We start from the raw sequence: 96,174 nt of genomic DNA, 5'->3' as shown, positions 1-96,174 counted from the left end.
CAGCGGCGCACCCGTATTTGAAGCAACGGGCTATGATAATACAAGTAAGGTATTTAACGGGCGATCAAATAAAACGGGCGCTATGCAGCATGCGGGTACTTATTATTACTTGCTGGAATACCGCAATAAAGGCCAGTTGAAACGTAAAACCGGCTATTTAATCATTAAATATTAATATGAGGATAACCGGCTTTTTAAGCATTGCATTTTTTTTGATAGGATTTAGTTTACAGCTCAAAGCCCAAAACGGCCAGTTTAGTTATACTCAATATGCCGAAAACCTGACGCCGCTTAATCCGGCCTACTCGTTGCTTGATAAGGCGGGCTCGGTAACGTTGCTGGCACGCAAGCAATGGGTAGGCATAAACGGCGCGCCATCAACCTTAATTTTTAACGGCAATTTGCCCATAGAAAGCGTAAACGGAGCAGCCGGCCTTAATGTAATGAACGACAATTTTGCTGTAGAGCATCAGTTTGAAATTAATGCCTATTTTGCCAAAGCCATTCAACTGGAAACAAACAGTTATTTGGGTGTATCGTTAAATGCCGGCCTGCGGAATTACACGGCTAATTATTCTGAACTCGACTCAGGCGATCCGTCTTTCAAGGACGATGTACGTGAAACTAAGCCTAATTTGGGTTTCGGGGTTATTTATTATACCGACTGGTATTATGTTGGATTTTCGCTTCCGGAACTTACGTTAACCAGCCTTGGTACCGCTTCCGTACAAAACATCAATAATTTCAGAAATCATTACTATTTTTCGGCGGGGTGTATAACCAACCTGTCTGATGAATTTAGCTTTAAGCCGGCTGCTTTGGTATCCTATGCAAAAGGAGTTCCGATGGTAGGCGATATATCGGGAACGTTTTATATCAAAAACCAGCTTGGTATTGGTGTAAATTATCGTACCAACAATCAGGCTGCAGGTATCCTATTGATAAACATAGAATCTGTCCGTTTAGGGTACAGTTATCAATTCGGAACATCTTCGGCAAACCTGGGTGGTTTCAACAATGCAACTCATGAAGTTTCTTTGAGTTTTCGTTTCGGCAAAGGCGCATCGGTTTCTAAACTGTTATAAAACGAGTGTTTTTTTTACATCACATCGCTCCTGTTACAGCATATTTTCGGCAAATGAATTTTTGTTGTAAAAACTCGCATTTTCTTTTAAATTTTCGGTGTATTTATTAAGCATTAGTATTACTTATTTTTATAAAATGTCACTGTTTTTAACATCATTTTGACATCCAACGGCTCCGTGTCCAGATTTTCCAATCCGAACGAATACTCTCGCAAAAGCGACCACCTTATCCCTAATATCCGCATATATAATTTTCACCCGGCCATCCTCTTCATAGAAAATTCATAACCGTTATGAATTTTTGTCCCGTTGAATTGAAAGAGGACTATGTGTAAAATAAAAACCCTGCTATTTTTATTAATTGTATTTTTTTACTGTAATACAAACCGGGCCACCGCCCAAACCGACACACTCAAAATTAACTTTCAGGATGCCGAAAAACAGTTTTTGGAGAACAACCTGGCCTTACTGGCACAGAAGTATAATATTGAGGCATCAAAAGCGCTGATACAGCAAGCCAAACTCTGGGATAACCCCGTACTAAGCACCGACCAAAACATCTGGGACGGCGGCAGCAAAAAATTCTTTTACCATGGCAATAACAGCGGCCAGGTATTTGTGCAGCTAAGCCAGGTATTTGCTACCGCCGGCAAACGCGGCAAACAGGTAAAAGTGGCCGAAGACGATGCCAAAGTTCAAGAAGCCTCCTTTGCCGACCTGATGCGCAACCTGCGCTACAACCTTCAGCTGGATTTCAGCCAGTTAGCTACGCTAAACGCCCAGGAAAAAGTTTACCAGAATGAGATCAGTTCGGCCCAGAACCTGGTTGCGGCTATCCAAAAATCATTTGATGCCGGCAATACTTCCATGAAAGATCTGATCCGCCTTAAAGCATTACTTTTTGGCCTGCAGAATGATATGGTAGAAAATCACCGCCAGGTAAATGATTTACAAACCGAACTAAAAACCTTGCTACAAACCAAGGAAACAGCTTTTGTGTACCCGGTTATAAACGACAAACCTGCTGAAACCGTAACCCTCGATATCCCAGGTTTAATTGAGCAGGCTAAAACAAACAGGCCCGATTACTTATCAAACCAATATCAGTTAAGCTCGGCCACACATAACCTGGCATACCAAAAAGCTTTGGCCGTGCCCGATGTTACCATCGGTGCCGCTTACGACCAAAACAGTAGCTATGCCCGCAATTACTATGGCTTGCAAATTGGCTTACCCCTGCCCTTTTTTAACCGCAACCAGGGCAATATTAAATCGGCGAAATACAATATTCAAAGCCAGGAAGTAACGGTGAAACAGAATGAACTTCAGCTTAAAAACGATGTGGTAGCGGCTGTAAATCAGTACAAATTAAACCAGCAACTTTTCTCGACCCAACAACTGGAGTTTAATGAGCAATACGATAAACTGTTTAACAGCATGCTCAAAAGCTTCCAGCAACGGCAAATCAGCCTGATTGAATTTGTCGATTTTTTTGATACCTATAAAGATACCAAGCTAAAAATACTGCAACAGCAATACAACCTGCAAAAGGCCATTGCCGACCTGAACTTTGCTACCGGTACTACCATAATTAAATCGTAAAACACCTTATAAAACATATATAATGATGAAAAGAGAAACGCTGTTATCCGGCATCTCCGCTTTACTATTGCTTGCCGCCTGCAAGGGCAAGCCGCAACCCGTAGCCGAAAATAAGCAGGTTTGCGTAAGCGATTCGATGGCAAAAATTATAACCATTGATACTGCTAAAACTACTGCAATAAAAAATGAACTTACCCTATCAGGCGAGGTTTCAAATGACGAAAATAACGTTGTAAAAGTTTTCCCTTTTTCAAGCGGGCAAATACTGGATGTTAAAGTTTCCCTTGGCGATAAAGTAACCAAAGGTCAAACCCTGGCTATTATGCGCAGCGCAGATGTTGCCGGTAACTATACCGACCTAACAGCCACAAAATCAGACCTGGCTATATCAAAACGCCAGTTGGAGCAGGCGGAGTACCTGTACAAAAATGGTATCTCCAGCGAGCGTGATTACACCGAAGCCAAAGAAAACTATAACAAAGCCGAAGCAGCTAACCATAAAATTCAGCAGCAAATAGCCATTAATGGTGGTGGTAATACCAACCCGGGCGGCACGCTGATTATCAGGGCACCCGAAACCGGTTATGTTGTAGAAAAAAACGTTACCACCGGCAGCTTCATCCGCCAGGATAACAATGGCAGCATGTTCACGATATCAAACATGAAAGATGTGTGGATTTGGGCTAACGTTTTTGAATCCGACATCAGTAAGGTTAAAACAGGGTATAGCGCCAAAGTAACCACCCTGGCCTATCCAGGTAAGGTTTTCGAAGGTAAAATCGATGCGGTGAGCTCGGTGCTCGACCCTGATAACAAGGTAATGAAGATAAAAGTGGTGTTACCCAATACAGATATGCTGCTGAAACCCGAAATGTTTACCAACGTAGTAATTACCAATAATGATGCGGCAACATCGGTATCAGTCCCTGCAAAAGCGGTGATTTTCGATAGCAGCAAAAATTTCGTGGTGGTTTATAACAGCAAATGCGATTTAAAAGTACGCGAGGTAAGCGTTATAAAAACCGTGGATGACATCACCTATATAGCATCGGGCCTAAACGCCGGCGACAAAGTGATCTCCAAAAACGGTCTGCTTTTATATGATGCATTAGCGGGAGATTGATTTTAAGAAGTATCAAGTAGTTAGTATCAAGTATCAAGACCGGAACCAGCCAGTTAATTGTTACCTGATACCAACCACCTGATACCACCGCAGAATCTTGCTACTTGATACTAACTACTTGATACTTTAAAGATGAATAAATTCATTAAAAATATAATTTACTTTTCACTCAGGCACCGCTATTTTGTGTTTTTTATGACACTGGTTTTGGTTGTGCTTGGTGTGTGGAGCTACCTAAATACGCCCATCGAGACGTTTCCTGATGTAACTAATACCCAAATCATTATTATTGCCCAGTGGCCGGGCCGCAGCGCCGAGGAAGTTGAAAAGATGATCACCATCCCGATGGAGACCGTTTTAAACTCGGTTCAAAAAAAGGCTAACCTGCGTACCACCTCGGCTTTCGGCTTATCGTACGTGCGCATCATTTTTGATGACGATGTGGATGACGCTTTTGCCCGCCAGCAGGTACTAAGCCGCCTGGGCAATGCCGATTTGCCCGATGGCGTAAAACCCGAGGTTGAGCCACCATACGGTCCTACCGGCGAGATTTATCGTTACACGCTTAAAAGCCGTACCAAATCAATCCACGAGCTTACCGCCATTCAGGATTGGGTGCTCGATCGTCAATTTAAATCTGTGCCCGGCGTTGCTGATGTAAACAGCTTTGGCGGCGAGGAAAAAACTTACGAAGTTTCGGTTAACCCTGCCCTATTGCAAAAGTACGGGCTTACTTCGCTGGATGTTTATACCGCCATAAACCGAAGCAACATAAATGTGGGCGGCGATGTGATTGAAAAAAACGACCAGGCCTATGTAGTGCGCGGTATCGGGGTTATCAATAATATTGACGAAATCCAGAATATCATCATCAAAAATGTAAACAACGTACCCATATTGGCAAAAGATATTGCCGATGTAAAAGAGGCCGGCCTACCCCGTTTAGGGCAGGTGAGCCGCGACAAGCAGAAAGACGTGCTTGAAGGTATCATTGTAATGCGCAAAGGCGAGAATCCGGCCGAGGTATTAAATCGTATCCGCGACAAGGTGAAAGACCTAAACGAAAACATCCTACCCAAAGATGTAAAGATTGATACATTTTACGACCGTACCAACCTGATGGATTTTTGTACCGAAACAGTTATTCATAACCTGTGCGAGGGCATTATACTGGTAACGGTCATCGTCTTCCTGTTCATGGCCGACTGGCGTACAACCCTTACCGTTGCTATTATCATCCCGCTATCCTTGCTGTTTGCCTTTGTATGTATGCGCATAAAAGGTATGAGCGCCAACCTGCTATCAATGGGTGCTGTGGATTTTGGTATTATTATAGATGGCGCAGTTGTAATGGTTGAGGGAATTTTTGTTGCCCTTGACCATAAGGCCAAAGAAGTAGGCATGCAAAAGTTTAACGGCCTTGCCAAACTGGGCTTGTTTAAAAATGTAGGTGCCGAAATGGGTAAAGCCATTTTCTTCTCCAAGCTGATTATCATCACCTGTTTAATCCCGATTTTTGCATTCCAGAAGGTTGAGGGTAAAATGTTCTCGCCTTTGGCCTATACATTGGGCTTTGCTTTACTTGGGGCATTAATATTCACGCTTACCCTGGTACCTGCCCTGTCCAGCATCCTGTTACAGAAAAACGTAAAGGAAAAACATAATCCGGTAGTTATCTTTTTCGAGAACGGCATCCGCCGGATGTTCAACTTTACCTATAAAAATCAAAAATTGAGTTTGATAGTTGCGGTTGCATTTATGGCAATTACATTCTTTTCAGCCAGGTTTTTAGGGTCAGAGTTTTTACCTGATTTAAATGAAGGCGCGCTTTGGGTGGAGGCTGAATTGCCGATGAGTGTTTCATTAAATGAGGCCGAAAGCATCAATCAAAAAATGATGCAGATATTGGACAAATTTCCCGAAGTAAAACAGACGCTTGCCCAGGTTGGCCGAACCAATGACGGTACCGACCCGAAGGGCTTTTTTGACGTACAGATCCAGGTCGATCTTAAAAAGAAGGATGAATGGCCAAGCGGCATTACCGGGGATGAACTTATTGCCGATATGGATAAGCAACTAAGCAAAATCCCGGGTGCGGTGTTCAATTATTCGCAGCCTATCCGCGATAACGTAGAGGAAGCAGTTGCAGGCGTTAACGCCGCGCTGGCTGTAAAAATATTCGGCCCCGATTTTCAAACGCTTGATAAAAAAGCCGATAGTGTACTGCGAATTTTAAAAACAGTACAGGGCGTTGAAGACCTTGGCGTGTTGCGCAATTTGGGGCAGCCCGAGTTCAGGATTGAACTTGATCAACGTAAAATGGCGCTTTATGGCGTATCTACTGCCGATGCCAACTCAGTTATTGAAATGGCTATAGGAGGTAAAGCCGCAACCGAATTATACGAGGGCGAACGCAGGTTTGATATCAGAATAAGGTATCAGCAACAATACCGCAATACCCAGGATAAAATAGAAAACCTGATGGTGCCTACCCTTAACGGTTCCAAAATTTCAATAAAAGAAATTGCCACCATCAAAACTATTACCGGGCCGGCCTTTATTTACAGGGATAATAACACCCGGTATATTGCCGTAAAATTCTCGGTACGCGGCCGCGATTTGGGCAGCACCATAGCCGAGGCACAAAGCAAAGTGCACTCGAAAGTAACGTTTGAGCATGGTTACACTGATGTTTGGGCAGGTGAGTTTGAAAACCAGATCCGTGCATCAAATACATTGGCCCACGTAGTGCCTATTTGCTTACTGGTAATATTCCTCATCTTGTTTATTACATTTGGCAATGCCAAGGATGCCACGTTGGTTATCATGAATGTACCATTCGCCTTAATCGGCGGGATACTGGCTTTGCATATAACAGGCACAAACTTTAGTATCTCTGCGGGTATAGGGTTTATCGCCTTATTTGGCGTGTGTATCCAAAACGGTGTAATCCTGGTATCTGTATTTAAAAAGAACCTGGAAGAGCATATTCCGTTGGATAAAGCAATTTTAGATGGCGTAATCAGCCGGGTAAGACCCGTAGTGATGACCGCACTGATGGCCGCCATAGGACTAATGCCTGCAGCTGTATCAACAGGTATCGGGTCCGAAACGCAGAAACCCCTGGCTATTGTAGTAATTGGAGGCCTGGTAACTTCCACTATTTTAACGTTATTGATATTACCAATCATATATGCTATCGTTCACCGGCTGGTTCACCGCCGCGAAAACCGTAAGCTTTTGAAAAAGATGGGCGTTGTACGCAACGCATAATACCCCTTGCTAAACTAAACGCCCGGCTAATAAACCGGGCGTTTTTTTGTTTCGCGCATTTTTGCCATTGCATCATGCCGGATAAATACCTATTTTCGACGAATTTTATCACAAGCCTTATTCATTTATGAAAATATTCTTTCCCCTATTGTGTATTGCTGTACTGGCAAGCTCTTGCTCCACTTATTACATGACCCCGGCCAGTTTAGCAAGCCAACTTGACAAGGTTAACCCGGAAAAGATAACCGAAGCCTATGACTTCAGGCTTGGCATTGCAGGCGTATTACTAAAAAACGGCAAAAACTTTTACAACGGAATTGATTCTATTGAAGTAACCGATAAGGATGGCAAGCCATTTAAAATGCAGGTTACAAATCATACAAGCCTCAAGCTAACAGATAATACAGGGAATTATACTACCGTATTTTTCGATTCGATGTTTAAAAAAGACAGTATGATTTTTGCGAGTAAATCCCATTTTTTTAATTTGCCTGTTCAACGCAGCATCAATAGCCTCAAAAAAATTGAGACTCAAATAAATTGATTTCTCATTGATACAAGATTTTTCGGCCTTCTGGGTAACTACATCGGCTATGTATTATATTTATTGCCATCGTACATTGTAATATTTAAGTTTTATTTTGCGTGATATAATAAAACTGTATTTAATTGTATGTTCGCTATCCGATTTATACGTCGCCGTTTATTTGTAATCATTTTATCATTAGCCTTCGTTGTACCAGCATCGGCACAAAAAAGAAAAGACAAAGATTACGCCCAATTGGTTAACCCCTTTATTGGTACCGGGGGGCATGGGCACACTTACCCCGGCGCGGTAATGCCTTTTGGCATGGTGCAACTAAGCCCTGATACACGTTTGGAAGGCTGGGACGGCTGCTCGGGCTATCATTATACCGATACAGTGGTTTATGGCTTTTCGCACACCCATTTAAGCGGCACTGGCATTCCGGATTATTGCGATGTGTTGTTTATGCCTACAACCGGCGAGCCACAGTTTAAAAACACCGAATACCGTTCTGGTTTTAAAAAGAAAAATGAGGTAGCCACCCCTGGTTATTATAAAACTTTGCTGGATAAATACAATATCGGGGTGGAATTAACGGCCACCACCCGTGTGGGCGTACATCGTTATAATTACCCTGCTGCCGAAAAAGCCAACATTATTATAGACCTGCAACACCGCGACGAGGTGTTGGATTCATGGATTGAAGTGGTAAATGACCACGAAATTCGCGGGTACCGCAAATCAAAATCCTGGGCCAATAACCAGCAGGTTTATTTTTATGCTAAATTCTCTAAACCATTTAAAACTTACGGGATAGCCAGCAACAACGAGTTACAGGAAGGAAAAAACAAAGCGCAGGGTAAGAACATTAAAATGTACCTGCAGTTTAACAATCCCGGAGAGGTGATTGCCAAAGTGGGCATTTCGGCTGTAAGCACCGAAGGTGCCTTGAAAAACCTGGGCGCAGAAGTACCCGATTTCGATTTTAAAAAGGTCCAGAAAGCAGCCAAAGCGACCTGGAATACCGAGTTGAATAAAATTCAGGTTGAAGGCGGCGGCCCATCCTCGTCGCAACAATCGGCACTTAGTGATGAAGGGACTGTTAGCAGTCCTTATGGCCCGGCCCCCGCCGGTAAAAAGGCGAAACCCATTGACTATGCCGGTATAAAACAAACCATATTTTACACGGCTTTATACCACAGCATGTTGGCACCCAACATTTATAGCGACGTTGACGGCCAATACCGGGGCATAGATCAGCAGGTACATACCGCCCAAGGCTTTAACTATTATACCGTTTTTTCGTTATGGGATACTTACCGGGCCGAAAACCCTTTGCTTACACTGATAGATAGAAAACGCACACTTGATTTCATCAAATCATTCCTGGCGATGTATGACCAGGGTGGATTACTGCCTATATGGCCACTGGCCAGTACCGAAACCTATTGCATGATAGGTAACCACTCCATCCCCGTTATCGTGGATGCTTATGCTAAAGGTATCCGGGATTTTGATGCAGCAAAAGCATTTACCGCAATGAAAGCCGCGGTGAACCGCAACCAGTTTGGACTGGATATTTACCGCAAAAACGGCGCTGTATTATCCGACCAGGAAGATGCTTCGGTATCAAAAACCCTGGAGTATGCTTATGACGACTGGTGTATAGCCCAAATGGCTAAAATGCTGAACCATGCTAACGACTACGCCGAATACATTCAGCGTGCTCAGTATTGGAAAAACGTTTACAATAACCAGAATGGTTTTATGCAGGCCCGCAGCAATGGTGGCTGGCTTACTCCCTTCGACCCTACCGAGATAAACGGTAACTACACGGAAGGCAATTCCTGGCAATACTCATTCATGGTGCCCCAGGATGTAGAAACCCTGATGGCAAAAATGGGTGGCAAAGAGGCTTTCGAAGCCAAACTGGATGAATTGTTTACTACCGAATCGAAGTTAAAGGGCAGCGATATACCGGATGTGGCCGGCCTTATCGGCCAATATGCCCACGGAAACGAGCCAAGTCATCACATGGCTTACCTGTACAACTTTACCGCATCGCCCGAGAAAACACAATTTTATATAGACAGGATTCTGCGTGAAGAGTACAGCAATAAACCCGATGGGCTTGCGGGAAATGAAGATTGCGGGCAAATGTCGGCCTGGTATGTCATGAGTTCGCTGGGTGTTTACAATATTGCTCCCGGGCAGCAGGCTTTCCAGGTTGGGGTGCCACAGTTTGATAAAACGGTTATTAATTTAGAGAACGGCAAACAATTCACTATAATAAATTCCGGGGCAAGCATAGGCAAAGGCAATATTTATTTGCAGGGCATGAGCCTGGCCAAGAAAACCTATAACAAGCTATACCTCAATTTTGACGATTTGGCCAATGGCGGCGAGTTTGAAGTATTTGCCGGCAAACTGGCCAACAAACTTTTTGTACAGGATTTGGAACGCCCAACCTCAAAAATCAACGATAGCTTGATTGTGGCTAACCCTTACATTATAGCACCCGCCAAATCATTCAAAGAACCTATCAGCATACAAATAAAAAGTGGCGACCAAGATGCGGGGATTTATTACACATTAGATGGATTAACCCCTACAGTAAACTCAACACTTTACAGCAAGCCAATTGCTATTATCGGGAATACAACCGTTAAGGCGATAGCAATTATTAAGGGTAAAAGCAGCTTTGTTGACGAGGCTAACTTTATTAAACTACGATCAGACATCAAACTAACGCTCGTCAATAAATACCTGCCTAACTATGCAGATAAAGGCGACGAATCGCTTATAAATGGCATCCGCGGCACAGCAAACTGGCATGTGGGCAACTGGCAGGGCTACCAGGGCAAAGATTTGGAAGCCATTATTGATATGGGTGCCATAAAACCTGTAAAACAAGTTAGTATTGGCACATTACAAGATAGCAATGCATGGATAGTTTTCCCTAAAAACGTTCAATATTGGGTATCTGACGATGGCAGGAATTATAAGTTGGTAGCCACGGTGAATACTAAAGTAGATATTAAAGATACGAATTCGCAAACCCAGGAATTTACTGCGCCGCTAAATTTAAACACCCGCTATATTAAAATCATAGCCAAACAATACGGCGCACTGCCCGAATGGCATGAAAGTAAGGGCAGCCAATCGTACATTTTTGCCGATGAAATAACGGTGGAATAATTTGTGATCAAACTAAACTTTTGATCACAAATATGGTTAGCTTTAATAATTAATTGGCATCTAAAATCATCTTCTTTACTATGAGCAACTATTCGTCAAGCGATGATGGCAAATTAGCCGGCATCATCAGTTATTTTACCATTATAGGGTGGCTTATTGCTTATTTTGCCCTATATCAAAAAAACAAAACCTACCAGGCAAGCTACCAAATGAGGCAAACACTGTTATTCCACATCGTGTCGATGATTGTGTCGTATGCCGCCGGTGCTATACTTTTTTCGGTAGGTTTATCATTTGGTGCGGCAATACTTTGGGTAATACGGGTTGCGCTTTTTATTATCTGGCTGATTGGCTTGCTTGGCGCGCTGCAGGGTGAAAGAAAACCAATGCCGCTAATTGGCGAACCTGCACAAAATATATTTTCGGGTATTTAACAAAATTCGATTAAGCAATTGGAGAGGATGCCTATTCCTTTTCCAATTGCTTTTTGGATTCATCCAATTTATCCTTCTCTTCTTTTTCAAGCACCGGGTATTTCAGCTTTAATCCTTTTAGGGTATCAAGAATAACAGTAGAAATGGCTATCCGTGTAAACCATTTTTTATCAGCAGGAATTACATACCAGGGGCAATCACCGGTAGCGGTTTCCTTTATTGCCTTTTCATAGGCATCCATATAGTCCCCCCATTTTTCCCGCTCTTGAATATCGGCAGCCGAAAATTTCCAGTTCTTTTTGGGGTTATCAATCCGTTTTAAAAAACGCAGCTTTTGCTCCTGCTTAGATACGTTCAGATAAAATTTTATAATAACGGTACCGTTCTCCGTAAGGTGTTTTTCAAATGCCCGGATACTTTCGTAACGTTTATCCCAAAACTTCCCATCAACATCTTTTACATCATTAATCCCCGGCAAATGTTCTTTTAGCAACAAATCTGGATGTACCTTGGTTACCAATACATTTTCATAATGCGACCTGTTGTGGATACCTATCCGCCCCCTTTCGGGTAACGACCGGTAATGCCGCCACAGAAAGTCGTGTTCATAATCTTCGGGACTGGGTTGTTTAAAACTATAAACCTGGCAGCCCTGCGGGTTTAGGCCAGATAATGTATGTTCAATAGCGCTATCTTTCCCGGCGGCATCCATCGCCTGGAAAATAATGAGCAGGGCGTATTTATTGGCTGCATAAAGTTCTGTCTGCAGGTCAAATGTTTCGCCTATCAGGTCTTTTAACGTCTTTCGGGCCTCGATTTTTTTAAATCCGTCGGAATATGCCGGATCGAAGTCCCCCAGCTTAAATCCTTTGCCATTTTCGACTTTAAACTTTTTGACGATATTACTCATGATAAAAAATTTGTTTTACACGTTGTTAACATGAAATTTAGGTATTAAAATTGCGTTGATAATAAAAGTTTATTTTAGCTAATGTACAGCGCCGCTATTCAAACCTAAATATAAGTTCCCGTTTAAGGTAACATCAAGTTATATTATGGAAATTTTAGCCTTTATTAAATAAAATGGCAGGCGGCTGTTATATATTTAGCTTTATATAAACTACACATATTAATATTTGTTTCGGGCTATGATTTAGCGCCATAATTTTACATCTTTACCCAATGTTCAGAGAAATACGAAACCGGTTTCTGCGATTCCTTGTTATCTTCATATACTTCGTTATCATCTTTTTTTGCTCTATAGAGCTCAACTTCCTTTGGCTTTTTGGTTATTCACCTGACATGCAGGATATTAAAACTCCTGTACTTTCTGTAGGGTCGGAGGTTTTTACTGCCGATGGTAAACTGATAGGCCAGTATTATAAAGAAAATCGCTCGCCTGTTGATTTAAAGCACATTTCGCCAAACCTGGTGAATGCGCTTATCTCGACCGAAGACGTGCGTTTTTACAGTCATGGTGGTGTCGATTTTTATTCGTTTTTTACCAGTATGATTTCCACGGCTAAAGGTGAGCGGCGCGGTGGCAGTACCATTACACAACAACTTGCCAAAAACCTCTTTGAAACACGTAAGCGCAAATCCCAGGGCTTTATCCGGAAAGTGCCTCTTATAAATACTGTTGTATATAAGTTTAAAGAGTGGCTTACTGCCTTTAAAATTGAACACGTATATAGCAAGCAAAAAATTCTTGAACTATATTTTAATACTGTGCCTTTTGGCAACAACACTTTTGGCATAAAAACAGCCACGTTAAAATACTTTAACAAACAACCAGACCAAGTTAGTCCCGGTGAAGCCGCTTTGCTTATAGGCATGCTGAAAGCCACATCCAGCTATAATCCTATCCGCAACCCCGAACGTGCTACGGAACGCAGAAATACGGTATTAGGTCAGATGCTAAAAAATGGCTCAATTACCAAAGAACAATATACAAGCAGTTCACAATTGCCCATAAAACTCGATTTAAGCTATGTAGAAGAGGATTCGCATGGCGACTCATACCTTCGCCGTGCGGTTGAAAAATGGCTGGATAAATGGTGTAAAGAAAATGGATATGACCTTTATGAAGATGGATTGAAGATTTACACCACCATAGATTCGCGGATGCAGCAATATGCCGAAGAAGCCGTTGCCGAAAAAATGAAAATGCTGCAAAAGCGTTTTTACAACCTATGGGGCAATAAAAACCCATGGCGCGATTCAAAAGGTGTCGAAATCAAAGATTTCATTTTAAAAAATGAGCAAAAACTGCCTATTTACAAATTGCTGGATAAAAAATTTGGAGGTGATACGGTAAAAATAAGCGAGTACTTTAAAACCAAAAAACGGATGACCGTTTTTACCTGGCACGGCGAGCAGGATACCACTTTTTCAACCATCGACTCTATTAAATATTACGCCAAGCTGTTAAATACCGGCATGATGACGCTTGAACCATCAACCGGTAAAATAAAGGTTTGGATTGGCGGTATCGACCATCGTTTTTTCAACTATGATCACGTAAATCAATCAAGAAGGCAGGCGGGATCTACCTTTAAGCCATTTGCCTATTTAACTGCGCTTGATAACGGCTATACCCCCTGCGATAAATTCACAGATCAGCCTGTAACCATAAAATATAAAGACAACGGTAAAGACGAAGTATGGCAACCCAATAATGCCGATTTTCACTTTTCGTACCAGGAAATGTCGCTAAGGTGGGCTATGGGTAAATCGGTAAATTCCATTACAGCCCAGCTTACCGAAAAAGTGGGATGGGATAAAATTGTACAGTACGCGCACAAATGTGGTATCGAAAGCCCTTTAAAATCGGTCCCCTCGGTATCATTAGGTTCCAATGATGTTTCTGTTTATGAAATGGTACGGGCTTACAGCACATTCCTGAATAAAGGCCAAAAGATAGATCCATTACTGGTAACTAAAATAACAGACCAGCAGGGTAATGTAATTGACGAATTTGAGTTGAAACAAGAAAAAGTATTGAGCGAAGAAACCGCCTGGCTGATGCTTTATATGTTCCGTGGTGGTATGGAAGAACCAGGAGGAACCTCGCAGGCCTTATGGGAATATAATGGCCTTTGGAAAAAGGACAACCAGATTGGCGGCAAAACCGGCACATCATCTGATTATGTCGACGGCTGGTACATGGGTATAACAAAAGACTTGGTTACCGGCGTATGGGTTGGTGCCGATGACAGAAGCGTACACTTTACCTCGTCAGAGACCGGTGAAGGATCGCACACTGCACTGCCCATTTTTGGCCGCTTTATGGAGAAGGTTTATGCCGATCCGAAACTGGGTTATACTTATGGGCCTTTCCCAAAACCTTGGAGCAAGATCACCAAAAACTACAATTGTCCGTCGCCGCATATTGCCGCTGATACCACAGAGGTAGATAGTACAAGCAACCCTATTGATACCACCAACGTTATACCAACACCGGCTGCCAGTACGCCGGAGAACCCCGAAACAACGCCCGCCAATCAAAAATAGGGCATTTTAAGGGGATTAAAAGTTCATATACAAGTTTCAAATATCAATCGGCAGGCCCTACAGCCTGCCGATTATTCATTAAATTAGCCGTATTCTATTTAGTTTGAATTATGAATAAAACCTACTCATTGTTAAACAACGCTAAAAAGTTCAGCTTTATATTGGTATGCCTTATCTGCTCGTTGCTCATCAGCAACAGCGCCAGGGCGCAATATTTCGGCCAAAATAAGGTACGGTACAAAAACCTCAAGTTCAAAGTTTATAAAACACCTCATTTTGAAATTTACTATTACATTAAAAACGATAGTATGATCAAACGCTTTGCCCAGGAAAGCGAATTGTGGTACACACTGCACCAACAGGTTTTTAAGGACACATTCAAAACAGCCAATCCAATTATTTTATATGCCAATCACCCCGATTTTCAACAAACCACGGCCATTGACGGCGAAATTGGTGTAGGTACCGGCGGTATTACCGAGGGTTTAAAAAACCGCGTTGTGATGCCTGTGATGGAAACAAACCAAATGACACGCCACGTAATAGGGCACGAATTGGTGCACGCTTTTCAATATCATGCGCTGTTAGGCGGCAATCAGAATGAGAATTTTGAGAACATCAATAATATCCCCTTATGGATGATAGAAGGTATGGCCGAGTATCTCTCGTTAGGTAAAAAAGATGCTTATACTGCCATGTGGATGCGCGATGCCTATTTGAACCATGATATCCCCACAGTTCGAGATCTTACAGAAAGTAACAAATATTTCCCTTACCGCTACGGAGAAGCCTTTTGGTCGTTTTTAGGGTCGACTTACGGAGATACTGTAATTGTGCCTTTCTTTAAAAACACCGCCCGCTACGGCCTTGCCTATGGCATCAGGCGCACATTTGGATATGACGATAAAACGCTATCCCGCTTGTGGAAAAACTCAATAGAAAGCACCTACAAGCCATTTTTAAAGGATACAGTACAAAAGCCTGTTGGTTTAAAACTGGTAGATAAAGACAACGGCGGCGATCTGGTGGTTGCCCCTGCGGTAAGCCCCGATGGTAAATACCTCGCATTTCTATCTGCCAAAAGTTTGTTCAGTATCGACCTTTACCTGGCCGATGCCCGAACGGGTAAAATTTTACGAAAGCTGACCAGCAAAGTATCCAACACGCATATAGATGAGTTTAACTTCATCGAATCGGCCGGCGCCTGGTCGCCGGATAGCAAGCGGTTTGCGTTCAGCGTGTTTAGCAAAGGCCGTAACCGTATGGAAGTTGTTGATATCAACAACGGGCGCATCCTTGATGATGTATCAATGGAGCAGGCAGAGCAATTTAGTAACCTCTCCTGGTCGCCCAATGGTAAGGATATTGTTTTTACCGGCCTTGTTGAAGGCCAAAGCGATTTGTACTCCTATAACTTCGATACAAAAAAGGTTACGCAGCTCACAAACGATAAGTATACCGATTACCAGCCAACCTATTCCCGAGACGGCAAAAAAGTTCTGTTTTCAAGTGATCGCTCCACTTATGACCAATCATTAGAGCAGGCCATTACCTTTAACCTTGCCGAACTTGACCTGGCAACAGGCAAAGTAACCGATATCAAAATATTTAACGGGGCCAACAATTTAAACCCGCAATACTCTGCCGATGGAACTCAGATCTACTTCCTGTCCAACCGGGATGGCTTCCGCAATATGTACCGATACACCATCAGTACAGGCCAGGTTGAACAAATGACCGACCTGTTTACCGGAATCTGCGGCATCACCGAGTTTTCTCCGGCATTAAGTGTGTCTGCTAATGATGATGTGGTTTACTCCTACTACCGGGCACAAAAATACGCCCTGTATAATGCCAAAGCATCAGCGTTTAAACCAATTACTTTACAACCCCAGGCTGTAGATTTCGGCGCGGCTATGTTGCCCCCGCCCCGTGCCGTAGGTGTTGATCTGATCAATTCAAACCTGAACAATTTCCTGGCCTACCGTAAAATACCAACCGATTCTGTTAAAGAAATCCCGTACCGCCCCAAGTTTAAGCTTGATTACCTGGCAGGCAGCGGTGTTGGCATTGGCGTAAGCAGCTTTTACGGCACCAGCCTGTCAAGCGGTATCCAGGGTGTTTTCAGCGATATACTGGGCCGGAATCAAATCTTTGCGGCCGCATCGGTAAACGGTCAGATTTATGACTCAGGCGCAGCCGTAACTTATGTAAACCAAACCGGCCGATGGAATTTGGGCACAGGAATATCGCATATCCCTTACCTGTTTGGTATACAAACCGAAACACTCCCGGTTCAAAACGTGGGCGGCAAAAACGTAAAAGTATTATCTCAAAATACAGATATCATCCGCAATTTTGAAGATGCCGCCAGGGTATTCACCTCCTACCCTATTGATAAAACAAACCGTTTTGAAGTAAGTGCAGGCGCATCCTATAACTCATACCGGGTGGATAGGTATAGCGATACCTATAAAATTGATACCGCGGTTGACGCTAATAACAAACAAACATTAACCTACACCTATCTTAATTCAGATAAGAAAAAGGTAGCCAATTCGGACGAAGCGGCCTTACTGGGTTATAATTTAAAATCATACGCGCTTTTCCAACTCTCAACCGCGCTGGTTGGTGATAACTCGTTTTTTGGAGTAACGGCTCCGCTAAACGGTTTTCGTTACCGATTAGAAGCAGGTTACAATTTTGGTACCTACAAATTCTTTTCGCCAACTATCGATCTTCGTAAATACGTACGTGTTGAGCCGGTTACCTTTGCAGCCCGCTTTTATGGCTATGGTCGCTTTGGCGATTCAAACGGCATTTACCCCCTATTTATCGGTTATCCCTTTTACATCAGGGGTTATGAAGGACAAACTTTTTACAATAACAATAGCAAGTCGTCAAACGGTTTTAATATCGACCAATTATCGGGTAGCCGGATGGCGGTATTCAATTTTGAAACACGCTTGCCCTTTACCGGGCCCGAAAAGCTGGCACAAATCAAATCTAAATTCCTGTTTACTGATCTGAACTTGTTTTTTGACGCAGGCCTGGCCTGGAATGCCGGCGAACACATTTATTTCCAGAAAAACCCTCCTGTTTTAAGCCGCACGGCTGTTGTGGATGAAAATGGTGTACCACAAGTTGACAGCAACGGAAACCCTGTATTTAATACAACTTACGGCCGTGTACCTGCTTTAAGCGCGGGCATATCGTTAAGGATAAACGTTTTTGGGGCCTTTGTACTGGAGCCTTACCTGGCTATTCCTTTTAACCGCACCGATGTTAAAAAACCTGTGTTTGGGCTGGGCTTCACACCGGGCTGGTAATACCCTTGTTAAAAATATATTTAAGCGGCCATGCGCCGCTTTTTTTATTTAAAACCTAATTTAGCAAAAACAGTTAACTGTTTGATTGTTATACCTGTAACCAACCCACTATGAAAAATTTGATATTACTTGCTGCTTTGCTTTTATTAGGTTCCACATTATTTGCACAAACAAAGGCTGTAAACCCTAAAGCAATTGGCCCGCTAAAAGTTGTTGCAGGCGATGGTATGTTACCGGCAAACGATATCGTCAAAAACCTGGCGTTATCCCAGGACTTATCTGTGTTTTATAACTTTCTTAAAACCGCCAACCTGGCGCTTACGTTTCAAAGCCGCGGTCCCATTACCATATTTGTTCCTGTTAACGGCGCTTTTCAGAATTTACCTGGCGGAAGGCTTGATTCGTTAATGAAACCATCACACTTTTGGGAACTCACCCGTATTTTGAGTTACCATGCTATACCGGGTTGGCTAAAGGCAAAGGATATTGAAAAGCAGATTAATAAAAATAAAGGTATGGCTACATTTACTACGCTTACTGGTAATAAGCTAACCGCCAAAATTGATGCCAACCGCAATATAGTATTGATTGATGAAAATGGCGGGGAAAGCATCATTAATCGTTTTGATATAGAGCAAAATAATGGCATGTTGCATGTGGTAACCAAAGTATTGCTACCTAAGGCAAAAGTTATTTAAATTGTACTATGCGATGACAAACCGCTTAAAATGCATTTGCGTATTTTAATTATAATTAGTTGTAAGGATAAATCCGCTTTTACGACTAAAGAGGTAAATCATAGTTCAAAAAACACGAAATGAATAACGTAATGAGAAAATCAATTTTTGCTATAGCTATATTAAGCATTATAACAGCTTTTGGCTGCCAGAACAGCAACGGTCAGGCAAAACACAAGCTAAGTAAACCAGCAGCGGAGTGGAAAAAAATACTTACCCCCAACCAATACTACATTATGGTTGAAAGTGGTACCGAGCCTCCCTATAAAAATGATTATTGGAATAACCACCAGAAGGGTGTTTACGTAAGCGCCGCCACGGGCGAAGTATTATTCAGCTCCGAGGACAAGTTTGATAGCGGCACAGGATGGCCAAGCTTTGTAAAAGCTGTCGACCCCAAAAAAGTTGCCATTGTTACCGACAACAGCTACGGTGTGAGCCGTGATGAGGTAATAGAAAAAAGTACCGGATTGCACCTTGGCCACGTTTTTGATGATGGCCCTGCCGATCGCGGTGGCAAAAGGTATTGCATGAATTCGGGCGCTTTAAAATTTATTAAAAAGTAATAGCGCGCCTGTTAGCGTTTACAGACGGGCGCAATTGAGGCCTTGTACGTATGCCGCTTTCATATTTTAATCCAATGGTCAGATCTACCCAATCAGGGTTAACAGGTCTGATCATTTTCTCTTTTTGAGGCCTTGTATAGGTGCTTACAGTTTTAAAACGTTCCATAGCCTGCTCTTCGGTATTAATTTCCTCAAAATACACTAAACGGTTAAGCTGCTGCGCGCTATCAAAAAACAAAGTTGGCATATCGCTGTAAAACTGCAGCGTTTTTACCAGGTCTGAGCATAAGCCTACATGAAGGTTTTTCCTGTTTCTGTCGGTGATGATATATACAAAACGTTTCATTTTTTGATAAAAAATTTGGTGAACGAATAAATATTACTAACTTTATGAGCATAAAATTACTAATAAATTTAGCAAATGCAAATTTTATGTCAATAATTTCACAAAATATTAAATTCCTTCGCAAAAAGAAGGGAATTACCCAACAGCAATTCGCTGATGAAGTAGGTATAAAACGCTCATTAGTAGGCGCTTATGAAGAAGAGCGTGCTGAGCCAAAATATGAATTACTAAAGCAATTAGCAATCTACTTTGACATTAGTATTGATGACTTTATTAATGAAACCATTAATGAAAAGTGGGCGCCAAAGCCAAAAGGTAACCCCGCAAACCTGCGCGTGCTGAGTATTTCTGTTGATAAAGAGGATAACGAAAACATTGAAATGGTGCCGCTTAAAGCCAGCGCCGGCTACTTAAATGGCTATGCCGACCCTGAATATGTAGCCAAGCTCCCTAAGTTTTACTTACCTATGTTTAAGCAGGGAACCTACCGCGCTTTTGAAATAAAAGGAGATTCGATGCTGCCGATAGTATCGGGCGATATAATTATTGCCGAGTACCTTGAAAACTGGGCAGATGTAAAACCCGGCGAAACTTACGTGGTAATATCAAAAGATGATGGGGTTGTATATAAAAGGATAGGTAACAAATTCAAAGACAATAAAAAGCTAAAGCTGATGTCTGATAACCCGGTATATGAGCCGTATGAAATAAACGGAGAAGATGTGCTGGAAATCTGGAAGGCAAAAGGCTATATATCAACACAGTTACCACAGCCAACACCCGAACCGACTATGGAAAGCCTTACCAATATGATGGCCCAGATGCAGCGTTCGATATCCAACTTACAGCAAAGCAACAATTAAGTTACATCGGTTTTCTTAAACCTTTACGTTATATCTTTATCTTAAGATTAAAACGTAAATAAATTAAAAGAGCTATGAAAAAATTTCTGTTGATGTGCTGTTTCCTGATGGGGATTGCAGCAGTAAGCCATGCACAAGGTGGAGGTATGAGGAAGAGCCCCGAAGACCGGGCTAAAGATTTACAGACACAGTTAAAATTAACTGATGATCAAACCGCTAAAGTTACAGCCATTTATAAAGAGCAGGCTGCAAAAATGGACAGCGTGAGAACTGCCGCCAATGGCGACAGGGATGCAATGCGTAGCGCCATGATGCCGATGAGAAAAGCAACTAACGATAAAGTGAAAGCTATTTTAACGCCAGATCAAGCTACTGCTTTTGACAAGGTGCAAAAGGACATGATGGATAGGATGAGACAAGGTGGCGGCGGAGGAGGCGGTTCCCAAAACTAATTCAATATAATACTACAAAAGAAGCGGCGATGAGCCGCTTTTTTTATTTTTGCATGGTAAAGCAAAAGCTCCGCATTAGATATACTTTAATAAAGCATCCCGTAAATTGACATCAGCCAGCGAATACCTGAAAAAAAAACTTGACGAGCGAAAGGAATTTGGCATACATCGCAGCCTGAAACCAGAAAACAGCCTTGTCGATTTTTGTTCAAACGATTACCTGGGTTTTGCCCGGTCGATAGTATTAAAAGAAGATGTTAAAACCGAATTGAATAGTCATCCATTGAGCCTAAACGGCTCAACCGGCTCAAGGCTGCTTTCAGGAAATTCGCAATATGCCGAGGACCTGGAACAGGAAATTGCCGCATTTCATGGATTTGAAGCAGGCTTACTATTTAATTCAGGCTACGACGCCAACCTCGGCCTGCCCTCGTCCCTTGCGCAGCGCGGCGATACCATCATTCTTGATGAATTAATACATGCCTCTGCAATCGACGGTGCAAGGCTAAGTAACGCCAACCGATATAGCTTCAAACATAACAGCATCGAAAGCCTGGAGGCCAAATTAAAGGCATCTAAAGGCAATTGTTATGTGGTTGTAGAAAGCATATACTCGATGGACGGTGATTCGGCTCCAATAAAAGATATCGCTGATATGACAGAAAAGTACGGTGCGTATTTAATTGTTGATGAAGCCCATGCATTGGGCTTGTACAAAAAAGGCTTAACAAACCAACTTGGCCTACAAAACCGCGTATTCGCTACGGTTGTCACTTTTGGTAAGGCACTTGGCAGTCACGGGGCTATTGTGCTGGGCAGCAAGGTGCTTAAAGAATACCTCGTAAACTTTGCCAGGTCATTTATTTATAGCACGGCACCCTCCTTTCATCACTTGGCTTCGATAAAAATGGCTTATCACCTTTTAAATAATGCCGAAGAGGAAATTATCAACCTAAAAAATAACATCGCATATTTTAAAAACCATATTTACTTCAATAGTGATTACCCTTTGTTGAAAAGCGATGGCCCTATACAATGTATTATTTTAAAAAACAATGATACAGCCCGCCTGATGGCAAACACCTTACAGTCAGCCGGATTAGATGTACGGCCCATTTTAAGCCCAACGGTCGCCGCCGGAACAGAACGTATAAGAATATGCCTGCATAGTTTTAATACCTTAAATGAATTAGCTTTGCTGTGTAATACAGTAAATAATTTTATTAATGCCCGCTAAACAACCCATTTTTATTACCGGCATTGGCACCGGTATTGGCAAAACTATAATATCGGCAATTGTGACCGAAAAATTAAAAGCCGATTATTGGAAACCTATCCAATCCGGCGATTTGGATAATAGTGATACCATGAAAGTACAAAGCCTGGTTTCCAATCCCGCCACAAAATTTCATCCCGAAGCGTATCGGTTAACACAGCCATTTTCTCCTCATAAATCAGCCGCAATTGATAAGATTAGTATCGACATGGAAAATATCCTGTTGCCTAAAACAGATAACCAGCTGGTGATTGAAGGCGCGGGTGGCCTGATGGTACCGTTGAATGATAATTTTTTAATGATCGACCTGATTAAACAGCTTAATCCAAAAGTGATCCTGGTATCGCAACATTACCTTGGCAGTATTAACCATACCCTGCTATCCATACACGCACTCAAAAAATACAACATAGAGGTTATGGGTATAATATTTAACGGCGCCAAGGATATATATTCCAAAAGCTATATTCTAAATTATTCCAATCTGCCGGAATTGGGCACCATACCCACTTTTGAAAACCTAACCAGGAAGGCAGTTACAGATGCCGGAGCTCTTATTAGCCTATAATAGCTTGGTGACGTTTTGCAAAACCAATAATTTGAATCAATTTAGTAATTGTATAACTGATAAATGATGAAAAACATAACCGTTATTGGATCCGGAACGATGGGTAATGGCATAGCCCACACCTTTGCGCAATATGGTTTTGAAGTATCGCTGGTTGACCTCAACGCCGATGCCCTGGCAAAAGCAGTACAAACAATTACCAATAATCTTGACAGGCAACTAAAAAAAGGCAGTATTGATGAGCAAGGTAAAACAAATACCCTAAGCCGGATCAAAACGTATACCGATTTGAAAGAAGGCGCTACATCAGCCGACCTGGTTATTGAAGCCGCTACCGAAAACCGGGAAATTAAACTCAAGTTATTTAGGCAACTAAGCGAAATTTGTTCGGACGAGGCCATTCTCGCCTCCAACACATCATCTATATCGATAACAGAAATCGCAGCTGCCACCAAAAACCCGGGCAATGTAATTGGCATGCACTTTATGAACCCGGTACCAGTAATGAAGCTGGTGGAAGTAATCAGGGGTTATTCAACATCAGATTCGGTTACACAAACCATTATGCAACTGGCCCAAACACTGGATAAAGACCCTGTTGAAGTAAACGATTACCCCGGTTTTGTTGCCAACCGCATTTTAATGCCAATGATTAACGAAGCTATTTATACGCTATACGAAGGCGTAGCCGGAGTGCAGGAAATTGATACCGTTATGAAATTGGGCATGGCCCACCCCATGGGCCCACTACAGTTGGCCGATTTTATTGGGTTGGATGTTTGCCTCGCCATTTTAAAAGTACTGTACGATGGCTTCGGCAATCAAAAATATGCACCTTGCCCCCTGCTGGTAAACATGGTTACAGCCGGCCACCGTGGCATAAAAACCGGGAGTGGATTTTATAAATATTCAGCGGGTAGTAAAGAGTTAGTGATTGCAAACAAGTTCACCAAATCCTCATTAAACCAATAATATCTGAAACTGTCAAACATCTGTAGTAACTATTAAACATTTTACAGATGAAAACAATTGCGAAAACCGGATTAGTATTAGCCTTATCAGCATCACTATTTACATCCTGCGCAGCAGATTATTATGTAGCCGAACGCCCCGCCGAACCTGTATACGTGCGGCCGGCAGCACCCTATCCGGGCGCCTATTGGGTACCTGGCGAATGGGCCTGGCGCGGCGGCAGATATGTTTATATAAACGGGTATTATGCAAGGCCGCGTGCCAATCGTGTTTATGTACAAGGCTACTGGCATCCTGTTCGCCATGGCTATGCATGGCATAGGGGTTATTGGAGGTAAGCGAAGCCCCCTACCCCCCTAAAGGGGGAACAATAGTTTTAAAAGCAAAACGCATAGTCAACCAAATGACTATGCGTTTTGCTTTTAAACTCCCTATTCAGGAGCCAGGGGCTTTACATTCTCTCTGGTACATCTATTCCTAACAAAGCCATTCCTTTGCTTATTACTTTGGCCGACGAAGCGGATAGTTCCAATCTAAATTGTTTCAGCACATCGTTTTCTGCCTGTAGTATCGATTTTTCGTGGTAAAACTTATTATATGTTTTGGCCAGTTCATATACATAATTGGCAATTATAGCAGGACTATAGCCGTTGGCTGCATCCTTGATCACCGTAGGGAACTGGGTTAATAAAACAATCAGGTCACGTTCTACCGTATCTAAGGCTGTTGTTTCAATTGTGCTGTTAACCTGGTATTCTGCGCGGCTTAATACCGACCTGATACGGGCATGTGTGTACTGAATAAAAGGCCCTGTATGGCCCTGAAAATCTACCGATTCATTCGGATCGAACAACAAACGTTTTTTAGGATCAACCTTAAGCAGGAAATATTTTAAGGCCCCCATACCTATGGTGTGATACAATTGTTGTTTGTATTCGTCGCTAAAGCTATCTACCTTGCCCATGGCATCGGTTTGTTCTTTTGCTGTAGCATCCATTTCGGCCATCAGGTCATCGGCATCAACTACCGTACCCTCGCGAGATTTCATTTTACCAGATGGTAAATCAACCATACCATACGACAGGTGGAACAGCCCATCGGCACCGGCTTTGCCTAATTTGTTCAGGATCAGGAAAAGTACTTTAAAGTGATAATCCTGTTCGTTACCTACCACATAAATGGATTTATCCATGTGGAAGTCGTTATATTTCAATTGAGCAGTACCTAGATCCTGGGTAATGTAAACCGACGTTCCGTCTCCACGTAAAACCAGTTTTTCATCCAGCCCATCGGTAGTCAGGTCTATCCAAACCGAACCATCCGGCTTTTTAAAGAAAACGCCTTTTTCCAGGCCCTCATCAATAATATCTTTACCTAACAGATAGGTGTTCGATTCGTAGTAATACTTATCAAAATCAACACCCAGTTGCTTATAAGTTTCGGCAAAGCCTGCATAAACCCAGCCATTCATGGTTTTCCAAAGGTCAAGAACTTCAGCGTCCCCGGCTTCCCATTTCTGGAGCATCTGCTGGGTTTCAACCATCAGCGAGGTAGCATTTTTTGCTATCTCTTTGATCTTGTCTTCCTCGGTGCCAATTTTATCTGTTAACTCACCAATAAGTTTGGTTTCGTCTTCGGGTGTAGCGTATTTTTTTGATTTTAGTTTATCAATACTAATCAGCAGCGCCTGTATTTTCTCTTTTTGGTTATCATTAAATAACGTCAGATCGTTTTCCTCGTAAACGCGTTCCAGGATCGGCACTAATTGTTTTCTTAGTTCCTTATCAAACAACACATAATATTTACCCACCAAATGATCGCCTTTCAGGCCGGACGACTCAGGTGTTTCGCCATTGCCAAACATTTGCCACGCCAGCATAGATTTACAAATGTGGATACCACGATCGTTCACCAGGTTTGCCTTCACAACATCGTAGCCTGCAGCTGCCAGAATTTGTGCCACCGAAAAGCCTAAAAGGTTATTACGGATATGCCCCAGGTGCAACGGCTTATTGGTATTTGGCGATGAATATTCAACCATTACCTTTTGCCCATTAGGCTTGGCAACAGCAAAGTCATCTGGTAATATCTGGTTATATAGCTGGCCAATCCAATATTCGTCAGTTAACGAAATATTTAAAAACCCTTTAACCACGTTAAATGTGGCAACTTCTTTTAACTCATTTTTAAGGTATTCACCAATTTCGGCACCGGTTTGCTCGGGGCCTTTTCGGGAAAATTTGGTGAACGGAAATGTGACTATGGTAACTTGTCCCTCAAATTCTTTACGGGTTTCCTGTAAGCTTATAGCGGCCGGGGCTACATCTGTTTGGTACAAATGTTTAATGGCTTTAACGGCCGCTTCAATAATAAAATCCATGCGGCAAAATTAATTAAATTGGGGAGATTAAGTAAAGGAGTGCTAATTTATAAGCTGTAGATCGCTAACACGCTCGAAATGTTTTTTATTTAACGTGGCACAAGGAATGTTTTTGCTTATCGCGGTAGCAGCAATGAATAAATCCTCGGCTCCAATTTGTTTATTAATCCGCTTTAATTCGCCCCTAATTTTAGCACTAATCAAAGCCGCCTTAGAATCAAAAGGTAAAATAGTTAATGGTTTAAAAAACTCATCCCACATTTCTATTTGATTGGCAGGAGCGCCACTATAAATTTCATATTGCGTTATCGTAGATACAGCGAAGGATTTCGCTTTTTCCGATAACTCAAACCATAAAGTCTTAGTCTTATCTTTTTTTCTGAAGTAATCTATCAGCACGGATGTATCTAATAAAATCACTTTCTTGTCCAACTATTCAATTCTTTTTGTGTTTCCTTAAAAACTGCATAATGTTCGTCGGTCATTACCGGTCCATTTAAAAGGAATTTCTGAAAGTCGGTGAGTTTATCTTCTGACAATTTCTTTTTCTTTATACCTGTTTGGGCCGTTGGCTTACTAAGTTCTTCCTTCAAAATTGCGCGTTTGTCTTCGGATAATGCCTGCACTGCCTGCAATAGATCATCAAACGCTATTTCTTCCTTCAAATCCATATTCAAATATAATCAATATTTAAAAGAATCTTTGTTCAGGGCGTTTCAATTTTCTTGTGCCATTCATTTTCTCATTTATTTTCTGATAGATTTGTGTTCCATCATTTCCATTTATGACAGTTAAAAATTCCGATTTTAAAATAGATGTAACCTCCGAAATTGGTACGCTGCGTACCCTGCTCATTCACAGCCCCGATAGTGGCCTTGGTAAAGTTGTACCTTCAAAAGCACAGGATTGGCTTTTTGAAGATATAGTACACCTGGATACCATGCGCCGTAACGAGTATGATTATTACGTGAAACTATTACTCTATTTTTTAGATCCGGATAAAATAAAAGGCAAACTGCAACAAGTAGAAAGCGACTACGAGCGTGAATTTTTCAAGCCCGATAATACCAATTTCCATGCCTCAAACAACGTTATCGAAATACAAACCCTGCTGGCCGATATTTTACAACAGCCTGATATCCCTAAAAAACTGGTGGCTTCTGTTTGTGCAATTGAGAGTTGTAATTACCGGTTGCAGCAACAATTGATAGATACAGACCCTGTTGAATTGGCCAAGATCTTCATTTCGGGTTCATTGAATGATGAGGAAATGATCTTCGCCCCTATTCCCAATCTCATTTTTTCGCGCGATTTGGGTATAGCGATAAACAACCACATGCTGCTGAACAAGCCTGCAAAAAAAGCGCGTTTTCGTGAAACTTTACTGATGCGGTATATATTTTTCAACCACCCGCTGTTTGCATCCTATCAAAATAACATATTAGAGATTCCGGAAACAGCCCAACATTTTTTACGCCCCGGCGAGGATAACCAGGAAAAAACCACCCTGGAAGGGGGCGATGTAATGATGGTGAGCCCGCAGCATTTGCTGATTGGTTGCAGCGAGCGTACCTCTATCAGCGGCGCCAACGAGGCTATTAAACTACTGTTTGATAACGATGTGGTAAAAAAGGTAACCATTGTAAAAATACCCCACAAGCGCGACTATATGCACATCGACACTGTATTTACCCAGGTAAAGCGCAATACATGGGTACTACTGCGCTCGTTGGCGGTGGCCGAGGCGCCGCTGGAAGAGCAGGAGCCAATGTCGTGGTTTGCCGATAAAAAGTCAAAAGACAAGACGGAGATTGTACAGTTCAGGAAAGACAAGAAACCAAAAGTATTCAATTGCCTTGAAGACCTGTTATCCAGCATCAGCGAAAAAGACCTGCAAAGCGACGACAAAACCAGGTTCATCTATTCGGGCAATAACATATTTCCGTTTGACTCGCGCGAGCAATGGACAGATTCATGCAACTTGCTGGCCTTAAAAGAGGGCGTAGTTTTAGGCTACGACCGTAACGACAAAACCGTTGAAGCTTTTAAACAAAGTGGCTTTGATGTTATAAAGGTAAACGAGCTGCTGCAAAAATTTGAATCGGGCGAACTTGACCCAAAAACTTTAACAGACACGTTAATTTTAATGCCATCGGCCGAACTTTCCCGTGCCCGCGGTGGTTTTCATTGTATGAGTATGCCGCTTTTGAGAGATAAAGTTTTGTAGTCATTGGTCACTGGTCATTAGTCATTGGACTTTAATAGTTTTAAAATGGCAATGCCTGGTAAACAACGACGGACAAGCAAACTAATGACTAATGACCATTGACCAATGACTAACACCCAATCAACATCAAACATATTAATGATAAGGCCGGTAAGTTTCGGCTTTAATGAGCAAACTGCCGAAAGTAATGCGTTCCAAAACCGCGATGCAGATCAGCAGGCCGTGCAGGATAAAGCCCTTGCCGAGTTTGATCGCTTTGTTAAAACTTTAGAACATGCCGGTGTACAGGTAACCGTGGTAAACGACACGCCGCAGCCCCACACCCCCGATTCTATTTTCCCCAATAATTGGGTGTCATTTCACGGTGATGGTACAATTTTCCTGTACCCCATGCAGGCTGAAAACCGCAGGCTGGAGCGGCGGGAGGATATTATAACCAACTTGGAAGACAAGTTCAAAGTGGGCCATATTATAGACCTGAGCCGTTTTGAGGCCGATCACCGTTTTTTGGAAGGCACGGGCAGCATGGTGCTGGACAGGGAAAACAAAATTGCATATGCATGCTTGTCACCACGTACGGATAAACAGGTGTTAGATTTATTTTGCGAGCAGGCCGGCTATAAAGCTATCAGCTTTGACGCGGCAGATGAGCATGGCAAAGCTATATACCATACCAATGTATTGATGTGCGTGGGCAGCAAATTCGCGGTTATTTGCGCTGATAGCATCCCTAATCCTCACGAGCGTATAGTTGTTTTAGATTCGCTTAAATCAAATCAAAAAGAGGTCATTACCATCAGCTTTGAACAGATGAACCATTTTGCGGGTAATATGCTTGAGGTAAAAAACAATAAAGGTGAAACCTTAATTGTGATGTCGAAAAATGCCTATGAAGCTTTGAACAGCCAACAAAAAACGACATTAGAAAAATATGGCAGTTTAGTTTATGCAGATATCAACACTATAGAAACCAATGGTGGCGGAAGTGCAAGATGTATGATGGCCGAGGTGCATTTGCCGGTTCAATAATAATTATTGCATCATTCAACTATGCTCAACGGCACCATATTAAAGGATCTGCCCCCTCGCCCTCCTCAAGAGCGGAATAGCACATAGATTGCTGCTTTTTCCTGTCTTGATACTTGATACTATCTACTTGATACTAAAATTACATTCAAACCATAAATTTTATCCCAACAAATAGCCAATTATTCCGTTTTAAAATCACATTTTTGCCCCAAATTTTTTAAGGATGCAGAGTTACCAGGAATTTCTTGATTTAAGTGTTGGTTTCCCGCAAGATGGTTTTGAGATCATCGACGACGAACTATACTTTCAGGACCTTAATTTAATGGAGATGATTGAAACGTATGGTACCCCCCTACGCTTTACTTATCTGCCACAGATCTCCAAAAAGATCCAGCAAGCCAAGCTGTTGTTTCAGCAGGCTATTATCAAAAACAACTATCGCGGCAGCTATAAATATTGTTATTGCACCAAAAGTTCGCATTTTAAGCACATTGTTGAAGAAGCGCTTAAAAACGAGATCCACCTGGAAACATCATCGGCTTTTGATATGCCAATGATTGATGCCCTGGAGAAAAAAGGTGCTGTTAATAAAGATATTACCGTAATATGTAATGGTTTTAAAACTTTCCAATACAAAACGTATATTATTGATATGCTGCATGATGGCTTTAAAAACATCATCCCGGTATTGGACAATAAGGAAGAGTTTAACCTTTATGACGATGAAATTGAGATGGATACCCCATGTAACCTGGGCATCCGTATAGCGGCCGAAGAGCAGCCCGATTCTCAGTTTTATACTTCCCGCTTAGGTGTGCGTATGGAAGATATCATCGATTTTTACCACAACAAAATTGAAGATAACCCTAACTTCCAGGTTAAACTGTTACACTTCTTCATCAACTCTGGTATTTCAGATACCCCTTATTATTGGAACGAGCTGGAGAAATACGTAACGCTTTATTGCAAGTTCAAAAAAATCAATCCGCACCTGGATACGCTTGATATTGGCGGCGGTATGCCGTTTAAAGATTCGCTGGTGTTTGATTTTGATTACGAGTACATGATTAACGAGATTGTGAGCCGTATTAAAGAAATTTGCGCCGAGCACGATACCATGGAGCCTGATATTATCACCGAATTTGGTAAATATACCGTTGCCGAAGCATCGGGCATCCTGTATAAAGTATTGGGCCGTAAACAACAAAACGATCGTGAGCGCTGGTTAATGCTGGATGGTTCGTTTATTACCAACCTGCCCGATGTTTGGGCACTTAACCAAAAATACATCCTGTTACCGGTAAACAACTGGGATAGCGAATACGAGCGCGTAAACCTTGGCGGCATCACTTGTGACGGCCAGGACTACTACAACCAGGAAGCGCACATGAACAGCGTATTTATGCCAAAAACCCGTAAAGTGCAATACTTAGGTTTCTTTAACACAGGCGCTTACCAGGAAGTACTAAGCGGTTACGGTGGTATCCACCACTGTTTATTGCCATCACCAAAACACGTTATCATCCGCCGCAACCGCGACGAGACATTTAACTTTGAAGTTTTTGGCGAAGAGCAAAACAGCAAGCAGGTATTGAAGATACTGGGCTATACCACTTAAGCAGTTGGCAGTTTGCAGCAAAATATTTAGCGATGGGTTTTACTCATCGCTTTTTTTGTATTCTGAACCGGGATTAAACAAATTTTTCAGATGATGCAGGATTTCGTCCGAATGAATATGGTCATTTTCAAATCCTCAAATTTTCAAATCCTCAAATAATCCGTTCATCTGCACATCTGTAATCTAAAATCTGCACATCTACCCTACTTTCCCGACGCTACTCCCCAATAACAACTATTCCGTATCTTTTTGAGTAACTCTGGTGTAATGCTGGATACGGCATGTTCCAGCTTGTTTTGGGTGTTGATGAGGTACATGGTGCCGTTTACATTATTATACACATAGGAGCATAGCACTTTATCTTCACCATCTTCTATTTTTTTAACATCAACACGCACAGCATTGGTTTTGTTGCTTGTATCTGGCTTTAGGGCTGGGTCGGCAGCTTTTACCCAGTTAACCGTGTAGTTGACATCCTGTGGCGATATGCTGGCAGTGTTGGCCTTAAAGCTTTTGCTTTCCTGTATTACCTGCAGCAGGCATTTCACACAAGGGTCGCTGGCGGTGGCTACTCCGTATTTCTTTTGCGGATTATTCAATACGCTGTCCTTTTTTCCATTTACCTGGACCGTGCTTTTTGAACTATCTGCCGATACTGCCTGTGGCTTAGCCTTTTGCTGATTGCAGGCGCTTATGGATATCGTTGTAAGTATTGTAAAAAAAACGGCGTTTAACTTATTGAGTATCATAATTTACTTCATAATGGTGGTGTAATATATACAGCCTACTATGCATTTTGTGTTAATTTATTATAAATACAACAACGGTAATTTGTTCAAAAACGTGGCTACCTAAATTTAAACCTTGTTTTTATTGCAATTAATGGACAGATGACGACAGATTTTCTGTAAAAAATCCTTAAAATTGTCAGATTTAATTCTGGCCTGCTTCAATCAGCTTTCAGGGGTTAAATCAGCATAACAATTTTGCAAAAACCGGGTTATACCTGGTGTAATTAATTTCAAAATACCTCTTGCAGGGTATCATACTAAGATGGCTAACAGCGATAAAGGTTCGGGAACAACGGTTGATGTGGTTTTAATAGGCGCGGGTATTATGAGCGCTACTTTGGGGGTAATGCTAAAAGAATTACAGCCCGACTTAACTATCGAAATTTTTGAGCGCCTGGATGTCATCGCTTCAGAAAGTTCGGCCCCCATGAATAATGCGGGTACGGGTCACTCCGCTTTCTGCGAACTAAACTACACAACCGAATTGCCGGACGGCACCGTAGAAATAAAAAAAGCCATCAAAATTGCCGAACAATTCGAGATAAGCAAAGAATTCTGGACATATCTTATCGATAAAAAATATATCCCATCGTCCGAAAGCTTTATCCGCAAAGTACCGCACATGAGCTTTGTTTGGGGGGCCGATAATGTAAATTACCTAAAAAAACGCCAGCAGGCCCTCACTAAACATCACTTTTTTAAAGGGATGGAATACTCTGAAGATAAAGCACAGATTAAAAAATGGATTCCGCTGGTAATGGAAGGTCGCGATGAAAATGAGACGGTAGCGGCTACATTTATGGATATTGGTACCGATGTGAATTTTGGTAGCCTTACCAGTAGCTTAATTGACAATCTGAAACAAAAACCAGGCGTTAATGTAAGCCTTAACCACGATGTTACCGGCCTTAAACGCAATAACGATGGCAGTTGGCTTGTTACTGTAAAAGATAAAACAAGTGGTACAAAAAGAAAGCTAACCAGCAAATTTGTGTTTGTTGGTGCCGGAGGCGGTGCTTTGCCATTATTACAAAAATCGGGCATTAAAGAAAGTAAAGGCTTTGGTGGTTTCCCGGTGAGCGGACAATGGCTGGTTTGTACTAACCCTGATGTAATTAAGCGCCACGAAGCTAAAGTTTATGGTAAAGCATCGGTAGGTTCGCCGCCAATGTCGGTACCGCACCTGGATACCCGGATGATTGATGGTAAACGCGAACTGCTGTTTGGCCCTTATGCAGGTTTCTCGACCCGTTTTTTAAAGAAAGGATCTTTACTCGATCTGTTTTGTTCAATAAAACCCAATAATATATTACCGCTGCTTGCCGTAGGGCGCGATAACTGGCCGCTAACCAAGTACCTTATCAGCCAGGTAATGCAATCGCCCACCGACAGGCTTAAAGCACTACAAGAGTACTTACCAACTGCCAGGGCCGAAGATTGGGAACTTGACATTGCCGGCCAGCGCGTACAGGTAATCAAGAAAGATCCTAAGCACACCGGTGTACTTGAATTTGGCACCGAAGTAGTAACATCGGCAGATGGCAGCATTTCGGCCCTGTTAGGGGCATCGCCGGGTGCCTCCACATCGGTACCCATTATGATACAGCTGATTGAACGCTGCTTTAAAACCCATATTAAAACAACTGAATGGCAGGAAAAGCTAAAACAGATGATCCCTTCATACGGGCAATCATTATCAAATGATGAGGCTTTGAGCGTTGCTACACGCGAGCGTACAAGTAAGGTTTTGGGGTTGGTTTAACGGTGCTATGTCAAATAGTTAAACAGGCCAGAAGACTAAGGTTTTATTGAGAGAATTAATTTTGCTTGAATAGATCGCCATATTATATCAATAGCTATTTTATTCATAATTGTTAGCCTCATCCCTATAAAATTTATAGACTGACAGATCTAAACGATTTTTACCAAGGGCCTTATCAATTGCTTCTATCCTCTTCGACCTTTCAATATCTTGTATTATTTTAGTTGGAGTAAGCTGATCTATCTCAAAGGCAATACTTCTATCGTTTTTCCAACAAGATCATCTGGTAGTTCCAGCGTTAAGCTATTCTTAGTCGATTTGAGTATTGTCCGTATCATGATATCAAATTTACAAAAAATCACGTCACTATACTAACGTAAATGTTGAACATTGCCAGCGTATTATTGAAACGATACCGCCGGCATATTGCTGTTTACGGCTGTTTCTTTAACCTTAAAATCAGCCGGGTGGCCAAGGATAACTGTTTTAATTAAAAACGGAATTTTAACGCCTCCATTAATTCCCTCGTAATTGCCAAACTCCGTTACCGAACTCGCGGTACCATCAATCACCTGCTTTATTTTAAGGCCTGTTTTTTGGCTGTAATAGTTTTTAATTACAGCACCATCAACAACATGAATGTCAAGTTCATAAGCCATATCGCCGTTTACCACTTTCATTGTTGAATCAAGCGACACCGCGTTTCCCAACTTTTCATAATCAAGCTCGGGGAAAGCTTTGCTCTTTTCTTTAAGCACTCTTTTGGCCACATCATCCAAAGGCATTTCATGGTTTACCTGCTGCACACTTATATTATCATTATTAACCAAAATATGACTTAGTACCAGGTTGTTATATGATGGTACAGTAATTTGCTGAAAATACATTCCGGGTATTCGGTACCTCGAAACCATCTGCACCTCGGAGCCCTGCACGCTGGCCGCTGCCGAAACCTGCAGGTCTTTGATGTTTTTCAGCTTATCAACCCCGCCAATAGCATCAAGATAGGTTTTGATTACACTGCCGGCAGTTACGCCGGTTGGAACCGGCAAACCACTGAACGAATTATTTTCGGCGTTTAAATCCGGCAATTTATGGTCGGGGTCGATAACGGCCAGGGTTATTTTCGATGTCGATTTATAAGGAAAAGTCCAGGTACCGCCACGCTGCCATATTTCGGCAGGCAGTTTTACAATGCCTGTTTTGCCATTTTCTTCTTTAATGCTGATAACTACCGGCAGGGCCATCTCTTCCAGGTTCTCTATGGTAATCAGCGCACCTTTCGCAGGGTCGCCGTCCTGGTAGGCAATACCGCTTATGCTTTGGTCAAGTTTCCAGGTGGTAAAAAACCATTCGTTCCAAAACCAGCTCAGATCCTCGCCGGCGGCATTATCCATGGTGTGGAAAAAATCCCAAGGCGTTGGATGTTTAAATGCCCAGCGTTTAATATAGGTGCGGAATGCGTAGTCAAAACGTTGTTCGCCCAAAATCTGTTCGCGTAAAATGGCAAGGCCCAGGGCAGGCTTATCATAGGCCGCGTTGCCCAGAAAGCTCTCCTGTATTACATCTGGAATGGTCATTATCGGCTCAGCATCGGCACTAAATAAACCCGATGCAGCTTTTTGCTCATCTACCGGCTCATAATATTCGCCTTTATTAAAAACGCGGGTATCTACGTTGTTTAAAAAAGTATTAAAACCTTCATCCATCCAGGCGTACTTACGTTCGTTTGAGCCTACTATCATCGGGAACCAGTTATGGCCAAACTCGTGATTGGTAACTTCCCAAAGGCCCCCGGTTTTACTTTCCCATCCGCAAAAAACAATCCCGGGATACTCCATCCCTCCTACCGTACCGGCCACGTTGGTTGCTACGGGGTATGTATACTCAAACCATTTATCCGAATAAAGTTCAATGGCAGCCTTCACATACTCTGTCGACCGGCCCCAGGCATCGTTACCCTTTACCTCGGCAGGATAAACCGATTGTGCCAAAGCTTTTTTGCCGCTTGGCAAATTAATGCGCGCTGCATCCCATACAAACGCTTTTGATGCCGACCAGGCTACATCACGGGCATTTTTACAGGCAAAGTGCCAGGTAAGCATCGGTTTTTTAGGATGGTCGTTACCGCTCAAAACATCAGCCTCGTCCTTTATCATCACTGTTTTATCGCTTGCTCGGGCTGCGGCCAGGCGGCTCATGATAGTTGGCGTGTAAACTTCGGCGGGGTTAAGCAGTTCGCCCGAGCCCGTTACCACCAAATTTGAAGGCGCTGTGATGGTATAATCAAAGTTACCATATTCCAGGTAAAACTCGCCGGCGCCAAGATAGGGCAATACATTCCACCCGGTTACGTCGTCATAAACCTCCATGCGGGGGTACCATTGGGCTATTTCGTATATCCAGCCATTTTTGGTTTCCAGGCGGCCCATACGGTCGGTACCGTACTTAGGTATCTCGAAACCATACTCCACTTTAATCTGAAGCTTACCACCTGCGGCCTTCAACGAATCTTTAAGCTTTATTTGCAGTCGGGTATCGGTCACCAGGTAATCAGCTTTGGTAGTTTTGCCGTTTTTAATAATGTAAATGGCTTTTATTTCATCGCCTTTGGTATAGCTGCGGTTAGTAAAACGCCCCCCGGTAACCGAGCTGGCAGCTTCGGAGCGCGAATCCTCGCGGTAAATATTCTGATCGTCCTGCAGCCATAAAAATGTTAAAGCATCGGGGCTGTCGTTGGTATAAGTAATTAACGCAGTACCGTCAAGCCGGTGTTTCGTGGTATCCAACGTAACATCAAGCTTATAATCGGCACGGTTTTGCCAGTATTTTGAGCCGGGGGCACCACCGGCATTCCTGTATTCGTTGCCTTTTTCGGGGTAAAATAATGGATTGAAAACTTTATGCTGATCGTATTTTGCGCCCTGTTGATCGTCGGTTTGAGCGTAGCTTAATGTGGAAAAAACACACAGAAAAACAAAAAGAATTGCTTTACAAAATTTCATGAAGGCTTTATTTATAATGACAGGCAAGTTATGCAAATATTTCCAAGTGCTTTTAACGTAATAGAGGCTTTACATATTGCACAGCCTCACCTAAATTAGCCTCACCCAACCCTCTCCAAAGGAGATGGCAAAAAAACAATCGCAATCATGCAAATCAAAAGTCCTATCCTTTGGAGAGGATTTAGGTGAGGCTTCCTTTGGAGAGGGTTGGGTGAGGCCGAGTCTTAAAAATCATTATACCAACCATTCCCTATTTTTTATATTTTTGCGGATGATTGCGGGCAGAACTTTTATAGCCAGGCATCACATTCCTTATAAATGGATATATCAGTTGTAGTACCGCTTTATGACGAAGTAGAATCATTGCCCGAGCTTACCTCATGGATAAGCCGCGTAATGGCCGAAAATCGTTTTACTTATGAAATCATATTGGTTGATGATGGCAGCAAGGACGGTTCCTGGGAGATGATCAGGAAGCTAAGCTTCGATAATCCTTTCATTAAAGGTATCAAATTCAGGCGTAACTATGGCAAATCGGCAGCGCTTAATACCGGCTTTGCCGCTACCAGGGGCGATGTGGTGATAACCATGGATGCCGATTTACAGGATAGCCCGGATGAGATCCCCGAACTTTACCGCCGCATAACCGAAGAAAAATTCGACCTGATATCGGGCTGGAAAGCCAAACGGTATGATCCGTTGAGCAAAACCATCCCTACCAAGTTATTTAACTATGCCACCCGTAAAATGAGCGGCATAGATAACCTGCACGATTTTAACTGTGGGCTTAAAGCATACCGCGGTACCGTGGTTAAAAACATAGAGGTTTATGGTGAAATGCACCGCTACATACCCGTACTGGCCAAATGGGCTGGTTTTACCAAAATTGGCGAGCAGGTTGTTGAGCACCGTGCCCGCAAATACGGCAAAACCAAGTTTGGCATGAGCCGCTTTGTAAACGGTTTTCTTGATTTGCTGTCGATATTTTTTGTAGGCAAGTTTGGTAAGCGCCCCATGCACTTTTTTGGCACCATGGGTACATTAAGCTTTTTTACAGGGTTGGTAATAGCGATATGGATAATGGCCGACAAGCTTTATAACCTTTCGCATCACATCAAAGAAAGACAGCCGACAGATAATCCGTGGTTTTATATAGCCATTGTAGCCATCATTTTAGGCTCGCAGCTATTTTTAACCGGCTTTGTTGCCGAACTGGTTTCCCGTAGCTCAAGCGAACGCAACCATTATTTGGTTGAGGAGGTTATTTGATGTGCAGATATGCAGATTCCAGATGTGCAGATGAAAACTTCAAATGCGTAGACGAATCAGGAAAAAAAATAAAATTATTTTTCATCGATGCAAAGCTTATCAAAATTTAACATCAAAAAATCGTGAATTCTACAGCTTCATATGCACATTTGCACATCTGAAATCTGCACATCTAAAAAACATGTTTTTTTCCATCATCATTCCTTTATACAACCGCCCGCAGGAGATCAAAGAATTACTGGAGACCCTGGTGCTGCAAACGTACCGGAATTTTGAGGTTTTGGTAATTGAAGATGGATCGGTTAATGACGCCGAAGCTATCGTAAACAGCTTTGTTGGACAGTTGGATGTTCGCTACTTTAAAAAAGCAAACGAGGGTCAGGGTTTTACACGCAATTTTGGATTTGAACGCGCCAGGGGCGATTACTTTATCATATTCGATTCGGATTGTTTGATCCCGGCAGATTACCTGCAGATTGTAAATAATTCGTTAACCGCAAATTACCTTGATGCCTACGGCGGCCCCGACGGAGCACACGCGTCATTTACGCCTACGCAAAAGGCCATCAGCTATAGCATGACCTCCCCTTTTACAACAGGCGGTATCCGCGGTAATAAAAAAGGGATTGGGCAGTTTCATCCACGAAGTTTTAACATGGGTGTGTCAAGGCAGGTATGGGAAAAAGCAGGCGGCTTTATTATCACCCGATTGGGCGAGGACATTGAATACAGCATCCGCATCCATTCGCTTGGTTTTAAAATAGGGCTGATACCCGACGCCATCGTTTACCATAAACGCCGTACCAATTTTGTACAGTTTTTTAAGCAACTGCACTTTTTTGGCAGGGCACGTATAAACATTTATAAGTTTTTCCCGGGGGAATTAAAGGCGGTGCACTTTTTCCCGGCGGCGTTCACACTATTTTTGCTTTTTACGCTCATTTTCAACCTATTGGGCTGGCAGATTGCCAAACTGGGTAACTTTATAGTGTTGTTTATCATTTTGTTAATATTTTTTCATGCTTGGTGGAAAAATAAATCAGCAAAAATCGCATTTTTGAGCATTATAGCTGCCTTCACTCAACTAACAGCCTACGGGATAGGATTTATGCAGGATTTTTGGAAGCGGGTAATTTTTAACAGATCATAATAACCTATGTACCACACCTTTTCTGTTGCAGAAACCATTAAAACTGCATGGAATATTTTAAAGAAAAATTTTGTGCCACTTGTTGTGTATTCGGTTATTTCGCTGTTTATAAATGAGGTGCTTGACTTTTTTAAGACTTTTTTCTTGGTTGGCGATTACCTTACTACCACTATTTTCTTCTTCATAGCCTTGATAACGCAGTGCTTTATTGGTTTAAGCTTTTACAAACTCATATTAACCTTAATGGATAAGGAATATTATGAATTTGAGTTTAAAGATATTTTGCCATCGGCTAAAATGACATTCAATTTTGTTATTATCGGCTTTTTAACAGCATTTTTTGTTGCAATATTATTCTTCTTCTACGTATTGGCTCAACGGTTTCTGGGGTTGGAAAGCATATTTCAAACGATAGAATTATTGATTATCCTCTACATAAGTCTCCGCAGTATATTTTGCATCTGCTTTATTGTTGACGATGATTCGGCACCGATAGAATCGCTCAAACAAAGTTTCGAAATAACCAAGGATAACTTCTTTAAAACCCTTAGTATATTTATTATTATAATAGGCATTCTGTTTATCGCATTGATACCTGTTTTCCTGATCATAAATTTAACCGGACTTGATGAAAAGGGTGGATTCATATTCAGGTTAGCTTTTTATTGCTGGTTTTTGCTAACGTTCCCTTTTATCCAGGTAATTATTATGGTTACCTACCGTAAATTAGTTTATAGCCACCTGGATGTTGACGATGACCTGTCCGAAACCAATTAACCAATGGGCCTTAAATCTGTATTAAGCAAAGTTTTTGCAGCCCTGGTAAACAGGGAGCTTAATCAGTTGCGTAAAAACGCCCTTGTATTGCAGCAAAATACATTTAGCAATCTTATTCACCAGGCTAAAGATACCGCCTTTGGTAAAGCGCATAATTTTTCACAGATCAATAGCTACGAAGATTTTAAACGAAACGTACCTATCCACGATTATGAAGACCTGCGCCCCTATATAGACAGGGTTGTAAAAGGCGAAGAAAATGTGCTATGGCCGGGCAAGCCAAAATACCTGGCCAAAACATCGGGCACTACATCGGGTGTAAAATATATCCCGATATCAAAGGAAAGTATGCCCCAGCATATTAAAGCCGCCCGCAATGCCTTGCTTGCCTATATTCATGAAACCGGCAACGCCGGTTTTGTTGACGGTAAAATGATCTTCCTGCAGGGAAGCCCGGTTTTAGCCGAAAAAAATGGCGTTTCAACCGGGAGGCTTTCGGGCATAGTGGCACACCATGTACCCGCCTACCTTCAAAAAAACAGGCTGCCCAGCTATCAAACCAATTGCATTGAAGATTGGGAGCAAAAGGTTGACGCCATAGTTGACGAAACTTTTAATGAAGATATGCGCCTCATCAGCGGCATACCGCCCTGGTGCCAGATGTATTTCGACAGGCTTTCGGCAAAGTCTGGCGGCAAAAAGGTGAAAGATATTTTCCCTAACTTTAAATTGTACGTGCATGGCGGCGTAAACTACGAACCTTACCGCGCCCGGATGGAGGAAAGTATTGGTTTTAAAATTGACTCTATCGAAACTTATCCCGCATCTGAGGGCTTTATCGCTTTCCAGGATTCGCAAAAGGAGCACGGCCTACTGTTATTAGTTGATTCAGGCATATTTTACGAATTTATTCCTTCTGAAGAATACTTTAACGAGCACCCAACCCGCATCAATATCAAAGATGTGGAACTGGAGAAAAACTACGCGCTTATCATGAACACCAGCGCCGGGCTGTGGGGGTATAGCTTAGGGGATACCATTAAATTCATATCTAAAAACCCTTATAAAATCATTGTAACCGGCCGTATTAAACACTATATATCGGCCTTTGGCGAACATGTTATTGGCGAAGAAGTAGAACATGCCTTAATGAGCGTAGCAAAGGCCGAGGGGGTGGATGTTATTGAATTTACCGTAGCCCCGCAGGTTAACCCAGCGGTCGGGCAACTCCCCTACCACGAGTGGTTTGTTGAGTTTGGAACACCACCCGCCGATCTTCAGGCCTTTGCCATAAAAGTGGACAAAGCCCTGCAAAAGAAAAATATTTACTATTTTGACCTGATTGAAGGTAACATTTTGCAACCTTTGATCATCCAAGGCCTACAAAAAAACGCGTTTATAAATTACATGCGTTCGGAAGGAAAATTGGGGGGACAAAATAAGGTGCCAAGGCTATCAAACGACAGGAAGATAGCAGATGGCTTAAAAGCGTATATTTAAGCCCTCTAAATCTCCCCTAAAGGGGAGACTTTAAAGAGCGAATTGACATAGACGAAGCGTATTATAATTATATTCGCTGAAATAAAAAAAGGGTGTCATGCTGAGCGCGTCGAAGCATAGCGGGTAAAGGCCTCTCCTCGCGTCCTTCGACAAGCTTAGGATAACCGGCATTTTTCTTATATAGATATTATAATTGAGTAACCAGATAAAAAACATTGCCATTTTAGGCTCAACAGGCAGCATAGGTACCCAAACACTTGAGGTGATAAAAGGCAACAGCAACCTGTTCAGGGCTTTTTTACTTACAGCGCACTCCAACGCCGGGCTATTAATTAGCCAGGCTATTGAGTTTGTGCCTGCGTATGCCATTATATGCGATACCGGCAAATACCTGCAGGTTAAAGAGGCCCTGGCGCACCTACCCATTGAAGTACTGGCAGGCCACCAGGCTATTATTGATACCGTTACGCATCCTGATATTGATGTTGTGCTTACAGCAATGGTTGGCTTTGCTGGGTTGGAGCCTACTATTGCCGCTATAAAGGCGGGTAAAGATATCGCCCTGGCCAATAAAGAAACTTTAGTTGTCGCCGGCGAAATTGTAACCACTTTAGCCAAACAGCATGGGGTTAACATCCTGCCGGTAGATTCTGAACACTCGGCCATATTCCAGTGCCTTACAGGCGAGGAAAATAACCCGGTAGAAAAACTGATCATCACCGCGTCGGGCGGGCCTTTCCGCGGCCGTAGCCTTGATTTTTTGGCTGGTGTAAGCCGCGAAGACGCCTTAAAACACCCCAACTGGGTTATGGGCGCCAAAATCACCATCGATTCAGCATCGCTCATGAATAAGGGCCTGGAGGTGATTGAGGCAAAATGGCTTTTTGATGTAGATGCAGAGCAGATTGATGTGGTGGTTCACCCGCAATCTATCATCCACTCGATGGTGCAATTCAGGGATGGATCGATAAAAGCGCAAATGGGTTTGCCGGATATGAAACTGCCCATCCAGTACGCGCTCACCTACCCTAACCGCATCCAAAACGATTTTAAACGGTTTGATTTTACCGCCTACCCTAACCTGACTTTTGAAAAACCAGACCTGGAAACTTTTCGTAATCTTGGTTTAGCTTACGCTGCGTTAAAACAAGGTGGTAACATGCCTTGTATTATTAATGCGGCCAACGAGATTGCCGTTGCAGGTTTTTTAAATAACAGCATCGGTTTCCTGGCCATGAGCGATTTGATTGAAGAGTGTATGCAGCAAATCGCCTTCGTATCACAACCAACCATAACCGATTATTTGAATACCGACAAAGAAACACGCATCTTTGCGCAAAATTTTATACAAAAACTGCCGTTAAAGGCAATAAACTATTAATAGATAAATATAACGAATGAGTATAGTGATCATGGTAGGCCAGCTTGTACTGGGCCTTTCAATTTTAATCATCCTGCACGAACTGGGGCACTTTTTAACGGCCCGGGCTTTCGGGATTAAAGTAGATAAATTTTACCTGTTTTTTGACGCGTGGAATATCAGCCTGTTTAAGTTTACATATAAAGGTGTTGAATATGGCATTGGCTGGCTGCCTTTAGGTGGCTATGTTAAAATTGCCGGTATGATAGATGAATCGATGGATACCGACCAGATGGCCGGTCCGCCGCAGCCCTGGGAGTTCCGCTCAAAACCAGCCTGGCAGCGTTTAATTGTAATGCTGGGCGGTGTTACGGTTAACATTATTTTAGGTATTGTTATATTTTGGATACTGACCATCCGTTTTGGCGAAAGCTATATCCCCAATACCAGTGCGCAATATGGCATTGTACCAGGCGTGGTAGGCAAAAAAATAGGCTTATTGCCGGGCGATAAAATTACCGCCGTTAATGGTAAAGAAATTGTACGTTTTGACGATTTAACAAGCCCAAAAGTATTGCTCGAAAACACGGTATTCACCGTAGTGCGCGGTGCCCAAACATTAAGCATTACAGTGCCGCATACCATATTAAATGATTTGGCCGATCATGGTATTGAAGAATTCATAAGCCGCGTACCACGTACCAAATTTTCTGTCGATTCGGTTTATGGCAATGCTAAAAAAGCAGGCCTGCAAAAAGGCGATAGCGTGGTGGCTGTAAACGGCCGGCCTGTAGTATTTTTTGACGAGATTCAAAGCCAGCTGGCGGCAAACAAAGGCAAACTGGTTGACCTGAGCGTAAAACGCAACAGCACCATTTTGCCAATAAAAGCCCAGGTAACTGCCGATGGCACTATTGGTTTTGCAAGGCCAAAAAGCGATTTCCCCGAAGTAAAGACCATAAAATACGGTTTCTTTCAATCATTCCCTATCGGTGCGGCAAGAGCTATCAGCACATTTACTGATAACGCCAAAGGTCTGGGTAAAATATTTAAAGGCGATGTTAAGTTTAACAAAGCCGTAAGCGGCCCTGTTGCTATAGCAAACCTGTTTGGCGGCACTATTGACTGGGTTCACTTTTGGAGCCTGGTAGGCTTTTTATCAATGGTATTAGCACTGATGAACCTATTGCCTATCCCGGCACTTGATGGTGGTCATGCTGTGTTCCTGATAGTGGAGATGATAAAAGGTAAACCACTAAGCGATAAGTTCCTGGAGCGTGCGCAAATAGTGGGCTTTGTAATACTGGTTACCCTGATGGTATTTGTTTTTGGAAACGATATTGTGAATAAAGTAATGAAGAAATAGGCTGAAAGCCAAAAGCATAAGGCTGAAAGCCATAATAAAACAGCCCGGGGACAAAATCTTCGGGCTGTTTTTGATTTGTGGACACCGGGGGCTTATTCAACTATAAATCAATTTTTGTCTGTTAGCACGCCGCATAATTTCCGATATTTACCAGCCATGTACACGCTTAAATACCAGGAGTTTTCTGAAGCCTTATACCAGGCATTACAACCCGATCCGTTTTATATCAGGCTATTACAATCAATCCCCGGCGATAAGGAGAAACGGGAGGCTTTAATAAGCTACCTTGATTATTCGATGTACGAGGCCGAAAAATACGGTCTGCTGTTTATTCCGGACCAACACAGGTATGGCGCGTCTGTATGGAGTAAGCCCTTAAGTGCAGCGCTTGAATCAGAAAAAGGCCGCGAAAAGAAAACATTCCTGAAAACCAATTTAGGTGATGGCGTACTTGATGCCTATGTGCAAATGGTCGATTTTATGTCGGCAAAACTGGAGGGTTTAATTGGCCCCGAATCATGGTACCTTTCCATCGTCGGCATTAAGCCGGAATTTCAGGGTAAAGGTTTAGGTGTCGGTTTGATAAACGAGATATTGAAAAAAACCGATAAACTGGGCTTGCCCACGTACCTGGAAACTTTTACGCCCAGAAATATTTCATTTTACAACCGGTTAGGGTATGAAACTGCGGCTTCGTTTTTGGAGCCGCTTACCAACGCCACGTATTGGGTAATGGTAAGGGAACCTCGTGGTTAAAAACCCGGGCAAAATAATTAGAAGAGCCAGGCCCCTTCGGTACCTGAATTGGCCAACAACAGGCACAAATATTGGATGCGTAAAAATTGCGCGATCAGTTTAGTGTCAACCATGATTAAATACAATACATTGTTTATCAAACACTTACAAAAAATACATCTAAAATATGTTAAGTTATGTTAACCCAATTAGATGTATTTACCCTGTTAAAAAAGCCCCCGTTATTACAACGGGAGCTCGGTTATATAGAGAAATTGGGGAAAGTTCCTTGTTATAATCTTCCGGTGTCTCCGCTTTCCACGCGTTTACGGTAAGTCCAGTAAAACACGATGGGGAATACAAACAGGTTAAAAATGGTATTGGTAATTAAGCCGCCAATTACTACGATGGCTAATGGTTTTGAAGCCTCGGAACCGATGCCTGCGGACAATGCAGCCGGCAGCAAACCAATGGCGGCCATCATAGCTGTCATGATAACCGGGCGCATCCTATCGGCAACGCCGTTTTTTAAAGCCTCGGTAAAATCAGTAAATTGATGATGGCGAAGCTCCTTAATGTTCGATTTAAATTTCGAGATCAGGATAACGCCGTTCTGCACACAGATACCAAACAATGCTATAAACCCTATCCCTGCCGATATATTAAAGTTAACCCCGGTAATCAACAAAGCCAGGATGCCACCCATGATGGCAAAAGGCACGTTGTTTAATACCAGCAACGAATCCCTGAAGTTACCGAACAGGATAAACAGGATAAAGAAAATGATAAGCAAGCTTACCGGCACTGCCTGCGACAGCCTTTGCGTGGCACGCTGCTGGTTTTCAAAATCGCCGGCCCATTCTAAGCGGTAATCTTTAGGCAGCTTAATTTGTGCATTTACTTTGGCCTGTGCTTCGGCAATGGTGCTCCCCATATCCCTGCCGCGGATAGAGAACTTGATAGCGCCATAACGACTGTTTTTATCGCGGTAGATCATACTGATCCCCGTTATCTTGCCAATATCAGCTATCTCTCTTAGCGGAACTTTACCGCCATTTAAAGTAGGTACACGCAAATCGCCTATGGCGGTTGCATTGTTCCTGAAATCTTCCGGGTAACGGATCCTTAAATCAAACTTCTTCTCACCCTCGTAAATCTGTGTAGCAGCGCGGCCGCCAATCGCGGTTTCTATCACCGCGTTGGCATCGGCAGCTGTAACACCATATTGGGCCATTTTATCCTGGTTAAGGTTTATCTGCAATTCGGGCTGGCCCATGTTGCGTAAAATTCCCAGGTCTTCAATACCGCGTACACCTTTCAGGATCTTGTAAATCTGCTCTTCCCTGCTTTCGATATAAGGATAGTTATCTCCAAACATCTTCACTACTATCGAACCCTTTACCCCCGATACCGCTTCTTCTACATTATCTGATATAGGCTGCGAGAAGTTGAGATCGACACCCGGATAAAACTTCAGTTTATCCTGCATCCGGGCAATGAGCTCTTCCTTGGTTTCTTTACGTTTCCATTCATCCTGCGGATAAATATCAACATGGAATTCGATGTTGTAAAAGCCCGTAGCATCGGTACCATCATTTGGCCGGCCGGTTTGCGATATCACCTGCTTAACCTCGTCAAAACTCAGGAAAATCCGGCGCATCTCGTTGGATAGCTTAACCGATTCTTCCAGCGAGGTGCTTAACGGGCCCGTTGCCCGCACATATATCGAACCTTCATTTAATTCCGGTAAAAACTCGGTACCTAACAACGTAAAACAACCTAAACTAATAACCAATGCAGTAACTGCTATCGGGAACACAATTTTGCGACGTTTAAAACACAGGGTATAAAAGCGAAGTGCATTTTTGGTGATAAACTCTACAAATATGTTATGACGTTCCTTTACATTTTTACGTAACAGGATGCTGCACAGCGCAGGCACCAGCGTAAAAGTTAGCAACAAGGCTCCCAAAAGCGCGAAACTCAATGTCCAGGCCAGGGGCGAAAACATTTTTCCTTCTACCTTTTGAAAGCTGAAGATGGGCAGCAAACCGGTAATAATAATAGCTTTGGCAAAAAAGATGCCCTTACCGTTCACCAAACTGGCCTGGCGGATTAACCCAAGCTTGCTCAGCTTGTTAAAATTCTCCATCCCCATTTCCTTGGCCTTGTGGTCAAGCAGTACAAATATCCCTTCCACCATTACCACGGCCCCATCTATAATGATGCCAAAGTCGATAGCGCCCATCGAGAGCAAATTGGCCGACATACCTTTTAACTTCAGGCACATAAAGGCAAACAACAGCGCCAGCGGGATGATAATGGCTACAATTACCGTGGTGCGCCAATCGGCCATAAACAGCAATACAATCACCGTTACAAATATGATCCCCTCGGCCATGTTGTGCAGCACGGTATGCGTTGCAAAATCAACCAGGTTTTCGCGGTCGTAAAAAGTATTGATCTTAACATCCTCAGGCAGTATAGTACTGTTTAGTTCTTTGATCTTATCTTTAAGGCCGGCAATAACAACGCTGGGGTTCTCGCCTTTGCGCATCACCACTATACCTTCTACCACATCCGGGTCAACATCGCGACCTACCTGGCCCAATCTTGGTAACGATGACTCGGTTACCTCGGCAATTGTCTTTACGTAAATAGGCGTGCCTTTTACGTTATTAACAACAATGTTCTTTATCTCACTTATGTTATTGAGCAACCCAATGCCGCGCACCACGTAAGCCTGCCCGCTTTGCTGTATCACATCGCCGCCAACGTTTACGTTACTTTTGGATACTGCATCAAATAACTGCAAGGGGGTAATATCGTACTGAACCGCCTTTTCGGGGTTTATGGTTATCTGGTAAGTTTTTACCTCGCCGCCAAAACTGTTTACATCGGCTACGCCAGGCACCGCCCTTATCTCGCGGCTTACCACCCAGTCCTGTATAGTTTTTAGTTCGCGCACCGAACGTTTATTACTAGTTAAGGTATAACGGTAAATTTCGCCTGTCGGTCCGTAAGGGGGCTCAATTTCGGGAGTAATACCATCCGGTAAATTGGCCTCATCAAGGTGGTTGTTGATCTGTAAACGGGCAAACGCATAGTCTACATCGTCATCAAATGTAATTTTTACTACCGACAGGCCAAACAACGACGACGAGCGCACACTGGTCTTTTTCTCGGCCGGGTTCATGGCCAGTTCTATGGGGCGGGTTACAAACTTCTCCACTTCCTCGGCGCTGCGACCGGGCCACTGGGTTATAATAGTTACCGATGTATTGGTTACATCCGGAAAGGCATCTATGGCTATGGTTTTAAAGCTGATATAGCCCGCCACCGCCATAAGCAGGGTAACAAAAAATATGAAGATCTTATTTTTAAGTGCAAAAGAAAGCACTCCTTTTATGAACTTGTTCATCTGTTCGTTTTATAAAGCCTCACCTAAGTCCTCTCCTTTGGAGAGGAATTTTGATTTGCGTGTTTTTTTATTTTCCAGACTCTATTATTAGAATGGTGGCTAAGGTTACCCCATGCTAGTCAGAACCCTCTCCTTTGGAGAGGGCAGGGTGAGGCTTTACTCCTTTAATGATTCATACAGGTAAACCTGCCTTGAAGCAACCACACGCTGCCCCGGCTTTAACCCTTTGCTGATATAGGCCACATCTTCTACCCGTTTGGCTATTTCAACAGGCTGGATATGCACTTTAGCCGGCCCATCTACAACAACCACGTAGTTTTTATTATTATCAAACACAATAGCATCTGTTTTAATGGCCGGCAGGTTCATTCCCGATTTGGCTTGGATCTTTACATTGGTAAACATGCCCGGCTTCAGCATATTATCCGGATTGCTAATCATCACCCTGGCACGCATTACTTTATTATCCGGATCGAGCACGTCAAAAAGTTTGTCAATTTTGCCGGTAAATACTTTATCCGGATAGGCCAGTGTGGTTATTTGTACAGCATCGCCAAGTTTTACACTGGCAATGTCTGATTCATACATATTGATGAGCACAAACACCGACGACAGATCGGCAATGGTAAACAGGTTCTGGTTATTATCCGCGCGTACCTGCATGTCATCCGTCACATTCTTTTCGATAATGTAACCGCTTAGCGGTGCCTGGATTTCATACCCTTTGCCGTTGCTTTTATTGATAGACATGATAGAACCGGCCCTATTGTTTTCGGCGGTAGCTTTTTGATAATCAGATTTTGCCTGCTCCAGGTCTTTTTCAGATGACAGGCCGCTTTTATAAAGATCCTTCGTAGTTTCCAGCTGGCGTTTGGCGTTTCGCAGATCGGCCTGTGCCGAAATCAAATCTCGGCTGAAGCCGGCAATCTCGGCACTTTTCATGGTGGTAAGCACCTGGCCTTTTTTAACCACATCGCCCAACTGCACATGTACCGACTGTGCTATACCGCTCACCATCGGAAAAATTTTTACCATTTTGCTTTCATCCGGCGCTATGCTACCGGTAAGCGTAATTTCCGACAGTGCGTTTTCGGCCTTCACGGTGTCAATAACCAGGCTGCGCAATAAGGTATCAGTTACCTCAAAACGGGTATCCTTTGCCGCTTCGTCCGGGTGATGCGAACAGGCAGACATGGACAAGATAAGGGCCGGAACAATACTAAAAATAACTATTTTATATGGGCGATACATGATCTGTGTGTTATTATTGATTAAAGAATGGTGTGCCGGTTGCAAAATTCAATTGCTCTAACGAGCTGATGCGGTTGAGTTGCAGGTTATTTAACTGCAGCGTATTGGTTTTATACGAATCATAAAAATCAAGAAACTCCAACAGGCCGATGTTATGTTTCTGGTAGTTTTTAAACACTTCCTGTATCAAGTGGTTAAAATCCTGTTTAAACTTAGGATCGAAGCTATTGTACAGGTTTTCAAGGCGTAAAGCGCCCTTATAATCATTAGCCAGTTCGCTTTCCAACTGGTCCTGCTGGCTTTGTAATTGCACCTTACTGGCATCCACCGCTATACGGGACTGCTTTATGCCACCCTGGTTGCGGTTAAAAAACGGCAGCGAAAACGCGATGCCCGCGCTTGAATAATCGCGGATATAACTACCCTGCTTGTCATAAGCCAATGAAAGGGTAACATCGGGTATAGCTGTTGCCTTTTGCAACTTCAGGTTAATGTTGTTATAATCAACAACCGAGCGGGCAACTTTAAGATCGTTGCGATTGGCATAAGCCGAATCTATCAAACGCTGATAAGGTACATCTGACACCATATTTTTTCCTTCCAAATTGATATCAACCTGCGGCAGTACATAACTTGATGGTTTGGCGCGGATCATCAGTTTCAACTCACTTTGGGTATCGTCAATACCATTCATCAGGTCGTTAAGCTCCGATTGCAGCGAGTATAGCTGCGACTGGATACGCAGTACTTCTTTTTGGGCGATATTGCCTTTGGCATACTGTTCATGGAAAGCCTTAAGCGTTTTAGCCAGCGAATTAATCTCTTCCTGGTAAACCTGTGCCGATTGCTCCTGGAAATAAACCTTATAAAAATCGTTCCTGAGGGTATAACGTAGCGTACGTAACAGGTCAAATAGCTGGTACCGTGCCTGCTGTACACTTATCTGCGCCAGCTGGATATTTTTATTGCGCTTGCCCGCAGTTTGGATAAGCTGCGATAGCTGGGCCGAATATTCGCCGCCATCATGGCTGGTATCAAAAAAGCGTTTGGTTTGCGGGTTGTATAAAACGTTGGCAAAACTAAAGTCGGGATTGTTGAACAACCGGGCAGTAATTATTTGCGCCTGCGCCTGGTCAACACTATAGTGCTGAATAATGAGGTCGAGATTATTTTTTAAGAATTGGGCTTCTGTCTCTTTCAATGACATCCTGAGAGTATCGCCGCCGGAGGGTTGCCCGTAAACCGGGCCCCCGACAGCTATACACCATAGTAATAGTTGAATTGAAAAAAGAACGATAACAAATTTTCGGTGCATAGTTTATTTGTTTGGCGCAAAACTATACCACCCAAATTAGACCAGCATTAAAGCGGGATTAGAAAGAGATTAGAAAATTGGCACAAAACTAATGGTAAAAGTAGTGCCCTGCCCAACTGCCGATTGTATGTTAATGGTGCCATTAAATAGCTGGATAATTTTAAAAGCTACATACAGCCCTACCCCATTGCCATCAAATACGCGGCCGTTTGCACTGCGATAAAACGGGGTAAATATTTTTTCCTGATCATCGGCAGGGATACCAACGCCCTTATCAATAATTGTAATTACTATGGATTGGTCATCGGCATTTAAACGGCAAATAACGGGTTGATTGTGCGAGAATTTGAATGCATTACCAATAATATTATTGAAGGCTATTTTAAGCAAAGTGAGGTTGGCATTGATAAAAAGTGCCTGTTGATCATCGGGCAAATGATCAATTTGCACCTGCAATTGCGGGTGCCCGGCCGACATAGCCCAATGATGCTGCAACTCCCATATTTGTTCATCAATCTGGATGGGTTCCAGCTTTGCGCGGGTATATTCCATATCCGTTTGCGCCAGTTCCATCAGGCTGCTGATGGTATCACTAAGCCGCCCGGCATCGTTTAAAACCGAATTTAACAGTTGCTCATAATCTACAATACTGCGCTGCTTGTTCAGGGCAACCTCAACTTCGCCAATGATACTCGTAACCGGCGTGCGTAACTCATGCGATGCATTGGCAACAAAGGTTTGCTGTAATTCAAACGAATTTTGAAGATGGCTAAGCAAGCGGTTAAAATTAAGGGCAAGGGCACTTATTTCGTCCTTGCCTTTTCCTTCATCAACCCTTACATGTAAGCTGCTGGCATTAATTTGCTTCATTTGTTTGATAAGCCCATCAATGGGCATTAGCGACCGCTTTGCAAACCACCTGCCTATAAAAAATAAAACGCTGTTCACTACTATCAGAATTATGATCATGATGCGAATAATACCCGACAGGCGCACCTTTGCTTGCTGGTCATAAGCGGAGGCCAGGATCACAAAATTACCCTGGTTGTCATGATAGTAAATACCTATTGTTTGCCGCTCTCCCTCCCTAAAGCTGATGTACTTTTTTGCGCGGACTTCTTCAATCGTGTTAAAACTCCAGTATTGCTCTTTATCTTTTATAAACGAGGCTATGTTGTTGGCATTGTAAACCCTGATTACCTCGTTGGGCAACTGCTCCAGCATACGTTCGCGAACGTGGTTTAATGAATCGGATGATATTTCGTCGGCTTCGAGGTATAGCTGAGCGGCTACTTTTGCCCTGTCTTTTAAATGGCCGTAAAAATCTGTCCTGAAAAAATCGGCAAAAGCCAGGTACATGCTCGCCATAATAACCAGCAGCATGGCCGAGCTGAGGAGTGTAAAATTTAAGGCAAGCCTGTTTTTTATTTTCATACAGCCTTATTTCTCCTTTAAAATATACCCCATCCCTATCACTGTATGAATGAGTTTTGACTGCGCACTTTTTTCTATTTTTTTACGCAGATAGTTTACATACACGTCAATAAAATTGGTGCCCGTGTCAAACTGAATATCCCAAACCTTTTCGGCAATATAATCTCTTGATAATGTTTTGTTGGGGTTGCGCAAAAACAATTCCAGCAAATGGTACTCCTTGGTGGTCAGGGTAATTTCGGTACCTGCGCGCTCGGCAGTTTTAGTAAAGGTGTTTAGCTTCAGGTCGCTAAAGGTTAATAAACCTTCTTCCCGGGGCATTTCCTGCCGTGAACGCCTTAGCAGGGCGCTTATCCGCGCCAAAAGCTCGTTAAAATGAAAAGGTTTTACCAGGTAATCATCAGCGCCCGCCTGCAGGCCATTTACCTTATCGTCTACCCTATCCAGCGCGGTGAGCATTAATATCGGTAGCTGCTTATTATCCCTGCGGATGCGGCGGCAAAGGTCGATGCCGTTAATATCAGGCAGCATCAGATCAAGGATTATCAGGTCAAAAGAATGGCCAGCTAACAGGTCAATCGCTGTAAAGCCGTCAATGGCATGCGTTACCTCATAGTCATGTTCCTGCAATCCCTTTGAAATAAAGGCGGCTACTTTTTCTTCATCTTCAACAAGGCAAATACGGTTCATCATGTACCCCAAATTTGGTAGTTGCAAATTAAAGCAATATTATAGCATATTTAATCGGTCGGGTTTAAACCTCACAAGCTTTACATCAATTTTCGGTTTTACCGGGAAATTTATCAAACAAAGCCTTCATCTCCCTGGCAATATCCGGGTATTCGGTTATTACATTGGTACGCTCGCTGGGATCATACGAAATATTGAACAGCTCTGTTTGCGTTTGCTGAGCATCCTTCAAAATACCTTTGCTGCTGTTTTCGGCTTTAACTTCGCGGTATTTCCAATCGCCCTGTCTTACAGCTTCGCAAACGCCATTGTTTACATAATAAATTTCGCGGTGTTTGGGGTGCCTGGGCGCTTTGCCCAGCAACACGTCGGCTATGGATTGCCCATCCAGTGTGCGACCCTTTGGTAAGGGAGCGTTTGTCCAGTTGGCCAGCGTGGGTAGCACATCCAGGTTGCTTACCATACTGGTGATGGTGGCATTTACAGGGGTATGATTTTTCCAGTATACAATAAATGGTTCACGCACGCCGCCTTCATAACTTTGGCCCTTACTACCGCGAAACACACCAGCGGTACCGGCATCCCAGTGCTTGGTTGCGCCATCGCCCGACATACGGTCCGGAAATTCAATCCACGGACCATTGTCACTCGAAAACATGAAGATCGTATTGTCTGCAAAACCTTGCTTTTCAAGCACCTTCCATATCTGGCCCAGGCTTTCGTCAAGCTGCTCTACCACGTCGCCCAGGTGGCCGCCATCCGAACGGCCCTTATTCTTTTTTGATGATGCAAAGGCCACTGGCAAATGGGGCATATTATGTGCCAGGTACAGGAAAAACGGGTGTCCTTTTTTTTGCGATTTAATGTATTTAATTGCCTCGTTGGTATATAGATCAACTATTGACGAATCAGCAGGCTTAATAACCTCCGGCTTGTGGTTCCTGAAAATCTTTAACGTGGTATCGCTTTTCACATAAGGCGAGCGGTAATCGTGGCTATACAGCAACCCGTAATAGGAATCAAACCCCTGCGCCATGGGATGATTGCAGGGCTTATGATCGCCAAGGTGCCATTTGCCTATCATGGCTGTTTTATAGCCCACATTTTTAAGCATTTCGGCAATAGTAACCTCCTGGTCGGGCAGGCCCAGGGTTGATCCTGGCGGGATAGGATAAGGCAGGTTCATCCTTGATGCATAACGCCCGGTTAATAACGATGCCCGCGATGGCGTGCACGAAGGACTTGATACTACATAATTGGTTTCCCTTACCCCTTTTTGAGCCATTTTATCTAAAAAAGGGGTTTTAATTACGGGGTTGCCGTAACAGCCTAAATCGGAATATCCCATATCATCGGCCAAAACAAAAATAACATTGGGCCGCTGCTGGGCTGATGAACTTGCCACGCAAAGCAAGGCAACAAAAAAGAACAGGTAGGTTTTTATATATGTCATGGTTATACCGGCTGTATTTTTATTTATGGCGAGGTTTGGGGTACACATTATTGGCCATGGCCCATTGGTGCCACATGGCGCTCAATTGGCTCACCTTTTCGGGGTATTTAGCTGCCTGGTCATTGATCTCGGTTTCGTCATCCTTTATGTGGTACAAGTTCCAGGTGGTATCGTTGGATAAGGAAAACATTTTCCAGCCATTGTACCTAACATAACGCGCGCCATAGTGCTCATTAAACAAAGCCTCATCGGCATTTGTTATTCCCTTAAATGAGGCTGCAAAGCTTTTGCCCTGCTTGGGCATTACCGGGTGACCTTTATAGGTAAGCGGGTATATTGTTTTTGCCAGCTCGACAAACGTGGCCATAAAATCTTTTACATGGCCCAACTGGTTTGATAAGCTGCCATTTGCCACAGTTACCCCCTTTGGCCAAAACGCGATCATCGGGGTATGAACGCCGCCTTCATATGATTCGGCTTTCCAATACCGGTACGGTGTGTTGGCCACGTTTGCCCAGCGTTCGCCAATGGATGCATAAGATGTTTCGAGGCCCGGAAGGATTGTTTTTTTCATATCGTAAGCAATCTTTTCGCCGGCGCGGGTTTGGTTGGGCCTGTCAAATCCGGGACCGTAAGCGGTACAGTTTTCGCTGCTGGCGCCATTATCGCTTAAAAAAACAATGAGTGTATTATCCAGTTTGCCACTTTCTTTTAATGCCTTTATAATACGGCCTACCCCCTGGTCCATCCTGTCAATCATGGCGGCATGCACGGCCATGGCGGCGGCGTCCCAGTCTTTGTTGGGATTATCCTCCCACTTCAAGCTTGCCTTATCCCTAAGCGATAAGGGTGCCTTTGCAGCGTCAATAATACCTGCTTTTACCAGCTTATTGTACCTGCGTGCGCGGATGGTATCCCAGCCAACCTTATAGGTATCTTTATACCTTGCAATATCTTCCGGCGGTGCCATCAGCGGCCAGTGCGGCGCGTTTTCGGCAACGTATAAAAAGAAGGGCTTGTTATCCCTGCTAAACTCCTTAATATAGCTTGCGGCTGTGTCGTTAATAGCATCTGTATGGTAATAGTTTTTAGGGACAGTTTTAACGGGCGTTGTGCCGCTTACCAGGCTAAACGGGTCATAATAATCAACCACTCCCCAAATGGTGCCGAAAAATTTTTCAAACCCGCGGCTGGTTGGGTATTGCGCCAATGGCGAAAAAGTTGGATAATAAACCTGGTGATTAAGCCACTTCTGTTGCTCTTCAGGATCTTTTTGCCCTACTGTATTGCTTACAYGCCACTTGCCCGACATGGCAGTATGGTACCCCGCCCCTTTTAACGCCTCTGCAAGGGTAACCGAATTTTCGGCCAGGTGCCCAAGGTAGCCGGGCTCATCCTCAGTATCGGTCATGTTGCCAATACCCGCACGCTGGTTGTACAAACCCGTTAGTAACGATGCCCTTGTGGGGCAGCAACGGGATGTATTGTAAAAGCGGGTATACCTGATGCCATGCGCAGCCAGGTAATCAATATTAGGTGTATGAATTTCGGACCCGTAACAGCCTATATCAGAAAAGCCAAGGTCGTCGGCAAGTATCACCACTATATTGGGGCGGGTATCTTTAACCGGTTGCTTTGCAGGTTGTTTAAAAAACACAAAGGAAAACGCAAGCAAAATACCCACGATTGCTAAAGCTATTTTTTTCATGATGTAGAACTACCCTGGATTGATGTATGAATACTGTTAAAAGTAATAATAAAACCCTAACAGCCCCGGTGCAAAAGGTATGGTAATACTTTTTTTACCAAAATACCTCAAATGATGTTTGCGTGCAGCACCTCAATATAAAAATGACAGCTTATATTTGACCAAGATGAAATTACCCAAAAGCCTTTTTAAACAGCTATTCCTAACCTTCCTGCTGGTAACTATTTCCCAATTTGCCGCCATTGCTCAAAAAACGGACACCGTAATAACCTTGCAGGTAAATTTGAACAATACCGCGCAGACAATTGAAAACATAGGAGCATCGGGCTGCTGGTTTTCTGAGGGGATAGGCAAATACTGGCCTGCCGAAAAAAGGGAAGCTATCGCACGTTTATTATTCAGCAAGGAAAAAGATAAGCAAGGTACCCCCGTAGGGATAGGGCTATCCGCGTGGCGCTTTAACATAGGTGCCGGCACAACTGAACAGGGCGACAGCAGCGGCATTAAGGATTTCAGAAAAAGAACGGAGTGCTTTTTAAGTCCTAATGGCAGCTATGACTGGAGCAAGCAGGCGGGATATCAATTCTTTTTAAAAAAAGCACATGATTATGGGGTAGAAACGTTGATAGCTTTTTCAAACAGCCCACCGGTACAATTTACCAGGAACGGGCTGGGTTACAAAACAGAAAAGGATTATACCAGTAATTTAAAAGCTGATGCGTACGACTCCTATGCTGATTTTTTAGCCAAAGTGATCCGTCATTTTGATCAGGAAGGCCTTCATTTTAGCTACATAAGCCCGGTTAATGAGCCGCAATGGGATTGGTCGCACCCCTACAAGCAAGCCGACCAGGAAGGTTCGGCATGGAAAAACGACGAAATTTACCATGTAGTTAAAGAACTCAACGGCGCGCTTACCAAGGAAAATCTTGATACCAAAATTTTGATAGGTGAGGCCGGGATGCTCAATTACCTGTATTCGGGCAAAGGCAATTCATCAAGCCAGATCCAGCATTTCTTCGGCCCCGGCAGTTCATTATCTGTTAAAGCACTGAACCATGTGCCGCCAGTAATTGCAGGTCACAGCTACTTTACCGAAAGTAACGACAGCACACTCGTTGCAATCAGGACCAGGCTGGCCGATACTGCCAAAAAGTATAACATCAGCTACTGGGAATCTGAGTATAGCATGCTGGCAGATGGTTTTAAAGAAGGTGTAAAAGGCGACAGAAGCGCGATGGATTGCGCACTGTTCCTGGCTAAAGTTATTCATGCCGACCTTACCGCGGGCAACGCCACTGCCTGGCAATTTTGGAATTCCTACGAGCCGGGCAGTGCCGAATTTAATACCCGCTACTACCTTATTGCGCTAAAACCCCAGCCCGATTATAAAGATGGCGAATTTACAGTAACCAAAAACCTTTGGGCTTTGGGACATTACAGCTTATTCGTTCGCCCGGGAATGGTTCGTGTGTATACCGGCGTTGAACATTCAGCTGACAATAAGGTGCTGATCTCGGCCTGGAAGGATAAAAACAATAAATTGGTAATAGTAGCCATTAACCGCGGCACAACGGATACATCTGTAAAACTTGGCTTAAGTAATAACAAAAGGGCATACAAAACACTGGATACCTATTTAACCACGGGCGACAAGGACAAGAACATGCAATTTTCCAGTGGAAGCTATAAATCCCAGATTACGCTTCCGGCCCGTTCAATTTCCACTTTAATATTGAATTGATATTACTTATACGCGGCTGCTTACATCGCTATTACTTCCCGCCTCCGACCGGCAATTCCACATAAAAAGTGGTGCCGCTTCCGGGGATCCTGCGCTTAAATAATCCATTACCAAACTTAAATTAATACAGTATTATCAATTTGTTAAAACTTTTAAGTGTATTTATTGTCACTTTATCTGAACCCAATTCAATAAGTACCATATGCCCCCTATTGATGATAAATACACCAATAAAATAATCCAGAAGGAACTCACCTATATTCAAAAAGTATGGCATACTGTGGCTATCGTAGCTTTATTGGTAGTAACCATATTGATTGCCCGCGTTGCATTTAACGTGTTACTAATGGTGCTGGCTGGTGTATTGATATCCGTTTACTTTCATGGCCTGGGCGACATGATACAACGCAAAACTCAATGGCGACGCCGGATTTGCATGATTATTTCTATTGGCGGTACGTTTGTGTTGCTTGGGGTTTTATTTTGGTTTATGGGATCTAAAATATCTAACCAGGTAGCTGTGTTGAGTGACACCTTGCCACATACCATCAGCAACGCAAAAGTAAAGATGAACGAAACCCCTATCGGCAGGAAGATATTGGAGTACCTGGCAGACGACAACTCGGATGCTTTGATGACAACTGCCAAATCATTCTTTAGCACCAGCTTTGGTGTGCTGGGTAATATTTATATCATCCTTTTCCTGGCCATATTCTTCACCAGTAATCCAAATCTGTATAAGGATGGCATGATAAAATTGGTGCCCGAGACCCGGAAACCACTCGCGCACCAGGTAATTGACAGGATTAGCTTTGCGCTCAAGGGATGGTTGAAAGGAATGATGCTATCCATGGTGCTGGTGTTTATTTTACTATCTATTGGCTTGGGCATTATGAGCATCCCGGTGGCTTTGGTGCTTGCCTTGCTTACGGGCCTGCTGAAACTAATCCCCAACTTTGGATCATTAGCAGCCATGATTCCCGGTGTTTTGCTGGCTTTAACCATAAGCACAAATACCGCTATCATAGTAGCATTAATGTACATAGTTATCCAAACCATAGTAAGCAATATTGTGACCCCCATTATTCAAAACAAGATGATTAACATACCACCGGCTTTAACCATATTGGCGCAGGTATTAATGGGTACATTATCGGGCGTTTTAGGTATTATACTGGCCGTGCCTTTACTGGCTATTGTGATGATTTTGGTTGATGAGTTGTACGTGAAAAAGATAACAGATCTTGATATTGTTATCGTGCCCGAAAGAAGTCAGCCCTAAAACAAAATGCGTACCGGATCTCATCCCGGAACGCATATTACTAATCAACTAAATCCAAATTTCTCAGGTTTGGAAGATTTTTATTAAAGTCTTAAGTTCTGATCCTGTAGTATAAAGCGCAAGCTTCATTTTATTTTTCGAACCGAAGACTTAAAACTAACGACTTCCGGCTTAAGACTAAATTATTCGGCCTGGATACTTTTTACCGGATTGGCTATTGCAGCTTTAACCGATTGAAAGCTTACTGTTAACACCGCTATGATAATAGCAACTAAGCCAGCCATTACAAATGTTAACCAGCCAATATCTATACGGTAACTAAAATCCTGCAGCCACTTATTCATGGCGTAGTAGGCAAACGGCGTAGCTATAATTATGGCTACCAATACCAAAGCAACAAATTCCCTTGTTAGCATTTGGGTAATGCTGGCTACACTTGCCCCTAACACTTTCCGGATACCTATCTCCTTTGCGCGATTTTCGGCCATATAGGCTGCCAGTCCGAATAAGCCAAGGCATGATATGAAAATGGTAAGCCCGGCAAATACAAATGCCAATGAGCCTGTTTGCTGCTGATCGTTAAATTTCTTTCCAAACTCGTGGTCAACAAATTCATAGGTGAACGGATAGGCAGGGTTATATTTTTTAAAGATCTTTTCTGCTAACTCAAGGTTTTTGGCCATGTTGTTTTTTTCATTCAACCGAATGACGGTATTGTATGTCCAATATTTGGATGCAAAAACAATCATTGGGTCTACATTAGCATAGGGCGATCTGATAATAAAATCCTTAAACACACCAATGATCTGCAATTTCTCATTGCCCCTGGTGATAAATTTGCCAATAGGACTTTTTAAATGCATCGATTTAACCGCAGTTTCATTTAGCATAACAGATGCGCTATCGCCGGGGAAAGCATTAAAATCAACATCCCTGCCTGCTACCAGTTTAAGCCCCATTGTTTTCACAAAATCGCCCGCAGTCCCCAGCCTCGAAAATCCCATTTTGTCCTGGTTGGCATCGTTGCCCTCCCACTTAAAGCCATCAGTACGACTGCCCTCTATCGTTACGGTGTACCCTGTTTTACTCATGGCGGTAACAGCTCCACTGTTGATCAGGTCGTTTTTAATCAGGTCGTAGTTTTTATTGATGTCGCCTTCCATAGGAACCTCTACCAGGTTATTTTGCTTGTAACCAATATCGCGGTTTTGGGCAAACTTAATTTGCCTGTAAACCACAATGGTAGCTACAACTAATACAATAGCTACCGTAAACTGTAGTACAACCAGCACCTTACGCGGACTAATGAGTTTCTGTGTATCCTTAAAAGTCCCCTTCAAAACTTTAACCGGCCTAAAACCTGACAGGAAGAATGCAGGATAGCTGCCCGCAAGCAATCCTGTTACGATGATAAAGCCAAAGAAAGCTAATAAAAATGCCGGATCGATATAATTAATAACCAACGCTTTGCCGGTTAGCTGGTTAAATGCCGGCAAACAAAGCAGCACCAATAACAAGGATACCAGCCCGGCTATAAAAGTTATCAATATGGATTCGCTTAAAAACTGGCCTATGAGGCTTAGCCTGCCCGCGCCAATTACCTTACGAACCCCCACTTCCCTCGCCCGTTTCTGGCTTCTGGCGGTACTCAGGTTCATAAAATTAATACAGGCGATAAGCAGTAATATACCGGCAATACCAAGCAGCAGGTGCACTATCTCGATGCGCCCGCCTACAATTTTTCCGTTTTCGAAAGTTGAATACAAGCGCCATTTGGTCATGGGATGTAAAAACACCTCGAGTGATGCCTTCGGGTCATGTGCTTTTACAACATTTTTTATCTTATCAGCAAACTTGTTGATATCAACATTAGGCTGTAGCTGTACATATGTATTGTAGCTGTTATCGCCCCAGGATCCATTGGTGTAGGTATTTTCGTTTGCGGCCAGCGAAACCAGGTATTCAAAATCGAAGGTAGTGTTGTTTGGTAAATCGTTTAAAACACCGGTTACTTTGTAGCTTGTTTTATTCTCCAGCTTAATCAGCTTATTCATCGGGTCGGCATCGCCAAATATCTTCTTAGCCAGGTGTTTGGTTATCACAATATCGGTAACACCATCCAAAGCATGCTCCGGGTTGCCTTGCAGAAACGGGAAGCTGAACATGGTTAAAAAGCCCTTGTCCACATCGTTCCCCTTGGCTTTAACAGAGTTATCTCCAAAATTAAAAAGACGGTCGATACTCCAATATTGCCGCGCGTAGTTTTTAACCTCAGGAAACTCCTGTTTTAAGGTTTTGCCTATGGGCGACGAGGTAACATCAAATGTATAAACGTTGGTACCATCGGTTCCCCGGTTCCAAACTTTGTAAAGGGTATTTTTATTTTGTTGGAAATCTTCAAAACTGTATTCGTTTTGTACCCAGGCCCAAATGAGTATGGCGCCTGCCATACCTACAGCAAGCCCGGTTATATTGATAAACGAAAACCCTTTTTTGTTGATAAGGTTACGCCAGGCTATTTTAAAATAATTTTTTATCATGGTGATGTTCAATATTTCTACTACACCCAAAAAGCACGTGCCAAATATATAATATTTTGACAATCAGAAATTTGCAAAAAATGCAGTTATTTTAACCGTACGGAAACGTTACAGGGAGTGTGCGTTTTTATCGCTTAAATTTTCGAGCCTGAAAAACACAACCAAAATGCAAAAAGATGGAGAAATTGGGTTTGATATTAAAATGGGGACGATCTGGTGGTACAAGGTGACGGGCGGGGCAAATAATCATATATTTATCGCCTTATAACTAATTAATCATACAATCCATCTTTTACCATTCTTATAAGTTTTGCAATGAAAATAAAGTTTTTTTGTCCGCGCTGGGGCTCAGAGCAATTGTCGTGGGATGATTTTTGTTTAAAAGTAAAAGAAGCAGGCTACCAGGGTATTGAAGCACCATTACCTTTTGATGAACAGGAAAAGGCCATCATTTTAAATGCCATAAAAAAACATGACCTGCTTTTTATTGGTCAATATTATCAATCGTTCGAAGAGGATTTTGAGCTCCATAAAATCAACTTCCGCAAGCACCTTGAAAACGTGGCGGAAGCGGGTTCCTTGCTCATTGATTCGCAAACGGGAAAAGATTATTTTACAAGCGACCAAAACCGCCAGCTTTTTATAATTGCTAACGAAATTGCTGTAAAAAGCGGTGTTATCATAGCGCACGAAACCCATCGAAATAAAGCTTTATTCGCTGCTCATGTAGCTAAGCAATTACTTACAGATAACCCCGACGTTTTGATAACAGCAGATTTTTCGCATTGGTGTAACGTATCTGAAAGCCTGCTGGAACAACAAACAGAGGCGGTTGAAACAGCCATTAGTCGCACTATCCACATTCACGCGCGTGTAGGTCACGCCGAGTCGGCTCAGGTTTCGGACCCTGCCGCTCCGGAATGGCATGCAGAGCTCGAAGCCCATTTGCAATGGTGGGATGCAATAGTAAATTCACGTGTGCAAAGCGGCGCCGGCTTGCTAACCATTACCCCCGAGTTTGGGCCGCACCCCTACATGCCGGCGCTACCGTATACAAAAATGCCTGTGGCTAATCAATGGGACATCAATGTAGGGATGATGAACCTACTCAAGAAGCGTTACCGGGAGTATTTAGCCTAAAGTCTGAAGTCTTAAGTCCGAAGCCCTAAGTCATTTCAGATTTAGAAACTTAAGACTTGTGGCTCGGGACTTATGACTTAACACACAAACGGCCTGTCGCGTTAAACAACAGGCCCTTGTGCGTACTTGGTTACTTTATATAGATCTTAGTTAAGATTAAGATTGATACGGCTGTTGCCTCTTACTTCGAAGGATGAACCGCCACCATTCAATTTGCCTTCTATCCTTTCTTTCTCTTTAGTGCCACTAAAGTTTGATGTAAAGTTGGCTTCTACCTTATCGGCACGCAGATCAAGATCAAGGGCCGATTTTGATGGCACCGAGATATCAATGTGGCCCGAGCTTACATCAATTTTAACATATTTGCCCACGCTGGCAAATTGCGCATGAAAGCTGCCGCCACTGGTTGAAGCATCCAACGCGCAAGCCAAGCCGTTAAGGTTGATGCTGCCACCTGATGTACCTGTTTTTAGCTCGCCTGCAATATTGTTGGCGCTGATGCTACCACCACTGGTATTGGCATCAATAGTTCCCTTTAAATCGGTAAGACGTAATGAGCCGCCCGAAGTTTCCAGGTGAATTTTACCATTACAGTTACTTGCTTCGATACTGCCGCCGCTTGTTTCCAAATCAATGCTCGATCCCGAATTGCTTACATGAATGCTGCCGCCTGATGTTTGGCCTTTGATCATCCCGGTTAATTTATCAACATGCAAACTGCCGCCGCTTGTTTCAAACTTTTCGGTACCATCTAAATTATCCAGGTGTATGCTGCCACCACTGGTATTCAGGCTGGTGTTAACATTTTTGGGTACAAATACCTTAAAGCCGATACTTAACGAATTTCGCCAGTTAGAAAAATTGTGCTTGTTTTTGGCCGTCGCATGAACTTCGCCACCACTAACGGTAACGCTTAGCTCGTAGTTTTCCAAACGCTTTTGGATTTCTTCTTTTGATATATTGCCGATGCTATTGTTTCCCTGGATATAAACCTCGACGCGCGGCGATTCGCCGGCAGCACCGCTCACGGTAATACTTCCGCCCGATGTATTTACAAATACATCTTTAACAGCTCCGGAAATGGGTTTGGTCATGTATGGAGTTTTGGAGTCTTGCGCAAAAACAACACAGCTTTGGCAGGCAACAAAAAATAGCAGTAAGTGCTTTTTCATAATGTTTTAGTTTGGTTTATTGATAAGACAACGGCAGGAAGAAATAAGTTGCATCCGGGGGGAAATAAATTCCAAATCCTAAACTCTAAATCCTAAAGAGTAAATTCCAAAACCTAAATCTCAAAATGGAAAGACTAAATCATCATAACCGTAATATCGAACTCTTCACAAATAAACCATTGAACCAGTGAACTACTCACTCCTCAAACTATCCACCGGGTTCGCTAACCCGGCCTTTATCGCATGATAACTGATGGTTATAACCGCAGTTAGCATAGCAATTACCCCGGCTGCGGTGAATACCCACCAGGGGATAGATATGCGGTAGGCAAAATTTTGCAGCCAATTATGCATAGCCCACCAGGCTACCGGCGACGCTATGATGATAGATAACAACACCAGCTTCAGAAAATCGACAGATAACAGGGTGCCAATACTTGACAAACTTGCACCTAATATTTTGCGGATGCCTATCTCTTTGGTGCGCTGTTCAATAGTGAAAGCTGCCAACCCAAACAAACCCATAGTGGCCAGGATAACGGTGATGTAAGTAAACAGGCTAAAAATCGCCGCCAATCTATCTTCGGCTTTGTATTGCAGGTTAAAGGCATCGTCCATGAAAGTGTATTCAAACGGGGTATCCTGATCATACTTTTTATAGATGCTCTGCATTTTGGCCAGCAAGGTTGGCAAATTGGTATGCGGTTTTATTTTGGCAAAAAGGGTGCAGCCCCTTTTGCTCCAAAGCGTTGTAGTGTCTGCAAGCGTAAACAATACCACAGGCTTTAATTCATCGGCTAGCGAGGTGAAGTTAAAGTTTTTGATAACACCTACTACTTCCAGTTTCTCTCCTTTATTATCAACATAACTACCTATCGGGTTTGAAGGCAAATGAAGCTTTGCGATAGCCAGCTCATTGATTACTATTTTGTTTTGGCCCAATACATCTGTGCTGTTTAAAGGCGGATGTTTCCATTTTAAATCCAACAGCGAGGTAAACTTACTATCAACCATCATGGGTACCAGGCCTACGGTTTCGCCTTTTTGTTTTCCATCAACAAAAAACATATCGTAACCTTTAAACATCGGGTGATTTGATGTAGCCACACTGCTTACGCCGGCCAGGTCGCCTATATCCTTTTTAAATGCGGCGTACGATTTGGATAAGTTTGTACCTGCCGGAACCATAATGGTGTTATCGCGACTAATACCCGTATCGGCATGTCTGAAATAATAAAGTTGCCTGTCTATAATAATGCCGCAAATGATGAGCCCTACCGAGATAGCAAATTGCAGGGTAGTAAAAACCTTGCGCACTGTTGCGCCGCCTGCCTGCGTACTCATTTTACCTTTTAGGGTGATTACCGGTTTAAAGGCTGATAACACCAGTGAGGGATAGCTACCGGCAATTAGCACGGTGATTACCAGCAAGGCAAACATCAGCCCTATAACTATCGGGCTATATAAAAAAGAATTGTCGATCTTCAATTGCAAAACGTTTAAAAACCAGGGCTTGCACAGGTAACACAGGCAATATCCTAACACGAACGAGATTCCCGTAAACAATGCAGATTCTACATAAAACTGTATGGCGATACTTTTACGGCTTGCGCCGGATACCTTGCGTACGCCAACCTCTTTAGCCCTTAATGTTGCCCTGGCTGTAGAGAGGCTCATGTAATTAACCAATGCCAATAACAATATTAGTACGGCAACCAAAGGAAATACTTTAAGGTATTTAATGTTGGATGAATCGCCAAAGTTGTTTTGCAGATGCGTGTCGGCTATCGGGGTATATGAAAAACTGATGTCGTCATAGTTTTTATCCAACCTGGCTTTTGCCTGCATGTTACGCTTTAAACTTGCCGTGTCGGCAACGTTTTTTAACAGCAAATGCAGATCGAACGAACCTGGCCCTACTTCCTTAACCCCGGTGTAAAACGAAGCCTCCTTCATAGAAAGCAGGCTTAAGTTGGAGGCAATAAAATTATATTCGATAGATGAATTTGAAGGCGCGTTTTCGGCAACGCCGGTAATGTGATAAGTGTAAGTGCTATCTGTTTTAAGCACCAACGTTTGGCCAACGGGATTTGCATCGCCAAAATACTTTTTAGCCATGTCCCGCGATATCACCACAGAAAATGGATCCTTTAATGCAGATGATGAATCTCCGGACAGCAACTTAAATGAAAAGAACTTAAAGAAACCCTGGTCGGCAAACAACAGTTTACTTTCCGAAAATTTGGTTTGCGGAGAAGCAGGGGTATACACTATCACCGGCCTGAAATAGGCCATAGTGCGCATATAGTTCTCAACCACAGGATAGTTTTGCTTTACAATAGGGCCGGTTTCGTAACCCATATGCCCCACGTTGAGCATTGTGCCGCCAATTTTTACAGAAGCATGTAAAACAAATATCCGCTCTCCATTTTTATGGAACCTATCATAACTCATTTCATGGGTTACGTAAAGCATAATCATAATACAAACGGCCAGGCCAACAGCTAAACCTGTTATGTTAATAAAGGTAAAGCCCTTATTCCTGCTTAAACTCCTGAAGGCAATCTTGATGTTGTTCATTGGTTCACTGGTTCATTAGTTCATTGGTACTTATCGCTTCAATCTTGGCTGCAACAGCTAATAACTGCTAATACTGTTAACTGAAAACTGCTAACAGCCAACTGAAAACTGCCTACTCACTCTTCAGGCTTTTCACCGGGTTGGCCAGGGCTGCTTTGGTTGATTGGATGCTAACCGTAACGGCCGCTACCAATAACGCTGCTATACCTGTTATTACAAACACCCACCATTGGATATCTATACGATAAGCAAAATCCTGCAGCCATTTGCTGGATATGTACCAGGCTATTGGCGATGCAATTATTGTTGCTACAACTACCAGTGCTAAAAAGTCTTTTGCTATCAGCAGGATGATATTGGCAATACTTGCACCTAACACTTTACGGATGCCTATTTCTTTGGTGCGCTGCACTACTGCGAAGGCGGTGATAGCAAATAGGCCTAAGCATGCCAGCAAAATAGCCAATACCGAAAATGTTGTGAATACACCGGCAGTACGTTGTTCGGTGCGGTAAAGCGCGTCGTAATCATCATCCAAAAAGCGGTAATCAAAGGGGCGGTGGCTGATACGGCTTTTCCAAACCTTGCCCAGTTCGGCAATGGTTTGGGATGTGTTGTTACCATCTATCCGCACAAAAACGTTATACAACTGATCATCGTTCAGGAACAATACCAGCGGGGTGATAGGGTCATGGAAAGTTTTAAAGTTAAAATCCTTTACCACGCCTTTAATTACACCTGGCGTGTTTTTGTCAATAGTTTTACCTATGGCCTGCTCAGGTGTCCAGCCAAGGGCTTTTACGGCCGATTCATTCAGGATGAAGGAGTAGCGGTAGTTTTTATAATTATTAGATGTATCCAGTGTCATCAAATCGGCATGGGTGTAATCGCTGCCGGCAATTAGTTTCAGTTGGATGGTTTTTATAAAGTTTTCGTCAACTGGGATGGCATTTACCGAGATCTTTTTACCGTCGTTAGTTTTAATAACATCGCCCCAGCCTACGTTAATAGGCTCGTTATTGGCTGCGGCTACCTGCCGAACGCCTGGCACAAGGCTCAGGCCTTTTTCAAGGGCATCCAGTTGTGGAAGGATTTTAGAATCAATAGGCAATACTACCACGTTGCTTTTGTTGTAGCCTACGTCCTTGTTGCGGATGTACGACAATTGCTGTAAGATGATAACCGTAGATATGATCAGGAAAATAGAGATCACAAACTGGAACACGATTAATGATTTACGCACATTTTGCCCGGAGGTAAACGAAAAACCCGATTTCAGGATTTTCGCCAGGTTTGCACCAGATAACAATATAGCCGGGTATGCACCTGCTGCAAAGCCGATAAACAAGCTTAAAACACCCAGGCCAACCAATATTAACGGATTACCAAATGCCGATAACTGCAACTGTTTACCGGAAATGTTATTAAATAAAGGCAATACAAAAGCGGCCAATGCTATGGCTAACACGGCGGCAATAACAGCCGTGAATACAGATTCGGTTATAAACTGCCAAAACAACTCGCCTGTACCTGCACCCATTACTTTGCGCACCCCAATTTCGCCTCCCCTGCCTGCCGATTGGGCTATAGCCAGGTTTACATAGTTTACACAAGCTATCAGCAATATCAGCACAGCCACAGCCAGCATAATGTATATATAAGTTATGCTGCCACCCGGTTCAAATTCATCGGGCATATTGCCATGCAAATGAACATCTTTTAAAGGTTGGATATTGAAACTGAGGTACTCATGGCCGGTCATCTTTAGTTCGTTTTTGCTCACATCGGCCATGTAGCTTTTTATCTCTTTCTGTAGTGGTATAATATCATCTTTACTGTTCAGCAACAGGTAGGTCATGTTATTAGCCGACCACCATTGTTCAGGCCCGTTCCTATCCATATACAAACTAAAGGGCAGTACAAAATCGTACTGGATCTGCGAGTTTGAGGGCACATCCTGGGCAATTGCCGAAACTGTGAATGTTTTTGATCCAACCTTTAACACCTTGCCTATAGCCTGCTGCCCGCCAAAATACTTTTGGGCCGCTTTTTGGGTGATGACAATTTTGTCAGGCGCGTTCAAAACGGAAGTGATATCGCCATCTGTCAGCTTAAATGAAAACACTTTAAAAAAATTAGCATCGGCATATAAAAGGCTATTCTCTTCAAAAACCTTATCAGCATAACTTACTATTGCCGAACTTTTGAGGGTGCGCACATACGCTTCAACCCTTGGCATCATCCGTTTAAATTGAGGTCCGGCTTTGGTTCCGGTAACTGCAATATGCTGCGCTCCGCCAGAGTGTTCATACTCCATCGTAGCCCGCACTATCCTATCGCCATTGGCCTGAAAGTTATCGTAACTCAGTTCATGCTTAATATAGATGCCAATAAGCAGGCAACTGGCAATACCTATGGTTAAACCCAGGATGTTAATGAACGCATACAGCTTGTTCTTTTTTAAATTACGCCACGCTAATTTGGTATTCATATCTTTCTTAAATTCTAATTTCTAAATCCTAAACTCTAATTGTAAAACCCTAAACGCTAAAGTGCCAAATCCCAAAAGCGAAACCTTTTTTTTGTCTTGATACTTGATACTTACTACTTGATACTAAAAATTCACTCGCTCCTTAAACTCTTTATTGGGTTCATCAGCGCTGCTTTTAACGATTGGAAACTGATGGTAACCAATGCTATCACAAAAGTTAAAAATGCAGCCAACACAAAAATCCACCAGTGCAGCGGCGTTTTGTAGGCGAAACTCTGCAGCCATTTATTCATACAGTAATAGCCTATCGGCATAGCAATTATAGTTGCCAGCAATACCGGTTTAAGCAGGTCTTTCGAGATCAGGATAAGGATGTTTTGCACCGATGATCCTAATACTTTGCGTACGCCAATTTCTTTGGTGCGTTTTGTGGCTGTAAACGAAGCCAGGCCAAATAAACCAAGGCAGGCAATAAAAATAGCCAGGCCCGAAAAGATAGTGAGCATGGTTTGTTGCCTGATGTCTGTTTTATACGTGGTATCAAACTTCTGATCTAAAAAAGTATATTCAAAAGGGTAAACCGGCGCTACTTTGGTATAAATATTTTTCACCGCAGCTACCGATGCGGGGATATTGCCTGGTTTTAGTTTGATAACAATTACCCTCCTGTCGTCATTTGGCGCAATCACCAGTGCATCCATGTTTTCTTTAAGGGAAAGGAAATTAAAATCCTCCACGACGCCTACCACATTACGCTTTTTATCATCCCTGCCCCTGTTTTTTATCCACTTGCCTATAGCCTGCTGTGGCGAGAAGCCCAGCTCCTTGGCGCAGGTGCGGTTAATGAGCACTGAGTTAGTAGTATCTGTAGCAAACTCCGGCGAGAAATCGCGGCCGGCAATTACCTTTAAACCTAAAGTTTTTACGTATTCAAAATCAGCAAATTCGGTGCGCGATTTGAAAACGGCCTGTTGCCCTTCAGCATCAAACGCGTGCATATCGTAAAATCCACCCGGCTCGCCCGACATCAGGGAGACTGATGATACAGCACCTGAGTTTTGCAATTCATCCTTAAACGCTTTGCGGTGATCATAAATATCATTGTTATCTATCTTGATAACCAGCGTTTGTTCTTTATCATAACCCAACGATTTACTTTTGATGTAATGCATCTGGTTTACAATAACAATAGTGCCGATGATAAGCATCACCGAAATACTGAATTGTAATACCACCAGGCCCTGCCTAAAAATGCTGCCGCCTTTACCCAGCTTCAATTTACCCTTTAAAGCCTGTATTGGCGAAAACGCCGACATAAATATGGCCGGATAACTTCCGGCTAAAACGCCTACTATCAAAATAACGCCAGTAAGGAACACCCAGATAGGCGCACTATTCCATGATACGGTTAAGGAATAGCCCAGCAACTGGTTGTAGAATGGCATCAGCAGCAACAGTAAACCAATTGACAACGCGCACGATATGAGCGCCAGCATCAACGACTCGCCAATAAACTGCCAGATTAAATGGTTACGCAACGCTCCCATTACCTTGCGCATTCCCACCTCTTTTGAACGCTCAACCGCCCTTATGGTGGCCAGGTTCATGAAGTTGATACAGGCAATAAGCATAATAAGCGCCGCTATGGATATAAAGATGAATACTACCGTTTTATCGCCATGCTTCACATTATCAAAGGCCGAATATTGCTCAAAATAAATGTCATTCAGCGGGGTTAAAGCCAGATCAAACTTGGCACCGAATTTTTGCATATCCTTGCCCATGTATTTATCCATGAACTGCTTAAACCGGCTCTCGAGCGCTGTTTTGCTGGTATGCTCGTTCAAAAGCACGTAAACAAACAGGCCGTTGTTTATCCAAACATTAAAACCCTGGTTTTTAGTATAGTTGGCTATCGGCATCACCATATCAAAATCAAGGTGCGAGTTTGATGGCACGTCTTTGGCAACGCCCGTAACTTTCAGGTTCAGCTGCTTATCAAACTGCACTACCTTACCCATGGCATTATCGGCCGAGCCGAAGTATTTTTTGGCAGTAGTCTCGGTAAGTACCACGCTATTGGGATTATCCAGCGCAGTTGCACCATCGCCTTTCAAAAGCGGGAAAGTAAACAGCTTAAAAAAGCCGGCATCTACAGCGTAAACTTTCTTTTCGTTAAAGGCCTTTTCGCCAAATGATACCAGGTTATTTTGCGGCGATACGCGCACCGCCATTTTGATTTCCTGCGGAAAGTCGTTCAGCAAAGCCGGCGCATACGGCCCCGACAGGTATGGAACCTTCGGCTGCGCCGGATCAAAACCGCGCATTACGCGGTAAATATTTTTGCCTTGCTTATGAAATTTGTCAACACTAAACTCATTCATAATATACAGGAAAATCATGAGGCACACAGTAATGCCCATGGTTAATCCCAGGATATGGATCAGCGAAAATGCCTTCTGCTTGTAAAGGTTCCGCCAGGCTATTTTTAAATAATTCTTAATCATATTCTTAAACTCTAAATACCAAATCCTAAACTCTAAAATTTAAACCCTTAAACTCTAAATAGCAAAACTCCATTTATGTTATTCAAAGCACTCTCCTTTGGAGAGGGTTGGGTGAGGCTCTACTCGCTTCTCAGACTCTTCACCGGGTTGCTCAACGCAGCTTTGATTGACTGAAAACTGATAGTAGCGAAAGCTATAAAAACAGCAAGAAAAGCCGATACCGCTATTACCCACCACTGAATGTTTTGACGGTAGGCAAAGCTTTGCAGCCATTGGTGCATAGCCAGCCAGGCTAAGGGCGTTGCTACCAAAATGGCTATCAGTACCAGTTTAATAAAATCCTTACTCAGCATGGCCACAATGGTGCTTACTTCGGCACCCAATACTTTGCGTATGCCTATTTCTTTACTGCGTTGTTCGGCAGCATAAGCGGCAAGGCCAAACAGGCCAAGGCAAGCGATAATAATGGCCAGCGTGGTAAACACAATGGCTAAAGTACCCATACGTTGCTCGGCACGGTAAGTGGCATCAAAATCATCATCCATAAACGAGTAGTTAAACTCCCGGTTGGGCGCCATTGATTTCCACTTACTTTTGATAAGGCCCATTAGCGTAGTAATGTTGGCAGTGTTAACTTTTAAACTTAGCGCCCCCTTGTCGTCCCCGAACGCCAATGCTACCGGGGTTATATTTGCTTTCAACGAATTGAAGTTAAAATCCTTCACAACACCAACTATCCGGTAGCCCTTCCAGATTTTGGCCATATTATCCTGCGGAACGTACAACATTTTGTTAATTGGATCGGCTACGTTCATCAGCTTTGCCGCTGTTTCATTAATGATCATAGCGGAGGTATCGGTACCCATTTGTTTACTAAAATTGCGGCCTTTTATCAGTTTTAAGCCAAGCGTACCTATATAATCTTCATCAACTGTCCAGCTTTGCGCCAATACTGCCTTCTTTTGGTCAAGGTTACGGTCGGGGAACATGCTGCTGCTGTTGCGGTAGTCCATAGTGGGCAAAAAGCCTGTCATGGTGGCGTTCAATACCCCGGGCAATTGCTTTACCTCGTTTTTGAATGCGGTAGCCTGGTTACCCAAATCCCATGTGCCATGCACTATCATCACCTGGTCGCGCTTATAGCCAAGATCTTTATGCTGAATAAACTGTAGCTGGTTATAAATAACCAGGGTGCCAATAATCAGGAAAATTGATATCGAAAACTGGAACACCACCAGGAAACTCCTGAGCCAACCACCTTTAAAACCATTGGCAAGCTTGCCTTTTAATACTTCGATAGGCTGAAACGCCGACAGGAAAAAAGCCGGGTAAAAACCAGCCAAACATCCAATAACAAGCACTGCTATCAGCATACCGGGTAATAGCCAGCTTAACGAACTGACGTTGAAGCTAAATGATTTATCGGCCATGTTATTAAACACCGGCAAAAACAAATAAGCAGTAATAATAGCCAGTAGGGCCGCTATAAACGTAACCATCACCGACTCGGACAAAAACTGGAAAATAAGGTATTTACGCGGCGAGCCCAGCACTTTACGTACCCCCACCTCGCGCGCCCGGTTTGATGAGCGGGCGGTAGATAGGTTCATGAAATTTACACAAGCTATCAGCAATATAAAAATAGCCACCGCTGTAAAAATGTATACATACTGGATATTGCCATTTGGCGCCAGTTCCGATACGGCGTTCGATTTTAGGTGAATATCTTTAATCGCTATTAAGTTAAGCTGGTATTTATTACCTGCTTTTTCAAACTGATCGAATGTGATATGCAGTATACTTTGTAACTGAGGGCCGGCGTGTTTACGCATCAGCAACGGCAATTTGGCTTTAAATTTCTGCGGATCGGTTCCTTCACGTAATAAAACGTAGGTGTTAAAATTATTGCTGAACCAGGCATCTTGCTTGCTTTCGGCCAGGGTACTCATGGATAAAAAGAAACCGAAATTAAAGTGCGACTGCTTAGGGATATCTTTTATAACGCCCGTTACTTTATAAAGCGTGCTATCATTAAAGGTTAGGGTTTTGCCTACAGCTTGTAGCGGATTGTTAAAATAACGCCTGGCAACGGTTTCATTAATAACCACACAATGTGGCTCAACCAAAGCTTTTTGCGGGTCGCCTGCAATCATCGGGAATGTAAAAACATCAAAAAGTGTGGCATCGGCAAACAACATGTGATCTTCCTTAATATTCTGGTTGCCTTTTTTTACGTTGTTGCCTCCCCTGTTTATCAGGCGTACGGTTTTCTCCACCTCCGGCAAATCGGCCACTAAAGCGGCGGCCAATGGTGCCGGCGAACTGGCGTACGACTGATCGTTGCCGCCAAATTTGATATCGTTGTTGATGCGATAAATTCTATCGGCCTTTGTATTAAACTTGTCGTAACTCAGCTCATCTACCACATAAAAAACAATCAGCAAACAAGTAGCCAGCCCAAGGGCCAGCCCCAACACATTAATAGCCGTAAAACCTAAGTTTTTCTTCAGCGTACGAAACGCAGTTTTAATATAGTTTTTTATCATCTCAATTGGTTCATTAGTTCATTGGTGGCACAGTTCATTAATTATTTGTTTATTTCTTCGGTGGTTCACTGGTGCAATGTTTATTAGTAACTGGGGCAAACGCCGGCAGATTAATCCGCCAAGCACCAATGAACTAATGAACCAGTGAACCAATGAACAAGTTACTCACTCCTTAAACTTTTAACCGGGTTGCTTAACGCGGCTTTGATGGATTGGAAGCTGATGGTTACAAAAGCTATTAAAAGGGCTACCCCGTCTGCTATCGCTAATATCCACCATTGGAAGTTGGCGCGGTAGGCAAAGTCCTGCAGCCATTTGTTCATAGTCAGCCAGGCCAATGGCGAGGCTATTACTATCGCCACAAATACCAGCTTTATAAAATCTTTTGACAACATGCCAACTATTGAGGTTACACTGGCACCCAAAACTTTACGTATACCAATTTCTTTATTGCGCTGCTCGGCGGCGTAAGCCGCAAGGCCAAACAAACCAAGGCAGGCAATAAGGATGGCCAAGGTACTAAATGAGATAAAGATCTGGCCTATCCGCCTTTCTGAACTGTAAGTGGCATCAAAATCTTCGTCCATAAAAGAATAGGAGAACCGCTGGTTTGGCGAAAGCTCTTTCCATTTGCTTTCTATCTGGTTCATGAGGCCCATGATGTTTGCCGTTTTAACCCTCAGGCTGATAGCACCCCTGTCTTCACTATAATACAACACCACCGGGTTAATTTTATCATGCAGCGAATTGAAATTAAAATCTTTCATTACGCCCACAATATGATAGGGTTGTACACCATAAGTATCGCGGTAGATGGTTTTATCAAGCGGTTGTTTTTGGCCATACATCTTCACAAATGCCTGGTTAACTATAATGGCGGCCGTATCGGTGGCCATTTGCTTGTTAAAGTTGCGGCCATCAATCATTTTAATGCCCATGGTGCTAATGTAATCTTCATCAACAGGCCAAAACTCTGATAGCATGTCTTTTTTAATATCGATAACGCGATCAGGAAACAAACCTGTAACATTCCTGTCGTCACCAACCGGCAAAAATGCCGTCATGGTTGCGTTTACCACACCGGGCAGTTGTTTCAGTTGTTGTTTCAATATGGCTGCCTGTTTGCCCAGTACACCGGTATTTTTAATCACCAGCACCTCGCTCCTGTCAAAACCAAGATTTTTATTGTGGATGTAATTAAGCTGGTTATAGATAACTATAGTACCTATGATCAGGAATATCGAAATTGAAAACTGGAATACTACCAGAAAACTACGAAGCAACCCTCCCTTAAAGCCGTTGGCAATTTTACCCTTCAATACTTCAATTGGGCGGAAAGCGGACAGGAACAATGCCGGATACGAGCCTGCCAAAGATCCAATTACCAAAACAATCATCAGCAAGGCCGGCAAAAGCCAGGTTAACGTTTGTGACGTTACTGCCAGTTGCTTGCCCGCCATCTGGTTAAAAACAGGCATCAGCACAATGGCTAAAATAACAGCTGCTATAGTTGATACCAGCGTAACCATAACAGACTCGGTTAAAAACTGGGCGATAAGGTATTTGCGCGCCGAGCCTAATACCTTGCGTACCCCAACCTCTTTGGCACGGTTTGATGAACGGGCAGTTGAAAGGTTCATGAAATTAACACAAGCTATAAGCAGTATAAACAGGGCTACAACCGAAAATATATATACGTACTGAATGTCGCCGTTTTTTTCCAGTTCGTACTGGCTCACAGAGCGCAGGTGGATATCAAGCAAGGGCTTCAGTTCGATGTCCAGGTAATTGCCGTTTGACGTCCAGGTTGATGGTGGCGCATTTGAATTCTTCAGTTCGATACTCCTGATCTGGGCTTCCAGGTTTTTAATATTGGTGCCAGGCTTTAACAATAGGTAATTGCGCATGCCGCCATATCCCCAGGAATTAACCTTGCTTTCGGGCATGGATGAAAACGACAAAAAGAAATCGTAATGAAAATGCGATTGTACAGGTATATCTTTAATAACCGCCGTGATCTTGTAGGTACTTGTATCGTTAATGGTGAGGGTTTTCCCTACCACGTTAGTTTTATTGAAATATTTTTTGGCGGTACTTTCGGTAATCACCGCGGTATGCGGCTCGGTTAAAACATTGGCGGCGCTGCCATCAATGATGGGCAGCGTAAACATATCAAACAGGTTCGACTCGGCAAAAACTATCTTTTTCTCCTGCAGGTTTTCGTTCCCCTTACGTACCGAAAATTTTTGCGCCGACATAAACAGCGCCGTATTAGGGACTAATCGCGCTATCTTCTCGATACCAGGTAAATCTTTAATGGCATTCGCCAATGGCGCTTCGGTTGATCCGTATGAGCCTTCCCTGCCGTTAAGCCGTACATTTTCCGTAATACGGTAAATCCGGTTGGCGTTGGTATTATACCTGTCGTAACTAAGCTCATCTACCACATACAACACAATCAACAAACAGGCAGCCAGGCCAACAGAAAGCCCCAGCACATTTATAGCCGTAAAGCCTTTGTTTTTCCAAAGGCTGCGGTAAGCGGTTTTAATGTAATTTTTTATCATGAATTTGGTTCATTAGTTCATTGGTTCATTAGTGCAATGTTTATTAATTCACCGGTCTGTGGTTCATTGGTTCAATGTTTATTAGCAACCGGGGCAAACGCCGGCAAATTAATCCGCCAGGCACCAATGAACTAATGAACCAGTGAACCAATGAACTACTCACTTTTAAGACTTTTGGCAGGATTAACTGTGGCTGCCCTTATTGATCGTACACTTACGGTTAAAAAAGCGATTACAGCGGCTATAACGCCTGCCAGCAGGAACACCCACCAATGGATCTCGACACGATATGCAAAGCTTTGCAGCCATTTACTCATACTGTACCAGGCTAATGGTGATGCTACCAGTGCCGCTAATAATACAAGCTTCATTAAATCTTTCGACAACAGGTTTACGATACTGGTTACACTGGCACCTAATACTTTGCGGATACCTATTTCCTTAACCCTTTGCTCGGCAGTAAAAGTGATCAGGCCGAACAGACCTAAACAGGCTATGCCGATGGCCAGTATGGTGAACACAAACAGTAGTTTGCCTTGCTTTTGCTCGGTTTGGTATTGTGCTGCAAAGTTTTGGTCAAGAAAATTATAGTCTGCTTTATTTTCGGGATCAAAGCGGGCATATACTTTTTGCAGGTAGCTGATAGCGGCCTGTACATTACCCTGGCCCAGCCGCACGTATAAATTATCTTTATCTTTTGTTTCGGATGGAAGGCTTAACACCATGGGCAAGATTTTGTGCTGCAGCGAGTAGGTATTAAAATCTTTTATTACACCTATTACGGTAGCGTAGGTAACCACCCCGTGATTTACTCCGCTGCGAACGCGTGCGCCGACCGGGTTTTTCCAGCCCATTTCTTTCACCAGCGTTTCGTTAACCAGTATGGAATGGTTGGCAGTATCGGCAGGGCCTTTCATGAAATTACGGCCGGCAGCCATTTTTATCTGCATGGCAGGCAAAAAGTCCTCATCGATGATCAGCGATTCTACCAGTTTGCTATCCGGACCTTTTTTACCGTCGGCCCCTATGCTAAAGTAGGTAGATCCTATATCGTTATTGCCGATGGGATTGCCGGCAACCGCCACGCTTTGGATCAAAGGGCTTTGCAGTAACTGCGTTTTAATTTCGTCGGTTTTAGCCCTCACGTCGCGGTTGCCGATGTGGAACGTAAGCATTTGCGATTTGTTGAAGCCAAGGTCTTTAGTGAGCACGAAGTTGAGTTGCTGGTAAATTACACAGGACCCAACGATCATCAATATGGTAATCACAAACTGGAATACCACCAGCCCCTTGCGGAAAAGAATAGTTGAAGATTGGTTACCCAACTGCCCCTTCATGGCGCTAATGGTTTTAAAACCCGAAAGGAACAAAGCCGGGTATACACCGCTTACCACGCCGGTAACTACAGCGAATAATGCAAATACCACCAACGATTTGGTTACCCCGAAATACCAAAGCTGTAACGATTTACCGGATAGGATATTTACGTAGGGTAAGGTAGCCTGTATCAGTACCATACCTGCAATGGTAGCCAGCACCGCCAGCAGGATTGATTCGGTAAAAAACATGTACAGCAATTGCATCCGGCCCGAGCCGATTACTTTCCGGGTGCCAATCTCTTTGATCCTGACAGATGAACGCGCCGTGGTAAGGTTAACGTAATTGATAACCGCAATGGCCAAAATGAGCAAGCCAACGATGCCAAAAACATACAGATAGGCTACGTTGCCATTATTGCCCATCTGGTAGTCAAGGTTGGAGTGCAGGTGAATTGCTGTAAGCGGCAATAGTTCCAGTTTATAGGTTACCCCTGCCAGGTTTTGCTTCAGGTATTTGTTATAAAAGTCGCCGGAGCGTGCTTCAATTTTTTGATAGTCGTCATGATCTTTTAGCAGCACGAAGGTGTAAATACCTGCGTTGCCCCAGTTGCCATTATAATCGGCATTGAATGAACGCAGCGCGCTAAACTTAAATGTAGAATTTTGCGGCACATCATCAATTACCGCGGTAACGGTATTTTGAACGTCACCTTCAAAAGTGATCACCTTATCGATAGCGGATGAGATATCACTGCCAAAGATCTTTTCGGCCAATGTTTTAGTCAAAACGATGGATTGTGGCTTTACAAGTGCCGTGTTGGGATCGCCGGCTAAAAAGCGATAGCTAAATACATTAAAGATGTTTTTATCGGTAAATGAAATATCACCGGCCTCAACCTGCTTTTCGTTGTAAACAATTTTGCCGCCGCCCTCCAAATCCACGCGTACAGCCTCTTCAACTTCGGGGTAGTCTGCCTTTAGTGCCGGTGAATAGGGTGGCGATGTCACCGCCAGGTTAAAACTGCCGCCGTTCCATTTGCCATGCTGGGCTACCTGGAAAATCCTGTCCGATTTTTCATTATATCGGTCGTAACTCCACTCATCGGCAACGTATAAACTGATAAGCCAAAACGCTGCCACCCCAATGGCCAGGCCGCTTACGTTGATAATAGAGAAAACCTTATGTTTGATTAGGTTTCGCCAGGCTATTTTTATATAATTTTTCAACATAAGGCAAATGTTTAACGTTTATACAACTTAAATACTAAAACGCGTACCAATTACACAATATACTAATAATCAATTATTTATATAAAAATCAAAAATTAAAAACCGTACGAAAGCGGACGGTGGCCGTACACAGGCGAACAGATGGAGATTTTTCAGACGCATGATAACGCAAAAATCCCGGCGCAAGGGCCGGGATTTTCAGGATATATACTTTTAAAAGAAGGGTTACACGCCCAAATCCTGCATAATGGCATCAATTTTAGCATCCAATTGTTTGTCGGTATCGGCATAAGCTTCTTTGCTGGCTAACTTGCCATTAACGCTGCAATAAAATTTAATCTTCGGCTCGGTACCTGATGGACGGGCAGATATTATGCTGCCATCTTCGGTAATAAACTGCAACACATCTGAGGTAGGCAACTCAATTACTTTGGTAGTGTTGGTAATCAGGTCGGTTTCTACCTGGAATTCGTAATCCTTTAAGGTAACAACCTTTGATCCACCTAAAGTAGCAGGCGGGTTTTTCCTGAAGGTTTCCATCATGGCTTTAATTTCTTCAGCACCGGTTTTACCTTTCTTGGTTATCGATATCAGCTTCTCTTTGTAGAAACCATATTGAACGTAAGTATCAATTAATGCTTCAAACAAACTACTGCCTTTATCTTTGTAATAAGCCGTCATTTCGGCAATAAAGGCGCTTGATACCACAGCATCCTTATCGCGCACCAGCTCGCCTATCAAATAACCGTAACTTTCCTCGCCACCGCCAATGAAGGTTTGTTTGCCTTCAAAGTGAGTCATCAGTTCGCCTATATATTTAAAGCCGGTTAATGTGTTGTAGCAGGTTACATTTTTGGCTTTAGCTATGGCATCAATCAGGTTTGATGTTACAATAGTTTTAACAATGTACTCCTTGCCGGTAAGTTTACCTTTATCTTCCCATGCGCTAAGCAGGTAGTTGATAAGCATGCAGCCGGTTTGGTTGCCGTTGAGCAATATAAATTCGTTATCGGTGTTCTTTACAGCTATCCCTACACGGTCGGCATCAGGGTCGGTAGCCAAAACTAAATCGGCATCAGTTTCCTGCGCTTTTTTTAGTGCCAGGGTTAAAGCTTCTTTTTCTTCGGGGTTTGGATACACTACCGTAGGGAAATTTCCATCGGGTGTGGTTTGTTCATCCACAAGTATCACATTCTCAAAACCAAAACGTTTTAAAGCTTGCGGCACCAGGGTAATACCTGTACCATGAATTGGCGAATAAACAATTTTTAAATCTTTTTGGCGATGGATGGCCTCGGACGAGATAGATAATTTGGTGATCCCTTCTAAATAAAGTTCATCAACTTCCTCGCCTATCTCCTCAATGTTGGCATCAACACGGTTGAATTTAATATCATCAACGCTGGCAATTTTTGCCACTTCGTCCATCACCGCTTTATCATGCGGCGATACAAACTGGCCGCCATCGGCACCATATGCTTTGTAGCCGTTGTACTCTTTAGGATTATGCGATGCAGTAAGCATTACCCCGCTTTTGCAACCAAAATGGCGCACGGCAAATGAAAGTTCGGGCGTTGGGCGCAAGGCCTTAAAAAAATACACATGGATATCATTGGCCGAAAACACTTCAGCCGTAATATTTGAAAACAAGTCGGCGTTATTGCGGCTATCGTGTGCTATGGCAACTTTAACTTTTTCGCCCGGGTAGGTTTTTTTCAAATAATTGGCCAGGCCCTGGGTTGCAGCGCCAATGGTGTACTTATTAATGCGGTTTGAGCCGGGACCCATGGTACCACGCAAGCCACCTGTACCAAATTCCAGGTCGCGGTAAAACGAATCGGTTAACTCGGTATATGCTTTATTGTCTAATAACGTTTGAATTTCCTGTTTAACATCGGCATCGTAATTTCCTTCGAGCCAGGTGTTTACTTTTTTAAGGATGGATGGGTCTAAGTCCTGCATTGGTATAAGTATTTAAAAGATGATTGGGTTAACCAGTGGTTGTAACAAATATGATAATAAAATGTGTTTTTAAATCAACATCAAAAAAATCTGTTGTTTAAAATCATCCATAATGTTACGCCGATAAATGTAATATTTTCTGCAATTATCTTTCATTATAAAAACATTAATTCGGCCAGCATATCAATTATAGTTTCCCGGGCGTGCCCGAATGGATCCTGGTCGTATCAAAATAAAACAAGGGAACGTGGGCAAATCCTAACCTCAGGCAATAATCAACCTGTCCACCCATCCGGCTCGGCATCCGCACATTGGCAAATGCGATGCGGCCTAATACGCATCCATTTATCAAAAAGTTAAACGGCCACAACCTTGCCTGTCACGGCGCAATTTCAATTAAACGAGGTGAAAACCACTAAAACATAGTGAGCTTTAAAACAAAGTAGTAGTTTATTAAGTATTTTATATTCAAAACATTATACATTCTATATAATATATCACTTCAAAATTTTTTAATTGCAGTTATCAAATCCTCGACCTGCTCCGGCAATAGGCCGCTACTCCACTTTAACTTAAATAGCTGCTTAATATCTCCATTAAAGCCAAACCAATCCATGACTTTAACCGCTCGTGGTTATAAGCCTATTTGATTAAGGAAAAGACCAGGCCCGATTTATTAGGTGGCCGGCAGGAGGGCTTTAAAAACGGGTGTATAATTAACTAATGCCACCGCAAAAACTACTATTTTATCACCTAATGTAAATAATGCATTTACCAGGCTTACAAATCGTTACCTACCAAACAAAACAATCGTTAGTCATAAACACCTGAACACCAGGACAAGTAACACACTCAACTTCAACTACAGGCCACAATGCTTTATTTATGAGAAACTTACATTCGTTTAGATACCTGCTTTGTTTATTGTTTTAAAGAGAAATATCGGGGGTAACTGGCAGGTTTGGCAAACGATAAACAAAAGTGGTAAATCCAACAATCAACTATCCTTGATATGCGCCAATATCACCAAACAACATCAGCCACCCCCCTATTTTGTAATCCGAATGTAATCATCAACAAAACCACTATTTTTATTTTGGAACGATCATTCCAATTGTATTATCTTTGAGTCATCAAACAAAAAACAATTATTAAAAAATAAAACAATGAGCAATTTAACAAACAAAGTAGCCGTAGTTACAGGTGGTAACAGCGGTATAGGATATGCCACCGCAAAAGAATTAGCCGCCAAAGGCGCACAGGTTGTTATTACCGGGCGTAACGCTACGGCAGTAAGCAAAGCAGCCGAAGAACTGGGCGTAACAGGTATAGTATCCGATCAGGCTAAGTTAGACCAGATAGATAGCCTGGTTGCCCAGGTAAAAGCGCAATTTGGCAAGGTTGATATTCTGTTCCTTAATGCAGGTGTAGCCTTGTTCAGCCCGATGGAGGTTGCAACCGAAGAACATTATGATACCATGATGAACCTGAATGTAAAAGGCGTGTATTTCACCGTTCAAAAATTTCTGCCTATTTTAAATGATGGTGGTTCTATCATATTCAACGCATCAGTTAACGCATCATTGGGCGCCCCCGATAGCAGTGTATACGCAGCAAGCAAAGCAGCCCTGTTATCATTCACTAAAGTATTCGCCCGCGAATTAGCTTCCCGTAAAATCCGTGTTAACTCCGTATCTCCCGGCCCGGTTGAAACCCCGCTTTATGGAAAACTTGGCTTAACCGAAGAGCAGGTTAGCGGCTTTGGATCTGTTTTAAGTCAAAGGATTTTGCTTAACCGTTTCGGTCAATCAGAAGAAATTGCAAACGCGGTAAGGTTCCTTGCTTCTGATGATGCCTCATTTATAACCGGCACCGAACTTGTTGTTGATGGTGGCTTAACTGTTAATGCCATTATGTATTAATAAAAAATTTTATACCTATTTGGAATGAATGTTCCAGATAGGTTTTTGTATTATTACAATTTGAATTATGGCCAGGAATAAAGATTTTGACGAGGATGAACTGCTTGGTAAAGCTGTTGATTTGTTCTGGGACAAAGGGTATCATGCAACATCTGCCCAGGACTTGGTAGACGGATTGGGCATTAGCCGCTCAAGCATTTACAATACCTATACCGATAAAAAAACATTATTTTCAAAGGCTTTGCGGCAGTACCAGGGCAAAAATACCAGCGCTGTGCTTACATTACTCGGCAATGCCGATAACCCCGCAGAAGCTATTAAACAGGTACTGTACGGTGTTATCCGCGAAAGCGAAGAAGACAAATTGGCCAAAGGCTGTTTTATGGTAAATACAGCCATCGAATTATCCAGCCACGATAAAGAGATTGCAGAACTGGTTTCCGAAAACAACCAAAGTGTGGAAGATGCGCTAACAAGCGTTATAGAGAAAGGCCAGCACCTGGGACAGTTTAAAACCGCACTGCCAGCCAGGGCACTGGCAAGGTTTATTTTTAGTACAATAAGCGGTTTAAGGGTATCGGCCCGGAGTGGAGCAGGCAGCAGTGTGCTGGAAGATATTGTGCGCGTGGCTTTATCGGCTTTGTAAGGATCGCCCATCGGGGAAGGAGTACTGCGTATTTCTTTTCAGTACAAACGCATCTAAATAGCTAACGAAATAAGCTTATGGCGTAGGGAAGATATAAACGTCAAACGAAACCTTGTTTTTATTGCCTGATCCCGGGTAAAAGATACAGGCCCCTTGGGCTCCTGTGTTAGGCAACAACGGGCACAAATATTTGGATGCTTCTAAATTACACGATCAGGTTTAGTGTTAACCATGTTTAAACACAAACCATTGATTAATAAATATTTATAAAAAATATATCTGAAATGTGTTAAGTTATGTTAACCATGTTAGACGTGTTTGCCCCGATAGCTTTCGGCCTTCCGCCTTAAGCTTTTAGCTTTATTACTACCTTTGCGCCGATGGATTATTTTAAGAAGCTGCTCGATCTGCTGAACAAAGAAAAAGAAGAAGACCGCAGCGCCTACCTCAAACTTACCGAAAACACATCTGCCGCCGATCGTCGTGCTCAGGGCCTTACCTGGTACCCTATCGCCATCAGGAATACCGAGCCCGGCCGGGGCGATTACATTAATGTAGAGGTTGAACGTACCACCCACCAGGATATTTCGCACCAGTTACGCTTTGGAGTGCCGGCCGCGCTATTCAGCAACCACGACCCTCAAAAGGACCGCGTAGAGGGCACCGTAACCTACCAGGGTGGCAACAGGCTCAAAATTACGCTATATACCGATGAACTGCTTGATTGGGCCCGCGACGGCAAGCTGGGCATCGACCTCCTGTTTGATAATAACAGCTACGATGAAATGTTCAAGGCCATAAAACAAGCATCAGCCTTAGGCGAGAAAAAAGAAGGCCGTTTGGTAAATATCCTGAGCGGTAAAACCTCACCAGTATTTACCGACGTTGCCCAACCTTTAAATATTTCCCGTTTAAATACATCCCAACTGGCGGCGGTAAACAAAATAGTAACTGCTCAAGATCTGGCCATAATTCATGGCCCGCCGGGCACAGGCAAGACCACCACACTGGTTCAGGCCATTTGTTTGTTAGCTAAACAAACCGGCAAACAAATTTTAGTAGTGGCTCCAAGCAACACCGCTGTTGACCTCCTGAGCGAAAAACTGGCCGATGAAGGTTTAAACGTTTTAAGAATAGGCAACCCCAACCGGGTATCCGAAAAACTGGTTTCACTAACGCTTGATAGCAAAATGGCCGACCATGCGGATAATAAACTCATCCGCACCCTTAAAAAGCAGGCCAGTGCCTATAAGGATATGGCGCACAAGTACAAGCGTAGCTTCGGCAAATCCGAACGCGACCAGCGCAAGGCCTTGTTTAACGAGGCCCACAAGATCATGAAAGATGTGGCGAATACCGAGCAGCACATTATTGACGACCTGGTTAGCAAAGCTCAGGTAATAACCGCCACCCTTGTCGGCTCCAACCACTATACCATCCGCGAGGTAAAATTTGAAACCGTGGTTATTGACGAAGCAGGCCAGGCACTTGAACCCGCCTGCTGGATCCCTATCCTGAAAGCGCAGAAAGTAATTTTGGCCGGCGATCATTTGCAGCTCCCTCCTACCATTAAATCAAACGATGCCGCCCGTGCAGGTTTAAGCACCACCCTCCTCGAAAAATGCGTTGCCCTGCATCCCGAAGCTGTTGTTTTGTTGGATGAGCAATACCGGATGAACGATGCCATCATGGACTTCTCATCCCGTGAATTCTACGGCAATCAGTTAAAGGCCCATGCTTCCGTAGCAACAAGGTTATTGTTTAATGGCGATACGCCAGTTACTTTTATCGATACCGCCGGGGCCGGGTTTGAAGAACAAGTGGCAGGTACCAGTACCTATAACCCGGATGAAGCCGCACTGCTATTTAAGCATCTGAACCGGCTGGTAACCGGGATTGGTCCGACCGAAAAATTCCCGTCGGTAGCCATTATATCGCCTTATAAAGAGCAGATCAGGGCACTGAACGAGCAATTACAAGCCAACCCGGAGCTGTTGCCTTATATCGATAGTATCTCCGTTAATACCATAGACAGCTTCCAGGGGCAGGAACGGGATGTGGTTTACATCAGCCTGGTGCGCAGCAATGCTAATGGCGAGATAGGCTTCCTTTCGGATATCCGCCGCATGAACGTAGCCATGACCCGCGCCCGTAAAAAACTGGTAGTTATAGGCGATAGCGCTACCCTAACCCGTTTAAAATTTTATGCTGATTTTGTAGAATATGCCGAAAAACTGGGCGGTTACCAAAGCGCCTGGGAATATGCGGGAGATTAGGAGCTTGTCGCATATCGCCCTAAATTGGTCGGTCACACAAGTCATTGAAATCAATTACATGCAGTATCTTTATAGTAAAGAAAAAAGCTATTGATAGAAGATGATAAAAATTGGCCGCCCTTACACGGGAGATGCACCATCCTGGTACCCTTATTTTTTCAATTTAGCCAAAGGTGATAACCTCTTAGAAGCACTGGAGGTTAACAAACAGCAAACAATGGATTTGATTAGGTCCATCCCGGCATCTGCGGAAAATTACAGTTATGCCGAGGGCAAATGGACAGTGAAACAGGTTTTTATCCATTTGAACGATGATGAAAGGTATTACGCCTATAAGGCATTTTGCTGTACAAGACAGGTAAACGCCATACTGGAGTTACCGCAGGGCTCAGATTATAACAAGGATTTTAATGCTCATAACCGTACGCTAAACGACATAGCCGAAGAATTCATAACCATCAGGAAGGCTACCATCAGCCTTTACAAACACATGGCCGATGCCATGCTTGATTTTAAATTAGACAGCGCGCCGGTTTATACAGCAAGGAGTGTGGGATGGATGGTGGTTGGGCATAATGTGCACCATCGTAATCTTTTAAGGGAGAGGTACGGGGTGTGAGCCCCCCTCCCTGTCATCCTGAGGCACGAAGGATCTATGAGCTGTGCTTGACCGATAGAAAAGTTCGCGGATAGATGCTTCGTTCCCACCCCTGACACGTTGTACTTTCGAGGTGCGCTGGACGGTCACCCTGAGCCTGTCGAAGGGTCGCGCGGCGAGGCCTTTGCCCGCTATGCTTCGACAGGCTCAGCATGACAGCCCATTTAATGATATCATCCCTCCTTCAGAATTTCGCGAAATGTTACAACTCAGATGACAATCTTTTATTTATCACCCAATATCACATCCCTGCCGTAACCGCTTTCATCTTCTCCAACGCCGTTTTAGCCACCTTCAACGCATCCTGCGCATAGTAGCTTTTGTTAAATACTTCAAAGGATATCACTAAAGGTTTATCAGGATGTTTGGCCAGTTGTAATATTTGTTTTACGGGCGCTATGCCATCACCTACATAAATCCTGTCGGGCTCGGATATTTGGGCAGGTGTAATTTCGGCCGGGTAGTCGTTTACGTGTATAATATCCAGCGCCTGCTTGTCCACAAAATTCAGGCCACCAACAGGCGATCCGCCTTTAAAAAAGTGGAATACATCCAACAGCATACGGGCATCGGCGTCACCTAAAGATGAAACCACATACAATACATCGCTTACATGCTTCAGGTTTACCGATGCGCCCCACATTTCCAGCTGGGGGATAACCCCGTTTTGTTTGCCCATTTTCAGAATCGTAGCATAACGTTCGGTAATGGTGTCAAGTCTTATAGGCTCTTTGGTTCCTCCTGCCGGCGGCGCTGCTATTCTGGGGCAGGCTAATTTGGCCAGCAGGTCCATATCGGCTTGCAGGTCGGTCAGGGCTTTGGCACGGATGGTGTCATCATCGGCTATCCAGGGCGCAAAGCCTATGGCATCCTCCACTTTAAGGCCAAGCCCGTCGATGATTTTTTTGGCCTCGGTAATAGTACCGCCGCCCTGCAGGTAAGTATGCAGCGTATCCAGCCAGATCTCGACAGATGTGAAGCCCGCCTTCGCCGCAACCTCCAGCTCTTTTACAAAGCCCAGGTTATGGCCGCGAATGGTACTCATATTCAGCGAATATATAAAACCGTTACCGGGCTTCTTATCCACTTTTATAGCCGCCGAAACCGGGCAGCTTAGGGCCGCAGCACCGGCTGCTAAGCCCATTGTTTTGAGCGCCTGCCGCCTATTTAATACCCCGGCCATTGTTAGTATTTTAAACCTTTAATATATTCAATAGTAACAGGAATTTGCGTGGCATACGATGGGCTTTCATCCTCAATAAAATAATGCCTTACACCCGCTTTCCTTGCTGCTTTAAGTACGGCTGGGATATCAATCTGTCCGGTGCCCAGGGCTACGTCGTTTTTGGTATCGGTGCCCCCGGTAAGGTCATTGGCTACGCCTTTACGGATATCCTTTAGGTGCATCAGTTTAATGCGGGTTGGATATTTTTCGATCAGCTTAGCCGGGTCCTGCCCGCCGTGGAACGACCATAGTAGGTCGATCTCGAATGATACATACTTAGGGTCGGTATTTTTAGCGATATAGTCGAACAGGGTTCCGTCTTCGTAGGGGCCAAACTCGTAACCATGATTGTGGTAGCAAAACGTAATCCCAGCTTCTGCAAGGTATTTGCCAACGGTATTAAAATCATTAACGGCTTTTTTGGCATCTTCCAGGGTAAACTCCTTACCATGCGGAATCCAGGCTACCATCACATATTTGGCGCCTAACGCTTTAGCCTGTTTCACCACCTGGGCCGGGCTTTTCACTATATCATCATACCCTGCTCCTATCGATGGGATGCTGATTCCCCTTTCGTTACAAAGCTTACGGAAAGCTTCGGGCGTCATGCCCTTGGGTTCCTGTCCTTCCAATTCGGTTATACCCATTGCTTTAATGGTATCCAGTACGGATATTGTAGCTTTAGGCATACTGCTCCGGAAGGTATAGGCTTGCACGCCTACTTTTCCAACAAAAACCGGCTTGCCGCTTTGTGCAAACGTATTAGAAGCCAATAAGCTTAAGCCCAGGCAGGCATTTATTATTACTTGTGATGTTTTCATATGGTGTATTCTATGTGTTTTAAATTATTGACCGAAGCGAATATCGCTTAATTTAAGGATGCCATCATTTGGTTTGGTACGTTTAATGGCAAAAACAAATACATCGTGTTTGCCGGTAACTGTTTTTTGTACATCGCCACTCAACCAGGCCAGCTTATCCCAACTGCCGGTATCACCATAATTTGCCGAGCAAATAACGGGACCTGCCTGTGAATCCATCCGTACTTCAATCTCGCCATCAACACCCTTTGATGCGTACTGGAAGCTCATTTTTTTAATATCTGTTAAATCTACATCCCTGAACAACACAAACGATTTATGGTTGCCCAGCGACAGATCGTCTTTAAAACGATTGAAACCTTTTAATTCATCAGCATAAACAGCCTTTACATCCGCATTTCGTAAAGTTATCACATCGGTACCGGTAAGCGGCCCAACCACCTTACCGCCTTTATCGGTATAGGATGCGAATAAGGTGTATTGGCCGCGCGGTTCGGCATCGCTAAATTTCAGGTTTAGGCTGCCGGTAAGCGGTAAGGCGGTGGCCTTGCTCTTTTTGTCGGTAAGCGAGAAAATGTATTTCACTATCTCTTTGGTATCAGCTGCCGAAAGCTGCGGGTGAGCACTCATGACATGCTCGGTTCCCCAGCTGCCCGCGCCACCGGCTATGATCTTTTTGGATAGCTTATCAACCGACCCCTTTTGTGTTTTATACCTGTTGGCTATCGCTATAAAGCTTGGCCCTACCGCTGTTTTGTTAGCCAGGTGGCACGATTTACAATCGCTGTTGGCCATCAACGCCTTGCCTGGATAGCTTATTTCATTAGCCGACAAAGCAGCCAAACTTTGCACCGTTTTACCATCTGCCGATGGCTGCGGATTGTAGATGTAAAATAATTTCACCCGTTTAGGGTCTATCTTGCTGTCTTCTTTATCCTTCACCACCACATGGTATTTAAAGGGCTGCCCCTTTTGGATAAATGATTTGTTGCCCGCGCCGGCAATGGTAACCACCGGCCTTGTATTACCAACCCTCACTATAATGGTATCGCGGCCTATAGCACCCCCTTTATCGGTAACTTTTAATATGGCCTTATAAATACCCGGCTTAGTATAGGTATAGCTTGCCGAGGCTGTTGCTGCGCCCACCGTTTTACCATCAAACAACCATTGGTAGGTTATTTTATCGTCATCATCCAAATCCTTACTGTTCTGGCTGTTAAAACCAACGGTTAGCGGTGCCTGGCCCGATATCTCTTTTTTTACGGGCATTTCCTTCAACTCGGCAGTAAGATATTTGGTATGTTGGTAGTAGGCTTGCATAGCAGTATCAGTAATACCGGCTTTGGCAATGGGCGCACGGTTGCCGGTGTTGTATTCAATTTTCACCAGGCGGGCATCTTCATTTTGCGCCCCGTAGACAGATCCGTATTCCAGCATATATAAAGCGCCATCGGGGCCAAACTGCATATCAATAGGTCGCCTGAAATCGCCATTGGCAGGCATAAAAGCTTCGTTGCGCACATAATTTTCGTTTTCATCAAACTTCAGGCTTATTACCCAGTTGCGCATCCAGTCGGCCACAAACAATTTGCCATCGTAATAATCAGGGAACTTATTGGGGTTTTTAACATTGGCATTGTACTTATAAAAATCGCCTCCGATAGCGCAGCGTCCGCCTAATCCCAGTTCGGGAAACTCATCCGAGGCCGCATAAGGGTACCAGATCATGGCGGGTGTGGCGGGTGGCAGCACGTTTAAACCTGTATTGTTCGGCGAGTTATTTACCGGCCGTTTAGGATCAAACATTGGCCCGGGAGTGCCCGTAACAAAATCCCAGTGTGAGTAGGCAAAGTTGTTGCCCACAAAATACGGCCAGCCAAAGTTGCCGGCCTTGCGGGCCTGGTTAAATTCATCATAACCGCGCGGGCCACGTGGCGAATCGTTACCGGCATCGGGCCCAATCTCGCCCCAGTATAAAACCGAGGTGTTGGGGTTAACCGCGATACGGTATGGGTTACGGCAACCCATTACATAAATTTCGGGTTTGGTTTTGGCCATACCTTTGGGGAAAAGGTTTCCTTCGGGAATGGTATAGGTACCATCAGCCTCGGGATGAATCCGCAATATTTTACCTTTAAAGTCATTGGTATTGCCTGCGCTACGCTGGGCATCAAGGCTAAAATGTTCTTTTCCGGGGCGTTCATCCAGCGGTGCGTAACCATCGGCCGGGAACGGGCTCGAGCTGTCACCCGTGGACAGGTATAGGTTTCTGTTTTTATCCCATGCCAATGAACCGCCATGGTGTGCGCCACTTATTATTTGTACAGGTACTTTTAACAGGATTTTTTCTGATTTCAAGTCGAGTACATTTGCCGGGCTTAATTTAAAGCGCGAAAGCTGGAAGTTTAAAGGCTCGATGATTTGCCCCTCGGGCATGTAATAAATATAAACAAACTGGTTGGTTTCAAAATCAGGGTCGCGCGTCAGGCCAATAACCCCGGTGCCACCCTGGTAAGTGATGGGAAATTTATGGATCACTTTAAACTGGTTGGTTTTGGTATTATAAACCGAAAAATTACCCATCAGCTGGGTAAAAAATACGCGACCATCTTTAGCACAGGCCAATTCCATGGGTGATGCCACGTTGCTTATCAACACTGTTTTAATAAAGCGGGTTTGATCGGGCGATACTTTGGCGTAAGCTTTACTATAATCCAGCGGTTTGCCGTTGCCCATGGCGTATTTAATACCACCAAGCATCTGCCCTAAAAACAAAGGATCGCTATAGCTTTCGTCGGTATGGCCGCAACCGGTATAAAATGAGCGGCCGCCGTCAAACTCATGAAACCAGGTTATCGGGTGATTGGCCCCGTTGGTACCCCCATCATAAGTGTTTTCGTCCAGGCTGGCCAAAACATGTATGCCGCTGTAGATAGATTTGTAGTTGTACCACTCGTCGGTACGCTCCCAGCGGGCTGGTAAACCGGCCGTTATTGGGTTGGTATGATCGGTAACATCTACAGTAGCCGTACGGATATTTGAATTATTGGGGTGGCTTGAAAAATACGCACCCACCAGTTTGCCGTACCATGGCCAGTCATACTCGGTATCGGCAGCCGAATGGAAACCTGCATATCCGCCGCCCGCCTGTATATACCGTTCAAACGCTGCCTGCTGCATGGCGTTAAGTACATTGCCCGTAGTACATTGAAATATAACGGCATCATATTTTTTAAGGTTCTCGTCGGTAAAAGTTTCAGAATTGGTTGTGGTATCAACATCGAAATTATTTTCTTTACCCAGCTTCTGGATAGCGGCTATACCAAACGGAATGCAGGAATGGTGCCAGCCCAATGTTTTTGAAAAAACCAGCACGTGCTGCCGCGGCACAGGTTTTTTAAACGAATACAGCCCAAAACTGAGCCCTATCAATAAAATACAGGTGAGTTTTAATTTTAATGACATTATTTGAGAGATTTAGTTGATGTACATTTTGTTGCCAATAAGCCTGCCAGTAGTACCCTTTAAGGGCTGCGAGAATAGGCTGATTAGGCCCGACGATAAAAATGTATTATGTAACGGTAAAAAAGTACCGGCTAACTAATTGGTTAAACAATATTAACGATTTAGCAGTTCACAGTGTAATAAATACACGCTTATTTTTAGGCCCTTGTGCATTGTAAGTGAATTGTTACCCTTGGCTTGCAGGTGTGCTTTTTACATCCTGTCGTAAAGCACCCGCTACTTTGTCGCGCATTGCTGTTTGCACCATTGGCTCTTCATGCTAAATTTGAATCATGAAAAACTTCTTGCTGCTATTTATCAAGATCACTACTTTTATCATTATACTTATGACAACAGCCACCACCACACAGGCGCAGGATGCCGGTAAATATGCCCAGGTAAACGGCATAAAAATGTATTACGAAATTCATGGCAATGGCCAGCCGCTGGTATTAATTCATGGTGGCGGTTCAACCATGCATACTTCATTTGGTAAAATTATGCCACAGCTTGCCAAAACCCATATGGTTATTGCTGTTGATCTGCAAAATCACGGCCGTACATCGGCAAGGGATATCCCCGAAACTTTTGAGCAGGATGCCGATGATGTGGCCGAACTGCTAAAGCAACTAAACATTAAAGGTGCCGATGTTATGGGTTTTAGCAACGGCGGCAGCACTACCCTGCAATTGGCTATCAGGCATCCCGAATTAGTACATAAACTGGTTGCCATTTCGGCACTTTATAAACGCGCCGGCACATTCCCGTGGTTTTGGGATTTTATGCGCAATGCAGATATATCATCGATGCCGCAGGTTTACAAAGATGTTTACCTGGCCATACCCGGCAATACCCAGGCCGGACTGCAAAACATGCATGATAAAGATGCCAAGCGGATGCAGACGTTTAAAGATTGGAATACCGAAGATATCAAAGTCATCCAGGCCCCTACCCTGGTCATCGTAAGCGATCAAGATGTGATTACACCTGAGCACGCTATAGAATTGTCGCGGTTATTGCCACATGGCCGACTAACCATTATGCCCGGCAGCCACGGCGCTTTTATTGGCGAAGTTATGGCACCAAACCCGGATAGTAAAGTACCGGAGTTATTTGTAGCGATCCTTAATGAGTTTTTAACGGAAGCTATGCCGAAGGATAAATAAACAAATATTAGTTGAGGCTTGCTAAAAAGGCATCCGTGCTTTTGATTATGAGAAAACAAATCTTACTCCTGCTACTGACCATTCTAACATTGCCAGTATGCGCTCAAAATAACTTGCGTTCTGTTGTCGAACTAACCAATGATACATCTGCCTGGCCTCTGCTTTTAGAAGATATAAAAACAGCAAAAAACAAAATTGAGGTTCTGCCGGCATCTAACGGCAAAGATGCATTATATCAAACACAGGTGACCACTCACTCCTACATGGGTGCGGTTATTTATTTTACCGGCGGCATATTGGTGGATAATGGTTGGATACGCATATTAGGATCGGGCAGCGAAAAATTGAAACGAAGCCTTCCGGGCTGGAATAAAGGCAAAAGCTTTAATGAGCTGGGCGAACAACCGCCATTTTTATTGATAGCAGATGATGCCGACGGTGGGCTTTTTGCTATCAACGGTGGAAAATTCGGAACCGATTTGGGCAAAATTTATTACCTGGCGCCTGAGCGCTTAAAGTGGGAGGCGCTGCATATAGGGTATACCGAATTTTTGAACTTTTGCTGGTATGGCGATATGAACCAGTTTTACGACAGCCTGCGATGGAAAGGATGGCAGGAAGATTTAAAAAAAATAAGCGGTGACCAGGCTTTTAACTTTTATCCTTACCTGTGGACTACTGAAGGTAAAGACGTCAACAAGGTAACCAGGACGGTGGTGCCCATGCAGGAAGCGTATGATTTCAGGATAGAAAGCATTAAATAACACGGATCCTGGAGATAAAATATGGCGGATGGCCGAGGGATCAATGAGGTCTATCGGCGAAGAATCGCCCGGCGATGTTGCGCCAGCATTCAAAACCATCGTTTATTTTAACGTTTCGAACACTCCAGATTTCAAACCTATTTGCTATTTGCTACTAAGAAACCTTATCCCAATTGTTTTTTGTTGCCAAATAATATAAGTTTGTTGGGAATATCCAATTATACTGATGAGTTATACAACCGAACTTACAACTGTCCCATCGTTTATACGCAATACTGTTGCTAATATCCATCCCGAAAATCATACATTTTTAATCCATAAGGTTAAAGATACCTGGGTGGAGATTACTTATGGCGAGGCGCTGGAAAACATAGATGCCATATCGGCCTGGCTTTTAAACCTGGGCATAAAAAAAGGCGACCGGTTGTCGCTAATCATCGAGAATGGACCAAATTATGTTTATTACGACCAGGCATTACAACAGATAGGCGCTGTAAACGCATCGATATATCCTACCCTCACCGAAACAGAAATTGAATATATTCTGAACGATTCGGGTGCAAAAGCCATTATAACGGGCAATCCGTTCCTTTTTCGCAAAGTGCTAAAAATAGCCAATAACTGTCCCGAGCTCATTCGTATTATACCGGCTTTTGACGATTTTGAAAAACACAGCAGCAAACATACGCTGAATGCGGGCGTAATCGGTTTCGATGACGTTATTAAAGAAGGCCTGGCTTTGGTTGACCAATACCGCCATGCCATTGCTGCCGCCCGCGAAGCTATTTTACCTACCGATCTTTCCTGCCTTATTTATACATCAGGTACAACAGGTATCCCCAAGGGTGTAATGCTTACGCATTATAACCTTACTCAAAATGCGCTGAACAGCGTTATTCAAATTCCTTTTGTAACCAAAAACGACCGCTTTTTATCATTTTTGCCATTATCGCATGTATTTGAGCGCACTATTTACCATATCGCTATTTTAAAAGGGTCGCAAATTGCTTTTGCCCAAAGTTTGGAGCTGTTAGCTAAAAATATGGGCGAGACCCAGCCTACCATACTATGTTGCGTACCGCGCCTGCTTGAGCGTATTCACGACAGAGCTATCAAAAGCGGCACATCTGCGGGTGGCTTAAAAACCAAGATATTTTTATGGGCTTTTGAAACAGGAAAAAAAGTACGTTTGATACAGGAAGCCGGTAAATCGCCGGGCCTTATCCTTAAAGCCCAGCACGGCATTGCCGAAAAACTGGTTTTCAGTAAGATAAAAGAAAAAACCGGCGGCAAGCTGCAGTTTATGGTATCGGGCGGCGGCGCACTGCCCAAAAACATAGGTGAGTTTTTTGGCGACCTGGGTATTGTAATATTGGAGGGGTTCGGGTTAACAGAAACATCGCCTGTGATGGCTGTAACCGAAAGGCACAGGGTTATTTATGGTACTGTGGGCCGTATTATTCCGGGTATCGAGGTGGCTATCCAAAATGTAGAGACCAAAGAAATTTACTCCATACAAACCCACGATAATTTTAAGGAAGATACGGAGACCGAGGAAGGCGAAATTATTGTTCGCGGCCACTGCGTAATGAAGGGTTACTGGCACAAACCAGAAGAAACAGCCATGGTTATCGACGAAGATAACTGGTTTCATACCGGCGATATTGGCCGCTTCTTTCGCGGCAACCTGCAAATTACCGATAGGCTGAAAAACATGCTGGTAAACGCGTACGGCAAAAACATATACCCTACCCCGGTTGAGAATACGTACCTCAAAAGCCCTAAAATTGAACAGGTGTTTTTAGTGGGCGATAAACGTGAATACATAGCCGCCATCATAGTGCCTGGCAAAGAAGGCCTGCAGGAACAATTCGGCCTCAACAACGATTTTTTTGAGCGCCCCGAAGTATTTATCGATGATCAGGAAATTGTAGACTGGATAAGCCAGGATATCCGTAAATTCAGCAACGAACTGGCCAAATTTGAACGCATCAAGTCATTCAAA

At 43.4% G+C, this 96,174-nt stretch carries 65 protein-coding genes (1 of these 65 running past the window's edge); 39 read left to right on the top strand and 26 right to left on the bottom strand.

Going from position 1 to position 96,174, the window contains the following annotated elements:
• From AC1DU2_RS12645 to AC1DU2_RS12610, 8 genes are all read left to right on the top strand, one after another.
• A partial coding sequence (locus AC1DU2_RS12645; protein ID WP_477384793.1) for a T9SS type B sorting domain-containing protein occupies window positions 1-175 on the top strand: 175 nt, incomplete at its 5' end.
• 1 nt (window position 176) lies between these two features.
• Window positions 177-1,085, top strand: coding sequence for a PorP/SprF family type IX secretion system membrane protein (locus tag AC1DU2_RS12640; protein WP_477361677.1), 909 nt, complete (start codon window positions 177-179; stop codon window positions 1,083-1,085).
• A gap of 327 nt (window positions 1,086-1,412) precedes the next feature.
• On the top strand, window positions 1,413-2,687 hold the full coding sequence (locus tag AC1DU2_RS12635; RefSeq protein ID WP_477384790.1) for a TolC family protein: 1,275 nt from the start codon (window positions 1,413-1,415) through the stop codon (window positions 2,685-2,687).
• 22 nt (window positions 2,688-2,709) lie between these two features.
• Entirely contained in the window at window positions 2,710-3,810 is a 1,101-nt protein-coding gene (locus tag AC1DU2_RS12630) for an efflux RND transporter periplasmic adaptor subunit (RefSeq protein ID WP_477384789.1), read from the top strand.
• Window positions 3,811-3,942: 132 nt separating this feature from the next.
• Window positions 3,943-7,083, top strand: coding sequence for an efflux RND transporter permease subunit (locus AC1DU2_RS12625; protein ID WP_477384788.1), 3,141 nt, complete (start codon window positions 3,943-3,945; stop codon window positions 7,081-7,083).
• Between the two features lie 127 nt (window positions 7,084-7,210).
• Window positions 7,211-7,627 carry a hypothetical protein gene (locus AC1DU2_RS12620; RefSeq protein WP_477384787.1) on the top strand — a complete coding sequence of 139 codons (417 nt, stop codon included), beginning with the start codon at window positions 7,211-7,213 and terminating at the stop codon, window positions 7,625-7,627.
• 129 nt (window positions 7,628-7,756) lie between these two features.
• On the top strand, window positions 7,757-10,807 hold the full coding sequence (locus AC1DU2_RS12615; protein WP_477384786.1) for a GH92 family glycosyl hydrolase: 3,051 nt from the start codon (window positions 7,757-7,759) through the stop codon (window positions 10,805-10,807).
• A gap of 80 nt (window positions 10,808-10,887) precedes the next feature.
• A complete protein-coding gene (locus AC1DU2_RS12610) occupies window positions 10,888-11,241 on the top strand; it encodes a magnetosome magnetite crystal formation protein family (protein WP_477361689.1) in 354 nt (117 codons plus the stop codon).
• 31 nt (window positions 11,242-11,272) lie between these two features.
• On the opposite strand, the gene AC1DU2_RS12605 is transcribed toward AC1DU2_RS12610, so the two are convergent.
• A complete protein-coding gene (locus AC1DU2_RS12605) occupies window positions 11,273-12,151 on the bottom strand; it encodes a polyphosphate kinase 2 family protein (RefSeq protein WP_477384785.1) in 879 nt (292 codons plus the stop codon).
• Window positions 12,152-12,423: 272 nt separating this feature from the next.
• Between AC1DU2_RS12605 and AC1DU2_RS12600 the strand changes: the two genes are divergently transcribed.
• The 4 genes from AC1DU2_RS12600 to msrB all read left to right on the top strand — a co-directional run bounded on the left by AC1DU2_RS12600 (window position 12,424) and on the right by msrB (window position 19,386).
• Window positions 12,424-14,754: a penicillin-binding protein 1A gene (locus AC1DU2_RS12600; protein WP_477384784.1), complete on the top strand. Its 2,331-nt coding sequence runs from the start codon at window positions 12,424-12,426 to the stop codon at window positions 14,752-14,754.
• A gap of 110 nt (window positions 14,755-14,864) precedes the next feature.
• The gene (locus AC1DU2_RS12595) at window positions 14,865-18,083 is read left to right on the top strand and encodes a tolB protein precursor (protein ID WP_477384783.1); all 3,219 of its coding nucleotides are present in this window, start codon (window positions 14,865-14,867) and stop codon (window positions 18,081-18,083) included.
• Between the two features lie 110 nt (window positions 18,084-18,193).
• On the top strand, window positions 18,194-18,781 hold the full coding sequence (locus AC1DU2_RS12590; RefSeq protein ID WP_477384782.1) for a fasciclin domain-containing protein: 588 nt from the start codon (window positions 18,194-18,196) through the stop codon (window positions 18,779-18,781).
• A gap of 131 nt (window positions 18,782-18,912) precedes the next feature.
• A complete protein-coding gene (gene msrB, locus AC1DU2_RS12585; protein WP_477384781.1) occupies window positions 18,913-19,386 on the top strand; it encodes a peptide-methionine (R)-S-oxide reductase MsrB in 474 nt (157 codons plus the stop codon).
• On the opposite strand, the gene AC1DU2_RS12580 is transcribed toward msrB, so the two are convergent.
• Window positions 19,376-19,732 carry a GIY-YIG nuclease family protein gene (locus AC1DU2_RS12580; protein ID WP_090650595.1) on the bottom strand — a complete coding sequence of 119 codons (357 nt, stop codon included), beginning with the start codon at window positions 19,730-19,732 and terminating at the stop codon, window positions 19,376-19,378. The genes msrB and AC1DU2_RS12580 overlap by 11 nt on opposite strands.
• 86 nt (window positions 19,733-19,818) lie before the next feature.
• Between AC1DU2_RS12580 and AC1DU2_RS12575 the strand changes: the two genes are divergently transcribed.
• From AC1DU2_RS12575 to AC1DU2_RS12550, 6 genes are all read left to right on the top strand, one after another.
• Window positions 19,819-20,595 (top strand): XRE family transcriptional regulator, encoded by a 777-nt coding sequence (locus tag AC1DU2_RS12575; protein WP_477384780.1) that lies wholly within the window; start codon window positions 19,819-19,821, stop codon window positions 20,593-20,595.
• 74 nt (window positions 20,596-20,669) lie between these two features.
• Window positions 20,670-21,047 (top strand): hypothetical protein, encoded by a 378-nt coding sequence (locus AC1DU2_RS12570; protein WP_477361703.1) that lies wholly within the window; start codon window positions 20,670-20,672, stop codon window positions 21,045-21,047.
• Window positions 21,048-21,153: 106 nt separating this feature from the next.
• Window positions 21,154-22,284: an aminotransferase class I/II-fold pyridoxal phosphate-dependent enzyme gene (locus AC1DU2_RS12565; protein ID WP_477384779.1), complete on the top strand. Its 1,131-nt coding sequence runs from the start codon at window positions 21,154-21,156 to the stop codon at window positions 22,282-22,284.
• Entirely contained in the window at window positions 22,274-22,891 is a 618-nt protein-coding gene (gene bioD, locus AC1DU2_RS12560; RefSeq protein WP_477384778.1) for a dethiobiotin synthase, read from the top strand. Before AC1DU2_RS12565 ends, bioD begins: the two co-directional genes overlap by 11 nt.
• Before the next feature lie 63 nt (window positions 22,892-22,954).
• Window positions 22,955-23,863, top strand: a complete 909-nt coding sequence (locus AC1DU2_RS12555) for a 3-hydroxyacyl-CoA dehydrogenase family protein (protein ID WP_477384777.1) — start codon at window positions 22,955-22,957, stop codon at window positions 23,861-23,863.
• A 47-nt stretch (window positions 23,864-23,910) separates the two neighbouring features.
• Window positions 23,911-24,201 (top strand): hypothetical protein, encoded by a 291-nt coding sequence (locus tag AC1DU2_RS12550; protein ID WP_477384776.1) that lies wholly within the window; start codon window positions 23,911-23,913, stop codon window positions 24,199-24,201.
• Window positions 24,202-24,314: 113 nt separating this feature from the next.
• On the opposite strand, the gene argS is transcribed toward AC1DU2_RS12550, so the two are convergent.
• Genes argS through AC1DU2_RS12535 form a run of 3 tightly spaced genes read right to left on the bottom strand, consistent with a single transcriptional unit; the run spans window position 24,315 to window position 26,914 of the window.
• Window positions 24,315-26,243 carry an arginine--tRNA ligase gene (argS, locus tag AC1DU2_RS12545; protein ID WP_477384775.1) on the bottom strand — a complete coding sequence of 643 codons (1,929 nt, stop codon included), beginning with the start codon at window positions 26,241-26,243 and terminating at the stop codon, window positions 24,315-24,317.
• 42 nt (window positions 26,244-26,285) lie between these two features.
• Window positions 26,286-26,675, bottom strand: coding sequence for a type II toxin-antitoxin system VapC family toxin (locus AC1DU2_RS12540; RefSeq protein WP_477384774.1), 390 nt, complete (start codon window positions 26,673-26,675; stop codon window positions 26,286-26,288).
• A complete protein-coding gene (locus AC1DU2_RS12535; protein WP_477384773.1) occupies window positions 26,660-26,914 on the bottom strand; it encodes a hypothetical protein in 255 nt (84 codons plus the stop codon). The genes AC1DU2_RS12540 and AC1DU2_RS12535 overlap by 16 nt, the downstream gene beginning before the upstream one ends.
• 113 nt (window positions 26,915-27,027) lie before the next feature.
• Here AC1DU2_RS12535 and AC1DU2_RS12530 point away from each other — a divergent pair, with 113 nt between their 5' ends.
• From AC1DU2_RS12530 to AC1DU2_RS12520, 3 genes are all read left to right on the top strand, one after another.
• Entirely contained in the window at window positions 27,028-28,470 is a 1,443-nt protein-coding gene (locus AC1DU2_RS12530; RefSeq protein WP_477384772.1) for an arginine deiminase family protein, read from the top strand.
• A gap of 105 nt (window positions 28,471-28,575) precedes the next feature.
• Window positions 28,576-29,499, top strand: a complete 924-nt coding sequence (ctlX, locus tag AC1DU2_RS12525; RefSeq protein WP_477384771.1) for a citrulline utilization hydrolase CtlX — start codon at window positions 28,576-28,578, stop codon at window positions 29,497-29,499.
• A 223-nt stretch (window positions 29,500-29,722) separates the two neighbouring features.
• Window positions 29,723-31,117: an arginine decarboxylase gene (locus AC1DU2_RS12520; protein ID WP_090650569.1), complete on the top strand. Its 1,395-nt coding sequence runs from the start codon at window positions 29,723-29,725 to the stop codon at window positions 31,115-31,117.
• Window positions 31,118-31,320: 203 nt separating this feature from the next.
• Here the strand turns inward: AC1DU2_RS12520 and AC1DU2_RS12515 are convergent, their stop codons facing one another.
• Window positions 31,321-31,866 (bottom strand): hypothetical protein, encoded by a 546-nt coding sequence (locus tag AC1DU2_RS12515; protein WP_477384770.1) that lies wholly within the window; start codon window positions 31,864-31,866, stop codon window positions 31,321-31,323.
• A 304-nt stretch (window positions 31,867-32,170) separates the two neighbouring features.
• Between AC1DU2_RS12515 and AC1DU2_RS12510 the strand changes: the two genes are divergently transcribed.
• Window positions 32,171-33,670 (top strand): malate:quinone oxidoreductase, encoded by a 1,500-nt coding sequence (locus tag AC1DU2_RS12510; RefSeq protein WP_477384769.1) that lies wholly within the window; start codon window positions 32,171-32,173, stop codon window positions 33,668-33,670.
• Window positions 33,671-34,071: 401 nt separating this feature from the next.
• On the opposite strand, the gene AC1DU2_RS12505 is transcribed toward AC1DU2_RS12510, so the two are convergent.
• Window positions 34,072-36,675, bottom strand: coding sequence for a M1 family metallopeptidase (locus AC1DU2_RS12505; protein WP_477384768.1), 2,604 nt, complete (start codon window positions 36,673-36,675; stop codon window positions 34,072-34,074).
• Between the two features lie 318 nt (window positions 36,676-36,993).
• On the opposite strand from AC1DU2_RS12505, the gene AC1DU2_RS12500 reads away from it, so the two are divergent.
• The 7 genes from AC1DU2_RS12500 (at window position 36,994) to AC1DU2_RS12470 (ending at window position 44,853) form a co-directional block, all read left to right on the top strand.
• A complete protein-coding gene (locus AC1DU2_RS12500; RefSeq protein ID WP_477384767.1) occupies window positions 36,994-37,944 on the top strand; it encodes a glycosyltransferase family 2 protein in 951 nt (316 codons plus the stop codon).
• A 181-nt stretch (window positions 37,945-38,125) separates the two neighbouring features.
• The gene (locus tag AC1DU2_RS12495; protein ID WP_477384766.1) at window positions 38,126-39,094 is read left to right on the top strand and encodes a glycosyltransferase family 2 protein; all 969 of its coding nucleotides are present in this window, start codon (window positions 38,126-38,128) and stop codon (window positions 39,092-39,094) included.
• Window positions 39,095-39,100: 6 nt separating this feature from the next.
• Entirely contained in the window at window positions 39,101-39,871 is a 771-nt protein-coding gene (locus AC1DU2_RS12490; RefSeq protein ID WP_477384765.1) for a glycerophosphoryl diester phosphodiesterase membrane domain-containing protein, read from the top strand.
• Window positions 39,872-39,874: 3 nt separating this feature from the next.
• Window positions 39,875-41,371 carry a GH3 auxin-responsive promoter family protein gene (locus tag AC1DU2_RS12485; protein ID WP_477384764.1) on the top strand — a complete coding sequence of 499 codons (1,497 nt, stop codon included), beginning with the start codon at window positions 39,875-39,877 and terminating at the stop codon, window positions 41,369-41,371.
• A gap of 193 nt (window positions 41,372-41,564) precedes the next feature.
• A complete protein-coding gene (locus AC1DU2_RS12480; RefSeq protein WP_477384763.1) occupies window positions 41,565-42,752 on the top strand; it encodes a 1-deoxy-D-xylulose-5-phosphate reductoisomerase in 1,188 nt (395 codons plus the stop codon).
• 16 nt (window positions 42,753-42,768) lie between these two features.
• The gene (gene rseP, locus AC1DU2_RS12475) at window positions 42,769-44,097 is read left to right on the top strand and encodes an RIP metalloprotease RseP (RefSeq protein WP_477361742.1); all 1,329 of its coding nucleotides are present in this window, start codon (window positions 42,769-42,771) and stop codon (window positions 44,095-44,097) included.
• A 156-nt stretch (window positions 44,098-44,253) separates the two neighbouring features.
• Window positions 44,254-44,853 (top strand): GNAT family N-acetyltransferase, encoded by a 600-nt coding sequence (locus AC1DU2_RS12470; protein WP_477384762.1) that lies wholly within the window; start codon window positions 44,254-44,256, stop codon window positions 44,851-44,853.
• Window positions 44,854-45,124: 271 nt separating this feature from the next.
• Here AC1DU2_RS12470 and AC1DU2_RS12465 read toward each other — a convergent pair whose 3' ends face one another.
• The 7 genes from AC1DU2_RS12465 to AC1DU2_RS12435 form a co-directional block, all read right to left on the bottom strand.
• On the bottom strand, window positions 45,125-48,253 hold the full coding sequence (locus tag AC1DU2_RS12465; protein WP_477384761.1) for an efflux RND transporter permease subunit: 3,129 nt from the start codon (window positions 48,251-48,253) through the stop codon (window positions 45,125-45,127).
• Window positions 48,254-48,409: 156 nt separating this feature from the next.
• On the bottom strand, window positions 48,410-49,504 hold the full coding sequence (locus tag AC1DU2_RS12460; RefSeq protein ID WP_477384760.1) for an efflux RND transporter periplasmic adaptor subunit: 1,095 nt from the start codon (window positions 49,502-49,504) through the stop codon (window positions 48,410-48,412).
• Window positions 49,505-49,517: 13 nt separating this feature from the next.
• Window positions 49,518-50,819 (bottom strand): TolC family protein, encoded by a 1,302-nt coding sequence (locus AC1DU2_RS12455; protein ID WP_477384759.1) that lies wholly within the window; start codon window positions 50,817-50,819, stop codon window positions 49,518-49,520.
• A 69-nt stretch (window positions 50,820-50,888) separates the two neighbouring features.
• Window positions 50,889-52,253 (bottom strand): sensor histidine kinase, encoded by a 1,365-nt coding sequence (locus AC1DU2_RS12450; protein ID WP_477384758.1) that lies wholly within the window; start codon window positions 52,251-52,253, stop codon window positions 50,889-50,891.
• 6 nt (window positions 52,254-52,259) lie between these two features.
• Window positions 52,260-52,946, bottom strand: a complete 687-nt coding sequence (locus tag AC1DU2_RS12445) for a response regulator transcription factor (protein ID WP_477384757.1) — start codon at window positions 52,944-52,946, stop codon at window positions 52,260-52,262.
• A gap of 82 nt (window positions 52,947-53,028) precedes the next feature.
• Window positions 53,029-54,396: a sulfatase-like hydrolase/transferase gene (locus AC1DU2_RS12440; RefSeq protein ID WP_477384756.1), complete on the bottom strand. Its 1,368-nt coding sequence runs from the start codon at window positions 54,394-54,396 to the stop codon at window positions 53,029-53,031.
• A 19-nt stretch (window positions 54,397-54,415) separates the two neighbouring features.
• Window positions 54,416-56,104 carry an arylsulfatase gene (locus tag AC1DU2_RS12435; protein WP_477384755.1) on the bottom strand — a complete coding sequence of 563 codons (1,689 nt, stop codon included), beginning with the start codon at window positions 56,102-56,104 and terminating at the stop codon, window positions 54,416-54,418.
• Between the two features lie 166 nt (window positions 56,105-56,270).
• On the opposite strand from AC1DU2_RS12435, the gene AC1DU2_RS12430 reads away from it, so the two are divergent.
• Both AC1DU2_RS12430 and AC1DU2_RS12425 read left to right on the top strand, forming a co-directional pair.
• Window positions 56,271-57,848: a glycoside hydrolase gene (locus tag AC1DU2_RS12430; RefSeq protein WP_477384754.1), complete on the top strand. Its 1,578-nt coding sequence runs from the start codon at window positions 56,271-56,273 to the stop codon at window positions 57,846-57,848.
• Window positions 57,849-58,050: 202 nt separating this feature from the next.
• Window positions 58,051-59,130, top strand: coding sequence for an AI-2E family transporter (locus AC1DU2_RS12425; RefSeq protein ID WP_477384753.1), 1,080 nt, complete (start codon window positions 58,051-58,053; stop codon window positions 59,128-59,130).
• 182 nt (window positions 59,131-59,312) lie between these two features.
• Here the strand turns inward: AC1DU2_RS12425 and AC1DU2_RS12420 are convergent, their stop codons facing one another.
• Window positions 59,313-61,670: an ABC transporter permease gene (locus tag AC1DU2_RS12420; RefSeq protein WP_477384752.1), complete on the bottom strand. Its 2,358-nt coding sequence runs from the start codon at window positions 61,668-61,670 to the stop codon at window positions 59,313-59,315.
• Between the two features lie 315 nt (window positions 61,671-61,985).
• On the opposite strand from AC1DU2_RS12420, the gene AC1DU2_RS12415 reads away from it, so the two are divergent.
• A complete protein-coding gene (locus AC1DU2_RS12415; RefSeq protein ID WP_477384751.1) occupies window positions 61,986-62,810 on the top strand; it encodes a sugar phosphate isomerase/epimerase family protein in 825 nt (274 codons plus the stop codon).
• A 146-nt stretch (window positions 62,811-62,956) separates the two neighbouring features.
• Here the strand turns inward: AC1DU2_RS12415 and AC1DU2_RS12410 are convergent, their stop codons facing one another.
• The 8 genes from AC1DU2_RS12410 to AC1DU2_RS12375 all read right to left on the bottom strand — a co-directional run bounded on the left by AC1DU2_RS12410 (window position 62,957) and on the right by AC1DU2_RS12375 (window position 81,184).
• A complete protein-coding gene (locus AC1DU2_RS12410; RefSeq protein WP_477361769.1) occupies window positions 62,957-63,982 on the bottom strand; it encodes a DUF4097 family beta strand repeat-containing protein in 1,026 nt (341 codons plus the stop codon).
• A gap of 192 nt (window positions 63,983-64,174) precedes the next feature.
• A complete protein-coding gene (locus AC1DU2_RS12405) occupies window positions 64,175-66,562 on the bottom strand; it encodes an ABC transporter permease (protein WP_477384749.1) in 2,388 nt (795 codons plus the stop codon).
• Between the two features lie 112 nt (window positions 66,563-66,674).
• A complete protein-coding gene (locus AC1DU2_RS12400; RefSeq protein WP_477384747.1) occupies window positions 66,675-69,053 on the bottom strand; it encodes an ABC transporter permease in 2,379 nt (792 codons plus the stop codon).
• Window positions 69,054-69,184: 131 nt separating this feature from the next.
• Window positions 69,185-71,560, bottom strand: a complete 2,376-nt coding sequence (locus AC1DU2_RS12395; protein WP_477384745.1) for an ABC transporter permease — start codon at window positions 71,558-71,560, stop codon at window positions 69,185-69,187.
• Between the two features lie 119 nt (window positions 71,561-71,679).
• The gene (locus AC1DU2_RS12390) at window positions 71,680-74,106 is read right to left on the bottom strand and encodes an ABC transporter permease (protein ID WP_477361777.1); all 2,427 of its coding nucleotides are present in this window, start codon (window positions 74,104-74,106) and stop codon (window positions 71,680-71,682) included.
• Between the two features lie 161 nt (window positions 74,107-74,267).
• A complete protein-coding gene (locus AC1DU2_RS12385) occupies window positions 74,268-76,673 on the bottom strand; it encodes an ABC transporter permease (RefSeq protein ID WP_477384743.1) in 2,406 nt (801 codons plus the stop codon).
• Between the two features lie 155 nt (window positions 76,674-76,828).
• Window positions 76,829-79,222, bottom strand: coding sequence for an ABC transporter permease (locus AC1DU2_RS12380; protein ID WP_477384741.1), 2,394 nt, complete (start codon window positions 79,220-79,222; stop codon window positions 76,829-76,831).
• Between the two features lie 225 nt (window positions 79,223-79,447).
• The gene (locus tag AC1DU2_RS12375) at window positions 79,448-81,184 is read right to left on the bottom strand and encodes a phospho-sugar mutase (RefSeq protein ID WP_477384739.1); all 1,737 of its coding nucleotides are present in this window, start codon (window positions 81,182-81,184) and stop codon (window positions 79,448-79,450) included.
• Between the two features lie 1,166 nt (window positions 81,185-82,350).
• Between AC1DU2_RS12375 and AC1DU2_RS12370 the strand changes: the two genes are divergently transcribed.
• From AC1DU2_RS12370 to AC1DU2_RS12355, 4 genes are all read left to right on the top strand, one after another.
• The gene (locus AC1DU2_RS12370) at window positions 82,351-83,106 is read left to right on the top strand and encodes a glucose 1-dehydrogenase (protein WP_477384737.1); all 756 of its coding nucleotides are present in this window, start codon (window positions 82,351-82,353) and stop codon (window positions 83,104-83,106) included.
• Between the two features lie 67 nt (window positions 83,107-83,173).
• A complete protein-coding gene (locus AC1DU2_RS12365) occupies window positions 83,174-83,752 on the top strand; it encodes a TetR/AcrR family transcriptional regulator (RefSeq protein WP_477384735.1) in 579 nt (192 codons plus the stop codon).
• A 380-nt stretch (window positions 83,753-84,132) separates the two neighbouring features.
• Window positions 84,133-86,028, top strand: coding sequence for an AAA domain-containing protein (locus AC1DU2_RS12360; protein WP_477384733.1), 1,896 nt, complete (start codon window positions 84,133-84,135; stop codon window positions 86,026-86,028).
• 100 nt (window positions 86,029-86,128) lie between these two features.
• Window positions 86,129-86,647, top strand: a complete 519-nt coding sequence (locus AC1DU2_RS12355; protein ID WP_477384731.1) for a DinB family protein — start codon at window positions 86,129-86,131, stop codon at window positions 86,645-86,647.
• A gap of 280 nt (window positions 86,648-86,927) precedes the next feature.
• On the opposite strand, the gene AC1DU2_RS12350 is transcribed toward AC1DU2_RS12355, so the two are convergent.
• Genes AC1DU2_RS12350 through AC1DU2_RS12340 form a run of 3 tightly spaced genes read right to left on the bottom strand, consistent with a single transcriptional unit; the run spans window position 86,928 to window position 92,200 of the window.
• On the bottom strand, window positions 86,928-87,869 hold the full coding sequence (locus AC1DU2_RS12350; RefSeq protein ID WP_477384729.1) for a sugar phosphate isomerase/epimerase family protein: 942 nt from the start codon (window positions 87,867-87,869) through the stop codon (window positions 86,928-86,930).
• 2 nt (window positions 87,870-87,871) lie between these two features.
• Window positions 87,872-88,732 (bottom strand): sugar phosphate isomerase/epimerase family protein, encoded by an 861-nt coding sequence (locus tag AC1DU2_RS12345; RefSeq protein WP_477384727.1) that lies wholly within the window; start codon window positions 88,730-88,732, stop codon window positions 87,872-87,874.
• Window positions 88,733-88,756: 24 nt separating this feature from the next.
• Window positions 88,757-92,200, bottom strand: a complete 3,444-nt coding sequence (locus AC1DU2_RS12340; protein WP_477384725.1) for a ThuA domain-containing protein — start codon at window positions 92,198-92,200, stop codon at window positions 88,757-88,759.
• 332 nt (window positions 92,201-92,532) lie between these two features.
• Here AC1DU2_RS12340 and AC1DU2_RS12335 point away from each other — a divergent pair, with 332 nt between their 5' ends.
• The 3 genes from AC1DU2_RS12335 to AC1DU2_RS12325 form a co-directional block, all read left to right on the top strand.
• Complete coding sequence (locus AC1DU2_RS12335) at window positions 92,533-93,405, top strand: alpha/beta fold hydrolase (RefSeq protein ID WP_477384723.1); 873 nt, start codon at window positions 92,533-92,535, stop codon at window positions 93,403-93,405.
• A gap of 47 nt (window positions 93,406-93,452) precedes the next feature.
• Window positions 93,453-94,169, top strand: a complete 717-nt coding sequence (locus AC1DU2_RS12330; protein ID WP_477384721.1) for a DUF2625 domain-containing protein — start codon at window positions 93,453-93,455, stop codon at window positions 94,167-94,169.
• Window positions 94,170-94,395: 226 nt separating this feature from the next.
• Window positions 94,396-96,174: the 5' portion of an AMP-dependent synthetase/ligase gene (locus tag AC1DU2_RS12325; RefSeq protein ID WP_477384719.1), read on the top strand. It continues 132 nt past the right edge of the window; 1,779 of the gene's 1,911 nt are visible here — the first part of the coding sequence; its start codon is at window positions 94,396-94,398; its stop codon lies off the right edge, out of view.

This window comes from Mucilaginibacter sp. P4_C11 (assembly GCF_056402115.1).
The sequence above is the reverse complement of the archived record's forward strand: the minus strand, read 5'-3'. Positions and strand labels throughout refer to the sequence as shown.

What these genes read in the sequence shown, in the direction of transcription:
- AC1DU2_RS12350 (WP_477384729.1), bottom strand. Translation starts at nt 87,869, where the DNA reads ATGGCCGGGGTATTAAATAGGCGGCAGGCGCTCAAAACAATGGGCTTA.
- AC1DU2_RS12535 (WP_477384773.1), bottom strand. Translation starts at nt 26,914, where the DNA reads ATGGATTTGAAGGAAGAAATAGCGTTTGATGATCTATTGCAGGCAGTG.
- AC1DU2_RS12415 (WP_477384751.1), top strand. Translation starts at nt 61,986, where the DNA reads ATGAAAATAAAGTTTTTTTGTCCGCGCTGGGGCTCAGAGCAATTGTCG.
- AC1DU2_RS12460 (WP_477384760.1), bottom strand. Translation starts at nt 49,504, where the DNA reads ATGTATCGCCCATATAAAATAGTTATTTTTAGTATTGTTCCGGCCCTT.
- AC1DU2_RS12355 (WP_477384731.1), top strand. Translation starts at nt 86,129, where the DNA reads ATGATAAAAATTGGCCGCCCTTACACGGGAGATGCACCATCCTGGTAC.
- AC1DU2_RS12635 (WP_477384790.1), top strand. Translation starts at nt 1,413, where the DNA reads ATGTGTAAAATAAAAACCCTGCTATTTTTATTAATTGTATTTTTTTAC.
- AC1DU2_RS12425 (WP_477384753.1), top strand. Translation starts at nt 58,051, where the DNA reads ATGCCCCCTATTGATGATAAATACACCAATAAAATAATCCAGAAGGAA.
- bioD (WP_477384778.1), top strand. Translation starts at nt 22,274, where the DNA reads ATGCCCGCTAAACAACCCATTTTTATTACCGGCATTGGCACCGGTATT.
- AC1DU2_RS12340 (WP_477384725.1), bottom strand. Translation starts at nt 92,200, where the DNA reads ATGTCATTAAAATTAAAACTCACCTGTATTTTATTGATAGGGCTCAGT.
- AC1DU2_RS12590 (WP_477384782.1), top strand. Translation starts at nt 18,194, where the DNA reads ATGAAAAATTTGATATTACTTGCTGCTTTGCTTTTATTAGGTTCCACA.
- AC1DU2_RS12375 (WP_477384739.1), bottom strand. Translation starts at nt 81,184, where the DNA reads ATGCAGGACTTAGACCCATCCATCCTTAAAAAAGTAAACACCTGGCTC.
- rseP (WP_477361742.1), top strand. Translation starts at nt 42,769, where the DNA reads ATGAGTATAGTGATCATGGTAGGCCAGCTTGTACTGGGCCTTTCAATT.
- AC1DU2_RS12445 (WP_477384757.1), bottom strand. Translation starts at nt 52,946, where the DNA reads ATGATGAACCGTATTTGCCTTGTTGAAGATGAAGAAAAAGTAGCCGCC.
- AC1DU2_RS12530 (WP_477384772.1), top strand. Translation starts at nt 27,028, where the DNA reads ATGACAGTTAAAAATTCCGATTTTAAAATAGATGTAACCTCCGAAATT.
- AC1DU2_RS12620 (WP_477384787.1), top strand. Translation starts at nt 7,211, where the DNA reads ATGAAAATATTCTTTCCCCTATTGTGTATTGCTGTACTGGCAAGCTCT.
- AC1DU2_RS12610 (WP_477361689.1), top strand. Translation starts at nt 10,888, where the DNA reads ATGAGCAACTATTCGTCAAGCGATGATGGCAAATTAGCCGGCATCATC.
- argS (WP_477384775.1), bottom strand. Translation starts at nt 26,243, where the DNA reads ATGGATTTTATTATTGAAGCGGCCGTTAAAGCCATTAAACATTTGTAC.
- AC1DU2_RS12365 (WP_477384735.1), top strand. Translation starts at nt 83,174, where the DNA reads ATGGCCAGGAATAAAGATTTTGACGAGGATGAACTGCTTGGTAAAGCT.
- AC1DU2_RS12520 (WP_090650569.1), top strand. Translation starts at nt 29,723, where the DNA reads ATGCAGAGTTACCAGGAATTTCTTGATTTAAGTGTTGGTTTCCCGCAA.
- AC1DU2_RS12370 (WP_477384737.1), top strand. Translation starts at nt 82,351, where the DNA reads ATGAGCAATTTAACAAACAAAGTAGCCGTAGTTACAGGTGGTAACAGC.
- AC1DU2_RS12605 (WP_477384785.1), bottom strand. Translation starts at nt 12,151, where the DNA reads ATGAGTAATATCGTCAAAAAGTTTAAAGTCGAAAATGGCAAAGGATTT.
- AC1DU2_RS12345 (WP_477384727.1), bottom strand. Translation starts at nt 88,732, where the DNA reads ATGAAAACATCACAAGTAATAATAAATGCCTGCCTGGGCTTAAGCTTA.
- AC1DU2_RS12515 (WP_477384770.1), bottom strand. Translation starts at nt 31,866, where the DNA reads ATGATACTCAATAAGTTAAACGCCGTTTTTTTTACAATACTTACAACG.
- AC1DU2_RS12360 (WP_477384733.1), top strand. Translation starts at nt 84,133, where the DNA reads ATGGATTATTTTAAGAAGCTGCTCGATCTGCTGAACAAAGAAAAAGAA.
- AC1DU2_RS12640 (WP_477361677.1), top strand. Translation starts at nt 177, where the DNA reads ATGAGGATAACCGGCTTTTTAAGCATTGCATTTTTTTTGATAGGATTT.
- AC1DU2_RS12625 (WP_477384788.1), top strand. Translation starts at nt 3,943, where the DNA reads ATGAATAAATTCATTAAAAATATAATTTACTTTTCACTCAGGCACCGC.
- AC1DU2_RS12510 (WP_477384769.1), top strand. Translation starts at nt 32,171, where the DNA reads ATGGCTAACAGCGATAAAGGTTCGGGAACAACGGTTGATGTGGTTTTA.
- AC1DU2_RS12555 (WP_477384777.1), top strand. Translation starts at nt 22,955, where the DNA reads ATGATGAAAAACATAACCGTTATTGGATCCGGAACGATGGGTAATGGC.
- AC1DU2_RS12470 (WP_477384762.1), top strand. Translation starts at nt 44,254, where the DNA reads ATGTACACGCTTAAATACCAGGAGTTTTCTGAAGCCTTATACCAGGCA.
- AC1DU2_RS12505 (WP_477384768.1), bottom strand. Translation starts at nt 36,675, where the DNA reads ATGAAATTTTGTAAAGCAATTCTTTTTGTTTTTCTGTGTGTTTTTTCC.
- AC1DU2_RS12600 (WP_477384784.1), top strand. Translation starts at nt 12,424, where the DNA reads ATGTTCAGAGAAATACGAAACCGGTTTCTGCGATTCCTTGTTATCTTC.
- AC1DU2_RS12385 (WP_477384743.1), bottom strand. Translation starts at nt 76,673, where the DNA reads ATGATAAAAAATTACATTAAAACCGCTTACCGCAGCCTTTGGAAAAAC.
- AC1DU2_RS12450 (WP_477384758.1), bottom strand. Translation starts at nt 52,253, where the DNA reads ATGAAAATAAAAAACAGGCTTGCCTTAAATTTTACACTCCTCAGCTCG.
- AC1DU2_RS12630 (WP_477384789.1), top strand. Translation starts at nt 2,710, where the DNA reads ATGATGAAAAGAGAAACGCTGTTATCCGGCATCTCCGCTTTACTATTG.
- AC1DU2_RS12335 (WP_477384723.1), top strand. Translation starts at nt 92,533, where the DNA reads ATGAAAAACTTCTTGCTGCTATTTATCAAGATCACTACTTTTATCATT.
- AC1DU2_RS12550 (WP_477384776.1), top strand. Translation starts at nt 23,911, where the DNA reads ATGAAAACAATTGCGAAAACCGGATTAGTATTAGCCTTATCAGCATCA.
- AC1DU2_RS12410 (WP_477361769.1), bottom strand. Translation starts at nt 63,982, where the DNA reads ATGAAAAAGCACTTACTGCTATTTTTTGTTGCCTGCCAAAGCTGTGTT.
- AC1DU2_RS12500 (WP_477384767.1), top strand. Translation starts at nt 36,994, where the DNA reads ATGGATATATCAGTTGTAGTACCGCTTTATGACGAAGTAGAATCATTG.
- AC1DU2_RS12580 (WP_090650595.1), bottom strand. Translation starts at nt 19,732, where the DNA reads ATGAAACGTTTTGTATATATCATCACCGACAGAAACAGGAAAAACCTT.
- AC1DU2_RS12465 (WP_477384761.1), bottom strand. Translation starts at nt 48,253, where the DNA reads ATGAACAAGTTCATAAAAGGAGTGCTTTCTTTTGCACTTAAAAATAAG.
- AC1DU2_RS12330 (WP_477384721.1), top strand. Translation starts at nt 93,453, where the DNA reads ATGAGAAAACAAATCTTACTCCTGCTACTGACCATTCTAACATTGCCA.
- AC1DU2_RS12495 (WP_477384766.1), top strand. Translation starts at nt 38,126, where the DNA reads ATGTTTTTTTCCATCATCATTCCTTTATACAACCGCCCGCAGGAGATC.
- AC1DU2_RS12595 (WP_477384783.1), top strand. Translation starts at nt 14,865, where the DNA reads ATGAATAAAACCTACTCATTGTTAAACAACGCTAAAAAGTTCAGCTTT.
- AC1DU2_RS12485 (WP_477384764.1), top strand. Translation starts at nt 39,875, where the DNA reads ATGGGCCTTAAATCTGTATTAAGCAAAGTTTTTGCAGCCCTGGTAAAC.
- AC1DU2_RS12490 (WP_477384765.1), top strand. Translation starts at nt 39,101, where the DNA reads ATGTACCACACCTTTTCTGTTGCAGAAACCATTAAAACTGCATGGAAT.
- AC1DU2_RS12570 (WP_477361703.1), top strand. Translation starts at nt 20,670, where the DNA reads ATGAAAAAATTTCTGTTGATGTGCTGTTTCCTGATGGGGATTGCAGCA.
- AC1DU2_RS12400 (WP_477384747.1), bottom strand. Translation starts at nt 69,053, where the DNA reads ATGAATACCAAATTAGCGTGGCGTAATTTAAAAAAGAACAAGCTGTAT.
- AC1DU2_RS12430 (WP_477384754.1), top strand. Translation starts at nt 56,271, where the DNA reads ATGAAATTACCCAAAAGCCTTTTTAAACAGCTATTCCTAACCTTCCTG.
- AC1DU2_RS12395 (WP_477384745.1), bottom strand. Translation starts at nt 71,560, where the DNA reads ATGATTAAGAATTATTTAAAAATAGCCTGGCGGAACCTTTACAAGCAG.
- AC1DU2_RS12455 (WP_477384759.1), bottom strand. Translation starts at nt 50,819, where the DNA reads ATGCACCGAAAATTTGTTATCGTTCTTTTTTCAATTCAACTATTACTA.
- AC1DU2_RS12420 (WP_477384752.1), bottom strand. Translation starts at nt 61,670, where the DNA reads ATGATAAAAAATTATTTTAAAATAGCCTGGCGTAACCTTATCAACAAA.
- AC1DU2_RS12405 (WP_477384749.1), bottom strand. Translation starts at nt 66,562, where the DNA reads ATGAACAACATCAAGATTGCCTTCAGGAGTTTAAGCAGGAATAAGGGC.
- ctlX (WP_477384771.1), top strand. Translation starts at nt 28,576, where the DNA reads ATGACTAACACCCAATCAACATCAAACATATTAATGATAAGGCCGGTA.
- msrB (WP_477384781.1), top strand. Translation starts at nt 18,913, where the DNA reads ATGAGAAAATCAATTTTTGCTATAGCTATATTAAGCATTATAACAGCT.
- AC1DU2_RS12575 (WP_477384780.1), top strand. Translation starts at nt 19,819, where the DNA reads ATGTCAATAATTTCACAAAATATTAAATTCCTTCGCAAAAAGAAGGGA.
- AC1DU2_RS12390 (WP_477361777.1), bottom strand. Translation starts at nt 74,106, where the DNA reads ATGATAAAAAACTATATTAAAACTGCGTTTCGTACGCTGAAGAAAAAC.
- AC1DU2_RS12380 (WP_477384741.1), bottom strand. Translation starts at nt 79,222, where the DNA reads ATGTTGAAAAATTATATAAAAATAGCCTGGCGAAACCTAATCAAACAT.
- AC1DU2_RS12615 (WP_477384786.1), top strand. Translation starts at nt 7,757, where the DNA reads ATGTTCGCTATCCGATTTATACGTCGCCGTTTATTTGTAATCATTTTA.
- AC1DU2_RS12440 (WP_477384756.1), bottom strand. Translation starts at nt 54,396, where the DNA reads ATGACATATATAAAAACCTACCTGTTCTTTTTTGTTGCCTTGCTTTGC.